The organism is Flavobacterium soyangense (genome assembly GCF_015277675.1).
Lineage (GTDB): Bacteria > Bacteroidota > Bacteroidia > Flavobacteriales > Flavobacteriaceae > Flavobacterium > Flavobacterium soyangense.
In genome coordinates, this window is sequence record NZ_JADHEC010000001.1 from 115,343 (window position 1) to 215,820 (window position 100,478).

General features: G+C 34.4%; 94 protein-coding genes and 1 tRNA gene. 60 read left to right on the plus strand and 35 right to left on the minus strand.

Annotated features, from left to right (window positions below; translation table 11 throughout):
• Positions 1 to 148: 148 nt before the first annotated feature.
• The 22 genes from IR213_RS00495 (at position 149) to IR213_RS00600 (ending at position 20,525) form a co-directional block, all read left to right on the plus strand.
• Positions 149 to 514 carry an NADH-quinone oxidoreductase subunit A gene (locus tag IR213_RS00495; protein ID WP_194310351.1) on the plus strand — a complete coding sequence of 122 codons (366 nt, stop codon included), beginning with the start codon at positions 149 to 151 and terminating at the stop codon, positions 512 to 514.
• Positions 515 to 595: 81 nt separating this feature from the next.
• On the plus strand, positions 596 to 1,144 hold the full coding sequence (locus IR213_RS00500) for an NADH-quinone oxidoreductase subunit B (protein ID WP_103805222.1): 549 nt from the start codon (positions 596 to 598) through the stop codon (positions 1,142 to 1,144).
• A gap of 4 nt (positions 1,145 to 1,148) precedes the next feature.
• Positions 1,149 to 1,673, plus strand: a complete 525-nt coding sequence (locus IR213_RS00505) for an NADH-quinone oxidoreductase subunit C (RefSeq protein ID WP_194310352.1) — start codon at positions 1,149 to 1,151, stop codon at positions 1,671 to 1,673.
• Positions 1,674 to 1,691: 18 nt separating this feature from the next.
• On the plus strand, positions 1,692 to 2,930 hold the full coding sequence (locus tag IR213_RS00510; protein WP_194310353.1) for an NADH-quinone oxidoreductase subunit D: 1,239 nt from the start codon (positions 1,692 to 1,694) through the stop codon (positions 2,928 to 2,930).
• A 50-nt stretch (positions 2,931 to 2,980) separates the two neighbouring features.
• Positions 2,981 to 3,511, plus strand: coding sequence for a complex I 24 kDa subunit family protein (locus IR213_RS00515; protein ID WP_194310354.1), 531 nt, complete (start codon positions 2,981 to 2,983; stop codon positions 3,509 to 3,511).
• Between the two features lies 1 nt (position 3,512).
• The gene (nuoF, locus tag IR213_RS00520) at positions 3,513 to 4,880 is read left to right on the plus strand and encodes an NADH-quinone oxidoreductase subunit NuoF (RefSeq protein WP_194310355.1); all 1,368 of its coding nucleotides are present in this window, start codon (positions 3,513 to 3,515) and stop codon (positions 4,878 to 4,880) included.
• An 18-nt stretch (positions 4,881 to 4,898) separates the two neighbouring features.
• Entirely contained in the window at positions 4,899 to 5,564 is a 666-nt protein-coding gene (locus IR213_RS00525) for a hypothetical protein (protein WP_194310356.1), read from the plus strand.
• A 23-nt stretch (positions 5,565 to 5,587) separates the two neighbouring features.
• A complete protein-coding gene (locus IR213_RS00530) occupies positions 5,588 to 6,613 on the plus strand; it encodes an AAA family ATPase (RefSeq protein WP_194310357.1) in 1,026 nt (341 codons plus the stop codon).
• A 9-nt stretch (positions 6,614 to 6,622) separates the two neighbouring features.
• Positions 6,623 to 7,153, plus strand: coding sequence for a hypothetical protein (locus tag IR213_RS00535; protein WP_194310358.1), 531 nt, complete (start codon positions 6,623 to 6,625; stop codon positions 7,151 to 7,153).
• 6 nt (positions 7,154 to 7,159) lie between these two features.
• Complete coding sequence (locus tag IR213_RS00540; protein WP_194310359.1) at positions 7,160 to 8,215, plus strand: 2Fe-2S iron-sulfur cluster-binding protein; 1,056 nt, start codon at positions 7,160 to 7,162, stop codon at positions 8,213 to 8,215.
• Positions 8,208 to 9,260, plus strand: a complete 1,053-nt coding sequence (nuoH, locus tag IR213_RS00545; protein WP_194310360.1) for an NADH-quinone oxidoreductase subunit NuoH — start codon at positions 8,208 to 8,210, stop codon at positions 9,258 to 9,260. Before IR213_RS00540 ends, nuoH begins: the two co-directional genes overlap by 8 nt.
• Before the next feature lie 101 nt (positions 9,261 to 9,361).
• Positions 9,362 to 9,907, plus strand: a complete 546-nt coding sequence (locus IR213_RS00550; RefSeq protein ID WP_194310361.1) for a NuoI/complex I 23 kDa subunit family protein — start codon at positions 9,362 to 9,364, stop codon at positions 9,905 to 9,907.
• On the plus strand, positions 9,907 to 10,449 hold the full coding sequence (locus IR213_RS00555; protein ID WP_194310362.1) for an NADH-quinone oxidoreductase subunit J family protein: 543 nt from the start codon (positions 9,907 to 9,909) through the stop codon (positions 10,447 to 10,449). Before IR213_RS00550 ends, IR213_RS00555 begins: the two co-directional genes overlap by 1 nt.
• A gap of 1 nt (position 10,450) precedes the next feature.
• The gene (gene nuoK, locus IR213_RS00560) at positions 10,451 to 10,771 is read left to right on the plus strand and encodes an NADH-quinone oxidoreductase subunit NuoK (protein ID WP_194310363.1); all 321 of its coding nucleotides are present in this window, start codon (positions 10,451 to 10,453) and stop codon (positions 10,769 to 10,771) included.
• Between the two features lie 6 nt (positions 10,772 to 10,777).
• Positions 10,778 to 12,649, plus strand: coding sequence for an NADH-quinone oxidoreductase subunit L (gene nuoL, locus IR213_RS00565; protein ID WP_194310364.1), 1,872 nt, complete (start codon positions 10,778 to 10,780; stop codon positions 12,647 to 12,649).
• 13 nt (positions 12,650 to 12,662) lie between these two features.
• The gene (locus tag IR213_RS00570) at positions 12,663 to 14,114 is read left to right on the plus strand and encodes a complex I subunit 4 family protein (RefSeq protein ID WP_194310365.1); all 1,452 of its coding nucleotides are present in this window, start codon (positions 12,663 to 12,665) and stop codon (positions 14,112 to 14,114) included.
• Between the two features lie 3 nt (positions 14,115 to 14,117).
• The gene (locus IR213_RS00575; protein ID WP_194310366.1) at positions 14,118 to 15,509 is read left to right on the plus strand and encodes an NADH-quinone oxidoreductase subunit N; all 1,392 of its coding nucleotides are present in this window, start codon (positions 14,118 to 14,120) and stop codon (positions 15,507 to 15,509) included.
• Positions 15,510 to 15,714: 205 nt separating this feature from the next.
• Positions 15,715 to 17,178: a hypothetical protein gene (locus IR213_RS00580; protein WP_194310367.1), complete on the plus strand. Its 1,464-nt coding sequence runs from the start codon at positions 15,715 to 15,717 to the stop codon at positions 17,176 to 17,178.
• Positions 17,179 to 17,333: 155 nt separating this feature from the next.
• Positions 17,334 to 18,767, plus strand: coding sequence for an MBOAT family O-acyltransferase (locus tag IR213_RS00585; protein WP_194310368.1), 1,434 nt, complete (start codon positions 17,334 to 17,336; stop codon positions 18,765 to 18,767).
• Positions 18,767 to 19,699, plus strand: coding sequence for a hypothetical protein (locus IR213_RS00590; RefSeq protein ID WP_194310369.1), 933 nt, complete (start codon positions 18,767 to 18,769; stop codon positions 19,697 to 19,699). The genes IR213_RS00585 and IR213_RS00590 overlap by 1 nt, the downstream gene beginning before the upstream one ends.
• Positions 19,700 to 20,049: 350 nt before the next feature.
• On the plus strand, positions 20,050 to 20,214 hold the full coding sequence (locus tag IR213_RS00595; protein ID WP_194310370.1) for a hypothetical protein: 165 nt from the start codon (positions 20,050 to 20,052) through the stop codon (positions 20,212 to 20,214).
• Positions 20,190 to 20,525: a type II toxin-antitoxin system RelE/ParE family toxin gene (locus tag IR213_RS00600; RefSeq protein ID WP_194310371.1), complete on the plus strand. Its 336-nt coding sequence runs from the start codon at positions 20,190 to 20,192 to the stop codon at positions 20,523 to 20,525. Before IR213_RS00595 ends, IR213_RS00600 begins: the two co-directional genes overlap by 25 nt.
• 200 nt (positions 20,526 to 20,725) lie before the next feature.
• Here the strand turns inward: IR213_RS00600 and IR213_RS00605 are convergent, their stop codons facing one another.
• Together IR213_RS00605 and IR213_RS00610 are read right to left on the minus strand one after the other, a co-directional pair.
• Complete coding sequence (locus IR213_RS00605; RefSeq protein ID WP_194310372.1) at positions 20,726 to 21,376, minus strand: hypothetical protein; 651 nt, start codon at positions 21,374 to 21,376, stop codon at positions 20,726 to 20,728.
• Between the two features lie 453 nt (positions 21,377 to 21,829).
• The gene (locus IR213_RS00610; protein WP_194310373.1) at positions 21,830 to 22,420 is read right to left on the minus strand and encodes a T9SS type A sorting domain-containing protein; all 591 of its coding nucleotides are present in this window, start codon (positions 22,418 to 22,420) and stop codon (positions 21,830 to 21,832) included.
• A gap of 186 nt (positions 22,421 to 22,606) precedes the next feature.
• On the opposite strand from IR213_RS00610, the gene IR213_RS00615 reads away from it, so the two are divergent.
• The 4 genes from IR213_RS00615 (at position 22,607) to IR213_RS00630 (ending at position 26,175) form a co-directional block, all read left to right on the plus strand.
• Positions 22,607 to 23,479, plus strand: coding sequence for an AraC family transcriptional regulator (locus IR213_RS00615; protein WP_194310374.1), 873 nt, complete (start codon positions 22,607 to 22,609; stop codon positions 23,477 to 23,479).
• Positions 23,480 to 23,616: 137 nt separating this feature from the next.
• Positions 23,617 to 24,333 (plus strand): DsbA family oxidoreductase, encoded by a 717-nt coding sequence (locus tag IR213_RS00620; RefSeq protein WP_194310375.1) that lies wholly within the window; start codon positions 23,617 to 23,619, stop codon positions 24,331 to 24,333.
• Positions 24,334 to 24,469: 136 nt separating this feature from the next.
• Positions 24,470 to 25,744, plus strand: coding sequence for a Y-family DNA polymerase (locus tag IR213_RS00625; RefSeq protein WP_194310376.1), 1,275 nt, complete (start codon positions 24,470 to 24,472; stop codon positions 25,742 to 25,744).
• Entirely contained in the window at positions 25,735 to 26,175 is a 441-nt protein-coding gene (locus IR213_RS00630; protein WP_194310377.1) for a LexA family protein, read from the plus strand. Before IR213_RS00625 ends, IR213_RS00630 begins: the two co-directional genes overlap by 10 nt.
• Before the next feature lie 18 nt (positions 26,176 to 26,193).
• Here the strand turns inward: IR213_RS00630 and IR213_RS00635 are convergent, their stop codons facing one another.
• From IR213_RS00635 to IR213_RS00645, 3 genes are read right to left on the minus strand one after another with little or no spacing between them, the layout of a single operon-like run.
• Positions 26,194 to 27,117: a HipA domain-containing protein gene (locus IR213_RS00635; RefSeq protein ID WP_194310378.1), complete on the minus strand. Its 924-nt coding sequence runs from the start codon at positions 27,115 to 27,117 to the stop codon at positions 26,194 to 26,196.
• The gene (locus tag IR213_RS00640; RefSeq protein ID WP_228479048.1) at positions 27,110 to 27,427 is read right to left on the minus strand and encodes a HipA N-terminal domain-containing protein; all 318 of its coding nucleotides are present in this window, start codon (positions 27,425 to 27,427) and stop codon (positions 27,110 to 27,112) included. Before IR213_RS00640 ends, IR213_RS00635 begins: the two co-directional genes overlap by 8 nt.
• On the minus strand, positions 27,427 to 27,636 hold the full coding sequence (locus IR213_RS00645) for a helix-turn-helix domain-containing protein (RefSeq protein ID WP_194310379.1): 210 nt from the start codon (positions 27,634 to 27,636) through the stop codon (positions 27,427 to 27,429). Before IR213_RS00645 ends, IR213_RS00640 begins: the two co-directional genes overlap by 1 nt.
• Before the next feature lie 313 nt (positions 27,637 to 27,949).
• Between IR213_RS00645 and IR213_RS00650 the strand changes: the two genes are divergently transcribed.
• Together IR213_RS00650 and IR213_RS00655 are read left to right on the plus strand one after the other, a co-directional pair.
• On the plus strand, positions 27,950 to 28,783 hold the full coding sequence (locus IR213_RS00650; protein ID WP_194310380.1) for a hypothetical protein: 834 nt from the start codon (positions 27,950 to 27,952) through the stop codon (positions 28,781 to 28,783).
• A 6-nt stretch (positions 28,784 to 28,789) separates the two neighbouring features.
• Complete coding sequence (locus tag IR213_RS00655) at positions 28,790 to 29,281, plus strand: hypothetical protein (RefSeq protein ID WP_194310381.1); 492 nt, start codon at positions 28,790 to 28,792, stop codon at positions 29,279 to 29,281.
• A gap of 226 nt (positions 29,282 to 29,507) precedes the next feature.
• On the opposite strand, the gene IR213_RS00660 is transcribed toward IR213_RS00655, so the two are convergent.
• Positions 29,508 to 29,587 (minus strand) — tRNA-Leu (locus tag IR213_RS00660).
• A gap of 217 nt (positions 29,588 to 29,804) precedes the next feature.
• Between IR213_RS00660 and IR213_RS00665 the strand changes: the two genes are divergently transcribed.
• The 7 genes from IR213_RS00665 (at position 29,805) to bioB (ending at position 37,483) form a co-directional block, all read left to right on the plus strand.
• Positions 29,805 to 30,746 (plus strand): ribose-phosphate pyrophosphokinase, encoded by a 942-nt coding sequence (locus IR213_RS00665; protein ID WP_194310382.1) that lies wholly within the window; start codon positions 29,805 to 29,807, stop codon positions 30,744 to 30,746.
• A 69-nt stretch (positions 30,747 to 30,815) separates the two neighbouring features.
• Positions 30,816 to 31,424, plus strand: a complete 609-nt coding sequence (locus tag IR213_RS00670; protein WP_194310383.1) for a 50S ribosomal protein L25/general stress protein Ctc — start codon at positions 30,816 to 30,818, stop codon at positions 31,422 to 31,424.
• Positions 31,425 to 31,689: 265 nt separating this feature from the next.
• On the plus strand, positions 31,690 to 32,364 hold the full coding sequence (gene pth / locus IR213_RS00675) for an aminoacyl-tRNA hydrolase (protein ID WP_194310384.1): 675 nt from the start codon (positions 31,690 to 31,692) through the stop codon (positions 32,362 to 32,364).
• 135 nt (positions 32,365 to 32,499) lie between these two features.
• A complete protein-coding gene (locus IR213_RS00680) occupies positions 32,500 to 34,563 on the plus strand; it encodes a T9SS type A sorting domain-containing protein (protein WP_194310385.1) in 2,064 nt (687 codons plus the stop codon).
• 225 nt (positions 34,564 to 34,788) lie between these two features.
• The gene (locus IR213_RS00685) at positions 34,789 to 35,718 is read left to right on the plus strand and encodes a bifunctional riboflavin kinase/FAD synthetase (protein WP_194310386.1); all 930 of its coding nucleotides are present in this window, start codon (positions 34,789 to 34,791) and stop codon (positions 35,716 to 35,718) included.
• A 144-nt stretch (positions 35,719 to 35,862) separates the two neighbouring features.
• Positions 35,863 to 36,300 carry a hypothetical protein gene (locus IR213_RS00690; RefSeq protein WP_194310387.1) on the plus strand — a complete coding sequence of 146 codons (438 nt, stop codon included), beginning with the start codon at positions 35,863 to 35,865 and terminating at the stop codon, positions 36,298 to 36,300.
• Between the two features lie 97 nt (positions 36,301 to 36,397).
• The gene (bioB, locus tag IR213_RS00695; protein ID WP_194310388.1) at positions 36,398 to 37,483 is read left to right on the plus strand and encodes a biotin synthase BioB; all 1,086 of its coding nucleotides are present in this window, start codon (positions 36,398 to 36,400) and stop codon (positions 37,481 to 37,483) included.
• A 97-nt stretch (positions 37,484 to 37,580) separates the two neighbouring features.
• On the opposite strand, the gene IR213_RS00700 is transcribed toward bioB, so the two are convergent.
• Positions 37,581 to 40,538 carry a T9SS type A sorting domain-containing protein gene (locus IR213_RS00700; protein ID WP_194310389.1) on the minus strand — a complete coding sequence of 986 codons (2,958 nt, stop codon included), beginning with the start codon at positions 40,536 to 40,538 and terminating at the stop codon, positions 37,581 to 37,583.
• A 688-nt stretch (positions 40,539 to 41,226) separates the two neighbouring features.
• Complete coding sequence (locus IR213_RS00705; protein ID WP_194310390.1) at positions 41,227 to 43,974, minus strand: T9SS sorting signal type C domain-containing protein; 2,748 nt, start codon at positions 43,972 to 43,974, stop codon at positions 41,227 to 41,229.
• Between the two features lie 363 nt (positions 43,975 to 44,337).
• On the opposite strand from IR213_RS00705, the gene IR213_RS00710 reads away from it, so the two are divergent.
• Positions 44,338 to 44,826 (plus strand): regulatory protein RecX, encoded by a 489-nt coding sequence (locus IR213_RS00710; protein WP_194310391.1) that lies wholly within the window; start codon positions 44,338 to 44,340, stop codon positions 44,824 to 44,826.
• Between the two features lie 658 nt (positions 44,827 to 45,484).
• Here the strand turns inward: IR213_RS00710 and IR213_RS00715 are convergent.
• The 11 genes from IR213_RS00715 to IR213_RS00765 form a co-directional block, all read right to left on the minus strand.
• Positions 45,485 to 46,639 carry a beta-ketoacyl synthase N-terminal-like domain-containing protein gene (locus tag IR213_RS00715; RefSeq protein ID WP_194310392.1) on the minus strand — a complete coding sequence of 385 codons (1,155 nt, stop codon included), beginning with the start codon at positions 46,637 to 46,639 and terminating at the stop codon, positions 45,485 to 45,487.
• A 285-nt stretch (positions 46,640 to 46,924) separates the two neighbouring features.
• Positions 46,925 to 48,196: an adenosylmethionine--8-amino-7-oxononanoate transaminase gene (bioA, locus tag IR213_RS00720; RefSeq protein WP_194310393.1), complete on the minus strand. Its 1,272-nt coding sequence runs from the start codon at positions 48,194 to 48,196 to the stop codon at positions 46,925 to 46,927.
• Positions 48,197 to 48,283: 87 nt separating this feature from the next.
• Complete coding sequence (bioD, locus tag IR213_RS00725) at positions 48,284 to 48,916, minus strand: dethiobiotin synthase (protein ID WP_194310394.1); 633 nt, start codon at positions 48,914 to 48,916, stop codon at positions 48,284 to 48,286.
• A 35-nt stretch (positions 48,917 to 48,951) separates the two neighbouring features.
• Positions 48,952 to 49,353 carry a GxxExxY protein gene (locus IR213_RS00730; RefSeq protein ID WP_194310395.1) on the minus strand — a complete coding sequence of 134 codons (402 nt, stop codon included), beginning with the start codon at positions 49,351 to 49,353 and terminating at the stop codon, positions 48,952 to 48,954.
• A gap of 62 nt (positions 49,354 to 49,415) precedes the next feature.
• Positions 49,416 to 50,567 carry an aminotransferase class I/II-fold pyridoxal phosphate-dependent enzyme gene (locus tag IR213_RS00735; protein WP_194310396.1) on the minus strand — a complete coding sequence of 384 codons (1,152 nt, stop codon included), beginning with the start codon at positions 50,565 to 50,567 and terminating at the stop codon, positions 49,416 to 49,418.
• A 126-nt stretch (positions 50,568 to 50,693) separates the two neighbouring features.
• Positions 50,694 to 50,975, minus strand: coding sequence for a F0F1 ATP synthase subunit epsilon (locus IR213_RS00740; RefSeq protein WP_194310397.1), 282 nt, complete (start codon positions 50,973 to 50,975; stop codon positions 50,694 to 50,696).
• A 75-nt stretch (positions 50,976 to 51,050) separates the two neighbouring features.
• Entirely contained in the window at positions 51,051 to 52,562 is a 1,512-nt protein-coding gene (gene atpD, locus IR213_RS00745) for a F0F1 ATP synthase subunit beta (RefSeq protein WP_194310398.1), read from the minus strand.
• A gap of 246 nt (positions 52,563 to 52,808) precedes the next feature.
• Positions 52,809 to 55,667, minus strand: coding sequence for a TonB-dependent receptor (locus IR213_RS00750; protein ID WP_194310399.1), 2,859 nt, complete (start codon positions 55,665 to 55,667; stop codon positions 52,809 to 52,811).
• 284 nt (positions 55,668 to 55,951) lie between these two features.
• Positions 55,952 to 57,799 (minus strand): glutamine--fructose-6-phosphate transaminase (isomerizing), encoded by a 1,848-nt coding sequence (gene glmS / locus IR213_RS00755; protein ID WP_194310400.1) that lies wholly within the window; start codon positions 57,797 to 57,799, stop codon positions 55,952 to 55,954.
• 14 nt (positions 57,800 to 57,813) lie between these two features.
• Complete coding sequence (locus IR213_RS00760; protein ID WP_194310401.1) at positions 57,814 to 59,445, minus strand: DUF4270 domain-containing protein; 1,632 nt, start codon at positions 59,443 to 59,445, stop codon at positions 57,814 to 57,816.
• A 21-nt stretch (positions 59,446 to 59,466) separates the two neighbouring features.
• Positions 59,467 to 60,273, minus strand: a complete 807-nt coding sequence (locus tag IR213_RS00765; RefSeq protein WP_194310402.1) for a glycogen/starch synthase — start codon at positions 60,271 to 60,273, stop codon at positions 59,467 to 59,469.
• A 78-nt stretch (positions 60,274 to 60,351) separates the two neighbouring features.
• On the opposite strand from IR213_RS00765, the gene panC reads away from it, so the two are divergent.
• From panC to IR213_RS00800, 7 genes are all read left to right on the plus strand, one after another.
• Positions 60,352 to 61,230 (plus strand): pantoate--beta-alanine ligase, encoded by an 879-nt coding sequence (panC, locus tag IR213_RS00770; RefSeq protein ID WP_194310403.1) that lies wholly within the window; start codon positions 60,352 to 60,354, stop codon positions 61,228 to 61,230.
• A gap of 14 nt (positions 61,231 to 61,244) precedes the next feature.
• The gene (panD, locus tag IR213_RS00775; RefSeq protein WP_194310404.1) at positions 61,245 to 61,595 is read left to right on the plus strand and encodes an aspartate 1-decarboxylase; all 351 of its coding nucleotides are present in this window, start codon (positions 61,245 to 61,247) and stop codon (positions 61,593 to 61,595) included.
• Positions 61,596 to 61,764: 169 nt separating this feature from the next.
• Complete coding sequence (locus tag IR213_RS00780) at positions 61,765 to 62,913, plus strand: alpha/beta hydrolase (RefSeq protein WP_194310405.1); 1,149 nt, start codon at positions 61,765 to 61,767, stop codon at positions 62,911 to 62,913.
• The gene (radA, locus tag IR213_RS00785; protein ID WP_194310406.1) at positions 62,913 to 64,274 is read left to right on the plus strand and encodes a DNA repair protein RadA; all 1,362 of its coding nucleotides are present in this window, start codon (positions 62,913 to 62,915) and stop codon (positions 64,272 to 64,274) included. Before IR213_RS00780 ends, radA begins: the two co-directional genes overlap by 1 nt.
• A 125-nt stretch (positions 64,275 to 64,399) precedes the next feature.
• The gene (locus tag IR213_RS00790; RefSeq protein WP_228479049.1) at positions 64,400 to 64,804 is read left to right on the plus strand and encodes a hypothetical protein; all 405 of its coding nucleotides are present in this window, start codon (positions 64,400 to 64,402) and stop codon (positions 64,802 to 64,804) included.
• A 73-nt stretch (positions 64,805 to 64,877) separates the two neighbouring features.
• Positions 64,878 to 65,324 (plus strand): hypothetical protein, encoded by a 447-nt coding sequence (locus IR213_RS00795; RefSeq protein WP_194310407.1) that lies wholly within the window; start codon positions 64,878 to 64,880, stop codon positions 65,322 to 65,324.
• A 210-nt stretch (positions 65,325 to 65,534) separates the two neighbouring features.
• The gene (locus IR213_RS00800; protein ID WP_194310408.1) at positions 65,535 to 67,496 is read left to right on the plus strand and encodes a transglycosylase domain-containing protein; all 1,962 of its coding nucleotides are present in this window, start codon (positions 65,535 to 65,537) and stop codon (positions 67,494 to 67,496) included.
• A 229-nt stretch (positions 67,497 to 67,725) separates the two neighbouring features.
• Here IR213_RS00800 and IR213_RS00805 read toward each other — a convergent pair whose 3' ends face one another.
• The 3 genes from IR213_RS00805 to IR213_RS00815 form a co-directional block, all read right to left on the minus strand.
• Positions 67,726 to 68,763 (minus strand): aldo/keto reductase, encoded by a 1,038-nt coding sequence (locus IR213_RS00805; RefSeq protein WP_194310409.1) that lies wholly within the window; start codon positions 68,761 to 68,763, stop codon positions 67,726 to 67,728.
• A gap of 133 nt (positions 68,764 to 68,896) precedes the next feature.
• Positions 68,897 to 69,838 (minus strand): OmpA family protein, encoded by a 942-nt coding sequence (locus IR213_RS00810; protein WP_194310410.1) that lies wholly within the window; start codon positions 69,836 to 69,838, stop codon positions 68,897 to 68,899.
• A 23-nt stretch (positions 69,839 to 69,861) separates the two neighbouring features.
• Positions 69,862 to 70,626, minus strand: a complete 765-nt coding sequence (locus tag IR213_RS00815) for an exodeoxyribonuclease III (RefSeq protein WP_194310411.1) — start codon at positions 70,624 to 70,626, stop codon at positions 69,862 to 69,864.
• Between the two features lie 115 nt (positions 70,627 to 70,741).
• Here IR213_RS00815 and IR213_RS00820 point away from each other — a divergent pair, with 115 nt between their 5' ends.
• Positions 70,742 to 72,544 (plus strand): GNAT family N-acyltransferase, encoded by a 1,803-nt coding sequence (locus tag IR213_RS00820; RefSeq protein ID WP_194310412.1) that lies wholly within the window; start codon positions 70,742 to 70,744, stop codon positions 72,542 to 72,544.
• Positions 72,545 to 72,555: 11 nt separating this feature from the next.
• Here the strand turns inward: IR213_RS00820 and IR213_RS00825 are convergent, their stop codons facing one another.
• The 3 genes from IR213_RS00825 to IR213_RS00835 all read right to left on the minus strand — a co-directional run bounded on the left by IR213_RS00825 (position 72,556) and on the right by IR213_RS00835 (position 74,409).
• Positions 72,556 to 73,020: a DUF2752 domain-containing protein gene (locus tag IR213_RS00825; RefSeq protein ID WP_194310413.1), complete on the minus strand. Its 465-nt coding sequence runs from the start codon at positions 73,018 to 73,020 to the stop codon at positions 72,556 to 72,558.
• The gene (locus IR213_RS00830) at positions 72,995 to 73,378 is read right to left on the minus strand and encodes a DUF4234 domain-containing protein (protein WP_194310414.1); all 384 of its coding nucleotides are present in this window, start codon (positions 73,376 to 73,378) and stop codon (positions 72,995 to 72,997) included. Before IR213_RS00830 ends, IR213_RS00825 begins: the two co-directional genes overlap by 26 nt.
• A gap of 80 nt (positions 73,379 to 73,458) precedes the next feature.
• Complete coding sequence (locus IR213_RS00835; protein ID WP_194310415.1) at positions 73,459 to 74,409, minus strand: 2-hydroxyacid dehydrogenase; 951 nt, start codon at positions 74,407 to 74,409, stop codon at positions 73,459 to 73,461.
• A gap of 281 nt (positions 74,410 to 74,690) precedes the next feature.
• On the opposite strand from IR213_RS00835, the gene nhaA reads away from it, so the two are divergent.
• Positions 74,691 to 75,839, plus strand: a complete 1,149-nt coding sequence (nhaA, locus tag IR213_RS00840; protein ID WP_194310416.1) for a Na+/H+ antiporter NhaA — start codon at positions 74,691 to 74,693, stop codon at positions 75,837 to 75,839.
• Positions 75,840 to 75,936: 97 nt separating this feature from the next.
• Here the strand turns inward: nhaA and proC are convergent, their stop codons facing one another.
• The 9 genes from proC to IR213_RS00885 all read right to left on the minus strand — a co-directional run bounded on the left by proC (position 75,937) and on the right by IR213_RS00885 (position 83,916).
• Positions 75,937 to 76,713, minus strand: coding sequence for a pyrroline-5-carboxylate reductase (proC, locus tag IR213_RS00845; RefSeq protein WP_194310417.1), 777 nt, complete (start codon positions 76,711 to 76,713; stop codon positions 75,937 to 75,939).
• A gap of 51 nt (positions 76,714 to 76,764) precedes the next feature.
• The gene (gene mgtE / locus IR213_RS00850) at positions 76,765 to 78,174 is read right to left on the minus strand and encodes a magnesium transporter (protein ID WP_194310418.1); all 1,410 of its coding nucleotides are present in this window, start codon (positions 78,172 to 78,174) and stop codon (positions 76,765 to 76,767) included.
• Positions 78,164 to 78,943, minus strand: coding sequence for a 16S rRNA (adenine(1518)-N(6)/adenine(1519)-N(6))-dimethyltransferase RsmA (gene rsmA / locus IR213_RS00855; protein WP_194310419.1), 780 nt, complete (start codon positions 78,941 to 78,943; stop codon positions 78,164 to 78,166). The genes mgtE and rsmA overlap by 11 nt, the downstream gene beginning before the upstream one ends.
• An 8-nt stretch (positions 78,944 to 78,951) precedes the next feature.
• Positions 78,952 to 79,263: a DUF4286 family protein gene (locus IR213_RS00860; RefSeq protein ID WP_194310420.1), complete on the minus strand. Its 312-nt coding sequence runs from the start codon at positions 79,261 to 79,263 to the stop codon at positions 78,952 to 78,954.
• A gap of 82 nt (positions 79,264 to 79,345) precedes the next feature.
• Positions 79,346 to 81,124, minus strand: a complete 1,779-nt coding sequence (locus IR213_RS00865; protein WP_194310421.1) for a tetratricopeptide repeat protein — start codon at positions 81,122 to 81,124, stop codon at positions 79,346 to 79,348.
• A gap of 72 nt (positions 81,125 to 81,196) precedes the next feature.
• On the minus strand, positions 81,197 to 82,468 hold the full coding sequence (serS, locus tag IR213_RS00870) for a serine--tRNA ligase (protein WP_194310422.1): 1,272 nt from the start codon (positions 82,466 to 82,468) through the stop codon (positions 81,197 to 81,199).
• Between the two features lie 225 nt (positions 82,469 to 82,693).
• Positions 82,694 to 83,233, minus strand: a complete 540-nt coding sequence (locus tag IR213_RS00875) for a DMP19 family protein (RefSeq protein WP_194310423.1) — start codon at positions 83,231 to 83,233, stop codon at positions 82,694 to 82,696.
• Between the two features lie 168 nt (positions 83,234 to 83,401).
• Positions 83,402 to 83,629, minus strand: coding sequence for a CDGSH iron-sulfur domain-containing protein (locus IR213_RS00880; RefSeq protein ID WP_194310424.1), 228 nt, complete (start codon positions 83,627 to 83,629; stop codon positions 83,402 to 83,404).
• Between the two features lie 116 nt (positions 83,630 to 83,745).
• Positions 83,746 to 83,916, minus strand: a complete 171-nt coding sequence (locus IR213_RS00885; RefSeq protein WP_194310425.1) for a hypothetical protein — start codon at positions 83,914 to 83,916, stop codon at positions 83,746 to 83,748.
• A 154-nt stretch (positions 83,917 to 84,070) separates the two neighbouring features.
• On the opposite strand from IR213_RS00885, the gene IR213_RS00890 reads away from it, so the two are divergent.
• From IR213_RS00890 to IR213_RS00925, 8 genes are all read left to right on the plus strand, one after another.
• Positions 84,071 to 85,156 (plus strand): DNA-binding protein, encoded by a 1,086-nt coding sequence (locus tag IR213_RS00890; protein ID WP_194310426.1) that lies wholly within the window; start codon positions 84,071 to 84,073, stop codon positions 85,154 to 85,156.
• A 2-nt stretch (positions 85,157 to 85,158) separates the two neighbouring features.
• On the plus strand, positions 85,159 to 85,647 hold the full coding sequence (locus IR213_RS00895) for a type II toxin-antitoxin system death-on-curing family toxin (RefSeq protein WP_194310427.1): 489 nt from the start codon (positions 85,159 to 85,161) through the stop codon (positions 85,645 to 85,647).
• A gap of 155 nt (positions 85,648 to 85,802) precedes the next feature.
• Positions 85,803 to 87,863 carry a methionine--tRNA ligase gene (metG, locus tag IR213_RS00900; protein ID WP_194310428.1) on the plus strand — a complete coding sequence of 687 codons (2,061 nt, stop codon included), beginning with the start codon at positions 85,803 to 85,805 and terminating at the stop codon, positions 87,861 to 87,863.
• A 254-nt stretch (positions 87,864 to 88,117) separates the two neighbouring features.
• Positions 88,118 to 89,452, plus strand: coding sequence for an AAA family ATPase (locus IR213_RS00905; protein WP_194310429.1), 1,335 nt, complete (start codon positions 88,118 to 88,120; stop codon positions 89,450 to 89,452).
• A 2-nt stretch (positions 89,453 to 89,454) separates the two neighbouring features.
• Positions 89,455 to 90,138, plus strand: coding sequence for an RloB family protein (locus IR213_RS00910; RefSeq protein ID WP_194310430.1), 684 nt, complete (start codon positions 89,455 to 89,457; stop codon positions 90,136 to 90,138).
• Between the two features lies 1 nt (position 90,139).
• Positions 90,140 to 90,826: an HAD family hydrolase gene (locus tag IR213_RS00915; RefSeq protein ID WP_194310431.1), complete on the plus strand. Its 687-nt coding sequence runs from the start codon at positions 90,140 to 90,142 to the stop codon at positions 90,824 to 90,826.
• A 317-nt stretch (positions 90,827 to 91,143) separates the two neighbouring features.
• Complete coding sequence (locus IR213_RS00920) at positions 91,144 to 92,403, plus strand: OmpA family protein (RefSeq protein WP_194310432.1); 1,260 nt, start codon at positions 91,144 to 91,146, stop codon at positions 92,401 to 92,403.
• Between the two features lie 156 nt (positions 92,404 to 92,559).
• Positions 92,560 to 93,189: a CatA-like O-acetyltransferase gene (locus IR213_RS00925; RefSeq protein WP_194310433.1), complete on the plus strand. Its 630-nt coding sequence runs from the start codon at positions 92,560 to 92,562 to the stop codon at positions 93,187 to 93,189.
• Between the two features lie 96 nt (positions 93,190 to 93,285).
• Here the strand turns inward: IR213_RS00925 and IR213_RS00930 are convergent, their stop codons facing one another.
• Complete coding sequence (locus IR213_RS00930; protein WP_194310434.1) at positions 93,286 to 93,618, minus strand: single-stranded DNA-binding protein; 333 nt, start codon at positions 93,616 to 93,618, stop codon at positions 93,286 to 93,288.
• Between the two features lie 228 nt (positions 93,619 to 93,846).
• Between IR213_RS00930 and IR213_RS00935 the strand changes: the two genes are divergently transcribed.
• The 7 genes from IR213_RS00935 (at position 93,847) to IR213_RS00960 (ending at position 100,242) form a co-directional block, all read left to right on the plus strand.
• Complete coding sequence (locus IR213_RS00935; RefSeq protein WP_194310435.1) at positions 93,847 to 95,151, plus strand: TIGR00341 family protein; 1,305 nt, start codon at positions 93,847 to 93,849, stop codon at positions 95,149 to 95,151.
• A 34-nt stretch (positions 95,152 to 95,185) separates the two neighbouring features.
• Positions 95,186 to 95,737 carry a YfiT family bacillithiol transferase gene (locus IR213_RS00940; protein WP_194310436.1) on the plus strand — a complete coding sequence of 184 codons (552 nt, stop codon included), beginning with the start codon at positions 95,186 to 95,188 and terminating at the stop codon, positions 95,735 to 95,737.
• Positions 95,738 to 95,743: 6 nt separating this feature from the next.
• Positions 95,744 to 96,094 carry a hypothetical protein gene (locus IR213_RS00945; RefSeq protein WP_194310437.1) on the plus strand — a complete coding sequence of 117 codons (351 nt, stop codon included), beginning with the start codon at positions 95,744 to 95,746 and terminating at the stop codon, positions 96,092 to 96,094.
• A gap of 16 nt (positions 96,095 to 96,110) precedes the next feature.
• Positions 96,111 to 98,162 (plus strand): M28 family peptidase, encoded by a 2,052-nt coding sequence (locus tag IR213_RS00950; RefSeq protein ID WP_317173103.1) that lies wholly within the window; start codon positions 96,111 to 96,113, stop codon positions 98,160 to 98,162.
• A 38-nt stretch (positions 98,163 to 98,200) separates the two neighbouring features.
• Positions 98,201 to 98,476, plus strand: coding sequence for a hypothetical protein (locus IR213_RS16520; RefSeq protein ID WP_317173104.1), 276 nt, complete (start codon positions 98,201 to 98,203; stop codon positions 98,474 to 98,476).
• A gap of 132 nt (positions 98,477 to 98,608) precedes the next feature.
• Entirely contained in the window at positions 98,609 to 99,124 is a 516-nt protein-coding gene (locus tag IR213_RS00955; protein WP_194310438.1) for an ORF6N domain-containing protein, read from the plus strand.
• Between the two features lie 170 nt (positions 99,125 to 99,294).
• Positions 99,295 to 100,242: an endonuclease/exonuclease/phosphatase family protein gene (locus IR213_RS00960; RefSeq protein WP_194310439.1), complete on the plus strand. Its 948-nt coding sequence runs from the start codon at positions 99,295 to 99,297 to the stop codon at positions 100,240 to 100,242.
• Positions 100,243 to 100,478 lie beyond the last annotated feature (236 nt).

Here is a 100,478-nt window from a genome sequence, read left to right on the forward strand (position 1 = left end):
GACAACTGAATTTCAGAAAAGTGAATTAAACAAAACACAATTATAAGTTAATTGTGTTTTCCGTCTAACTAAATTTTGTTTTATGCTTGTGTTTTAAATCCCTGAAACCTATCTTTGTTCCGTATTTTAGAATAAAACAATAATCATTATGCAATCAAGTCAATTAGATTTTTTTCCAATACTAATGCAAATGCTCTTAGCTATTGTATTTGTTGCAGCCATAATCATAATTTCCGGGAAATTAGGCCCCAAAAGATCATCATCTGTTAAAGATGCAAACTTCGAATGCGGTGTTGAATCTTTAGGAAATGCACGTATTCCTTTTTCGGTAAAATATTTTTTGGTCGCCATACTTTTTGTATTGTTTGATGTCGAGGTAATTTTCCTTTACCCTTGGGCAATCAATTTTAAGGAATTGGGAATGGAAGGAATGGTTAAAATGGTAATTTTTATGCTTTTGTTGTTGATAGGATTTTTCTATATCATCAAAAAGAAAGCATTAGAATGGGAATAAAAAAATATTTTAAATGTTGAATTTTAAATGGTTTCAAGCATTAATTTATAATTCAAAATTTATAATTCAAAATAATAAAAAATGAGTGATTCAAATATAAAAATGGTTGCCCCTCCTGAAGGTGTATCTGGTGAAGGTTTCTTCGCTACAACACTGAATGATGTTGTTGGATTGGCTCGCGCTAATTCACTTTGGCCATTACCTTTTGCAACTTCTTGTTGCGGAATTGAATTTATGGCAACCATGGCTTCGCATTACGATTTAGCCCGTTTTGGCTCTGAGCGTGTGAGTTTTTCACCTCGTCAAGCTGATATGTTGCTGGTTATGGGAACCATTTCAAAAAAAATGGGGCCAATTTTACGTCAAGTATACGAACAAATGGCAGAGCCCCGTTGGGTAATTGCCGTTGGAGCTTGTGCTTCATCAGGTGGCGTATTCGATACCTATTCTGTTTTACAAGGAATTGACAAAGTAATACCAGTTGACGTATATGTCCCAGGCTGTCCGCCAAGACCAGAACAAATTGTAGACGGCGTAATGAGATTGCAGGAATTAGTAAAGAGCGAATCAGTAAGAAGAAGAAGTTCTCCAGAATATCAAGAATTATTGGCATCTTATAATATCAAATAAGGAAATGAGTTTAGAAACGACACAAATTCAAGATAAATTAGTGGAAACATTTGGCGAAAGCACTTTCCATTTCAATCAGGAAAAAGATATATTTTCGTTTGAAGTGGCAGCCGACAAAATTACCGCTGTTATTCTTTTTTTGAAAAATGACCCAGATTTAAGTTTTCATTTCCTAACCGATTTATGCGGTATTCATTACCCGGACAACGTAGTCGAAAGACAATTTGCCATTGTATACCATATGCACAATTGGTATGAAAACAAACGCATAAAAATTAAGGCATTCCTCAATGGTTCAACACCAGAAATAAAATCAATTTCCAATGTTTTTCTTTGTTCCAATTGGATGGAAAGAGAAACATATGATTTTTACGGAATCAATTTCATTGGTCATCCCCAGTTGAAACGTATATTGAATATGGACGAAATGGTGTCTTTCCCAATGCGAAAAGAATTCCCGATGGAAGATGGAGGAAGAACGGATAAAGATGACCGTTTCTTTGGAAGAACAGCTCAAATAAATAAATAATAAAATTCAACATTATAAATGTCAGAACTATTATTACCACCAGAGCATCGATATGCTAAAATAATAAAAGAAAGCCTAAACGAAGACGGAAGCGAACTTTCAATTCTAAATTTAGGACCAACACATCCAGCAACCCACGGTATTTTTCAAAATGTCTTGTTGATGGATGGGGAACGAATTCTCGAAGCCGAACCAACAATTGGTTATATCCACAGAGCTTTTGAGAAAATTGCCGAAAACCGTCCTTTTTACCAAATCACGCCACTTACAGACCGAATGAATTATTGTTCATCGCCTATAAACAATATGGGTTGGTGGATGACTTTAGAAAAATTGTTGGATATTGAAGTTCCTAAAAGAGTTCAATATTTAAGAGTTATTATAATGGAATTGGCCAGAATTACTGACCACTTAATATGTAATTCAATTCTTGGTGTTGACACTGGAGCCTATACCGGTTTCTTGTACGTTTTTCAATTTAGGGAGAAAGTGTATGAAATCTACGAAGAAATTTGTGGAGCCCGTTTAACAACGAATATGGGAAGAATAGGTGGTTTCGAAAGAGATTGGTCGCCGGAAGCTTTCCGCAAATTAGATGTGTTTTTGAAAGATTTTCCAATTGCTTGGAAAGAATTTGAAAACCTTTTCGAAAGAAACAGAATTTTTATTGACAGAACGGTAAACGTGGGCCCAATTACTGCTGAAAAAGCTATGGCTTATGGATTTACAGGTCCAAATTTACGTGCTGCCGGAATTGATTATGACGTTCGCGTGGCGCATCCTTACTCCTCTTACGAAGATTTTGATTTTATAGTTCCTGTTGGAAAATCAGGCGACACTTATGACCGTTTTTGCGTTCGTAATGCAGAAGTTTGGGAAAGTTTGAGCATCATTCGTCAAGCATTGGAAAAAATGCCGGAAGGAAATGTCTTTCACGCTGATGTTCCTGAATATTATTTGCCTCCAAAAGAAGATGTGTATCAGGATATGGAATCTTTGATTTACCATTTCAAAATTGTAATGGGAGAAATTCCTGTTCCCGTTGCTGAAATATATCACGCTGTTGAAGGCGGAAACGGAGAATTAGGATTTTACTTGGTAACCGACGGAAGCAGAACTCCCTACAGATTACACTTTCGCAGACCTTGTTTTATTTATTACCAAGCGTATCCAGAAATGATAAAAGGCGCAATGCTTTCGGATGCGATAGTAATTTTGTCAAGTTTAAATGTTATTGCCGGAGAATTAGACGCTTAAAGATTTCAGATTGTAGATTAACGATTTTTGATTTCAGATTTAAAATAAAAATGGAAAGAACACAGTACAAACAAGAAATAAACATAACTGAAACATTGATGACTCGCATCAATGAATTAATCAGCCATTATCCTGAAGGAAAACAAAAATCAGCATTGTTGCCAATTTTGCACGAAGTTCAGGATGCTCACGAAAACTGGTTGAGTTTTGAATTAATGAATAAAGTCGCCGAAATACTTCAAATTAAACCAATCGAGGTTTATGAGGTGGTTTCTTTTTATTCGATGTTCAACCAAAAGCCTATTGGCAAATATATGTTCGAATTTTGCAGAACTTCCCCTTGTTGTTTGAATGGCGTTGAAGATTTAATGGATTATACCTGTGAAAAATTAGGCGTTAAAGTTGGCGAAACTACTGCAGATGGCCTTTTTGAAGTAAGAGGTGTAGAATGTTTAGGCGCTTGTGGTTATGCTCCAATGATGCAATTGGGCGATTTTTACAAAGAACACCTTACCAAAGAAAAAGTAGATCAGATCATTGCTGATTGTAGAGATAATAAAATTACGTTACACGATAAATAATATGTCACAAAAAATATTATTAGACAAAGTAAATATTCCAGGGATTAAAACCTATGAAGTGTATCGCCAAAACGGTGGGTATTCTTCTGTGGAAAAAGCCTTAAAAACACTAACGCCTGACGAAATTGTCGAAGAAGTAAAAACTTCAGGATTAAGAGGTCGTGGTGGAGCGGGATTTCCGGCGGGAATGAAATGGAGTTTTATTGACAAAAAATCAGGAAAACCAAGACATTTAGTTTGTAATGCCGATGAATCAGAACCAGGAACTTTCAAAGACAGGTATTTGATGGAATACATTCCTCATTTATTGATTGAAGGAATGATAACTTCCAGTTTTGCTTTGGGTGCCAACCTTTCTTATATTTATATCCGTGGAGAATATATGTGGGTTTACAAAATTTTAGAACGTGCCATTTCCGAAGCAAAAGCTGCTGGTTGGTTAGGAAAAAATATATTAGGAACCGGATACGATTTAGAACTTTATGTTCAAATTGGTGCCGGAGCTTACATCTGTGGTGAAGAAACTGCATTAATAGAATCTTTGGAAGGCAAAAGGGGAAATCCTCGTATCAAGCCACCATTTCCAGCAGTTTCGGGGCTTTGGGCAAATCCAACGGTGGTGAATAATGTCGAAACAATTGCTGCTGTGCCTTGGATTGTGAACAATTCAGGTGCCGATTATGCTAAAATTGGATTAGGAAGATCTACAGGAACCAAATTAATTTCGGCTTCGGGACATATCAAAAATCCTGGCGTTTATGAAATTGAAATGGGATTAAGCGTTTATGAATTTATGAATTCAGATGAATATCTTGGCGGAATGAGTTCAGACCGACCTTTGAAAGCCTTTATTCCCGGAGGATCATCAGTTCCCGTTTTACCGGCTCATTTAATATACAAAACAGCCAATGGAGACGACCGTTTAATGACTTACGAAAGTTTGAGCGACGGTGGTTTTGCAACTGGTTCGATGTTGGGTTCAGGAGGGTTTATTGTCTACAATGACACCGCCTGCATCGTTCGAAATACTTGGAATTTCTCCCGTTTTTACCACCACGAAAGTTGCGGACAATGTTCCCCTTGCCGTGAAGGAACAGGCTGGATGGAAAAAGTGTTAAACCGAATTGAAAACGGATTGGGTCGTGAAGAAGATATCGATTTGCTTTTAAGTATTCAAAGCAAAATCGAAGGGAACACGATTTGTCCATTAGGTGATGCTGCGGCCTGGCCAGTGGCATCGGCGATCCGTCACTTTAGAGAAGAATTTGAATATCACATCCGTTTCCCGGAAAAAATAAAAAATAGAGACCATTTTGTTGCCGAACCTTTTGAAAGTGTAAAACATTTAGTTTCTAAAGTAACAGTATAAAGATAAGAATTTACTACGATGAAAAGGATATATTTAATAGTTTTACTGACAATTTCATTTCAATCATTTTCACAATGTTCTTATTCAACTATTTTTCCCTTTGATTTAGGACTTAATAAATTTGAACTCACTAAATTGATAAATGCAGACAACTCTGTAAAAATAGAAGAAGGTGAATTTTTCAATTGCTGTTCCTGGGACAAAAACCCTAAATTAAAAAACGACAGTATTTATAGATCTCAGATTAGATTGAATCATATACAGGATAAATGCTTCAATGGTAATGATAACACAATTTATTTAGCACTCGTAGATGATAAGCTATACCAAATCAGTATTAATCAGGAATATTCTAAAGATCGATATAATGAAATGATTTTGTGTTACAATAACTATATTAAACTTTTTAAAAGTATATATCCTTATGAAAGTTCTTTTACTTCTTCAACAACAGATACACACGAACAAATTGGTGAAGGAATACGTTTTTATAAACTTCCAGCAGAAAAAAGGAATAAAGTAAAAATTGAAGAAGTTCGTATATCTTTTGAAATACATTATAAAATGGATTATAACAAGGATAAAAAGACGTTTGCAAATACAAATGAAGTTGACAATTACAATTTGAACATAAAAACAACAAATCTAAAGGGAACAAAATTAACGCCTGAATTAGGCTATTAAAAATGTAAAAACAAATTTTTCAATTGAAAAAAATAAATAACATAGAGATTTCTAATTTTAAATCCATCAAACATTTAAAAATTGATGGATGTAAGAAGATTAATGTCTTTGTTGGAATGCCAAATGCAGGAAAAAGTAATATTTTGGAGGCGATTGGTTTAGTTGGAAGTTTGGATTATAGAAATCCAGACATTAAAAAATTTGTCCGTTTCAACGAACCTAATGAATTATTTTTTGAGGGTAATTATTCTAAATCTTCTAATGTTTTAGTAGACAATAATTATGATTTAGAAATAATTCTTTTTCCAGATTGTATTTATTTAAAATATAAAAATATAAAAACAAATGATTCAAAAAGTGTTAAGTATATTCAATCTGAACAAAGTAAAAAAAACACTATAAATTTTGATGAAATTTTAAAAAACGAACATTCTATAAAGAAATATATTTTTAAGGATTTAGGAGAAAGAAAAAAAGTAATAACAGAAAACAATCATAGTTCAAGTTTAATTTATCCATTTGGTATGAATTTACCAGAAGTAGTATCTTCTTTTCCCGAATTGAGAAAACGAGTAAATGATTTATTCAAAGAAAATGGTCTAAAATTATTAATCGAAAAAGGGACAAGTCAGTTAAAAATATTTAGAGAATATCAAGACGGGACAGTTTTTACATTGCCTTACAATATGATAGCCGAAACTCTGCAAAGATTGATTTTTTTCAAAGCAGCAATTATGAGTAACAAAAGCTCCATTTTATTGTTTGAAGAGCCTGAAGCACATTGTTTTGAACCCTATATTTTGGAATTTACAAATGATGTGAAGAATGATGAAAACAATAATCAATTTTTTATAGTTACTCATAGTGATTATATAATTAAAGAATTTTTGAGAGACGACGAAAGCAAGGAAAGCACCAATATTTATTTAGTAAATAATGTTAATGGAGAAACGCAAGTAAAACTTTTGGGAAAAGACAAGAATGAAGATGTGTATGAATATGGAATGAATGTCTTCTTTAATTTTCAAAGCTTATGGGAAACCAATTAATTTAAACCTATGAAGTTAGTTGGTGTAGAATGTTGGGCGGATAAATATTTTTTCGGAAGATTATTAAATGACAAAAATATAATCCGAAAAGAAAGTGGAGATGATGCAGTAATTGATGGTGTTGCAATTAGAAGCAAAGGAAGCTTTAGTGTTGGTATTGTCGATGTAGATAAAGACAAGAAAATTCCGAAAGATTTTACAAAAATTTGCGAAAATGAAAACACACAAATATTCAAACATAATGAAAATTGTCAATTTATAATATTAATTGGACCAAGACAATTTGAACATTGGATTAATGAATATTTAAAGATTAAAAATAGTTCAGTTGAAGATTTTGGATTTGTGAATTTTGTTGAATTTATGAAACAATCAAAATCATTGAAGCCAGAAAATGACGAAAGATTTAAGGATGTAATTAGTTTTGTGATTGAAAATTTTCATAGATCAGAAAATCATATTTTTAAATTAAAAATACATTTAGAATATATATTAGAAAAGAAATATCAATTTAATATTGAAGAATTTCAAAACATTTAATAAGAAATGAAAGTAACCATAGACGGTCAAGCGATTGAGGTAGAACCAGGAACAACCATCCTGCAAGCAGCCAGAATGATTGGTGGAGAAGTAGTCCCGCCAGCCATGTGCTATTATTCTAAACTAAAAGGAAGCGGCGGAAAATGCCGCTGTTGTTTGGTTGAAGTGGCGAAAGGAAGTGAAGCCGATCCAAGACCCATGCCAAAATTAATGGCCTCTTGCGTAACCGGCTGTATGGACGGAATGGAAGTGAACAGCAAATCATCAGCAAGAGTACAAGAAGCAAGAAAATCAGTAACGGAATTCTTGTTGATTAATCACCCGTTGGATTGTCCAGTTTGTGACCAAGCAGGAGAATGCGATTTGCAGAATTTAAGTTTCGAACACGGAAAATCTGAAAGTCGTTATATAGAAGAAAAAAGAACTTTCGAACCGGAAGATATTGGTCCGAATATTCAATTGCACATGAATCGTTGCATTCTTTGTTACCGTTGTGTTATGGTTGCCGATCAAATTACAGATAATCGAGTACACGGAGTGATGGACAGAGGAGATCATTCGAATATTTCTACTTGTGTTTCACAAGCTATTGACAACGAGTTTTCAGGCAATATGATTGATGTTTGTCCAGTTGGTGCTTTGACCGACAAAACTTTTAGATTCAAATCTAGAGTTTGGTTCAACAAACCTTTTGACGCACACAGAGAATGTACAACTCCAGGATGTTGCGGAAAAACAACCGTTTGGATGTTTGGAGACGAAATTCAAAGAGTTACCGGAAGAAAAGACGAGTTCCATGAAGTAGATGAATTTATTTGCAACAGTTGTCGTTTTGACCATAAAGATGTAAACGATTGGGTTATCGAAGGACCAAGAGCATTTGAAAAAGATTCAGTTATCAACCAAAACAAACACTTTGGTAAATTAGAAAAAGTGGTTATTGAAACCGAGGAAACAATTCTTTTAGGAAGAAAAGTAGACCGTAAAAAAATTAGTATGGCCGAGATTGATTACAACGAAAAAATAGATGGCGAACCATTAAATTCTACTAAAAATGGATAGTACGTTTATTATAGAAAAAAGTGTTGTAATCCTTGTGGTGTTTGCCTTTACAATGATAATGGCAATGTATTCTACTTGGGCTGAAAGAAAAGTAGCCGCTTATCTTCAGGATAGAGTTGGTCCAAATCGTGCAGGCTGGGGAGGATTATTTCAACCTCTTGCCGATGGTTTAAAATTGTTTGCCAAAGAAGAGTTTTCTCCAAATACTCCCAATAAATTTTTATTCTTGGTTGGACCCGGAATTGCAATGGGAACCGCTTTGATGACCAGTGCCGTAATTCCGTGGGGCGATAGATTTCACCTATTTGGAAGAGACATTTTACTTCAAGCTACTGATATTGATGTAGCGGTTCTATATGTTTTTGGAGTTGTTTCAGTTGGAGTATACGGAATTATGATTGGAGGCTGGGCTTCTAATAATAAATTTTCATTGATTGGAGCGGTTCGAGCTGCTTCCCAAATGGTTTCTTATGAAGTTGCAATGGGATTATCTGTAGTGGCTTTGTTAATGATGACAGGAACATTGAGTTTAAAAGAAATCTCGATTCAACAATCGGGAATGCACTGGAATGTTTTTTACCAACCATTATCGTTTATCATATTCTTGATTTGTGCATTTGCAGAAACTAACAGAACTCCATTCGACTTACCGGAATGTGAAACCGAATTAATTGGAGGTTATCACACTGAATATTCGTCAATGAAAATGGGTTTTTATTTATTTGCCGAATACGCCAATATGTTTATTTCATCTACTATTTTGGCGGTTTTATTCTTCGGAGGATATAATTATCCCGGAATGAGTTGGGCTGTTGAAAATTGGGGAGTGAACATTGCCAATGTGATAGGGGTTTTAGCCTTATTCATAAAACTATGTGGCTTTATATTCTTTTATATGTGGGTTCGCTGGACTATTCCAAGATTTAGATACGATCAATTGATGCATTTGGGTTGGAGAATTTTGATCCCGCTTTCGATTTTTAATATCATAATCACTGGGATTGTTCTTTTGAGAGTAGAAATAATGGCTTATTTAGGATTTTAATTAGAACTCAAATGCCCTAGCCCTGATAGAAGAGGAAATCCCAAGCTTTTTTGCTTGGATTGAAACGGATAGCAGGATTAAGCTTCAAAAAAAATTAAAAAATGTCAATACAAGAAATATCACTTTCCGGAAGAAAAAAGATAGTCTCTAATAAGGAGATGACTTTTTTCGAACGAATGTATCTTATAGCCATATTTAAAGGCTTATGGATTACTATTAAACACTTTTTTAGAAAAAAAGCCACGATTCAATATCCTGAGCAAGTGCGTGAAATGAGCCCTGTATATCGCGGTCAACATATGCTAAAACGAGATGAACTAGGTCGTGAAAATTGCACCGCTTGTGGATTGTGTGCTTTATCCTGTCCTGCCGAAGCTATCACAATGAAAGCTGCGGAACGCACTGCAGATGAAAAACATTTATACCGCGAAGAAAAATATGCTTCCATATATGAAATCAATATGTTACGTTGCATCTTTTGTGGATTATGTGAAGAAGCTTGTCCGAAAGACGCCATTTATTTGACCATTTCCAAGGAATTAGTTCCCGCAAGTTATAATAGGGAGGATTTCATTTTTGGAAAAGACAAATTGGTAATGCCATTGGATATCGCAATGAAAAATGCTCAACTTAAAAACGCTAACTAATGATACATATCCCTGATTTAGCCAATGCGACGCCAATACAGATTTTATTTTGTATTTTATCAATTGTTACATTAGCTACTGCATTTTTAACGATTTATAGCAGAAATCCGATACACAGTGCCATCTATTTGGTTATTTGTTTCTTCTCGATAGCAGGTCATTATTTGTTATTAAATGCCCAATTTTTAGCAATTGTTCACGTAATTGTCTATGCTGGTGCTATAATGATTTTATTTTTATTCACCGTGATGTTGATGAATTTGAACAAAGAAAATGAAGTTTATAAACCTAGGGTTACACGATTAGGGGCAATTATTTTGTTCTGTTTGATGTGTCTGGTTTTAATAGCAATTTTTATCAATTCGAAACCAATTGCCGATGGCTCATATGAAGTGACTGGTCAAGATTATCAATCAATAAAAGTATTGGGCAAAGTGCTTTTAAACGAATATATGGTTCCTTTCGAATTTGCTTCGGTATTGCTTTTAGTAGCTATGATTGGTGCGGTTTTATTGTCTAAAAAAGAAAAATTAGAGAAATAATATGAATAATATTTTGAATCAAATTGGTATCGAAAATTACATCTTCCTTAGCGTAATACTTTTTTGTATTGGTGTTTTTGGAGTGTTGTACAGACGAAATGCAATCATCGTATTTATGTCAATCGAAATAATGCTAAATGCCGTTAACCTTCTGTTTGTGGCGTTTTCGACTTATCATCAAGATGCACAAGGACAAATTTTTGTATTTTTCTCTATGGCTGTTGCTGCTGCCGAAGTTGCCGTTGGATTGGCAATTTTAGTTTCAATATTCAGAAATTTAGGTACAATTGATGTTGGGAATTTAAAAAACTTAAAAGGATAATCTTCAATGGATACAAGTTTAGTTTTAGTTTTACTATTAGCTCCTTTTTTAGGATTTTTATTTAATGTTTTTCTGGGTAAAAAAGCAGGCAAAAGCATCGTGGGAATTGTAGGGACACTTTCTGTTTTTGTTTCTTTTGCAATGACATTATATTTATTTGGAAACGCAAATCAAGAGCCTGTTGTGATCAACTTATTTGATTGGATTTCGATTCAAAGATTCAACGTAAGTTTTGGATTTCTTATAGATCATTTATCATTGATTTGGTTGTTGTTTGTAACCGGAATTGGATCTTTGATTCATTTGTATTCCATCAGCTATATGCACGATGACGAGAAAATGCATTCGTTTTTCGCTTACTTAAACCTGTTCATTTTCTTTATGATTACCTTGGTAATAGGAAGTAACTTGTTAATGATGTTTATCGGTTGGGAAGGCGTGGGTCTTTGCTCCTACTTGCTAATCGGGTTTTGGTATAAAAACCAAGACTTTAATGATGCCGCCAAAAAGGCTTTCATTATGAACAGAATTGGAGATTTAGGTTTTTTAATCGGAATATTTATTGTGGGTTCATTATTCAACACTTTAGATTTTACTTCTCTTAAAAACATAATTACAACCGCAAAGGACATCAATGATTTTTGGATTGCACTGGCCGCATTAGCTTTATTTATTGGAGCAGCAGGAAAATCAGCACAAATTCCATTATATACGTGGTTGCCTGATGCGATGGCTGGACCAACGCCGGTTTCGGCATTGATTCATGCTGCAACAATGGTTACTGCAGGAATTTTTATGATTACGAGATTGAACTTTTTGTTTGACATGGCTCCAAGTGTTCAAAATATTATTGCGATTGTCGGAGCAGTTACTGCTTTAGTTGCCGCAACGATTGCCTTGGTTCAAAATGACATCAAAAAAGTATTGGCTTATTCTACGGTTTCACAATTGGGATTAATGTTCTTAGCATTAGGATTGGGCGCCTATGAAGTTGCCGTTTTCCACGTAATCACACACGCATTCTTCAAAGCTTGCTTGTTCTTAGGTTCTGGCTCGGTGATTCACGGTTTGCACGGAGAACAAGATATGCGAAAAATGGGTGGCTTGAAAAAAGCGATGCCTATCACTTTTATAACAATGCTGATTGCGGCATTGGCAATTTCAGGAATATTTCCGTTGGCAGGATTTTGGTCTAAAGACGAAATCTTAATGACTGCTTTTCATGCAAACATAGCTTTATGGGTAATTGGTTCTATTGCTTCGATAATGACTGCTTTCTATATGTTTAGATTGATTTATTTAACTTTTTTCAACTCGTTTAGAGGAACCGAAGAACAAAAAAATCATTTACACGAAAGCCCAAGTTTGATTACTTTGCCATTAATCATTTTGGCAATCTTGTCTTTCTTTGGTGGAATAATAAGTTTACCGGGAAACAGTTGGTTGAATAAATATTTAGCTCCATTATTTTCGAAAGTGGTTCACGAAGAACATCAATTTGGAAATACCGAATATATGTTGATGGCAATTGCCACGATTGGTGCCATTATTGGAATCGGAATTGCTTATAAAAAATATCTAAAAGACAATACTATTCCAAGTGAAGATGCTGAAATCACTGGTGTAACCAAAGTTTTATACAACAAATATTATGTTGACGAAGCCTATGATGCAATTTTCGTAAAACCGGTAAATGTGCTTTCAAGTTTCTTTAGAGATTCTGTAGAAACAACTTTATCGGCGCTAATTTTTGGATTAGGAAAAGTAACAAACGAAATCGCTCTACAAGGAAAAAAAATTCACAACGGAAGTGTTGGACTTTATCTTTTCGCTTTTGTTTTAGGCGTTATTGCCATAATAACTTATTTATTTTTATAATAATTTTTACATAATGAATGTAACTACACTATTAATTATTCTTCTTGTTGGCGCATTTGCAACTTATTTTTCGGGTGATAAATGGGCTCCAAAAGTGGCTTTGCTTTTTGGCTTGACCGCTTTTGCAGGTACGATTTGTTTGCTAAGTCAATACAATTTAGGACAAGAAATAAACTACACAAAACTTTGGATTTCAAAACCAAATATTTCTTTTGCTTTACAGGCAGATGGACTTTCGTTAGCAATGCTTTTGTTGACAACAGCTTTGACGCCAATTATCATTTATTCTTCTTTTGGAAATACCTATAAAAATTCGAAAGCTTTTTACGCATTAATCTTGTTTATGACCTTTGCTATGGCGGGAACTTTCCTAGCATCTGATGGTCTTTTATATTATATTTTTTGGGAGTTGTCTTTGATTCCTATTTACTTTATTGCTTTAATTTGGGGTAATGGCGATGCCGAAGAACGCAAAAAAGCAGTGGTGAAATTCTTTATTTACACATTAGCCGGTTCATTGTTTATGCTGGTTGCTTTTATTTATTTATACCAAAAAGCAGGAAGTTTTTTAATCAACGATTTGACTCAACTTAAATTATCTTCAACGGAGCAATTTTGGATATTTTTGGCTTTCTTCTTGGCGTATGCCATCAAAATCCCATTGATTCCATTCCATACTTGGCAGGCAGAAGTATACCAAAAAGCACCTACGGTTGGGACAATGCTGCTTTCTGGGATTATGTTAAAAATGGGATTGTACAGCGTTATTCGTTGGCAATTGCCTATTGCCCCATTAGCTGCAAAAGAATATATGGACGTGTTTATTATACTTGGAATTGCTGGTGTAATTTATGGTTCTATCGTGGCTTTACGCCAAAAAGATTTGAAAAAATTATTGGCTTATTCTTCTTTGGCACACGTTGGATTAATAGCTGCCGGTTCATACACTTTAACGCTTGACGGATTTCGTGGTGCTGTTTTACAAATGATAGCTCATGGATTTGTTGTGACTGGATTGTTCTTGGTTGCCGAAATCATTTTCAGAAGATACGAAACACGAAAGATTTCAGAAATGGGCGGTATCCGTGCACAATCACCAAAATTTACCTCGATGTTTATGATCTTGGTTTTAGCATCAGTTGCCTTGCCATCGACATTTAACTTTGTGGGAGAATTTACGGTTTTGTATAGCCTTTCGCAAGTGAACATTTGGTTTTCACTTCTTGGAGGAACGACCATAATATTGGGTGCTTATTATATGTTGAAAATGTTTCAACACGTAATGCTGGGCGAGACCAATGTGAGATTATTTGCAGACGTGACTTTCAACGAAGGCTTATGTTTGGTGATTATCATTGCCGTTTTGTTTTTCTTTGGAATGTATCCAAAACCAATTATTGACTTGATTACACCAAGTCTCGAAAATATTTTAACTCAAGTAAACAGATTTAACCAAGTCAAATAAAAAATGAATACATTAATAGCTATAACAGGATTAGGTGTTTTATGCCTTTTATTTGAAATTTTAAATTTTAGAAAAGCCATTGTTCCTATAACAATTATTGGATTATTGGCCGTTCTTGGAATTACCTTTTCGGAATTTAATGCTCCGGGGAGTCACTATAATAATATGATTGTGGTGAGCAAATTTTCATCTGCTTTTTCTGCTTTGTTTATTGTTCTAACCATTTTTTTGGTTGCTTTAGCTCATGATTTCTACGAAGATCATAAAACTAAAATCTCTGATTTTATTGCCATTAAAATCTTTATGTTGGCCGGAGCGGTAGCTATGGTTTCTTTCGGAAACTTGGCGATGTTCTTCCTAGGAATCGAAGTATTGTCTATTTCCTTATATATACTTGCCGCAAGCAATAGATTGAATGTAAAAAGTAACGAAGCCGGAATGAAGTATTTCTTGATGGGTTCTTTTGCTTCAGGGATTATATTGTTCGGAATTTGCTTGATTTATGGAGCAATGGGAAGTTTTGATGTTATAGAAATTAGCGAAAATTCTTTATCCGCTGAATTACCAATCTGGTTTCCCATTGGAATGATTTTGATGACTATCGGAATGTTGTTTAAAGTTGCTGCTGTTCCTTTTCATTTTTGGGCACCCGATGTTTATGAAGGTTCTCCAACTTTGACTACCACTACAATGAGTACTTTAGTAAAAGTGGTTGCCATTGCAACGCTTTATAAATTAATTGCTGAATTGAATTTGATTCCATCTTTAGAAAATCAAGACCTTTTAGGAACTTTTAAAACAATTGTAGTTATTATTACGATAGCTTCGATGACCGTTGGTAACATAATGGCTTTAAAACAAAACAATGTAAAACGTATGTTGGCTTTCTCCGGGATTTCACACGCTGGTTTTATGTTGATGACTTTGTTGAGTATCAGCAATTCTGCCGGAAATTTATTGTATTATGCTACTGCCTATTCATTGGCTGGAATTGCTGCTTTCACCGTGATTTTATACGTTTGCAAAAACAGGGATAATGAAGATATTGCAAATTTTAACGGACTTAGTAAAAATAATCCATTAATGGCGGCAGTTCTTACGGCAGCTTTACTTTCTATGGCTGGAATTCCAATCTTTGCAGGGTTTTTTGCCAAATTAGTTTTGTTCAATCAAACCATTCAAGCAGGTTACTTAGTGGTTGTAATTGCAGCTGTAATAAACTCCATTATTAGTGTGGGTTATTATTTTAAATTGATTTTGGCGATGTACAACAAGGAGCCAAATGAAGAAGCGGCGAAAACACAATTTGTATTTTATGCTGTTGCAATTGTAGCCGTTTTATTAAATATTATTTTAGGTTTGTTTCCTTCTGCGGTTTTGGATTTATTAGGATAAACTTATCATAAAAAATTATATTGAAAACCATCAAGAGTAATTTTGATGGTTTTTTTGTTAGATTTGCTTTGATGAATTGTATATACAAAAAACTTATAGCTATTTTAAATCTCATTAAAAAAATAGCTTTGAAAGAGGATTGAAAAAAAATTTTGAAGAATAAAACAATTTGAAAACAGAACAATTAAATAATAAAAATTAAGCTATGAAAAAAATGAGAAAATCGTATTTTAACTTTTCGGCAAAAAATGTCTTTTTATTCTGTTTAATCTGGTTCTGCATAGGATTTACGATAGGAACATTTGTTCTTATCTATCCTGTACATTGGATTACAGACTATTCTGCCACAAATAATTGGTCGAGTTCAAAAGAAAATATTTTCATAAAAATTGCCATAATACTTTATGTTATTTTATCCTTTTTCATCTCAGTAAGGTTGTTAACTGTATACTATAAAATAAGAACAAAGACTTCCGTTTTTTCCTTTTTTGCGATTTTAATTTCACTCACTGTCTCTGTACTTTGGTTATGGTTTAACCCTGAATTAATGGAGAGAATAAATCCACAAAATGTTTCTGCTGAAAGAACTAAAAATGCTCATTTCTTTTTTGGACCTTACCCTTCAGAGTCTACTCTATATGATTTAAAAGAAAATGATTATACTCTAGTTATTTCGTTATTAAATCCTGCCGTTGTTCCATTTGAACCCAAGCTTATAAACGATGAGGAAAGAGCAGTTTCAAAGGTTGGCATCAAATATATAAACATTCCTTTATTGCCGTGGGTTAGTGACAACGCAGAAGCAATAAATAAATTAAAAGAAATAATTAAAAATGAAAAAGGCAAAGTTTATGTACATTGTTATTTGGGCAAAGACCGTGTAAATGTTGTTAAAAATATAATAAAAAACAACAATGGAATCATTGATAAATCTGCTGAGTCAGAACAAAGTCGTCGCTTAGAAGATGTTACAAAATTTGAAAGAGGCGACATTATTAAATTAGAAACCGATGTGTTTTTAACTCCTTATCCAACAGATGAAGAGTATTTTAGTTTTATCTTAACAAGCCCTATTAAGAATATAGTATCATTGCTGAATCCTTTAGATAAGGAAGATTTAGTTATGATAGAGAAAGAAAAAAAACTGCTACCTCAATATGGTATAAATTTACATCAAATGCCTTTGATTATTGATCCTTACAATCCAGATACTGTATTAGATATTGTTCGAAAAATAAAAAAACTTCCGCAACCAATAGTCATTCATGCTTTTTTTACAAAAGGTATTATGAAAGAAGCAATTGAACTCACTTATAAAAATCAAAAACAATCTCTTCCTCCTTCATTATTTCTTGAATCAATGGCTAATGGGCTTCCCACCGTTATTTCATCAAATGTTGTTGCCGGAATGACTCCTCTAGAATCTGAATTCAAGTCATATCTGTATTCTCGTGGGATTCGTAATATTGCATTTACAGGAATCAAAAAAGCTAAAAAAAATAAAATTCTTGAAACACAAGCCATAAAATCTGGTCTTAAGTGGAGAAATTTTAATCTCAATAATCCTGCTTTATTACAAGCTATTAAGACAGAAGGAACTTGGTATATATATGGTTCTCCTGTAGAGGAAATTAAAAAAGAGCTCAACGATAAAATTGTTACTCCATAACAAAAACCTCTAATAAAAATAAATTATATAAACCATCCCGACCAAAAGCGAGATGGTTTTTTGTTAGATTGGTTTTGAAGAATTACATTTGTCAATCCTTATGAAAACAGTAAAATTTATTGGTTTCGCCTACATAATAAATTAGATTCCAAAATATGTTTTTTAACTCTTTAACATTTGCTGTTTTTCTTCCAATAGTATTTTTACTCTATTGGTTTGTTTTCAGTAAAACTAAAAATTCGCAAAACGCTTTTCTGGTTGTGGTGAGTTATTATTTTTACTCTTGCTGGGATTGGCGCTTTCTTTTTTTACTACTGTTTTCGACCCTATTGTGTTATTTTACTGGAATCCAAATTGAAAAAAGTACAGAGAGCAGCAATCGAAAATTTTGGTTTTGGTTGAGTATTGTCTTCAATCTTGGATTTCTAGCAATTTTCAAATATTATAACTTTTTTGCGTTTTCCTTTTCGGAAGCCTTAAACAATATAGGTATCCAATCAAGTCCGCTTTTGCTGAACGTGATTCTTCCGGTTGGGATTTCTTTCTATACTTTTCATGGCTTGTCGTATGTGATTGACATTTATTACAAAAGAATCCAATCCGAGAAAAACGTTTTAGATTACGCCTTGTTCGTGAGTTATTTTCCGCTTTTGGTGGCTGGACCAATCGAAAGAGCGACCCATTTATTGCCTCAGGTTAAACTAAAAAGAAGTTTCGATTTCGAAAAAGCAAAAGAAGGCGTTTACCAAATTATTTGGGGATTGGTCAAAAAAGTAGTCATTGCCGATACTTGCGCCACTTATGCCAATGCTATTTTTGACAATTACACCTCGATGAATTCCTTGTCCTTGATTTTGGGCGCAGTATATTTTGCGTTCCAAATTTACGGCGATTTTTCAGGTTATTCGGATATGGCTTTGGGAATGTCCAAATTGTTCGGATTGGACTTGCTCAGAAACTTCAATTATCCTTATTTCTCCAGAGATATAGCCGAGTTTTGGCGTCGTTGGCACATTTCATTGTCTTCTTGGTTTCGAGATTATTTATACATTCCTCTTGGCGGAAGCCGTGGAAGCAAATGGAAACAAGTACGCAACGTATTCATTATATTCGTCGTGAGTGGTTTTTGGCACGGAGCCAATTGGACTTTCATAGCTTGGGGATTCATCAACGCCTTGTATTTCTTGCCTTCATTACTACTGGGAACGAACCGAAATAATATCGAAACGGCTGAACTGCATTGGGATTTCCATTCCATAAAAGTATTTCTCAACATTCTCGCCACTTTTTCGATAACGTGTTTGGCTTGGATATTTTTTAAGGCAAAAACCATTAGTATTGCTTTTGACTATATTGAAAGAATCTTCACTAACCGAAGTTTCACCTCTCAATTCTTGCAAAACCAACGTTACAGTTACGAAATGTTGCTAATGATTATTGCTTTTGTTTTGGTCGAATGGAACAGCCGCTACAAAATAGAACCCATTTCAGGAAAATACAGCGGGTTAAAAATGACTTTGTGTCTCTTGGCAATTATCGCTTTGGGAACGTATGCCGATTATAAAGAATTCATCTATTTTCAATTCTAATGAAGAAGTTTATAACATTAGTTGCCAAAATTTTACTCATGATTCTAGTGCTTTTGATAGTATTGGATTGGACTTACACGACCGTCTATTTGCATTCTTCCAATCGTGGAAAAGTGGAAAATGTATTCAATTCTAAAGCTAGAAATTATGATGTGGTAATTTTAGGTTCATCGAGAGCCAATAACCATTTCGTGCCTGAATTATTTGAAAAGAAAGGATTGAAAACCTTCAATTATGGGATGAGTGGCGCACATTTATTCGAAGCTTCGCTAATGCTAAAATTGATGGCCGAACGCCATTATAAAATAAAAACTGTGATTCTGGAAGCCGATTTGGGTCTTTGCAACGAAAAAGAATCCGATGCTATCGCAGCAAAATTCCTTCCTTATATTCATCATTCAGAAACAATCAAGAAGCATTTTTCGAAGTTGGAAAACTTTAATGCCTTGTATTACATTCCTTTTTACCGTTATATCGATTTTGATGCACTCATTGGTTTCCGGGAAATGTATAATACCGCAACGGACAAGCCTACCAATATTTTAGACAATTTGGGTTATCATCCTTTGGGACACAAACCTGGAAATATGAAGAATGATTTAACCGCTTTGAAACCCATTCGCAATAAATATTACGAGGAAATCAAGCAAATTTGCAAGCAAAACCATTACAATCTAATTACCGTAATGACGCCAATGTGCACCAATGTGAAAGGACTGGATTATTTTGAAAAAGCCAATAAAATCTACCCAGAAATTCACAATCTGGAAAACGTTGTTGAAGGCGACCAATATTTTTCATCCTGCGGCCATATGAATGATGCGGGAGCGAGGATGTTTACGGCGGCAGTTATAGAAAGGTTTTTTGGAAAAAATAAAAAATTTAGATATGAAATTAAAGCTACCCACAACAATAAAAAGACTAAACATTAATTATTCTTTGTTGTTTTTTTGTACGAATTTCTTATTCATTCTTTTATATAAATATTTTCAACCTTTGTGCGAACCTTGTTTGAATAGGGAAGATTGTCCAGCTTGTATTTCTAAGGAACAATACTTTATTATTTACTTTAGTATAGTTTTAAATATTGCAATGATATTATATTACATATTCAAAAAGAAAAAATAAAGTCATTCCGCTAGCACAAAAATTATTTCCCTGTCAACACACACATTCAAAAACTCTCAACAACCCTAAATTCCCTCAATCACAATATATTCTCAAAAAAAAATAATTTATTGGAACTATTTTTATACATTTGAAAATAAGTAGAATACCAATTATGAAAACGAAAAACGAAAATTCTAACAATCTTGCCACTCCAGGCAAACCAATGTCTCAAAAGAAACTAGCTTCTTTGATAAAAGAGGCTGAGGAAGGAGAATTTTTATCATTAGATGAGTTCAAAATTAGATTCGATAAATGGAGATTACAAAGAAAAAAGTAGTCAAATCCGTTTATTATTATAAGGACATTCAAGATATTTTTGAATATGGAGAAGCAACTTTCGGCGAAAAAGCTGCGTTATCTTTTTTCGATGAACTATTAATCGTCACTCATAATCCCGAATCGCGCTATTTACTTCATCCTGAATGTCACCATCTGGAGACCAAAACTAAAAAATACCGCAATATAATTTTTGGTTCCTACCTCATTATTTACAGAATTACTCCTCATAGAATAGAAGTTTTGAGAGCTTTTCACGGCAGTCGTTCTCCAAAATCCATCAAAGAAACAAGAAGTATCAAAGTCGATTAATTTTTTATCAACAACCTTTCAAAAAATTAACTTTTCATCTACACGACAATTATCTGTTATTCCGATGTTTTTACAAAATGAATACTTTCGGAACTAGACGATTTATATCTATAGTCATCAACCGATTTTTAGAAACAAAGCAACAAAAATCCCGCTGATACGAATACCAACGGGACTATTAACCAACCATCTTAGCCAATCTAATTATTTATTCTGGTATCTAACCTTCCCTCTACTTTACCATCTTCATTTTGGGCTTTTGTGCCTCTGGTTTTATAATAGTTGTAATCCTGATCATTTGAGTTTTGGCTATTACCATAATCATGATTGTTGTCGTCATTATTATTTTGGACATATTGATAATCTCTTCCTCCTTTTACAGTTCCAAAAATGTCAACAATTTGACCACGACGGTTATAGATAATCTGCAAACCACCTACTTGTGTCAAAGCATAACGGTTGTAAGTCATATAAACTGAACCAACTCGTTTAATTCTGTCATTTGCATCATAGTTAATAAACACATTTCCAATACGTCTAACTTTACCGGTATAATCGTGTTCCACTTTTACGCCATAGTTCCTGTTTTGACCATTTGAAGGAGATCCATAAGTCATATTTGAACCATTTCTTCTTCCTGACTTACAATACATATCATCATTTGAAGGACGTGTATTGAAATCAAATTGTCCATCAGGAAATATGTAAAACTTAACGCCTCTTTCCGTGAATACAATTGGATCGGCATTTCTAAAATCAACAGGAGGTCTATTATTATTTCTTTCTGTTGCATTTGCTACACCACTTCCAATAAGGAAGATACTAGCTACTAAAAGGGTAATTTTTTTCATAATCAATATAATTTGGGTTGTGCCTACTCATGAGCTTTTCGGCTTTCGCTTTTTTACTTATTTGATTAGGGATATCCAAGTAGCGTGCCATAGATTTAAAACATAGTTTCGTGCTTATAAACAATTTGCAAATTATAAGCATTTAAAATACTACATATCAATTATTTAAAATTTTAAAAATAAAAAAAATAATTTACGTAAAAGCTAAAAATTGGGTGTTCTTTAACAAAAACCAAATTGTGTTTTGGATCTTTTTTTTAAATTTTGACCAAAAAAATTCAATAGAAAAATAAAATGTGGGATGAAATCAAGTTTGGAAAGTAAAAATTAATTGATCAAATTGATTGATTATATATTCAAGAAGTAATTTTGAAAAAAATTCTAGGAAAGGTATAGGAATAAAAAAACAGCCCAAAAAAGGCTGTTTTAATTCACAAAATTTAATAAAAATTTCTAGTTGGGAAATGTTTTTGTAAATGTCTTATCAGCATAAGTAATTTCAAAAATGTATTTCTCAGATTTAATGTTTTTGATATCAAAAAACTTAGATATGTTTTGGTTCATTAGTTTATCACTGGCATAAACTTCGTTTTGCTCATCGTCGTAAATTTTTATATCAACTGAAGATTTGTCCAAATTTAAAATGCTTAACGATATCAATCCCGCTTTTTCACCAAAAACTGGTTTATAAATCTCTGAAACTGCAGTGTCCGACAACGTAGCGGTATCTCCAACAACCGAAATTTTATATTTAGCAATTTTCATTTCAGATTCAGCTTCCAAATAGTAAGTTCCTTCCGGCAAAGCTTTTAAATCGTATGTTCTATTAATAATCTTTCGAGAAGTCACCTTTTCTGAGTGAACTATCTTACCATCCGCATCATAAATAGATAAATCAACTTTATTCATCTTATCCAAAGCAAAAGTCACCAACTTTCCTTGTTCTTTCTTTACAACTAATGTAAAATCAACAGTACCGGCGTGAACGTTCATAGTTATTAATGCTACTACCAACACTAAACTAAATTTTATAATCTTTTTCATAATTGTACTTTTTTAAGTTATTAATGATTTTATTTGAAGCAAAGATATTGGAGTAATTTGGAGCATAACAACTCCCTATTCTCATATTTATATAGTATATTACCTTTTACGAAAACGAAATAGGTTAAAAAAGACAATATTGTGTTGTTTTAGGTTAATTTTGTAGTGATTTTAAAACACAGTATTATGAAAAAGTTACTTCCTACCTTAGAAATAATAGAACCATCGTTCGGAAGTTCATTCACTTTGGCAAAATATGTCGAAAATGAGAATAGCAAATCCCACTTTTGGCATAATCATCCCGAAATTGAATTGGTATATGTAAACGGTGGTGCCGGAAAACGCCAAGTTGGAAGCCATATTTCCTATTACACCAGTGGCAGTTTAATTCTTATAGGAAGTAATTTGCCCCATTGTGGCTTTACCGATGAAAACACAGGAAATAAAAAAGAAACGGTAATACATATGAAGCCAGACTTCCTCGGCACTGATTTTTTTGGAATATCCGAAATGAAAAATATCAAGCATCTTTTTAATAGAGCCAAAGCGGGAATAGTCTTTATCGGTGAAACCAAAAAAAGGATAGGAAGCAAAATAGAAATCATGGAAAATCAGTTGCCGTTTGAAAGATTGCTCACTTTGCTTTCTATTTTAAATGAAATGGAACAAGCCACGGAATTTAAGATTTTAAATGCCGAAGGATTTTCAATGGAATTGCAAATGCAGGACAATGACAAAATCAATACGGTTTTTAATTATGTGAAAGATAATTTTCAGGAACAAATCACTTTAGATGAGGTGGCGGCATTGGTCAGTATGACGGTTCCTTCGTTCTGTCGCTATTTCAAAAAGATAACCCAGAAAACGTTTACCAAGTTTGTCAATGAATATCGCTTGGTGCACGCATCAAAACTATTGGCAGAAAAACCCATCAGCATTACAGAAGTTTGCTTCGAATGTGGTTTTAATAACTTTAGCTATTTCAATAAATCCTTTCAAGAGTTTACAGGCAAAAGTGCTTCTCGATATCGAAAAGAACTGCGTTCCGTTTTGGAATAACAGCTCTCTTTTATATTCTCGAAAAACAACAACCTTAACCTTTCACAATAAAAACCTAAATTAAAAACAGCCAAAAACTGAATTGATTATTTTTGCAACACAAAATCAATTGATAACACCAATAAAAGAATCGCAAAATGAAAAAGAAATTGAAAGTACAAATATGGTCGGATATTATGTGTCCGTTTTGTTATATAGGAAAAAGAAGAATGGAAGAGGCTTTAACCCTTTTTGAACACAAAGAATTTGTTGAAATCGAATGGAAAAGTTTTCAATTAGACGCTGGTTTTATTCCTTCCTCTGAAGATAACATAATCGAACACCTAGCCGAAAAGTACCGAAAAGACGAGGATTGGGCTCAAACCATGGTCGACAATATGACTCAAAATGCAAAAACGGCAGGGCTGGATTTTCATTTCGAGAAAGCGGTTTTGGCTAATTCCCATAACGCACACCGATTGTTGCATTTAGCCAAAAAAAATCATCTAGCTAACGAATTGAAAGAATTACTCTTTAAATCCTATTTAACTGATGGCAAAGATTTAAATAATTTGAATACACTAAACGAACTAGGAATTGCCGTAGGGCTTGATGTCGAGGCTGTTGCCAAAGTTTTACATTCTAACATATATAGCAATGAAGTGAAACAAGACATTCAGGAGGCAAATGCCATAGGCGTTCAAGGCGTTCCTTTTTTTGTTTTCGATAATAAATATGCAATTTCTGGCGCACAACCGGCAACGGCGTTTTTACAAACTTTAGAAAAAGTGTGGCAGGAAGGACAGTTTGATTCGAAAGTGACTTTGATAAACACCGCAACCGACAATAGTTGCGATATCAACGGATGTGATTAAAAGAATCGCCAACACAATTGAAACGGATTACCAAAGCGAATCAGCGGTTATCTGCGTCCAAATTTTTTATCAACAATCCTCTAAAATTAACTTTTTATCCACACCCCAATTATAGGTTATTCAGTAATTTTACAGGATGTATGCTTTAGTTGATTGTAACAATTTTTATGCTTCCTGCGAACGTGTTTTTCAACCGAAATTCAACGGAAAACCAGTTGCGATTTTATCCAACAACGATGGCTGCGTGATTTCCAGAAGCAATGAAGCCAAGGCTGTGGGGATTCCGATGGGTGCTCCGGCATTTCAAATTAAAGATTTAATACGCGAAAAAAAAGTCCAGATTTTCTCTTCAAATTATGCACTTTATGGTGATTTGAGTAATCGTGTGATGAAGATTTTAAACCAATTCACGCCAAATCTAGAAATTTACAGTATAGACGAAGCATTCCTGAATTTTGACGGTTTGACTATCTCTGATTATCATAATTATGGCGTCCAAATGAAAACCCGTATCCAAAAATGGGTTGGCATTCCGGTTTGTGTTGGCTTTGCCGAAACCAAGGCCTTGTCGAAAGTGGCCAATAAAATCGCCAAAAAATTCCAAGAACGAACCCAAGGAGTTTATGTTATCGACACCGAAGAAAAACGTCTCAAAGCACTGAAATGGACCAAGATTGAAGATGTTTGGGGCATTGGTTATCGCACGACCAAAAAAGCAAAATCACGAAACATCAACACCGCTTTAGACTTTATTCAGCCACAACACGAAGCTTGGATCAGGAAAGAAATGGGCGTGATTGGAATGCGATTGAAATACGAACTGGAAGGAAAATCGGTTTTAGATTTAGAGCCAATTGTGGACCAAAAGAAAAGTATTGCCGTTACCCGAAGTTTTCCAAAACAAATTGCCGATTTTGATTTGTTACGCGAACGAGTGGCGACTTTTGCCTCGGTTTGTGCGGAGAAATTGCGAAAGCAAAAATCTTGTTGTCACACGATTATTGTGATGTTAGTCATTGACAGACACAGCATTCAAACCTCGAAATATTATTTTAATATGGCGACTACGCTGCCTTTTGCCACGAATTCGACGCTAACTATTTCGAACACCGCAATTGACATGCTGAAAAAATTACACCAAGGAAACGAAAACATAAAGTTCAAAAAAGCAGGCGTAATCGTAACCGAATTGATTGACGAAAACAAAAAACAATTGCAATTATTCGATGAGGAAAACCCAAAACATTTGGCTTTGATGCAAGTGATGGATAAATTAAACAACAAAATTGGCGAAACGAAAGTGAAATTGGCCACGCAAAATTTAAATCTCACTTGGAATATGAACCAGAATCATTTATCATCAAAATATACCACAAACTTTAACGATATTCTCGAAATACGATGTCCATAAAAAAAGACCAAAAACTAACCTTCTTCACACCAGACTTTGAAAGTGGATTGCGAATTCCTTTCATAAAAGAAGGTGTTTCGGCGGGATTTCCCTCGCCTGCGGCAGATTTTATGGAAAACGGCATCGATTTAAACAAAGAGTTGAGCGAAAATCCTTTGGCTACTTTCTACATCAAAGTCAAAGGGAACTCGATGATTGACGCCGGTATCAACGACAAAGATGTTTTGGTCGTGGACCGAAGTCTCGAACCGCAAAATAACAAAATCGCCATTTGTTTCATCGACGGCGAATTTACCGTAAAACGCATCCAAGTCGAACAAGACTGCTTGTATCTTATGCCCGAAAATCCCAATTACCCTCCCATAAAAGTCACCGAAGAAAACCAATTAATCATTTGGGGAATTGTGACTTATGTGATAAAGAAGGTGTGATAGAAGTTATAAATTCTTTTAAAATCTCTTAATCCTATCTTCCATCAACTTCAGATATTTTTCTTTCATGCCATCTGATAAAAAGGATATTTCTACCAATTCCGTCCATTTAGACACACTTTTATTCATATCAGATAAAATGACATCAATGGTTTTGTCATTAAGACCCAGCCTTTCTTTTGCGTAATAATCTATCAATTCCGTTGCCTTGAAATTACTCTTTTTACCTTTGAGAGATAAGGCTAATTCCTCCTGTGGATTTTTAATAGAAATGGAAGAATTCAAAAAATCATAAACTGGAGCCAAGATTGTTTTTCCCGCTTTTGTAATTACTGAAAAGTTCTTTAGGTGCATATCTTCATTACCAGTTATAAAACAAAATAAAACGCGTTTAAAGAAATCGGCTTTGGCTATGGCTGGAAAAGTGCAGAATTCGTCAATTATTTTGACCAATTTTTCCATCGTGTAATCATACTTCGTATCCCTTGAATTTCCAGATAATTGTGCAAAATCCTCGGTGGCATATTTTTTGCCTTTACTATATCGATCAAAGCGTTTGATAAAATAAGAAAAACTGCCGTCCTTGGAATAAACCAATCCGTGAAAAGGAACTTCAAGTCCGTAAACTTTGGCCATTTTCATCGTTACATCTTCATTTTCGGGCAATTCTGGAAAAATATCATTTTGAGGTTTGATAATAAAGTTGCCAAACTGATCCACAATTTCAAACTGTTGATTCACAACAGAAATAACAGCACTTAATTTGGGTTGAACGCCTTGAATAGACAATTTATTGGCTCGATTGGCTGCTTCTTGCCTTTGTTCGGCTGCGGTAAATGGCAAATCATTTAATGCGGTAAGTTTAGGAGCAATCAGCCGAAGCCCTTTTTCACTATATTTTTCAGTACCACAGATTTCGTAAGTTATCGGGCATCTATTCATCTTTCCATTCTTTTACCGTTACTGCTCCTACCAAATCATTTCCTGTAGCCACAAGTTGAGAGAAATAATCGTTTTTATCAATTTTAGCTATTTTCAAAAGTCCTTCAAGCATTATCCCTTCTGGCAATAATCCTTCAAAAAAAGAAGGGAATTTGGCAAATGAAAAAGTCTTTGCAGTCACTGGCATTGTCAAGGATACAGGTTCTCCTTCATAATTATCATCATAGGCAAATTGATACCCGCCAGCGTTGTCTTCCGTCAATATTCCTGCTCTTTTATCGTGAACTACTATTATTGCTTTTCTCATCATTATTTATGGATTGGACTTTTAAATTGCACTTCTATATTCAAAACTTTCAGTATCGCCAAAAGGTTATTCCAACGGACTGTTTCTTTATTTTTCTCAATATCAAAAACCGTAGTTTTCCCTACTCCTGCCAAATTAGCCAATTCTAATTGTGTTAACCCTGCTACTTTACGATGGTCTTTTATGAAGAGACCTAAATCAAAATCATTCATATTTTACCGTTTTAGCAGTAAAAATAAAGAAATAAATGTTACGCTATGGCGTTTTTATAATAAAATGTGCATTATTTACTGTTATGACAGTAAATAATGCACATTTTGTTGAATGCTGATTGAATAAACAGGGGGTAATTCCATTTTTTACTGTTATAACGGTAATTTTAAAGAATTGATTTTCTTGCTGGGAAATAGTGAATTGTATGATAAAGAAAGTGTGAATTAAAAAAATTATCTCGCTTTACGGGAAACCGTAAAGTAAATGATTTTTAAAAGATTACATTTGAATATTAATTTAAATTAAATTTATATGAAACTAATAAACATAATACTTTTTGTGGTTACACTCTTATCATCAAATATTAATTTTGCACAAAACAATAATTTAAATTTTCTAAATGGAATGAAATATGCCTTTTACAGCGGACCCGCTGAATTAGAATATATAGCGAATAACGCAATAAATAAATTAGGATTAATTGCACTTCCTAAAGATAGTAATCAATGGCCAGAGGAAGCAAAAACAAATCCTTGTTTAAATAGTCAATGGAGAACTATTATTAATAGCGCTTTTGGTTCTGGAGCAAAATGCAATTTACAAATATTAGATTGTTTGAATGTTGTACTTTATGATGAAACAAATACTGCGTCAGGTTTTGGAGCATCTTTTGACAAAAATGTAAATGTTGCATCAAATAGAGCATTTGATAATTTTAAAAATTTTAAATATTCCTACAACAAGTCAATAACCAAAACAATTGCATATCCCGTAGTCGAAAATATAAGCATAGACGAAAACGAATTAAAATCATATTTTGATTCTAAAAAATCAGACCCGATAGAAGGCATCTATAAAACCTATAAATCGGATTCGAATTATAAATTGGGAATAATTAAAGTAGCGGATAAATTAAAGGCTATTGTCATTGAAAGCAATTTGCCACAATGGCGTAAAGGAGACGTTAAAATACTTTTTGAAAGTACTGCGGTAGAAGGAGTGTTTTCTGTTAAGTATTATATGGCAGATAAAACTTCAATCGAAACATTTGCAAATTTAGAAGGGGGTTTGATTACAGTTGAATTAAAAAATCAAACTGGAGAAAATGAAGACATAAAATTATTAAAATTATATCCTAAAAATTAAATTATTATGAAAAAATATTTTTTACTTCTGATTTTATTTCCGTTTGTGGGATTAACACAAACTTATACCGTTATTCAACAGCCAACTTATGGACAAGACCCTAAATACACGCCTACAACTTATACGGTAAAACAAACTACACCTGCCACAACACCAAACTACGTTGGAGACGCACTAAGCCAAGTTCAAAATAATATCATTCAAGCACAACAAGCAAATGCGCAAAGAGAGGCGCAAAGAGAAAATGCACAGGCAATTATAGATAATCAAAATAGAATTGAACAACAAAGAATTGAAGAACAAAAAAAGATACTTGTTGAACAACAAAGAATTGAAGAAGAAAAAGACCCTAACAGTATCTTAAACAAATTCAAAAATGCTAATTTAAAAAAAGAAAATGAGGATTTAAAAGCCAAATTATTGCAGATGGAGTTACTATTGTCTCAAAAAGAAGAAAAAGAGAGGTTAGAGAAGGAAAAAAATAAAAAAGAAGAGTAACAGAAAAAACCTCAAGGAAAAAAATAAAGTTTATTTAAATTGTTAAAACCTGATATTTTAGTATAAATAAAAACCTTTCAGAGATGAGAGGTTTTTTTTATGGAAAAAAGTATAAAAAAAGATAACTTTTAAGAGATTTTTTAAAAATGTCGGGCAATGGTCGGGTTATTGAATTAAAAAAAGCCTGTAAAGTATTGATATACAACACTATTACAGACTTTTTAAGTACCCGGAGCCGGAGTCGAACCGGCACGGTTTCCCACAGGTGTTTGAGACCAGCGCGTCTACCAATTCCGCCATCCGGGCTTCAGCAGACAGAAATAACGACAGTTATTTCACGCAATAAAGAGATATTTAGTGGTAGCTAAACGTCTTTTTCCTTTAACACGGTGCAAATGTAAAAAATAATATTAATGTTTCTAATAAAAATACTCGAAATTTTCCTTTCAGAGTTCGATTTTATTCCTAAATTTGCACCTCGGTAAAACGAAACACACTAACTAACTACAAAACAACACACTAAATGTCACACTTAGAACCAGAAGCTAAAATTTTTGCGTGCTCTGAAAGTGTTTATCTCGCAGAGGTAATTGCCAAAGAATACGGAATTCCTTTAGGTAAAGTTACGATGGCGAAATATAGTGATGGCGAATTTCAGCCATCTTATGAAGAATCAATCCGTGGTTTACGCGTATTTATTGTTTGTTCGACATTTCCGAGTGCTGACAATTTAATGGAATTATTGCTAATGATTGATGCTGCAAAACGCGCATCGGCAAGACATATAACAGCAGTAATCCCTTATTTTGGTTGGGCAAGACAAGACAGAAAAGACAAGCCAAGAGTTCCGATTGGAGCTAAATTAGTGGCTAAATTATTAGAAACTGCCGGTGCAACAAGAATTATGACTATGGATTTGCATGCAGACCAAATTCAGGGATTCTTTGAAAAACCAGTAGATCACCTTTTTGCATCGACAATATTTTTGCCTTATGTAAAAAGTTTAAATCTTGAAAATTTGACTATTGCATCCCCAGATATGGGAGGTTCTAAAAGAGCTTATGCGTATTCAAAATTTTTAGAATCGGATGTGGTAATTTGCTACAAACAACGAAAAGAAGCTAACATCATTGATACGATGGAGCTGATTGGTGAAGTGAGAGGAAGAAATGTAATTTTGGTAGATGATATGATTGATACCGGAGGCACATTGGCGAAAGCCGCAGATTTAATGATAGAAAAAGGAGCTTTGAGCGTGAGAGCGATTTGTACACACGCCATTTTATCAGGAAGTGCCTATGAAAAAATAGAAAATTCGAAATTGCTAGAATTGATAGTGACCGATTCTATTCCGTTGAAGAAGCAATCAAACAAAATAAGAGTGGTGAGTTGTGCGCCTCTTTTTGCCGAAGTAATGCATATGGTACACCACAACAATTCAATCAGTGGAAAATTTTTGATGTAACCCATCAAATCTTCCGAAAGGGAGACTTTAAAAATGAATTTTAATAATTATTAACTATATTTTTTTACAATGAAATCGATTACAATTAAAGGATCAGAAAGAGAAAGCGTGGGCAAAGTTGCGACTAAAGCCTTACGTAATGCTGGAGCGGTTCCTTGCGTTATATACGGAGGAAATCAACCAGTGCATTTTTCAGCAGACGAAAGAGCATTCAAAACCTTGGTTTACACCCCAAACGCACACACTGTTGTGATTGAACTTGGAGACAAATCATACAATGCTATTTTACAAGACATTCAGGTACATCCTGTGTCTGACAAAATTTTACACATTGACTTCTTTCAGTTATTTGACGACAAAGAAATCACTATGGAAGTTCCTGTAAAAGTAACTGGTGTATCTCCAGGTGTACTTTTAGGAGGTGTTTTACGTTTAAACACCCGCAGATTAAAAGTAAAAGCATTACCAAAAAATCTTCCTGATTTTATTGAAGCTGAAATTTCAGAACTTCAAATGGGAAACAAATTGTATGTAACGAAACTTGTTTCTGATAAATACAAATTATTACACACTGACAACACAGTTGTTGCTCAAGTAAGAATTTCTCGTGCAGCTATGAAAGCAGCTCAAGAAGCAGCAAAAGCAGCAAAAGCTCCTGCAGGAAAAAAGAAAAAATAATTTCTTTCGAACAATTCAAGAAAGCATCAGTTGTAAAACTGGTGCTTTTTTTGTTTTATGGAGCACGACGATTCGCAAACCTAATAACCATTGCTCCCGCTCTACGTTTTATCTCTTATGGCGAACCCCGCCACAAGAGGATATCACTTCCATCGGGGCTCTAATTAGAAACACTCATTTTCAAATCAACATTACTTAAAGCTTCCAGCCTTTGGAAGGCTGGAAGCTTTGGAAAAAATTGAAAAATTAAGTTTACTTTTGTACTATGATAAAATGGTTAAACGCACTGTTTTTAAAAACAAAAACAGAAGGCAATACTGATTATATGAAACCGGAGGTTCACGAACACCAAAAAAACAATATAAAAAACGTGAGTAATAAATTTTTAATAGTTGGACTTGGAAACATTGGCGCCGAATATGTAAATACCCGGCACAACATTGGTTTTAAAATTGTAGATTTCTTTGCAAAAAAAGAAGGAATCAACTTCGAAACCGTGAAACTGGGTGCGCTTGCCGAATACAAATTTAAAGGAAGAACCTTTTTACTGTTGAAACCCAATACCTATATGAATTTGAGCGGAAAAGCGGTAAAATATTGGATGGACAAAGAGAACATTCCACTCGAAAACATACTTATAATTACAGATGATTTGAATCTGTCTTTTGGGAAAATCCGCATCAGAAAAAAAGGAAGCGATGGTGGACACAACGGATTAAAAAGTATCCACGCCACTTTAAACACAACCGACTATACTCGATTCCGTTTTGGGATCAGTGACGAATTCAAAAAAGGAAAGCAAATAGATTATGTTCTTGGCGAATGGGACGAAGACGAAAAAGTAGCTCTTCCGGAACGTTTAGAATTAGCTTCAGAAATCATAAAATCTTTTGGAACAGCAGGATTAGAGAACACGATGACCGCTTTTAACGGGAAATAAGGATTGGGGTTTTTTAATATTTTTCTTAATTTTGGGAAAAAATGTAAGCAATCAGCAATCTGTTTGCTGAATTTTTCCAATTTTTTTTCTATAAGCTACTAAAAGCATTAACTTTGACAAACTTTTTTTCATAAAATGAAAACAACCATCCCCATTTCTATTAAGATAGTCCTTACTGTCTTTTGCTTGTTTATCCTTGGCAACACCTATAGTCAGGATCAAAAACAAACTAACAAAACACTATTTGGCAAACCTCTTAAGGCTGGAACTATAAATCCAAATAATGGTCACATTAGATGTGCATCAACAGAGTATGAGCAATATCTTCAGGGAAAAGACCCAAAAAGAATGACAAGTGCGCAGTTTGAAGCAAGGTTGGCTCCATTAATTGATAAATACAAAGCGATGAAAACCACTTCTCAAAGTGGCGGAATAATTACAATACCCGTTGTTATTCATGTAATATATGATGGCGAAGCTATTGGCGTAGCCCCAAACATTACTGATGCTCAAGTACAGTCGCAGATTACTGTGCTTAACCAAGACTATAGAAAAATTGCAGGAACACCTGGCGATAACTCAAATCCCGTTGGAGCAGATACACAAATCCAATTTGAACTTGCTAAACAAGACCCAAACGGAAATCCAACAAACGGAATTGATCGAGTGAGTCTTAATCAAACCTCTTGGTCTGATATTGATATTGAAGCAACTCTGAAACCTGCCACTATCTGGGATCCTTCATCTTATATGAATATGTGGAGTGTTAAATTTACCGATAACACCCTTTTAGGATATGCTCAATTTCCTGATGGCTCAGGGCTTGGAGGACTTAATGCCTCTGGCGGAGCCTCAAATACTGATGGTGTTGTTTCTAATTATGATGTGTTTGGCAGTAACGACTATAATGATGGATCTTTTTTATTGGATGCAACATACAACAAAGGAAGAACAATGTCTCATGAGGTAGGGCACTGGCTAGGATTAATTCATATTTGGGGTGATTCTCCTTGCGGTGATGATTATTGCGCAGATACCCCTGTTCATCATGACGCCAACTATGGCTGCCCTACGGTTGTAAATTGTGATGCTAATGGAAATGAAATGGTAGAGAATTATATGGATTATACAGATGATGCTTGTATGAACATTTTTACCAAAAAACAAAAAATTAGAATAACAACTATAATTAACAATGCAGCCAGAAGAAGCTCACTGAAAACATCAACTAAAAATGCAACAATCCCTTTGTTTGCAAATGACGCCGAAGTAAAACTCGAAGCATATTTTCCTACTGGTATTTGCGGAGCAGTAGCTTACCAGACTATACAAAATGTAACGATTTATAATAGAGGAACAAGCAATTTGACATCGGCAACAATAGATTACAATATTAATGGAGGAAGCAATATTGTATATAATTGGTCTGGTGATTTGGCTACTAATAAATCGGCAACTTTTCCAATTACAATAAATTCAGCTTCAAACGGCACTATTAATATTACTAGTATCTCCTCCGCTAATGGAGGAACAGATCAAAGGTTAACTAACAATACTGCATCTGGAACTTTCATTATTCCAATACCTCCTTCTAATTATGCCTATACTAGTTATGATTTTAGACTACAACAAGACAAATATGGAAGCGAAACTACTTGGAGTTTAAAAAATGGCTCTGGAGCCACTTTATATAGTGGCGGTCCTTATGCAGATAAACCCGCTTTACCATTGCCCGAATTAATAACCGAAACCTGGATATTAGCCAATAACCAATGTTATACTTTTACCATAAACGACTCTGTAGGTGATGGAATTTGTTGTGGAACAAGTGGTGATGGTTATTATGACATAAAAACAAATAGCGGAGCAATTATTGTCACATCTGGATCCTCTTATACTTCCAGTGCAAGCAAAACTTTCACAACTAATACCCTTGGAACTAACAAATTTGAAACTTCAAATGACATTTACTTGTATCCAAATCCAACAAAAGGAACTTTAAATGTTCGCGTTCCAAGTGATTTTGGACTCCCAAATAGTTTAACAATTAGCAACAGCCTAGGACAAATCGTTAGCCGAAAAGAAGTTTCAAAAGAAAATGATTTAACCATAAACACTTCTACTTTAAGTAATGGAGTTTATTTTATTACCGTTTTGAAAGAAAATCAGAAAAAAACACTGCAATTCATCAAAGAATAGTATCGCCAAATATAGATTTTGAGAGGATTGATTTATGTCAATCCTCTTTTTTTACCTGCCTGTCGGCAGACAGGTCTGTTATTATTATACCATTACTTATTATATTTTAGTCCAAAGGTTTTGGTATAATGACGCTGTATATTTCATTTAGTTCAACTTTTATTGGACTAATTTGAAATAACTAGCGGTATTAGTATAAATTTGCACCAACATAAAACAATTGCTTTGAAGATTTTTCATTCCATAAATGATTTCATTTCCACAAAAAAAACAATCCTTACTTTGGGCACCTTTGATGGCGTGCATGCTGGTCACAGAAAAATTCTGGAAAGACTAACACAAAATGTAGAAAAAGGCAAATATGAAAGTCTTGTGCTTACTTTTTTTCCGCATCCAAGGATGGTTTTACAGGAACAATCAGGAATAAAACTGCTAAATACCATTCCTGAAAAAATAGATTTATTAGAAAAAATTGGAATTGAAAATCTAGTCATTCATCCTTTTGACGAAAGTTTTTCAAAATTAACAGCTCAGGAATTTGTAAAAAACATTCTTGTAGACAAATTCCATATCCAAAAAATTATTATTGGTCACGACCATCGGTTTGGAAGAAACCGTACTGCAAATATTGATGACCTGATTGCTTTTGGCAAACTATATGACTTCGAAGTAGAACAAATTTCGGTTCAGGAAGTTAATGATGTTTCTATAAGTTCAACAAAAATCAGAAATGCTTTAATGGGAGGAAATATGGCTTTGGCCAATGAGTATTTGGGTTACAAATACTTTTTGACGGGAACCGTTTTCAAGGGAAAACAATTGGGAAGAACGATTGGATTTCGCACTGCAAACCTTCAACCGGAAGAGGACTATAAACTTATACCTGGAAATGGCGTTTATGTTGTGAAAAGTATAATCAACCAAAAAACTGTTTACGGCATGATGAATATTGGATTTAATCCAACTGTAGCCGGAGAAAATCTATCCGTCGAGATTCATTTTTTTGACTTTGACGCTGATCTATATAATCAGGAAATAAGAGTTTCTATACTTGAATACCTTCGCCCGGAACAAAAATTCGATTCTATAGATTTGTTAAAAAAACAATTGGAAATAGACAAAGAAACTGCTTTGGAGTATCTTAATAATCACTAAAATTAATCCCGAATTATTTTTCTTTCCTCTTTCAACCAAACGATACTCTATTTTTTGTAAATTTGGAATACCCTTATTGAATTGCATAGTTACGGTTTTGTTTACCTGAGATTTATTTTTTCTAACCTTTTAAAAACAAATCATATGAAATTATCAAAAGAATTCACAAACGGCTTCATTATCTTCCTAGGAATTTCAGTCTATTTTCTATTCATTAACATAATTGGTTACGGAGATAAAGCTTACTTACGCCTTTTTAACACCGTTTTTGTGTTATATGGCGTAAACCGGACTATCTCTATGAATATTGCCGAGGGTAAAAAGAATTTTGTTTCAAATTCCATTTCAGCTATGAAGACTTCACTTGTAGGTGTCTTTCTGAGCGTCATAGGATTGCTTGTTTACAGCTACATACAAGGAGGCGATGCTTATGTTGAATCTTTATCCAAAACCTTTTTATTCACAGGAAACCCGTCAATTGTTACCTACTGCATTTCCTTGTTGTTTGAAGGAATCGCCTCTTCGGTAGTAGTTACTATGTTATTAATGCTGTATTGGAACGATCGCCATATTTCAGATTAATTAATAATCTGCAAAAAGGCTTTTGCTTTTTTCAATACTACAACTTTGCTTGATTGGAACAATTTAACTACTTTTGATGCATTAAAAAATTAGATTAATGAGCATCACAAAACACAATTGGACGAAAGAAGAAATTATTGCAATTTATACTAAACCTATGATGGATTTGCTTTATGAAGCAGCCACTATTCATCGTGAACATCACGATCCTAATGTGGTGCAGGTATCCACTTTATTGTCAATTAAAACGGGTGGTTGTTCAGAAGATTGTGGCTATTGTCCGCAAGCAAAAAGATATCATACGTCTATCAAGACGAATGATTTAATGACCGTAAGCGAAGTCAAAGAGCAAGCTGAACAAGCAAAATTAAGCGGTTCATCACGTGTTTGTATGGGTGCTGCATGGAGAAATGTGAAAGATGGTGCCGAATTTGACCAAGTGCTCGAAATGGTTCGTACCATCAATAAAATGGATATGGAAGTGTGCTGTACCCTTGGTATGATTACCGAAAACCAAGCACAACGATTGGCCGAAGCCGGTTTGTATGCCTACAACCACAATATTGACACTTCCGAAGAATATTATAAAGAAGTTATTTCGACTCGTGGATTTGAAGACCGCTTGGAAACCATTAATAATGTTCGGAAAACAAACATTACCGTTTGCAGTGGCGGAATCATAGGAATGGGCGAAAGTATTGAAGACCGTGCCGGAATGCTAGTGGCGCTTTCTACATTAGACCCACAACCCGAATCTGTGCCAATTAATGCCCTAGTTCCAGTTGAAGGAACTCCACTTGAGGGTGAAAAACCAGTAGAAATCTGGGAAATGATTCGAATGGTGGCCACAACCAGAATTGTGATGCCTGAAACTCAAGTAAGATTATCGGCAGGAAGAGTAAATATGAGTCGAGAAGGTCAAGCGATGTGCTTTTTGGCAGGAGCCAACTCTATTTTTTCAGGCGATAAATTGCTTACAACTCCCAATAATGACGTAAACGAAGACATGAAAATGTTCGAAATTTTAGGCTTAAAAAACCAACAACCTTTTGCCAAGGTTTACCAACGTGAAACCGTTGAAGCTGTTGATTCTAAATTTGCTCCGCTTGGCGAAAAACCAAAATGGTCACGACCAGGACACACAATTGAAAGAAATGTAGAAGCAACAGTTAAAGGAAAATAAAATAATAATTCATTCATAAAAAACCTCATTCACAATCCTTGTGAATGAGGTTTTGTTTTTATCATCACTTCGACAAAGTCAGCTTGATATTCCCATATTAATTAACGATAATTTTTTTGCTGCTTTCGCCTATCGTTGTGTTTACTTTTACAATATAAATTCCTGAATTTATACTTTTTATTGGAATCTGGATATTCGTTTGCTCGCTGTCTTTAACATCCCAATTCGAAATCTTCTGACCTGTTATATTGTAAAGTGCAACCGAATTTACTGTTGAATCCATGACATTGTTGTGAATGATTAAGGTTTTATAATTGTTGGAATATAACACTAAAATACCATCCTCTTTATCTGTAGCATCTACACCTAAAGTTTTGCTTGTATTGGTATACTTCAGCACAAAACGATCATTGAATGTACCTGCAACAGTACTGAACTTGTAATCCCCATTTTTTAAATCAGTGACGGTATTTGTCAACTTGTCTTCAATAAACACCGCCTGATTGGTTAATACGCCATCAATTTGATCAATATTGACAGTATAATCGCCATCACTACTCGATCTAAATCCTAGAGGGATCGTATCATTTTCATCAAATGGCAAAGCACGTCCTTGTATTACGAGATTACTATCTCCATTAACACTATAGAAATCAGCCCCATCAAGAGAATCATAACTATCCGCATCATAGGTAGTTTCATAATCATTAGTAGCGCCAGTGATGTAGCCTATCAACGTTTGTTTGAAAACTCCTTGTTCATTCGATAAGTTCAACCAAACACGGCTTTTCTCTATGGCGTTGGCATTTTTAGCTTTAGGGTTTCCTTTAGTTTTAAAAAATTGGGGGTTTAACCCTAATACTCCATTTCCAACACGCATACTATTGTCAAATACAATTTTTGTATCAGTAATTGAATTTGTATTACTCCCCACAAAAAATCCTTGCCCTGCTGCAATATATCCATTAGGAATATTTGCATTAAAAAACAGATTACTATTTCCTGAAGTACTGGCAAGCCCTTTTGCCCCTTTTGTTGTTCCTGTTCCTCCAGTTAAGTTATAGGTAGCATAATCATCGTATGAATATTGGCCTTTAACTGGGTCTGTATTGTGCGTCCAGAAATAAAGTGATCCATCTAAAACTCCGGTATTTGCAGATATAAATAAATCAGCATCTATGGCAGAAGGATAAGGATTACCTATAAGGTAGCTTTTATTAATTTTCACACCAGTTATGGAGACAGAACCATTATTTGGTGTTCCAGTAAAAGAACCATAAAAAGTTGAATTACTTATGTTTTGAGGCCCATAAATGGAATAGCCTTTTCCTTTAACCATACTATTCGATGGAAGTTCTGTTGTCCAAGCGTCTAAATCAGCATCAAAGGAGTAAAATTTATTTTGACTTTGAGGCGAAAATGTTGAAAGTATCTCACTTGAAACTGGCGAAGACCAATATGTATAGTCTGTATTGTGAATTGCAGAAACCGTTCTATTATAAATTATATTACCAGAATTTGCTACCGGTGGAGTATTATTTTTTTGAACTAAACTGCCTGATTTGCTGATAGGATTAGATGCGCTAACCGTAGCAGAAGAATCGAAAGTCAAAGTTCCTGTGCCTAAAACAGCAACTTGATTATAAATCGTTAAAGTGTTTGATGGACTAATAATGACTTTTACTCCTGAATTCACCTGGCAAGTACAACCTGAAACATCTGTATTTGATGTGTAATTTCCATTAAAAATAATATTTTGATCAATTGTAGGAACTGCTAGAGTTGACCACTGAGAACCATTCCAGGTATTGGTAACCAATGGAGATATTATTACACTGCCAGAAGCTGCTGATGTACATCCTGCAGCATTGGTAACTTTAAAATTATAGGTCCCCGCTGCAAGACCTGAAATAGTCTTACTTGTTGTATTCCCTGTAACTCCTCCTGGATTTATTGTCCAACTTCCGGATGGTAAACCACTTAAAACAACACTTCCTGTAGGTGATGCACAAGTAGTGGGCTGTGTAATAGCCCCCACATCCGGAGCGTTTATTGCCGAAGTTACCGTTAATGAACCTGAATTTCCTGTTTTAGAACAGCCCTTAGTTATTATAGCCCTGTATTGATTACTGTTTACCGAACTACTACTTATAACAGTTAGTGTGGCTGTGGTTACTCCAGAATAAATAGCATCATTTGATAAAGTTTTCCAATCACTAGTGCCAACTTTAACCTGCCATTGATATCCAGGAGAAGTTGCCGAAGTAGTCGCTGTAAAAACTGCGCTTGATCCAGAACAAATAGAAACACTTGCAATATCACCAACCGTAAATGTACAAGTTGAGTATATTACTGAATTAATTAAATCTATTAAAGCCTGAGATTCTGTAGGGTAAGAAGGAAAAAGACCTACATTAACATTGTTATCAATTGAACTCGGCGAAATAGTAACTGTTGCAATAGGATTTACTGCATATATTTGCCCTGTTCCAGTCCCTCCTGTAAGATCGAATGTTCCTAAAATATCACCCCCAACAATTACATTACCGTTGTTTTGTAATTTAGAAGTAGACTTAGTAGTATCTAAGTTACCCGTTATTATCACATCACTTTTCCATAAATCACTAGCGCCGTTATTAATATAATTACCGTAAACTATTAGAGTGGAATGATCATTACTTGTTGAACCTGAACCACCCATTGTAAAGGTTCCGCCTACGGTAAAACTCCCAGCAGCAGTAGCACTTCCAATTGTAAAAACTATTTTGTCATTTTCAATTAAAGTTCCAATAACATTCACACTTTGAACTGTTGCATTTACATCAACATTTACAGTATTGTTGATTGTCACATTATCTAGAGATGATGGAACAACTCCTCCATTCCAAGTAGAAGCGGAAGACCAATTACCAGAAACTCTACTGCTGATATTTGCTGCATTACCAGCATTAACAAACAAACAAACAAACAAAACCATCAATAACAAGGGAATTGTCATTGATGGTTTTAATGATACTGCAAAATTTCTTTCAGAATTTAAGTAGGATTTTTTCATAAGATATGTTTTTTCTTTTGATTTGAATAAAAAAAGGGGTGATTCCTTATTCAAAAACTAATGCTTTTTGTTTTGTTAATTTTGAACATAAGACTGTGTAATCCGTATTCAAAATTTATTTTTAATTTAAGTCTTTCAGGACTGGTTAGATGTCTTTTTAATCTGGATGGACAACAACATCTTTTTTTAAAGCCAAAACCAAGTTTGAAGGGCGAAAGTAAATACAAAGTAAAAGACACAAAAATAATTTTGCTTAAATGCCTATAAACTCGTCATATAAAACCTTTTTACCTTTAAAACAACCTCTTAATGAAGCTATTGGGATTAAATAACAAAATTCTTTATTCAAATTAATCATTCGATTCTAGGTCAATAAACTTTGACACCAACTATTTCATAATTATGCACTCGGGTTATGAAATTATTTATTTACAAATAAAAATAGATTTCTTTTTTTTTGAAAATATTGGCTTTAATTCAACATACCATTCTTAATTCCCGAGTAACAAATATAAAAAATAAATCCGATAAAACGACATATTTATACGATTAAATGCACTATTTGCGGTTAAAGTAAGTTTTTTTGTACGTTTTCGTCGATTGTTATAAGTGTAAAACAAAAAAAACCACCACTTAATTAGTAAAATTTAAGTGGTGGCTTTTATCAAAAAATTATTTTTAGTTGGTATTAAAAAATAATTTTATCAGTTACTGTTGTACCGTTTTGCAAAACCGTTTTTACAATCAAAGTTTGACGACTTGACACTAGATTAGCTATTGACAATTCGCTGCTGTTTACCTTGTCTTTTTGATAGATTTGTTTTCCTGACAAGTCATAAATTGCAACCTTGTCAATAGTTTCAGCAAAGGAATTGATTTTTAGTTGTTTGTTTTTGTTCGAGACCAATACCTTATTTGCTTGTGTATCAAAATTCGTTGTGCCTAATGTTTTATTGTTATACTTCAGCACAAAACGATCATTAAATGTTCCTGCTACCGTGTTAAAAGTATAGTTCCCGTTTTTTAAATCAAAAATGGTATTAGTCAACTTATCTTCAATAAACACCGCTTTATTGGTAAGCGAACCATCTACTTGGTCAATGTTGATAGTAAAAGCACCATTAATTGTGGTACGATAACCTAGAGGCACTTCGTCATTTTCATCAAACGGTAAAGCACGCCCTTGAATCGTTAAATTCTTGTCTTGGTTCACGCTATAAAAGTCTACAAATTCATTGCCATCAAAACTCTCGCCATCAAAACGATCATCGTAGCCATTAGTGGCATCAGTTATATAACCTACTAAAGTTTGCTTGAAAGCCCCTTGAGTATTTGTTAAATTTAACCAAATGCGATTTTTTTCTATAGCATTCTTAGTTATTGTTTTAGGGTTTCTCGATTTGAAAAACTGTTGATTAATCCCTGACAAATCTGTCATTGCGACTCCACTGGCTACACGCATTGCATTTGTAAAGTTAATAGTTCCCGTGGCTTTGGCTGTTGCAAAAAATCCTTGACCAGCAGATATATAACCATTTGGTTTTGCTCCACCACTTGGAGCATAACCTCCACCTCCTGGATCTGGATAAGGTTTACCTGTTGCAAGGTCAATGTCACGTTGAGTTGCTGCAACACCTCCAGTGGCATTATAAGTGGCATAATCATCACGCGAATAGGCATAAACCCCAGTTCCTGGATTTGAAACACCTATCCCAATTTTCGTTTTGTGCGTCCAGAAATAAAGTGTTCCACTCAAAACACCAGCATTATCTTTCAAAAAGGTTTCTGCGTCTAAAGCAGATGGATATGGATTTCCTAATAAATATGAAACTCCAAAATTAGGATCAGTTGAAGGCAAACTAAAATTACTATTGTATGGAACTGGTAGTGTAACATCCCCATTATTTGGAACGCCTGTAAAAGTTGCAGTATATGGCGCTCCTGGAATTATTCCTATACCAGGTTCTGGTCCACGAACAATATAACCTTTTCCAGGCGACATAACCGTTGATACTGATTCTTGTTGCCAATTTTCCCCTATTTCTGTGGGATTATACGAATAATATTTATCCGAAATTGTTTTGTTCCGAGATACACCTCCTAAAGTAAAATCTTTCACAGGCGATGACCAATAGATGTAATCAGTGTTAATAATACCGGTATTTGTAGTTCTAACGTAATCAATATTCCCTGAATTTAAAACATTATTTGTTTGTACTAAACTTGCGTTGTTAAAAAAGGTCATATCGCCAAAACCTGGTGTGTCAACTTTCAATCCGTTAGTTAAAGTTAAAGTGTGCCCAGCATTTATATTAACACTTACCCCCGCATTTACTGTGCAAGAACAAGCAGACAGGTTTATGCCCACCAAATTTAATGAAGAATTATAATTTCCGGCAAAAACAATATCTTCTGAAATTACTGGCTGTGTGCCATTTGACCAAGAACCAACTCCTGATATAACATTCCAAGTATTTGTAGGTTTTTTTATTAAAACACTTGTAGCATTAGAAATACAACCTGATGAATTTTTTGCTGTTACGCTATATGCTCCAGGAGAAAGCGAAGTAAAAACTCCTGAGGTGTTTGTATAAGTTAATCCATTTATACTATATTTCATTCCAGAACCTGTTGGTGCAGAAACAGTTATTGTCCCTGTTGATAATGTACAAGTAGGCTGTGCTGTTGCGCTTGCTACTGTTGGAGTTGTAGTCATAGAAGGATTAACAACAACAGTTGTTTCTGCAATCATCACAAAAGGCACGTCAGGATTAGGGCGAGTATCAATAATTGAACTTTTCATTTTTATTTGATAAATACCCCCACCTGTAGCAATTAAGCTATAATTTGGACTGCTTATGAAAGGTGTAGCTGATAGCCCTGGTCCAGACCAGGAATAAGTATATGGCCCTCCATTTGGAGGAGGTGTTGCAGTAAGATTTATGGCATTCCCCACGCAAACAGGAGAATTTGATGTTGCTAAACCTGTTCCGCCTAAATTTGATAAAGTAGTAAAATCAACATCGGCGGAAGCACCACCATTACAACTTGCAACTAAGTTTTCCCCAATATATATACGTTCAGATGCATTACAACTACCTCCAATAAGTATACCTCCATTTTCAATAATTACTGAAGATCCTTCCGAAAGTCTCAAAGAATTATTCCCTGCAGAAAAATCTAGAGATGATCCACTCCTAACAATTATCTGAACGGGACCTAATCCACAAGTTGTTAAATCTAATTGAGCATTCATTACCAAAGTACAATACGGTAGTGAACCATTTCCAATACTAATTACATTGTTGCCAGAAAATGTCGTACAAGTCAAATTACTTGCGTTTTTATTTGTAGTAATTGTGTATGTTTGTGCATTAACTTTTCCATAAAAAGCAAACACTAACAACAAAACCGTAAGAAGTACTTTTTTAACCATAACCCTATATCTTTTATTCTTTTAAAATCTATTTAAAACCTACTTAATTTAAAAATAAAACGTAGGTTGAGTGCAAAGCAACCACAACTTATTAATAGCTCAAAATTTTTTCGTTTAAATGCTATTATATCAGTTATACTGCAGTCTGATAAAGACAAAAAAATGCTTTTTTTTGAAAATTCCTAAAAAAGGTTTTCAAATTATTAAATATCTGATTGCTACTATAATTACGAGGTCAAATAACACTTCTTTCTTATTGGATAATTCATAAACAAAATTGTCTATTTTTGTCCCTTTGAGAAAAGCAATAGGAAGATCAAAACACTTAATATTATTCCTAATTAATGAAATAACTCCCAACCCATGAAAGACGTTTTCTCCATAAAAGAAGCCATTCAAAAGATAGAATATTTTTGTTCCTATCAAGAACGTTGTCACGAGGAAGTGGTTACCAAATTACGCTCAATGAAAATGGATTCAGAAGAAATAGATACCATTATGGTACATCTTATTGCTTCTAATTTTCTTAGCGAAGAGCGTTTTGCCCGTAGTTTTGCCAGAGGGAAACACCGCATCAAACATTGGGGAAAAATCAGAATTATTAATGAATTGAAATATAAAAACATTTCTCAAACGCTAATCAATACTGCACTCAAGGAAATTACTCCCGAGGAATATTTGGAAACATTTCACTCATTGTCGGAACGGCATTGGGAATCCATCAGAGAGACAAACGCATTAAAAAAACGAAAGAAGTTTTGTGATTATATGCTTCGCCGCGGTTTTGAAAGCAATCTGGTTTATGATAAAGTGAAAGAATTGGAAGGGATGGCACACGGACAATACGGATGAAACGGATTGTCACGGATTTTTATATTTTAACCCTATAAGAGATATAAGGTCATTTAAGTGATGGCACACGGACAGAACAGATAAAACGGATTGTCACGGATTTTTATATTTTAACCCTATAAGAGATATAAGGTCATTTAAGTGATGGCACACGGACAAAACGGATAAAACGGATTGTCACGGATTTTTATATTTTAACCCTATAAGAGATATAAGGTCATTTAAGTGATGGCACACGGACAGAACGGACAGAACGGATTGTCACGGATTTTTATATTTTAACCCTATAAGAGATATAAGGTCATTTAAGTGATGGCACACGGACAGAACGGATAAAACGGATTGTCACGGATTTTTATATTTTAACCCTATAAGAGATATAAGGTCATTTAAGTGATGGCACACGGACAAAACGGATAAAACGGATTGTCACGGATTTTTATATTTTAACCCTATAAGAGATATAAGGTCATTTAAGGGATGGCAAACGGACAAAACGGATAAAACGGATTGTCACGGATTTTTATATTTTAACCCTATAAGAGATATAAGGTCATTTAAGTTAGAAAACATTTCAAATTATCTGTGCAAATCCGTTTCATCCGTTTAAACCTGCCTGTCGGCAGACAGGTCTGTGGCTAATTTTTTATTATCGAAACTAAAGAGATAGCAAAACACTCACTGCATTACCTCCAAAACCAACCGAATTTATAAGCACTTTTCGGATTTGTTTTCTGGGTATTTGAACTTCGGCAAAGGGAACACCTAAAAATTTCTGGTGTTGCATCATCAAAATCCCCATTTCAACACTCAACATTCCCGAAGCGCCAAAAGTGTGACCGATTTTCCATTTATTGGTGGTAAGCATCGGTAAATCGCTTTCAAAAACTTTTTGAATCGCTTTATACTCGGTTAAATCACCTGCTTTTGTTCCCGGAGCGTGCATTACAATGACATCAACTTCGGATAAATCAGTGTTTTCCAAAGCCATTTTCATCGATTTCTGAAAGCAAATCGCTTCTGCCGAAATGGATATATTATGTTCCAAGATTTCGGTGGCATAACCAATTCCTTCAATAAAAGCCAACGCATTTTCTTTTCTACCAATTTCCAAACAACAAACTGCAGCTCCTTCGCCAAGAATCATCCCACTTAGGGTTTTCTTCAGGTCGAAAGCCCTATTTGGAAACGCTTCTACACTATTGGAATAAATTTTCAAAGCTCGCATTTGGGCAATGGTAAAATCGGTCAATGGAGCTTCGCTTCCGCCAACAATAAATTTATCGGCCATTCCGGAACGAAGCCAAGCCACACCATTTAACAAAGCGTGCAAAGCAGTCGAACAGGTGATAGAATGTGAAATTTCAGGGCCTGAACTTTGCAAATCGTGAGCCACCCAAGAGGAAATATTTCCCAAAGTGGTCGTTGGTGATGCCAAAGTTTGTGCCTTTCCGGTTTCTAAATATTCCTGATAGTGTTTTTCGAATAAATCAGTCGCACCACGCGAAGAACCTATGTTAATTCCGAAAACATCATTTGGAGTCCAACCTGCATTTTGTAAGGCTTTGCGCGAAGCTGCCATCGCATACAAAACAGTTTTGTCTAAAGATTTATATTTAGAATCGGATTGTTTTAATGCCTCAATCATTTCACTAGAATCTTTATCTAATTTCCCAACGAGTGTATCTTTATGGTCTAAAAAATGTTCGGTGAAACAATGATTGGTGCTTTGATAGTTTTCCCAAATCGTTTCTGGATTATTTCCTAACGGAGAAATCGAGGCTATAGCAGTTATGGAGATAGTTTGTGACAAGACTGTTTATTTTACCGCAAAGGTCGTGAAGTTTTTGCAAAAATGGCAACTATTTAACCACGAAGAGCACAAAGAAGGCACAAGGTTCACAAAGTTTTTATTTGAAATACTATGAAAACGGCACACAGATGATACAGATTTAGACCGATAAAAACGGGTTTTTATAATTATGAGAGCGATAAATGGAACGTAAATAAAAAACAGATTTATAAATTTTAACCCTATAAGGTCATTGAATTTTAATAGTGCTCTTAGTGCCTTCTTAGTGCACTTTGTGGTTAAATTCTAAACTATTTCCAAAACTTTTTCGACCACTTTGTACACTTTTTGTAATTGTTCGTCGGTGATAATATAGGGTGGCAAAATATAGACTATGTTACCAACAGGTCTCAGAATTATTCCGTTTTCAATGAAAAAATCATAGAGTTTGTTGCGCAAAGTTCCATAGTAACTTGCTGAACTTTCGGTTTTTATTTCCAAAGCAAAAATCACTCCCAGCACTCTTGTTGTAGTCACTTTTAGATTGGATTCAATATGCTTTTGAAAAGCCAAATGACTTTTATTTACTCGAGCAATATTGTCTTGCATTTCCTGGGTTTGCAACAAGGTTAAACTTGCCAAAGCAGCAGCACAACCCGTAGGATTTGCTGTAAATGTATGACCATGAAACAATGCTTTATTGATGTCTTCATCATAAAAAGCATCAAAAATGGCTGAAGTAAAAGTCGTAATAGCCATTGGGATTGTGCCGCCGGTCAATGCTTTTGACAAACACATCATATCTGGCTTTTCGGTCAGATAATCCATAGCAAAAGTCTTCCCTGTTTTTCCAAAACCTGTCATCACTTCATCGGCAATTGTGAGCACATTATTTTCTTGGCAAATCTTTATTAATTCATCAAGCGATTCGGGTTCGTACATTACCATTCCGGCAGCTCCCTGAACTAGTGGTTCAAAAATAAATCCTGCACAATTATGGTTTTTTATAACTTCGTGCAAAGTATCAAAACTTTCTTTTTCATGTCCTTTTATTGGAACCGGAATCCGCACCACATCAATAAACATTCCTTGGAAAGCTTGGGTGTAAAAGGATATTCCGCTGGCTGCCATTGCTGCAAAAGTATCACCGTGAAAAGCATTTTCGAAAGCAATTATGGTAGTTTTCTTTTCTCCCTTATTAAAAAAATATTGCAAAGCCACTTTAATCGCAACTTCAACAGCAGTTGAACCATTGTCAGAGAAAAATATTTTTTGTTGGTTTTTTGGCAAAATTTCCATCAGCCTTTCAGCCAAAATTACGGCAGGTTCATGTGTAAATCCTCCAAAAAGGACGTGCTCCAAGGTCGTCAATTGTTTATAAATTGCATCGGCAATAACCTTGTTCGAATGTCCATAAGGATTCACCCACCACGAGGCGATTGCGTCAATATATTCCTTGTTGTTTTCGTCCCAAAGTAAAGCGCCTTCCCCTCTTTTTATGGCAATAGGAAGCGCTGCGGTTTTGTGTTGTGTATAAGGATGCCAAAGGTGGTTTTGGTCTCTTTCAGTTAAGTTCATTGGATAAAGAATATAGATATTAGAGTATAGAAAAAAGACTAAACACTGTGATTTTCGACAAAGATAGGGAAGTCTATCCTCTTTATTCTATATTCTATTGTCTTGTAAACTCAATAGATTCTCTCGAAACAAATCAGCGTATTCCTGAATTACAGTTTGATCAAAAAAAGGTTCTTGTTCTATTCTTCCAATGCATTTTATTCCGGTTTTATTCAGAATCATTGTTTCAGAAGATTCGTTTTTGTCACCGCTGAAAATGATTCCTGCAATTTTTATTTTTCTATTTTTTAGTGCTTCGATGGTAAGCAAAGTATGATTGATACTTCCCAAATAATGCCTTGAAACCACAATCACTTTATAATCGGCTTGGATTAAATCGATGACGCAATCATTGCTGTTTAAGGGAACAAAGACACCGCCAGCACCTTCTATGACAAGATGATTTTTTGTTTTTGGTGCTGCAATTTGTTTTAAGTCAATCGTAATTCCGTCACGTTCAGCAGCGAGATGCGGACTGGCGGGCGTCTGCAATTGATATCTGTTTTCGTGGATAAAAGTTTTATCATTTGAAATATAACTTTTGATTTTATGACTGTCGGAATTATCCAAATCGCCTGCTTGAATGGGTTTCCAATAATCGGCCTCGAGTGCTTCAACAATTATAGCTGAAGCAATGGTTTTACCGACATCGGTTGAAATTCCTGTTATAAATAGTTTCATAGTTAGCCCACGGATAATACTGATTTAACAGATTATCACGGATTTTTTTTGTTTTGTTTCCTGTCGTTTGTATATATAATACGTTTAAATTCTGCGTCTTCTCCAAAATTTAATAATAAGCCAACTTCAATTTCAGTAGCTTTAAGATAATTCATTAATTGAGCAGAGTGAACATTTATAAGTAACTCACAAGCTTTAAGTTCAACTATTACATTGCCTTCTACCAATAAATCAGCATAATATTCGCCAACTAATTGATTTTTGAAATAGACTTTTATTGGTTTCTGTGCTTCAACTTTATATCCTAACGATTTTAACTCAAAATACATTGAGTTTTGATATACTTTCTCTAGAAAACCATAACCCAACTGATTATAAACATCATAATAGGTCTTTAAAATCGAATCAGTAATTTCCTTATGAAGCAAGTTTGACATAAATAATCCGTGTTAATCAGTAATATCGGTTTCACCTGCCTGCAGGCAGGCAGGTCAGTGGGCTAGTATACAAAAGTACTCAACAATCCTAACACTTCCGATATTTCTTCTTTTGAATTGAAGCTGTGAATACAAAACCGCAATCTTTCCTGACCTTCGGGGACGGTTGGCGACAAAATAGCCTTTACATCAAAACCTTTTTCCTGAATTTGCTTAGCAATTGATTTTACGTTCTGGTTTCCTGGAATTATGGCACTTTGAATGGCTGATTTGCTTCGGATAAACATAGGTTTCAATCCCAACAGATTTTTTCCCTGATTGAAATGAATTATGTTTTCTCTGAGTTTATTAATAGTATGTTTTTCAGATTCCAAATGTTGGTATGCTATTAAAATCGTAGCTGTAGAATGTGGAGAAAGTCCGGTAGTATAAATGAAACTTCGGGCAAAATTGACGAGATAATCCTTCAATTCTTCCGAACCTAAAACCGCTGCACCGTGACAACCTAATCCTTTTCCGAAAGTCATTATTCGGGCAAAAACTTGGTTTTGCAAACCCAACATTTGAACTAATCCTTCTCCATTTGAACCAAAAACCCCAAGCGAATGTGCTTCATCAATAACCAAATAACAATTGTGTTTTTCTGAAAGTTGTGCCAACTCTTCAAGATTTGGAGTGTCTCCGTCCATAGAAAAAACACTTTCGGTGACGATGTAAATGGCTGTTGGATCTTGGGTTTTAGGTCTTGGGTTTTGGATTAATCTTTCTAAATCCCCAAAATCGTTGTGCTTAAATTTATAGGCTTTTGCATTCGAAAGCTGGATTCCGTCTCGAATAGAAGCGTGACATAATTCATCATACAAAATCAAATCCCCTTTTTGAGGCACAGAACTAAAAAAACCAACATTGGCATCATAACCTGAATTAAAAATCAACGCACTTTCCGATTGATGAAATTTGGAAATATAATCTTCGGTTTCTTTATAGACTTTGTGGTTTCCGGATATTAATCTGGAACCGGTTGCGCCGTTTTGGATGAAGTTATTTTCAATTAAATACTGATGTGTTTTTTCGAAAATGGATTTGTTTTTTGAAAAACCGATATAATCATTGGAAGAAAAATCCATTGAATCATTGGGTAGAGATAATTTCCGTAAAGCATTGTTCTGCTTGCGGGATTCGAGTTTAACTGATAGATTTTTTGGAAACTTCATAAAGGCAAAGTTAGAAAAAAAATACAACTAAAAATTTAAACCTTCCAGCCTTTGAAAGGCTGGAAGGTTTAAAAAAAAAGTCACACATTACTGCATGACTTTCGGTTTTTTATAGTGAATTTTATCTTAGTCGGCTAAAACAATCACTTTATTATCTTTCATTTCGATAGTTCCGGAATTGATTTTCAGTGTGTAGGTCTGATCATTTATTCTAACAAAATTATCTATTGTTTCTTTATTAAAATCAAAACTTGCGGCTATAATTTTAATGTTTCCTTCTTTTAAAATAGAAACAATTGCTGCGTGATGATTCAATATTTGAAAACTACCGTCAACTCCGGGAAGAGTAACTGAGGTTACTTCTCCTTTAAATAATTTTGCTTCTGGTGATACTATTTCTAAAATCATAATTTTAAGTTATGAGTTATGAGTTATAAGTTATGAGTAAAACTGAATACTGCAAACTGCAAACTGTAAACTGATTTAAGCTTCTGCCAACATTTTTTCTCCGGCTTCGATAGCGTCTTCAATAGTTCCTTTAAGGTTGAAAGCTGCTTCTGGCAAGTGGTCTAATTCTCCATCAATAATCATATTGAATCCTTTGATGGTGTCTTTAATATCAACCAAAACTCCTTTTAATCCTGTAAATTGTTCTGCTACGTGGAACGGTTGTGACAAGAAACGTTGTACACGTCTTGCTCTTGAAACTGATAATTTATCGTCTTCAGAAAGTTCTTCCATACCAAGAATTGCAATAATGTCTTGCAATTGTTTGTATTTTTGAAGGATTTCTTTTACTCTTTGCGCACAGTTATAATGCTCATCTCCAATAATTTGAGGAGTTAAAATCCTTGAAGTTGAATCCAATGGATCAACTGCAGGATAAATACCTAACTCAGCAATTTTACGAGACAATACTGTTGTAGCATCTAGGTGAGCAAAAGTTGTAGCTGGTGCCGGATCAGTTAAATCATCCGCAGGAACGTAAACCGCTTGTACAGATGTAATAGAACCTTTGTTTGTAGATGTGATACGTTCTTGCATTGCTCCCATTTCTGTAGCCAATGTTGGTTGGTATCCTACCGCAGACGGCATACGACCCAAAAGTGCCGAAACCTCAGAACCTGCTTGTGTAAAGCGGAAGATATTATCAACGAAGAAAAGAACGTCTTTTCCTTGATCAGAACCTGCACCATCACGGAAATATTCTGCAATAGACAAACCTGAAAGTGCTACGCGAGCACGAGCTCCAGGAGGCTCATTCATTTGACCGAAAACGAAAGTAGCTTTTGACTCTCTCATTCCTGGCATATCAACTTTAGATAAATCCCATCCTCCATTTTCCATAGAGTGCATGAATTCATCACCGTATTTTATAATTCCTGACTCTAACATCTCACGAAGTAAGTCATTACCTTCACGAGTTCTTTCTCCTACCCCTGCGAATACAGAAAGTCCACCGTGACCTTTTGCTATATTGTTGATCAACTCTTGAATCAATACTGTTTTACCAACACCTGCACCACCGAACAATCCAATTTTTCCTCCTTTTGAATAAGGCTCAATCAAATCGATTACTTTGATACCTGTGAATAAAACTTCAGAAGAAGTTGATAAATCTTCAAATTTTGGTGCTTGTCTGTGAATAGACATTCCGTTTTCACCATCTTTTGGCAAGTTTCCAAGACCATCAATAGCATCTCCAATCACATTAAACAAACGTCCGTAAACATCCGCTCCAATTGGCATTTTAATTGGGTTTCCTGTTCCAACTACTTCATAACCTCTGCTCAAACCGTCTGTTGAATCCATTGAGATTGTACGAACAGTGTTTTCACCGATGTGAGATTGTACTTCAAGAACTAATAATGTTCCGTCTTTTTTAGTAATTTCTAATGAATCATAAATTTTTGGAAGCTCAACATCTTTTCCGTTGAAAACTACATCGACAACTGGCCCGATGATTTGGGCAACTTTTCCTATTACTTTTGACATTGCTTATGTATTTATTAAATAGCTATTCAGGTTTATGAAGTACAACCAATCGAAACTAATCGACTGGATGCGATTTCAGTGCGCAAAGGTAATTTTTTAAAATATAAAAATCAATACTTTTTTTATAAAAAAACAGACTGTTTTTGATGGTCTCTTCACATAAGGGAAATTAATTCCCAAAAGTGATTAAAAACAAAAAAACCATCCCTACAGGCGGGATGGTTTATCGAATAGATGAAAATTTTATTAAGGATTAATTGTCCAAGAAACAAAATATTGATGTCCAATTGCACCAGCCCCTAACACTTGGGTATATTCTTTACCTCCCAAGTTAGCTGCTCCAAGTTTAATTACCGATTTCAGTTTTGGAAGACTGTAATTAATTTGTGCATCGATAACCGTTGCAGAAGCTATTAAACCGTCCGCAAAGGTGGATTGCCATAAATATTCGTTATTCCATCTTACGCTGGCATTAAATCCAAAATTGTCAAAAAGTTTTTCATTCCCAATAGAAGCTTTAACTCTGTGTTTTGGGGTATTGAAACCAGCTTCAAAACTTGGGTCTTTGGCTTGGTCAAAATTAAATTGAGAATAGTTATAGTTAATTCCAAATTCATAATTTCCGAATATTTTTTTAGATAATCCTATACCAGCTCCAAGTGATTTAATTTCAAGATCCGTATTGGTGTATAATTGATATACTCTATAGTTCCCATTTGCAAGTGCGTGAACGGACTGTCCACCTGCATCAGCAGGACCCGCCAATAGATTTGGTGAATCTTGGGCAGTTCCATAATAAGGAGTAATTACATTTAAGTTTCCAATAAAGTTGTTATAAACATTGTAGTATCCATTAATATCAATATTAACATTTCGTATTTGAGAACGGTAACCCAATTCAAATGCTTTAACCTCTTCTGGTTTCACTAAACTAACATTTGCTTTTCTCAACAATAGTGCTGCTGCTACTGGATTAGCCCCTGCTAATACAGAAAACCCTCCTACAGATGACGCTGTATATGAGTTATTGTAGGCGTTTAATCCTTTCAAAACTTTTGTTGCTCCACCTGCTAAAACCTGTCCAATAGCTGTTGCTACCGGTAGTGTTTCTGAAAACCTTATCAAATTGTCTGGTGCAGAACCGATTAACGCTGCTGGCCCAACATTGAAACCAATATATTGATCTTGTGTGCTTGGATTTCTGAAACCTGTTTGAAAGGATCCTCTATAATTATGTTGTTTATTTTCCCCGCCTGAATATACGAATGATATTCTTGGAGAATAGCTCCCAGCAAAATTTTTGGATTTATCATATCGTAGAGAGCCTGTAAATTTTAACCTATCATTTATGAATTTTTTTTGTAATTGAGTATATGCTCCGTATTCATTATAATTAATAGGACTAATAGCGTCGGTATATATTCTACCGTGAGAATTTAATTGATATTCTCTATAAGATCCACCAACTTGAATTTCAGCAAATTTGATAATGTCTTTAAAATTGTAATTGGCGTCAGAATGGTATATTTTAGAATTATCTACCAATTTTGACCCTGTTAATATACTTGGATCAGCAATTACTTGATTAAATGCATTTTGAAAAGCAGCAGTACCAGGGACTAATCTGCCTGTATCTGCAACAGAACGAGCGAACGCATTAGATGCTGTTGAATTTCCCGCTAAACCTGAAATAGGAACTAATCCAGCTACAGCTTTAGCATAAGCTACTGCATATTGCGTAAACCAATCTGAGTCAGATTTCCATTTTCTATTTACATTCCAACCCGTAAATTGCATATCATAAGATTTTCCGCCATCCTCTGTAGTGGTATATCCTCTTACAAAAAAGTTTTTCCCTTTTATTTCCAATTTATGCTGCTGCATAAAAAAATTGTTTAAATAATATCTATTTCCACCTTGATAAACGGCATTACCGTAGCCAAATTTACTTTGCCAAATAATTTCTAGATTTTCATTTCCCAATGGTCTAAAATGAAGAGAAAAATCAATTTTAGTGTTACTTGCTTTATTATTCGTTAAATCCGTTTCATTATATCCTGTTCTAGATACGTTACCTTGATTAGCCAAAGTTGGCAATAATGGAGCAAATGCAGGGTTAGCCGCTGCAATTTTTTGCCCTATATTATAAATATTTGCACTTACTTCATCTCCATATACATTTATACCGTCATAATTTTTATCGCTTCTGGTCACTCCCGGTCTAGTCTTGTCGTCGTAGTTCGTGGCAAACCAATCCGTCCCATTCAAATAGGTAAAGTTAGCTTTTGCAGCAAAATATTTATTGAAAGCATGTGCCATTCTTATTCCAAAATCATGAAATTCATTTGTTCCCGCAGCCTTTTGGCTAGTTTCACCATATTTAAGATACGTAGAAATTCCTTGATAGGTAAATGGGCTTTTGCTGTTCATAAACAGAATTCCATTAAAAGCATTCGCCCCATACAAAGCAGATGATGCTCCAGGCAACAACTCTACACTTTGAACATCAATTTCCGAAACACCTACTAAATTTCCCAAAACAAAATTCAACAATGGAGAAGAATTATCCGCTCCATCAACTAATTGCAAAAAACGGGTGTTGGCAACAGTGGCAAAGCCACGAGTATTTATTGATTTAAAAGTTAAACTACTTGTGTTCATTTGTACTTCTTTCAAGTTTTCCAGCCCATCGTAAAATGAAGGAGAGGCAGTTTTCTTGATCTCCTTAATCCCCATTCTTTCAATGGTAACAGGCGATACTAAAATTCTTTCTGGAGTTCTTGATGCTGAAACTACAACTTCACTTAATTGTGTTTCTTCATTTGTAAGTTTAACACTTACATTTTGAATGTTTGAAGTAACACTTACTCTTTTAGATTCATAACCTACGCTTGTTACTTCGATTGTTAGAGGGGCATTTTTTGAAGTATTTAAAGTGAATTTTCCATCACCATCGGTGACTGTTCCAGCTTTATCACCAATAACTTGGATGTTAGCACCAAGAATAGGCTGGTTGTTAATGTTTGTAACAGAACCTGTTATTGTATTTTGAGCAAAAATAATGCTGCAAAAAAACAAAGACAAGATAAGTAAATAGTTTCTCATTGGGTTAAATTTTGTTGGTTAATGCGACCAAAGTACAAATAATTTTGATATTAATAAAAAAACACACTATTAATTTAATATATCATAATTTAAGAATATTTACACAGACAGTCAATTATTAAATTAATGATGATTATTTAGTTAAAAACATGCGATATGTTATGCGTGCATATAAAATTTATTTACAAAAATGAACTTATCTTAAAAATTTTATCAAAAAAAATTTACAAAAAAAAGCGAAATCAAAAAATTTCGCTTTAAATGAAGGTATGTGAAGCATTAGTCTATTCAACAGTAACTGACTTAGCTAAATTTCTAGGTTGATCTACATTACAACCTCTCATAACCGCTATGTGATACGATAAAAGTTGTAAGGGAATCGTCGTTATTAATGGAGACAATGCATCAGATGTTTCTGGAATTTCAATAACATAATCTGCCAATTCACGTACTTGGGTATCTCCCTTTGTAACTACGGCTATAATTATTCCACTTCTGGATTTAATCTCCTGAATATTACTTACAATTTTGTCATAATGACCTTGTTTTGGAGCAATAATCACTACTGGCATATGCTCATCTATTAAAGCTATTGGCCCGTGTTTCATTTCGGCTGCAGGGTAACCTTCGGCATGAATATAGGAGATTTCTTTGAGTTTTAAAGCTCCTTCAAGTGCAACAGGAAAATTATAACCTCTGCCTAAATATAGACAATTGTGCGAATCTTTGAATACAGCAGCAATCTCTTTGGCTTTCGCATTCGTTTCTAATGCTTCTTTTACTTTTTCAGGAATAATTTCCAACTCCTGCAAATATCTATGAAAATCTGTGTTGGATAATGTTCCTTTGGCTTTGGCCAAACGCAACGCCATCATTGTTAAAACAGTAATTTGAGTGGTAAATGCTTTTGTAGAAGCTACACCAATTTCCGGGCCTGCATGAGTATGAGAACCTGCGTGAGTTTCACGAGAAATTGAAGAACCTACTACATTACAAACTCCGTAAACAAATGCTCCTTTTTCTTTGGCAAGCTTTATGGCTGCCATTGTATCTGCCGTCTCTCCAGATTGAGATATAGCAATTACGACGTCTTTGCTACCTATTATTGGATTTCTATATCTAAATTCAGAAGCATATTCCACTTCAACAGGAATTCTGGTAAATTCTTCAAATATATATTCTGCAACTAACCCTGCATGCCACGAAGTGCCACAAGCAACAATAATAATTCTTTCTGCATTCAGAAATTTTTCTAAATTATCTTCAACACCTGACATCTGTATTATGCCTTCATTTGCATGAAGCCTTCCGCGATAAGTATCTTTTATAACGCTAGGTTGTTCATAAATTTCTTTTAACATAAAGTGCTCGTAACCGCCTTTTTCAATTTGTTCCAAGTTCATTTGAAGTTCTTGAATATAGGGGTCAACTAAAGAATCATCTTTAATTTTTCGGACTTTCATCGGTTTGTGCAGCCTGATATTTGCCATCTCACCGTCTTCTAAATATACCGCGTTCGAAGTGTATTCTATAAATGGTGAAGCATCTGAGGCAATAAAATATTCACCTTCTCCAATTCCTATTGCCAATGGACTTCCCAAACGGGCAACAACAATTTCATCAGGATTTTTTTTATCAAAAACAGCTATTGCATATGCTCCGAATACTTGATTCAATGCAATCTGAACTGCTTTTCCTAATTTTAATTTTTCCTTTTTCTGAACTTCTTCTATAAGATTTATAAGGACTTCAGTATCTGTATCAGAATGAAAAACATAGCCTCTTTTTATTAATTCTACTTTGAGAGGAGCATAATTTTCAATAATTCCATTATGAATTATGACCAAATCTCCTGAATTTGAAAGGTGAGGATGTGAATTTACATCGTTTGGCACCCCGTGAGTTGCCCAGCGTGTATGACCAATTCCTATAGTTCCATTGGTGGAAATTTCTTTTGCGGCTTTGACTTCGAGGTCTATAACTTTACCTTTTGTCTTACAGAGTTTTATGTCATTTCCATCATATAACATTACGCCGGCACTATCATAACCTCTGTATTCAAGCCTTTTTAATCCTTTTATAACAATAGGATAAGCCTCTCTATAGCCGATATATCCAACAATTCCACACATGATTTTTTGGTTTATTAATTAGGTTTTGTATAGTAAATTTCAAGTTTTAATCTTTTATCGACCGGAACTGTAGTTTTGCCTCCAAAAAGAATAGTCCCTAAAGGATTCATGACACTGGCTTTTGGAGCTTGTGAAATTTTAGCGGTTGGCGTCCTTAAACTATTGGAATTAGCAATTCTTATATCTTCAGTAACGACAACCCCCAACTTAACATTAGTTGAATCCGAATATTTAACAAGGTTTCGGATATGATTTGTGATTCTGATTTTATAGGTTGTGCCTCTCTTAGTTACAGCATCTCTATTGATGTTTCCGTCAAATACTACTTTTGCTGCTTTGGGTCTCACGGCAGGAGATCCATCAACAAAATAATCTATTACTGGACGATTATTGGTAAAATCAAATAAATAAATTCTGTCTGGTTCGTAACTTTTTTTAAATTCTGTGTTTTCAGAATCAACATTAAAAACTAGATTAGCTTCGTTTATTAACCAGCCACTTTTTCGAATTATATCTAATTCGTCAGCCACTCCATTTGGACTACCTGTTGTTCCGTCAGCACCAAAAAGGTCAGGACCAAAAAGTTTTAAAACAGCCAAAGAACCTTCACCACCTTTTAAATATAATTTTTCATCTCCAAGAATAGGGTTTGAGTTAGTTGTGGCATTAGAATAATCAACATTTGTGTTGCTCTGAACCGGCATACTAACCGTATTTCCTGTCATATTAAGAATAATCGACTTTTCAACTCTTGTTACGGTAGTTACGCCACTTACTGTAGTAGACAAATCTTCTTTGTATTTAATGGTGATTGTTCCTTTTGCGAAATTTATCATTGCTAAACTTCCAGCGTCAGTAGATTGTTCTACTTTGAAATACAATCCTCTAAAATAATTTTTAAAAACATCATTTGTGGTTAAACTTCCTGATGGTGCATGAATTATTTTAGAATCGAAAAATGCCTTGTTCAATTTCAAACGCATACTTGGTAAAGTTCTTGTTGTGGTAACTTTACCCGTTGTTGCATCCGTAACATTTACTTTATGCTCAGCTGGGTCAAAGAAAAACTCATTATTTTGAGCAACATTTGCATTATCATTTAAACGATTTCCAATTTTAAGATTGTCAAAATCAGTATTTTGATCAGTGAAGTATTTTTGTGCATTTAGAAATCCTCCAATAGGATCTAAATCCCTCATATAATACCCAGATTCATAAACGCTTAGCTTTATTTTTGCTTTAGGCTCACCATAAATAGAGTCTAATTTATAAACATGATTGCCGTCTACATCTGTCGATTTTAATGTGCTGAAATAAGGCACCTCAACATAAACACTATCAATCACGGGATTTATTCCAATAACAGGATCCGGGCTTGATAATATTAATTGTGTTGCGAAATTTGCTGTAGTTTTTCCAAAAGCGGGATTATCATATATTCCCAACGCATTTACAGCTAGATTATCTGATTGTATTGGAGTGATTTTTTCGTTATAAGCAACTACATTTGAAGTATATTTAGCTAAATCAAAATGATTATCACCAATTAAAGTATCTCCAACCGAGCTAAATTCTTTATCGCATGAAACGAAAAGAAGGATACTTACAAAAAACAAAATTGATTTAATAATAGAATTATTGTGCATGTTTACTAGAAAATATTTAATTTAAAGAACAAAATTTTTATAAAAATTCGAATACGCTTCTGCGAATTTATCTTTCGGTGCGAAAGGTAAAAAAGGTTTTCCTGAAGATTCTATAAATTTTGTTAAACTTGGAGAGAGGTTATCCGAAGCAATAATAACGGCATCAGAATGGCTGATTGTTGCTTTCATAATATTTTCATAGTCAGGGTTTTCCAAATCTAAAATAGCTTCACCCGGCACATTGTCAAACTTAATTTTATTAATCATTTCTATATCCAATGTCCCTTCAAAAGACTGGCTGTAAACCGAAGTTACAATTTTAGTGTCTGAAAATAAGGCTTCATTTTTGTAAAAATGCTTCATATAAATGGGCAACATTGCTGCCATCCAGCCGTGAACATGAATAATATCAGGAACCCAATTAAGTTTTTTTACGGTTTCAACAACTCCTTTTGCAAAGAAAATAGCTCGTTCATCATTATCAGGAAACATAACACCCTCTTCATCAGTAAATGTTGCTTTCCGTTTAAAATATTCATCATTGTCAATAAAATAGACCTGTATTCTTTCTTTAGGGATTGAAGCTACTTTTATTATCAAGGGCATATCCAAGTCATTCACTACCAGATTCATCCCCGAAAGTCTAATTACTTCGTGCAATTGATGCCTTCTTTCGTTTATATTTCCATATCTAGGCATGAAAATTCTAATTTGTCCGCCTTGATTATTAATCATTTTTGGAACTTCGTAAGACATTGAAGAGACCTCATTTTCAGCTAGATAGGGCACAACTTCTGATGATACATATAATATCCTCTTATCTTCCATATTGTATTTTACTTAATTTATTGGGAATAAAATCCATGCAAAATTACAAAAATTTATGCAGTTATAGACTAAAATATTATGTTTGCATCTTATTTCAATAAAACATCTATGCATATTTTCTACGGAAAAGCAGTTTTAATAGATTATTTAAAATCAATTAAAACCAATCATTCCACCATTGGTTTTGTTCCAACTATGGGTGCTTTACACCAAGGCCATTTGTCATTGATGCAACAATCAATGTCCGAAAATGAAACCACTGTTGTGAGCATTTTTGTAAATCCAACGCAGTTCAATAATCCCGAAGATTTAGCAAAATATCCCAGAACACTAGAGGAAGACCTGAAAAAAATTACCGGTTTAAGTTCAGAAATCATAGTATATGCGCCGCCAATTGACGATATTTATGACGGAAAACCATCTTCCAATTTTTTTGATTTTGACGGTTTAGAAAATCAAATGGAAGGCAAATTCAGACCCGGGCATTTTAACGGAGTAGGCACAATTGTAAAACGCCTTTTCGAAATTGTGGAACCTTCAAACGCCTATTTTGGAGAGAAAGATTTTCAACAATTACAAATTGTGAAGAAAATGGTCGCTAAAAACAAGATGAAAGTCAATGTGATAGGTTGTCCTATACACAGAGAACCTAATTATCTGGCGATGAGTTCCAGAAATGTACTTTTATCTCCAGAAGAAAAACATGAAGCTTCAATAATTTATAAAACATTAATTGGTGCAAAAGAAAAATTCAAAACAAATAGTGCCAAAACTGTAACGGAATGGGTTCAAAAAGTATTCGATAAAAATCCAACTTTCACCTTAGAATATTTCGAAATTGCAGATGAAATGACACTTTTGCCTTGCCTAAGAAAAAGTAAAACCAAAAATTACCGTGCTTTTATTGCAGTTATTGTCAACAAAATTCGATTAATTGACACCATTTCATTAAATTAATTTACTTTTGCCAAATGCAAATTCAAGTCGTAAAATCAAAAATTCACCGTGTAAAAGTAACTGGCGCCGATTTAAATTATATCGGTAGCATTACTATTGACGAAGCATTGCTTGAAGCTTCAAATATTATTGAAGGCGAAAAAGTCTCCATAGTAAACATCAATAATGGGGAGCGATTTGAAACTTATGCAATCGTGGGTGAAAAAAATTCCGGTACAATAACTCTAAACGGACCCGCTGCCAGAAAAGTGCAAAAAGACGATATTATCATTATTATTTCTTATGCCACGCTAGATTTTGAAGAAGCCAAAACCTTCAAACCTTGGATTATATTCCCGAATGAAAAAGACAATTCACTGACTTAATTATTATAAAATTTATTCTCAAAATTTCTAAGATATTTTTCGTCTTTGGTTTTGATTTATTTTCTTTTTACCATTTCTGATTCAAAAAAAGCAAATAAAAAGTATTATATTGCTACTCTTTTTGCACCGAAGATTCGGGATAAAATTAATTTCAAAAACTCCAGAAATTATGAAGAAATTATTGCTAATGTTGCTTTTTTCAGTCTCCGTTTTTTCGCAAAAAACCACCGAAACTTTCGTTTCAACCAAGTTGAAGGAAAGTCGGGAAATCACGATTGGATTGCCTCCATCTTATGAAAAAAATCCAAATAAAAAATATCCAATACTCCTTTTACTTGATGGGGATTACTTATTTGACCCTTTTTATGGCGCTTTGAACTACGGTGCCTATTGGGATGATTTACCCGAAACAATTATCATTGGCATCAGCCAAAATAAAAATGAGGAACGAATAGACGACAGCAATTATGACGAATCAACTGATTTACCTTCCGGGAAAGGAGCTCAATTCTTTGAATTTATTGGCGGTGAATTACTCCCTTATATCGAAAAAAAATATCGGATTGCTCCTTTCCGACTTATTGCCGGACACGACACAACAGCAGGTTATTTAAACTTTTTCTTGTACAAGGATAACCCAATATTTAACGCCTACATTTCCCTAAGCCCAGAACTTGTTCCTGAAATGGAAACCCGCATTCCTGATAATTTTTTGAAATTAAAACAACCCATCTTTTATTACCAATCTACTGGAGACGGCGACATAAAAGACATATTGGAATCAGTAAAAAAACTGGACGAAAACATTAAAACAGCAGTAAATCCAATAGTTAACTACAAGTACGATGCGTTTAAAGACGCCTCACATTATTCTGCTGTGCTTTTTTCAATTCCAAATGCTTTGTACCAAATTTTTGATTGTTACAAACCCATTACTATGGCTGAATTTACAGAGAAAATTGCTGTTCTTCCAAATGGACAAGTAAAATATCTAACCGATAAATACGATGGCATTACAAAAACATTAGGACTGAAAGTCCAAATAAGAGTATCCGATTTTAAAGCTATCGAGGCAGCAATTTTAAAAAACAAAGCTTATCAGGAATTAGACAAATTAGCCGAATTAGCCAGAAAAAATTACCCGAAATCGATGCTTGCCGATTATGAATTAGGCTTAATGTATGAAAAAATGGGAGATTCAAAAAAAGCAGCAAAATCATATCAAAAAGCAACTCAATTAGAGCAAATTGGAGATTTGAACAAAGATTTGATGTTTGAAAAATTAGATGAAATGCAAAGTTTAACACTCAAAAAATAATGTCAAAAGTAAAAACTTCCTTTTTTTGCCAGAATTGCGGTGCACAATATTCAAAATGGCAAGGACAATGCAATTCCTGCAAAGAATGGAATACCATTGCAGAGGAAATTATTCAAAAAGAAGAAAAATCAAGTTGGAAACCTTCAACTCCTGACTCCAAAAGAGTTTCAAAACCCTTACGGATTAACGAAATTGATTCCAGCCAAGAAGTAAGAATGGACACGCGTGACAGCGAACTCAATCGGGTGTTAGGTGGCGGGATTGTTCCTGGTTCTTTAATCCTTTTGGGCGGTGAACCCGGCATTGGAAAAAGCACGCTTTTGCTCCAAATTTCTTTAAAATTACCCTACAAAACCTTATATGTTTCGGGCGAGGAAAGCCAAAAACAAATAAAAATGCGTGCCGAAAGAATCACGCCAAACAGCGATAATTGCTATATTCTTACAGAAACCAAAACACAAAATATTTTCAAGCAAATTGAAGCTATTGAACCTGAAATCGTGATTATTGATTCCATTCAAACGCTTCATACGGACTATATCGAATCAACTCCCGGAAGTATTTCCCAAATTCGGGAAACTACTGCAGAATTGATAAAATTTGCCAAGGAAACGAATATTCCCGTCATTCTGATTGGTCATATTACCAAGGACGGAAATATTGCGGGACCCAAAATTTTGGAACATATGGTCGATACCGTTTTACAATTCGAAGGCGATAGAAATCACGTGTACCGCATTTTACGCTCACTAAAAAACCGTTTTGGCTCCACTGCCGAAATCGGGATTTATGAAATGTTGGGGAACGGTTTACGCGAAGTTTCAAACCCTTCTGAGATTTTGATTTCACACAAAGACGAGGAATTATCAGGAACTGCAATCGCTTCAACACTAGAAGGAATGAGACCGCTGATGATTGAAATTCAATCCTTGGTCAGCACCGCAGTTTATGGAACTCCTCAACGTAGCACAACGGGTTACAACGCCAAAAGGTTGAATATGATTTTGGCAGTTTTAGAAAAACGTGCCGGTTTCCGTTTGGCTTCAAAAGATGTTTTTCTTAATATAACTGGAGGAATTTCTGTAGATGATCCCGCCATTGATTTGGCAGTTGTGGCGGCCATTTTATCCTCTAATGAAGATATTCCGGTAAATAAAGATTTCTGTTTTGCGGGCGAAGTAGGACTTTCTGGTGAAATTCGTCCCGTAAACCGCGTGGACCAACGCATTCAGGAAGCAGAAAAATTAGGCTTTTCGACTATTTTTGTATCCAAATATAATAAAATTGCCTTGAAAAACACGATAATAAAAATCCGATTGGTCGCAAAAATTGAAGACGTGGCTGGCGAGTTGTTTGGGTAAAACTTTATTTACATAAAACGTTAAATTTGACAAAAAGGGACTATTTCTCTAATTAATCAAGATTGAATTTCATTTTTTCTTCGTAAATTTATGTGTTCTTTTCTACTATGGGAAGAATATAGAAAATGAAACCATCATCTAATACAATGATTCATTTCTACCAACAACTTGGCAAGCTATTCTATGGCGTCGCCTCAGTGGACAAAACCATCCGTAAAGAAGAAATCGCACAACTCAAAGAAATCGTTAAAAAAGAATGGGTTCCAATTGAAAACACCTTTAACGAATTTGGTGATGATTCTGCATACCAAATCGAAATTGTTTTTGACTGGCTCGTAGAGAATGATTGGAACATTGGCAAAGTGATTCCAAATTTTAAAATTTTTAAAAAAGAACATCCTAGTTTATTCACACCCCAAGTAAATGACTTAATCCTAAAAACCGCAAAGGCAATCGCAAATTCCTTTTCGGGAAAAAACAAATCAGAATCGGTTCTAATTACTGAATTGCGCAATATTTTGTTTCAATAGCAAACATTAAATTGAGGAAACCGTTACTGAAGTTACTTGAAAAATAATTCATTTTAACATAAAAAATAAAGTCATGGAAAAGCAAGTAGGCATCTGGATAGACACCAAAAAGGCAATAATTGTTACTCTTGATGGTCACAAAGAAGAAAAAATCACCGAGATAGATTCTGAAGTTGAAAACAGGGTTTATCACGACAAAGAAGGCGACAAAGGGACTTTCTCAGGAAGTCATCATAGCGACAGCGAAACTAAATTTGACAACCGAAAAAAGGAGCAAATGGACTATTATCTTGATGCAGTGATGGACTATATCAAGAAATCTGATTACTTATATGTTTTTGGCCCAGGGGAAACCAAAACAAAATTGGAACAACGAATACGTGACAAAAAATCACTTGGGAAAATTAACTTAAAAGCAGTTGAAACAGCTGGTAATATGACTTTAAATGAAATTGTGGCACAGGTTAAGGATTTCTACAATCCTTTGCAACGCAAAGTTAATTTGGCAAAACAACGATAAATTTTTAAGCCAAACCATTTCTAATCCACAACACATAAAAAGTGTTGTGGTTTTTTTTGCTCTTAAATAAAAGAAGTTGTTATAAAAGAAATTTGCAAAGAGAATCATAAAATTATTCCTGTTTCAGTTTTTTTACTTTCCTTTATAGCCGTCGATTCCAACTCTAAATAAGTTGGGCTTTAGAACGCCTTTTTATTTGTAAAATTTTTTATGAGAACCCGAAAACAAAAAATAATCTTAGCTGCAAAAATAATTGCAACAATTTTTTTGGTGATAATCATAGCTCTTTTTGCATTTAGAAATGCGTTGTTGAAACAAGCCATTGCAAAGATTTCCTTTAAAATGGAACGGGATTACAACAGCGTTTTTTCAATAAAAGAAGCTTCTTTTGTCGGGTTTTCAGGCGTGAGTTTGTCCCAAATAATTTTAGTTCCAAAAGATGCCGACACACTTTTTAACATTCAAAAAATGAAAACCAGTGTCAATTTCTGGCGTTTGTTAATTGGCGATATTCAATTGGGAACATTAGAAATTGAAAATGGTTATGTCCAATTGGTAAAAAACAAAAAAGGACGAAATTTTGAAGCTTTTCTAAAAAAAGATGAAGCCACAACTAATTCCAATGAAAAAAGGAATTACGCCAAATTTGCTTATAGAATCATTTCGAAAGTGCTCAATTTAGTGCCAACGGATATGAAAATAGAAAACCTTTCATTCAGGCTGAATGATGACGGAAATAAAACCACCGTTAATTTCCAAAAACTGCGATTGGTAAATCAACAACTTGAAACTTATATTAAAGTCGAAACCAACACTTTTACACAGCGAATCCGGATCCGGGGTTTTGCAGATCCAAGAAATAAAAAAGCCGATATTCGGTTTTTCAATATGGATTCCGGTGCCATAAAAATGCCTTATATTGACGAACGATTTAACCTGAAATCCAGCTTTGATTCCATCCGAGTAAACATCGAAAATATTGATAAATCAGGTGGTAAACTGCATATTGACGGCTTTGCTTCGATTGCTAATTTAATGGTAAACCACCCGAAAATTGCGAGCAAAGATGTGGTAATAAAAAATGCAAAATTTGACTTTCGATTCTTATTGGGTTCTGATTTTATTTCAATTGACAGCAGCTCAACAGTTGAATTTAATAAGATAAAATTCCATCCTTACCTGTCTTACGAAACTAGGGAAGACACGATTTACAAACTCAAAGTGGCAATTCCTAAAATGAAAGCGCAGGATTTTATCTCTTCACTGCCAGATGGTTTATTTTCCCATTTTCAAGGAATGGAAGCCGAAGGCAATTTCGAATACAATCTGGATTTTATGTTCAATAAAAATAAGCCCAATACGCTGATTTTTGACAGTAATCTGAAGAAAGAAAATCTAAAAATTACCAAATATGGCGAAGCCAATCTCAATAAACTTAACGGAGAATTTGTTTATCGGGCAATTATAAATAATGTGCCACAACGTCCTGTTTTAATTGGTTCCTCCAATCCAAATTACACACCTTTGGATCAAATTTCGCCTTATTTGCAAAAATGTGTTTTAACCTCGGAAGATCCATCGTTTTTCTCACATCGCGGTTTTATCAACGAAGCATTTAAACAATCGATTCTCAAAAATATCCGCACCAAGAAATTCTCACGAGGCGCCAGCACGATTAGCATGCAATTAATCAAAAATGTGTTTCTTACCCGCGAGAAAACGGCTTCGAGAAAACTGGAAGAAATTTTATTGGTTTACATCCTTGAAAACAATAGAATCGCCAGCAAAGAACGAATGCTTGAAGTCTATTTCAACATTATCGAATGGGGACCAAATGTATATGGAATTGGCGAAGCAAGTCAGTTTTACTTCCAGAAAAGACCAGCAGATTTAACCTTGAAAGAATGTTTGTTTTTGGCAACCATCGTTCCAAAACCAAAGAAATTTATGTGGCAATTTGACAACGAAGGAAAGCTAAAATCTTTTGCAAACCAGCAACAAAAATTCCTGAGCAATTTGATGTTGCGAAGAGGAATTTTAATTCCCGAAGATACGATTGGTCAATCTATTCCGCTAAATCTTTCGGGAAATGCTCATTCGCTTTTGAAATTGAAAGTGCAAGATTCAATTCCTGTGGATTCTCTAGCGGTCGAAGAACCTTATGAGTTTTGATAACTTAAACACTAAGTTCACGAAGAAGGTGCAAAGTTCGCAAGGGTTTTAGAATCCGTTTTATCTGTGTTCCATTTTAGCCACAGATGAAATGGATTGAACTGATTTACACAGATACAGCATAAAATACAATAACAAACAAATAATATTGTTTCAACAAAAAAAGTCCACAAAGAATTATTTTTCTTTGTGGACTTTGTGTTTTCTTCGTGTCTTTGTAGTTAAAAAATCAAGGCGCTGGATCCGGAATTATAGCTTGAACTGCATTTATTTCCATCAATATTTCATCAGATAAAACGATGTCAATCGTAGCAATATTTTCCTTTAATTGTTCCATAGTTGTGGCTCCAATTATAGTGCTTGTCACGAATGCTTGTTGGGTTACAAATGCCAAAGCCAATTCTGTCAGGGTTAATCCGTGTTTATGGGCAATTTCTTGATACAATCGAGTAGCTTCAGCAGATTGTGCGCTGTTATATCTTGAAAATTGAGGAAATAATTCAATTCTCGATTCAGGATGACTTTTTCCGGACAAGAATTTTCCAGACAAAACGCCAAAAGCCATTGGCGAATAAGCCAATAAACCTACATTTTCTCTAATACAAATCTCAGCAGAACCGTTTTCGAAAAGTCTATTTAATAAGGAATACGGATTTTGAACCGTTTTTATTCTTGGTAGATTTTTATATTTACTTTCTTCCAGAAAACGCATAATCCCCCAAGGCGTTTCGTTTGAAAGTCCAATATGATTTATTTTTCCTTGTTTAATCAACCCTTCCAAGGTTTCAAGTACATTCTGAATATTGTCTTCCCAAGCATCGTCTTGCACTTTGAAACCACGTTGCCCGAAGAAATTGGCTTTGCGTTCTGGCCAATGCAATTGGTACAAATCGATATAATCCGTTTGCAGGCGAGTTAAACTTTTGTCAATGGACAAGGCAATACTTTCGGGCGAAAAATCCATGTTTTCTCTTATATAAGACAATCCTGGGTTAGGTCCGGCAATTTTCGAAGCCAAAACTATTTCTTCTCTTTTTCCTGATTTCTTGAACCAAGTTCCAATGATTTTCTCAGTGCTTCCGTAAGTCTCCTTTCGTCCCGGAACGGAATACATCTCGGCGGTGTCAAAAAAATTGACTCCTTTTTCGAGTGCATAATCCATTTGGGCGTGACCATCGGCTTCTGTATTTTGTTGACCAAAAGTCATTGTGCCAAGGCAGATTTTACTGATTTTTATGTCGGTATTGGGTAAAGTGGTGTATTTCATTTATTTGAAGTGCTAAAATTATAAGTTGCAAAAGTAAAGTTTAGTCTGACAATTGGATGTAACATTAACAATTTTTTAAATAAAAAAGGTTCAGCATTTTCATGTGAACCTTTTTTTATTTAGTTATTCAGCCTTAATTTATATCCTTTAACATTTCAGCAATTTCGTCTAATCTCGGAGTTAAGATAATTTCGATTCTACGATTTTTAGCTTTTCCTTCGGCAGTTGTATTGCTAGCTAATGGCGAGAATTCGCCTCGACCGGCAGCTGTAAGATTTTGTTTGCTTACTTTTTTGTTTTCACTCAAAATGGCAACAATTGCAGTGGCTCTTTTAGTTGATAAATCCCAGTTATCAGCAATTGGTCCTGAGCCTCCAAAAGGATCATCATCCGTATGACCTTCAATTAAAACGGAAATGTCAGGATTTTCACCCAATACTTTTCCCACTTCGACAACGGCTTTTTTACCTTCGGTTCCAACAGCCCAACTTCCTGAGTTGAAAAGCAATTTGTTCTCCATAGAAACATATACTTTTCCGTTTTTTTGCTCTACCGTCAAGCCTTTTCCTTCAAAACCATTCAAGGCATTCGAAAGCGTTTCTTTTAGTTTTCGCATACCGGCTTCTTTGGCGGCAATCAAATCTTCCAACTCTTTTAATCGCTGATTATTTTTGTTTAATTGTTCTTGTTCAAAAGCCAATGCTTTTTCTTTGGCTTCCAATTGCTCCAATAATTCACGGTTTTTAGCCACATTTAATTTCAAGGATTCATTACTGTTTTTTTCCAAAGCTGAATATGAATCTTGTAAAACATCCATTTTTTTGTCTAAAGCAGCGTAATCAGCCTGAACTTTTTCACGTTCTGATTTTACTTTCGCCAACTCTTTATTCAAAGCTTCTTGGTCTAATTCCAATTGGCTTTTGGATTTAAGCAGGTCTGCATTTTCATCAGAAATGCTTCTGTTTTCTTTTTTTAAATCGGCATATTTATTTTCTAAATCATTGTAAATCTTCTTGGAAACGCAAGAAGTAGAAAGTACTATAATCAGCAATCCGAGGGAAATTTTTTTTATCATTTTATTTCTGTTTAGGGTATTTTTTATTCTACTTCAACCATAATCGGACAATGGTCAGAATGTCTAGCTTCGGGTAATATAACGGCTCTTTTTAGTTTTTGTTTCAAAGGTTCGCTAACTAGACAATAATCAATGCGCCAGCCTTTATTTTCTAATCTTGCTGATGGAAATCGAACCGTCCACCAAGTGTAATTATTGGGTTCTTTGTTCAAAAACCGGAAACTGTCTATGAAACCATTTTTCAAAAAGGTATCTAACCAAGCTCTTTCTTCGGGTAAAAATCCGGAGACTTTCTTGTTCCGAATTGGATCGTGAATATCAATCGCTTCATGGCAAATGTTGTAATCACCACAAATGATAAGATTTGGAATTTCCTTCTTAAGTTCATTAATGTAACTTTGGAAATCATCCATATACTTAAACTTATGATCCAGTCTTTCAATATTGGTTCCCGAAGGCAAATACAAACTCATCACTGATAATTCTTCAAAATCAACCCGAATGTTTCTTCCTTCAAAATCCATATGGGAAATTCCTGTTCCAAAAACCACATTTTTTGGTTCTGTTTTGGACAAAATTGCCACACCGCTATATCCTTTTTTTGTGGCTGGAAACCAATAATGATATGGATAACCGGCAAGTTCGAAATCTAAAAGCGGGATTTGTTCTGGAGTTGCCTTAATTTCTTGTAGACAAATTACGTCGGGATTAGCTTGTTGAATCCAGTTAATGAACCCTTTAGAAATTGCTGATCTTATTCCGTTAACGTTATAGGAAATAATTTTCATTAAAAATATTTTTGAATTTCAAATGTAATGAAAAACAATAAAGATTGATGGCTAAAAAAAGAAGAAAATGGAGTTTTTTGCTATCTTTGTTACTTGCTCAAAAAATAAAAGCTACATGGGTTTAGTAACCGCCAAAGAAGTTTCAAAATCAATAAACGCCGATAAGTACGGAATATTAGGTACTTTTTCAGGTTGGCTATTGATGAAAGTTTTAAAAATTTCTACCTTAAATAAGGTGTATGACCGAAACAAACACTTAAAAGAAGTGGAGTTTTTGAATGCTATATTGGATGATTTACAAATAAAATTCGAAATTCCGGAGGAAGATTTAAAACGTTTACCTAAAGAAGGTGCTTATATAACCATCTCTAACCATCCTCTTGGGGGGGTAGATGGGATTTTACTTTTGAAATTAATGCTGGATCAGGAACCTGATTTTAAAATTATCGCTAATTTCCTTTTGCACAGAATTGAGCCATTGAAACCTTATATAATGCCCGTAAATCCTTTCGAAAACCACAAAAACGCAAAATCCAGTGTTGTTGGGATAAAAGAAACCTTACGGCATTTGAGCGACGGCAAACCACTTGGAATGTTTCCGGCTGGTGAAGTTTCTACCTACAAAGACGGGAAGTTAATGGTTGACAAACCTTGGGAAGAAGGCGCTATAAAAGTGATTAGAAAAGCTCAGGTTCCTGTTGTTCCTATTTATTTTCACGCCAAAAACAGCTGGTTGTTTTATTTGCTTTCTAAAATTAGTGACACGATGCGCACGGCAAAATTACCTTCGGAAGTATTTAGTCAAAAACATCGGGCCATAAAAGTGCGTATCGGAAAACCCATTTCTGTTGCAGAACAAAACGAACATACTACACTTGAAGATTATTCAGAATTTTTAAGACGAAAAACATATATGTTGGCCAATCCTTTCGAAAAGGAAACACCCTTTTTACCAACGCCAAATCTAAAACTTCCAAAGAATCCAAAGGAAATTGTTACTGCTGCCAATCAGGAAAAAATGATCAAGGAAATAAATTTCCTGAGAGAGAACGATTGTCGATTATTGGAAAGTAAAAATTACGAGGTGTTTTTTGCCAAAGCTAAAGACATGCCCAATGTACTTCACGAAATTGGCCGATTAAGAGAAATTACGTTCCGGGAAGTAGGTGAAGGAACAAACGAATCGACAGATATTGACTCTTACGACAAATATTATCGGCATATGTTTTTATGGGACGGTGATGCCCAGAAAATTGCAGGAGCCTATAGAATGGGATTGGGTTCAGAAATTTATCCTAAATATGGAATTGACGGGTTTTATTTAACTGATTTATTTAGGTTTGAGCCTGAATTATACGATATGATGCATAATTCAATCGAAATGGGTCGTGCCTTTATTGTTAAAGAATACCAACAAAAACCAATGCCTCTTTTCTTGCTTTGGAAAGGAATCATTCATATTACATTGCGTTATCCCGAGCATAAATTCTTGCTTGGTGGCGTGAGTATCAGCAATCAATTTTCGGATTTTTCAAAATCGTTGATGATTGAATTTATGAAATCTAATTTTTACGACCCTTATATTGCCCAATATATTCATCCTAAAAAAGCCTTTAAAGTCAAACTTAAAGATGCCGATAAGGATTTTATCTTTGATGAAGCCGAAGCTGATTTGAATAAATTTGACAAATTGATTGATGAATTAGAACCTGGAGCTTTAAGATTGCCGGTTTTGATAAAAAAATACATTAAGCAAAATGCTCGCGTGGTTGCTTTTAACGTTGACCCTTTGTTTAACAATGCGATTGATGGATTAATGTATATCCGTATTTCTGATATTCCGGACAGCACAGTAAAACCCGTAATGGAAGAATTTCAGGCAGAGTTGGAAAGAAAATTAGCGGATAAAGAAGAATAGTATTTCCGTTTTTATCTCCAAATTGACTGATGCAAAATGTCGTCAATAGAATTGTTTCTGATGAAATAAATGATTCTGATGAAGTGATAAGTTGCTAAAAAAATTCCCAAGCCATACGCTAGTTTTTTATTGAAAAGCAAATTGTTGAAATACTCTTTTTTAGTTATTAATTCCGTCGTGAGAACTACAATTGTTACAACACAAAACACAATCACCAAAGGTCCAAGAATATGATAGTACAAGCTTTTTTGTAAATCTCCCTCATAGAAATAAACCAATGATTTTGTGATTCCGCAACCCGGACAAGGAAAACCGGTAAGCATCTTTAACGGACACAAAGACTGATCCGTTTCAAGATGATTGTTGTGGTTAAAAAACATCAAAAAAAACGGAATCATCAGCGTAATAAATGCGCCTATAATTCCGTAAATTTTACGTTTTGATTTTATATTAATTGTATAATTTATTGATGTCATTTTGAACAATCATTGCAGCAGCCATTGGAAAGAAAAACCCTAAAACCATCAACAATGTTGAATCGTCTTTTTGTGGATAACCAATGCGTTTATACACTTCCGGCAAACCTTCTCTTCCTGCTAAATAAAAGAAATAAATATTTATAGGGAAACAACATCCTGCAAAAATAGCAATCGGCGACGAAATAACTTCACGCTCTGTGACTGCATTGAGCACTTCGGCAATTTTATAATTCCAATAAATATGATACAATCCACAGGTTATAAATCCAAGGATTAATACTAATACAGGATCAACTTTAAATACTGGAATTTGATTGTTTGGTCGATTCCAGTGCTCTGTTATTGTGTTTTCCATTCTTTTTGATTTTAAATTGGTTAGGGTAAAAATATAAAAAATATTGAAATTCAGCGTTTTTTGTTTCCAAAGTTGCCCTTTTATCTCAAAGAATATATTTTCTTAATTTTATCGACAATCACTTGCGCCAATCGTTCGTGACTTTCAAAAGTCCAGCCGGCAATGTGTGGTGTGAGAATTACATTTTTGGCATTCAATAAATATTGGAAAGCCTCTGGTGTGTCTTTGTCTTGAAAAAGGGTTTCAAAAGACAACTTTTCATATTCCAAAACGTCTAAACCAGCTCCGAGAATTTTCCCAATCTTCATCGCTTGGACTAAATCGGCTGTGACAATATTTTTTCCTCTTGAAGTGTTTATGATCCAAAACGGTTTGGCGAAAGCATTAATAAAATCAGTATTAACCATCTTGTCCGTTTCTGGCGTCCAGGGAATATGCAGACTTAAAACATTCGTTTTTTGTTGTAATTCTTCGAGTGAAACTTGTCGCGCATTTTCATCGCCTACATTTTCAAGAATGTCGTAACACAAAACCTCAACCTCAAAACCCCGAAGTTTTTTGGCAAAAGATTTTCCCATATTTCCGTAGCCAATGATGCCCACAGTTTTTCCGTCGAGTTCGTGTCCACGGTTACTTTCACGGTTCCAATGACCAGATTTTATTTCATTGTCGGCTTTATTCAAATTATTAAAAAGTGACAAAATCATTCCCAAAGTATGCTCAGCAACTGCGTTTCTATTGCCTTCCGGAGCGGCGATAAGTTGGATATTTTTTGAAATAGCATAATCACAATCAATGCTTTCTAAACCTGCTCCAACTCGGGCAATGAATTGCAAATTTGTGGCTTTGTCCAAAAATGTTTTATCAATTTTGAATCGGCTACGGATTACAATTCCTTGATAATCTTGAATTTTGGCTTCGATTTCTGCTTTGGAAGAAGTGAAATCTTCGTGATTTATAAATCCCGCTTGCTGCAATTGTTCCCAAAGCAGTGGATGATTGCTATCGATATGAAGGATTTTGATGTCCATAAAAAGTGTTTCAATATTTGATTTACCAAAATAACAAAAAAATTGCGGTTTATCGTTTTACAAAAAGGATTTAGTGTTGCATTTGTGTAAGTTTGTATGAAATTTTTGGACACAGATAAACGCCGATTCGCTTTGCGAAAAACACGGATCAAAACGGATTTTAAAAATTAATTTAAAAATCAGTTTTTTTCAGCGTCTTTGCTCCCGAAGCTTCGGGAAGCAAATCTATTTTATCAGTGTCCCTTTTTACAGATATGGATTAAATGAAAAGAATTTAAAATATGAAATTAACAAAAACCTTTAAATCCTTCTTTAAAAGTGAAAAATCTGGCGGAATTTTGCTCCTTTTTGTAACCATTTTGTCGCTTTACCTTGCAAATTCCCCACTTCAAACCGAATATATTCAGTTTTGGTCTACCGAAGTTGGGCATCATTCCATCACGCATTGGATTAACGATGGCTTGATGACAATATTCTTTCTTTTGATCGGATTGGAATTAGAACGCGAAATTTATCACGGAGAATTGTCGAGTATTAAAAATGCAGCTTTGCCTATTTTTGGAGCATTGGGCGGAATGCTTATTCCTGCGGGACTATTTTTGTTATTGAATTTTGGAACCATAACCCAAAACGGTGCTGGAATCCCAATGGCAACTGACATTGCATTTGCAATAGGAATTTTGTCCCTTTTAGGAAGTCGCGTTCCAGCATCCTTGAAAATATTCCTAACCGCACTCGCCGTAATCGATGATTTGGGAGCCATCATCGTGATTGCCATATTCTACACAGCGTCTATTTCTTTTGTGAATTTATTTATTGCTTTAGGCATTATGGGGTTTTTGTTTATTCTAAATCGGATGAAGATTTACAACCTGATTCCCTACCTGCTTGGCGGAATTGCAATGTGGTATTTTATGCTTAATTCAGGTGTTCACGCTACGATTACCGGAGTATTGCTGGCTTTTGTCATTCCTTTTGGAGACGGAAGCAAGAAATCACCTTCCTATATTTTACAACATTTTTTACACAATCCTGTGGCCTTTTTAATCCTGCCATTGTTTGCCATCGCCAATACTTGCATCGCCATAAATTCGGGCTGGCAAGATGGATTAAGTCATTCAAATTCGCTTGGAATTATTCTAGGATTGACTGTAGGAAAGCCGTTGGGAATTTTCCTTTTTTCATTCATTGGAGTGAGTTTAGGACTTTGTACGTTGCCCAAAGATTTAAAATGGAAAACCATTATTGGCGCTGGAATGTTGGGTGGAATTGGCTTTACAATGTCAATTTTTATTACGTTGCTTGCCTTTAAAAATGACGGAGAAGATGTGATCACCTATTCTAAAATTGCTATTTTGATTGCTTCTTTTATTGCAGGAACTTTGGGCTTCTTTTGGTTAAAATTTACTTTGAAAAAACCTGTTCATTAGAAAATAACTGTCCCAAAAGAATAATTAGATTCGGAATAAATGGAAAAAGGGAATTTAGCGTAACACTAAATTCCCTTTTTTGGCCTTTATAAAAATTTTATCCCTTAATTTGTTTCAAAGAAGTCTTGATCCCTCTAATCAATGACGAACTGAAACCGTGCATTTCCATTTCGTTCAATCCCGCAATAGTACAGCCTTGTGGGGTTGTCACTCTATCAATTAATTGTTCCGGATGTATGTTTTCTTCCATAATCATTTCGGCAGCACCTTTTACAGTTTGGGCAGAAATAGCCAAAGCAGTTTGCCAGTCAAATCCTATTTCGATTCCGGCTTGCATTGAAGCGCGAATGTAACGCAACGCAAAAGCCGTTCCGCTTGCCGCCAAAACCGTGGCAGCATCCATTAATTTTTCGTCAATTATAGGTGCAGTTCCTAACTCTTGGAAAAGAGCCACCACATTTTGGGCATTCTCTTTGTCTTTTTCATTAAAAGCAATACAGGTTGCCGATGCGCCAAATTGAGCCGCAATGTTCGGCATAATTCGAATGGCATGATGCTTGTCGCCAATCTTGTTTTGCAGTGCTTCAATAGACAAACCACTTACCGCAGAAGCAATAACTTTGTTAGAAATTACAGGAAGAATTTCGGCCAAAACAGTATTTACCTGATACGGTTTTATGGCCAAAATGATGACATCTGATTCTTGAATGTTATGTTTGTTATCAGTTGAAACCGTAATGCCCAATTGTTCCAAATACAGAATACTTGAAATGTTTCTTCTGGTTACTGTAACTTGGTTGTCTTTCGAAAATTTTGTTATTCCTAATGCTATAGAAACGCCAAGGTTTCCACCGCCAATTATATGTACTTTCATTCTAATTTGAGTTGATGTGTTAGTTAATAGTTATTAAATTCATTCAGGTTTTTATAATAATTTGCCTTTTAATAATAAAGAGGCAATTGTAAAATAAATAACCAAACCAGTTACATCAACTAAAGTTGCCACAAATGGTGCTGATGATGTTGCGGGATCCAATCTTAGTTTTTTTAATAAAAATGGAATCATTGAGCCTGAAAGTGTACCCCATAAAACGATAAAGACTAAGGATATTGAAACTGTCATTGCAACAGCAAACCAATGAATTCCATATTGATATAAACCTGTTTGTTGCCAAATCATAATCCTAATAAAGCCCACAATTCCTAATATGGAACCTAATAAAAATCCAGATGCAATTTCTTTTTTCATTACAAACCACCAGTCTTTTAAGTCCAATTCTTTCAATGCCATGGCACGAATAATCAAAGTTGCGGCTTGTGAACCTGAATTTCCTCCACTTGAAATAATAAGAGGAACGAATAAGGCTAAAACGACTGCTTTTTCGATTTCTCCTTCAAAAAATCCCATTGCCGAAGCCGTAAACATTTCGCCAACAAATAAAACCACCAACCAAGTGGCGCGCTTTTTGACCATTTCGAAAAGTCTTGTTTGCACATATGGCAATTCAAGAGCCTCCAAGCCACCAAACTTTTGAATATCTTCAGTGTCTCTTTTTTCGATCTCGTCTTTAATAACATCGATAACGTCATCAATCGTAATTCGACCCACTAATCGACCCAATTCATCTACAACAGGAATCGCTTCAAGGTCGTATTTATCCATAATTCGAGCTACATCAACATCCGCCATTTCAACATCTACATAGTTCAGTTTTCGGATGTAAAATTCGCTAATAGGCGTTTTAGTAGTTGGCGCTGTCAGCAAATCTTTTAGCGATAAACGCCCCTTAAGTTTGTTATCATCATCAACCACATAAATAGAATGTACTCTGGAGATGTTTTCGGCCTGAATTCGCATTTCCTTTACGCAAGTCATCACGTTCCAATTCTCATTGACTTTCACCAATTCTTTGTGCATGATTCCACCCGCAGTATCCTCGTCATAACGCAACAAATCGACAATTCCTTTTGCGTGTTCAATATCTTGAAGTTCTGATATTACCTCAGCTTTTCTATCTTTAGAAAGTTCTCCAATAATATCGGCGGCATCATTTGTCTCTAATTCATCAAGTTCTTCCGCTATTTCTTTCGAGGAAAGTCGGCTTAAAATTTCCTCTCTTAAATCATCCTCCAGTTCAAGAAGAATTTCAGCTGTTTTTTCGCTGTCTAAAACTTGGAAAATATAGGTTGCCTCTTCAATACTAACCTCATCAAGAATTTCCGCAAAATCAGCATGATGCATATCATTCAATAAAATTTCCAGTTGATGGTTATTTTTTTCTTGAATAAGTTGCGCTATTTGTTGGATTAAATCCTTGCTGATTTTAAATTCCATCGGCTTCTATTTTTTTGGTAAGTGCTATAAATTGCTCCACGTTAAGTTGTTCTGGTCGAAGGTTGAAAACTTCATCTTCTCTTAAACTATCGGACAAATTTAGTGTTTTTAAACTATTTCTCAAGGTTTTTCTACGCTGTTGGAAAGCTGTTTTTACAACCGTGAAAAATAATTTTTCTCCACAGGGCAAACTGTAATTCTCTTTTCGTCGCAAACGTAAAACTCCCGATTTTACTTTTGGCGGTGGAATAAAAACGTGTTCATCGACCGTGAATAAATATTCGGCATCGTAAAAAGCCTGAACTAAAACCGATAGAATTCCATAAGCTTTTGTTCCCTTTTTTTCGCAAATGCGTTCGGCCACTTCTTTTTGGAACATTCCTGCAAATTCTGGTATTTGATTGCGATATTCCAATGCTTTGAATACTATTTGAGTCGAAATATTATAAGGAAAATTTCCGATTATAGCGAATTGTTTCCCTTCAAAAACTTCGTTAATATTATACCTCAGGAAATCTTTAGAGATGATTTTATCCTTTAATTTTGGATAATTCTCGTCCAGATAGACCACCGATTCCGTGTCGATTTCGATAACATAAGTATTGATTGGTTTTTCCAATAAATACTTGGTCAAAACGCCCATTCCCGGACCTATTTCTAATACATCATCGTAACCTTCGAGATTCAAGGTGTCAGCAATTGCTTTGGCAATACTTTCATCTTTTAAGAAATGCTGTCCGAGGTGTTTTTTGGCTTTTACTTTTTCCATTTCTTTGTTTAATGTTCTGAAATCAACTCCAATTCCGTTCTAAAAGAGAGCATTTTATCTCCAAATAATTTCAATCCTTCTTCCCTTAATGCTGGAGCATCTTCAAGATAATATTTTTCCAAAGTTTCCTTGCTGTCGGTTGTATATTGAACAGAATAGGTTGTTCCTCCCATTTCTTCCTCAATTAAAACGCGCACCATTATTGCCGAAGAGAATTTTCCCGTGGCCAGCATTTCAGGAATGTGTTTGTGTTGCATCCAAATCATCCATTTTTCGTGGACGCTTTCGTGTATGTTTGTGGTAACGTTGTAAATTATCATTTTTACTGTTGATTTGGTTATTTGTTTAATCGGTTAATCGTTAATTCGGTTAAACAAATAAACAGTTAACCGATTAACCTTTTTACAGTTCTTTGTCTCCTCGCAATTGTCGGAATTTTTTTCGAGCTTCCACAAAGTAAATACTATCTTGATGATTAAAAATTATTTTCTCGTAAAGCGGTTTTGCTTTATCCGGTTGTTGTAACTTATTGTTCTCAATTTCTGCCGAAAAAAACAGGCCTTCGTCTATGTAAATTCCATCGGCGTGATGGTCAATAATATTTTGATATTGGCTTAAAGCCAAATTATATTCGCCTTGTTTTTCATAAATTTTACCCAAACGCAACAAAGTTACCGCTTCGATTTCTTGTCCTTTGAAGCTTTTCAAAATCGACTGAAACTGCGCAATCGCTTCCTGATTCCTGTTTTGATATAACAAATAATCACCTTTGGCAAACTGTTTCAAGGCGGTTTGTGTCGAATCGGCGACTGTATTATCGTTTATCAAAAGGAAATATTCCAATGCATCATTGGCAATCAATTGCGTACTTGCCGATTTCAATTCCTTGAACTGTTTCAAAGCCCACACAAAATCCCCTTGAAAATAACTGGTCTTGGCAGCCTTCAGACTCGCTTCGTGTGCCACTCCATCGTTCTTTAAATTCTCTTCAACTTGGGAATAATAAAGTAACGCCTGATTGAATTTTTCTTCATAAAGCAAAATATCTGCCAACTCCATTTTGGCCTGAGCCGCTTCATAATCGTTCAATTGTAACTCAAGTGCTTTCTTGACAATTGCTTTTCCTTCCTCAGGTTTTCGCAAATTAAAAGCCACAAAATGCGCCTGAATCAGTTGCAAAGATAGCGTAAATGGACTTATTTCATATTCCGTCAACAAACTGGCTAATTCAGTATTGATTGTCGCAAAATCTTTTTGCTGCGCTTTTTCAATTTTCATTTCAATCAAATACGAATTTGCTTGGATAAGCAACTCTAAATCTTTGGTGTTTTCCAAAACAAATCCCAGAATTTCTTTGGCCGCTTCCGTATCATCTTCTTCGATGGCAAGTTGTCCCAAATTCACGATACTGGAAAGTGATTCCGGATTGCGTTTGAAGATTGCTTTTTCTTGGATAAAAGCCTTGCCAAACTCTTTTTGTTGGACATAATACCAACTCAAATAATGATTCCAAAAAACATCTTGGTTCTTTTGAGCTCTTACAATTAATGCTTTTCGTAAAATTTCATTGAAGTTTTCATCACCTTCTTCGAACATAAAACGAGCCAATTGATTTTGGATTTGAATCGAGTTTTGGGGATTAGCGTAAGCTTCGTCCAGAAAAGTGGAAATCATCATTTCAGTGTTGCCCAATTGTCCGTAAAGCAACGCCATTTGATAATTGAAATTATAATTGGGTTGCAATGTCGTTGCCGTTTGATAGGATTTCAAGGCATATTCCAATAAGACTTTTCTCTCGAAAGAATTTGAAATTCCATACACTTCATTTGGATTTTTCTTGATTCGGTCGATGGCCTCTTCGTAATACTTTTTGGCGGAAGCCTCGTTCTTTTGCAGCTGAAAATTATAACCCAATTCGACCAGAAGATTGCCTTGTTTGTAAGTATTCAATCGAGTTTGAATGGCTTTTTCGGCAACATCAAATTGTTGTAATTGCTGATAGCAATCTATAGTTCGCTGAAAATATTGGGAGTTCGACGGCTGATTATTTAATAATTCTTCAAAACTGATTTTTGCTTTCTCAAAATCGCCTTTATCGAAATAATACTGTGCCAATTGCTCGTTTTGTGAGAAACAAACCAATGAAAAAAACAGGGCGATATATGGAAATAGTTTTTTCATTGTCAGTTTTTAGTTGAAGATTTAGTTTTCAGTCGCAGCTCTGAAAACTGCAACTGATAACCGAAAACTAATTTAATCAATAATATCAAACCCGCAATAGCTTCGCAAAACTTCAGGAATTACAATGCCTTCCGCAGTTTGATAATTTTCCAAAATTCCAGCCAAAACTCTTGGCAAAGCCAATGAACTTCCGTTTAGGGTGTGTGCCAATTGGTTTTTTCCGTCTTTGTCTTTGAAACGTAATTTCAAACGATTCGCCTGAAAAGTCTCAAAATTAGATACCGAACTGATTTCTAACCAACGCTCTTGCGCCGTAGAATACACTTCGAAATCATACGTCAAAGCAGATGTAAAACCCATATCGCCACCACAAAGACGCAATATTCTATAAGGTAATTTCAATTCTTGCAAAATACTTTTTACGTGAGCTACCATTCCGTCCAATGCTTCATAAGATTTATCAGGATGCTCCACGCGCACGATTTCGACTTTGTCAAATTGGTGCAAACGGTTCAATCCACGAACGTGAGCGCCATAAGAACCGGCTTCACGACGGAAACAAGGCGTGTAAGCAGTTGTCAAAATTGGTAATTCGTTTTCATTCAAAATCACGTCACGAAACAAATTCGTCACGGGAACTTCTGCCGTTGGAATCAAATATAAATTGTCCGTAGCATCGTGGTACATTTGCCCTTCTTTGTCTGGCAATTGCCCCGTTCCGTAAGCCGAAGCTTCGTTGACCATGTGCGGAACCTGAACTTCATTATAACCTGCAGCCGTATTTTTATCTAAGAAATAATTGATTAAAGCACGTTGTAATTTGGCTCCTTTTCCTTTGTAAACCGGAAATCCTGCGCCAGTAATTTTGTTTCCTAATTCGAAATCGATGATGTCGTATTTTTTTACCAATTCCCAATGAGGTTGAGCACCTTCGTGCAAAACGGGAATGTCGCCTTCTTGAAAAACGTTAAGGTTTTCTTCGGGAGTTTTTCCTTCGGGAACAATATCAGCAGGAAGATTGGGTAAAGTGTATAGTTTTTCAGAAAGTTCTGCAGCAAGTAGGTCAGCAGTTTCGGCTAATGCTTTGCTTTTTTCTTTTAATAGAACAGTTTTTTCTTTGAGAATGGCAGCTTTTGATTTTTCGCCGCCTTTCATCAATTCGCCAATATCTTTGGATAATTTATTAGATTCGGATAAAATTCCGTCCAACTCTACTTGCGTAGCGCGACGGCGTTCATCCAGTTGTACCACTTCTTCAACAACAGCGGTGGCATCCATATTTCTTTTGGCCAAAGCCTTGATTACTTTTTCCTGATTCTCTCTAATAAATGCGATTTGTAACATAACTTAATTTTTTAACTCTTATTTATTTTTAATAAGGTCACAAATTTAAGGAAATGTTTGATACTATTGAGACAAAAAAATAGTCAAAAGTCGAAAGTCATAAAGTCATAAAGTCAAGCGCTAGGAAACAACCTTATTTAGGCACACTTTATTTAATGTTAAAAAGACAATTGAGTGCAATACAAAACACCTTTAAGACTTTTGACTTGCGGCTTTTGACTCAGTTTACTCTCTTTTAATCTCGTGACCCACAAATTCTTCTAAGGTGGCGAACATTTCATCCACAGAAAGCACTTCGAAATCGGGATGCGTTTTTAGAAAATTGGCGTTCAAAGTAATGAGATTTTCTTCCAATTCGAAAAAAGTATCGTTGTTGAGAAAATCTCTAGTAGGATTTACACCTTCTAATTTTCCTTTTAGGAATTTATTGAGCTTGACGCTGCTCATTAGTTTTACTTTTTTGGATTGCTGTTGGAATAATTCCAAGTGGTTGTAGGCGCCAATTAAGGCCAAACCTTCTTCTATCAATTCGTTCAACTCCTTGTCCCAACTCGAATTATAAACAAACTGGGCAAAATTTCCCTCGGTATATTGTGATGTATAATAATCTAAATAATAACTCATCAAGGCGTCTTCGTGAATCAAATCGTCGTCCACACCTTCCTCGCGCATTAAGTTAATGACCGAAATATTGGAGTGAATGATATCTTGAAGATTTTCACTGTTGAAGGCTGTTTCTGAAACTATTATTCTACCGAATTCCATTTGTTTTGTATTTGAATATGTGCCGCAAATTTCAGTTAAATAAAAACAGAAAAGAAATTTTATTTACTCTTTGCCTAAGTTTTAAATTTCAACAAAAGTATTTGGGAAACAAAAAAAGCTACATCTATTAAAATGCAGCTTTTATATTGGATGTTGAAAACCTATTCTTTATTTCGTTTTCATTGGTGGTAAATCAAATGCTTTTGAATCACTTTCAAAATTATTACGGTGTGATCCATCGCAAAAAGGTTTATTTGATGATAATCCACAACGACAAAGACCTAATGCTGCCCTTCCCTGTAGTCCATAAACGTTTCCTTCTTGATCTACTATTTCAAAATCCCCTTCTATTTTTATAGAACCGTTTTTATTAATCGTTAGTTTTGTCTTGCTCATATTATTTTTTGTTTTTTGAGGTCAAAGATTGTGAAAATTTCTGTACCAACGGTACTTTTTCAATAAATCATTTAATTTTGGGTGGATTAAAATCCATCCCTATAAATATGTCGCGCCTATGGCTCTATAGATTGGTCACTATTCTTTTGCTGATTTATTTTGGCAACCAAAGTTCTCAGACGTAATGCTTTTTCTTTTTTATCTTCTTGCAATTTAGCCTTTTTCCGATTGAGCAATTTGGTGTGCAAAGCCTTGTTTTTGGTATTTTTTTCGGGTCCTTTTGGCATGGTTGATATGATTCTAGAATTATGGTTGTAAAGATAAACAAAGCCATATTAAAAACTCGGCGTTACTAGAATGAACTAATTAATGTATTTCACTTTAACTTATGGTGGAAGAATATAATAAAACAAAGTATCTTTGTGAGTAAACACAAAAACAATGAGTAAAGATTTAACAAATTCTAGTCTCGATAGAAAAAATATATTAAATAATAATATTGCTATCCAAGGTATATATGAGGAACTGGGTTTTTACGGAATTAAGTTTGACGGTAAATATCGCTTTACCAAACAACAAATTGCTCAATATTTTGATGTAGATATACGGACTATTGATCGAATCTTGGAGAATAATAAAACAGAATTAGAAATTAGCGGGTACGAATTATATACAGGCTCTAAGCTAAAAGCTTACAAAGAACAAGTGTTTAATTTTGTGAGAAATGCCAAAGACAAAAAGGATGTTCACGACATGGATGTCGTGAACATCCTTCAATTAAATGAAAGTGAACTAGATAGCCTGTCAAAATCACCCCAATTATCGATATTCACATACAAAACTTTTTTAAATATTGGAATGCTTCTAACTGGTTCAGATAAAGCTCAAAAATTAAGAAGTTCAATATTAGACATTGTAATTGACGTTTTAAATAAAAAATTAGGAGGGAAAACAAAATACATTAACCAAAGAGAAGAAGAGTTTTTACCCAGTGCTATTAGAGAACATAATTACCGTAAAGAATTTACGAATTCATTGGATTTTTATATTGTTGAAAATAAATTTAAATATAGCCAACTTACAGACAAAATTTATAAAAGTATTTTTAAGGAAAATGCCAAAGAGTATAGAAAGATACTAAACCTAAATTCAAAAGAAAGTGTCAGAGGCACAATGTATTCAGAAGTTCTAGATTTAGTTTCAGCTTATGAAAATGGATTTGCTAACTATTTAAAAAACAAATCTGAAACTTTAAACAAAAAGCTCTCTTTATCTGAAACTCATCTGATTTTTTCTGAATTTGAACAAATAATGGAGGCTTTTGTAAACCCTTTACAAGAAAAAGCAAGAAGCTTAATGGCTAGCCGTGATTTGGTTTTTAGAGATGCTTTACATGAAAAATTAAAAGACTATATAAACGAAGTCAGCACAGAAGATTTTGATAAATTTTTAGGCAATAAAAGCATGGAGCTTGAAAAAAGATTAGAAGAAAACAAAGAAGTATTTAAGAGATTAAAAGAACGTTAATTATGAAATTAATTTATTTTTCTTCAGAATACGCAATAAAGATTCATGACAAAATAATCGAAATTTCTGGTGGGCATCCTGGAATTAAAAATTTTGGAAATATCGATAGCCCTCTTCATCATATTCAAAACGATGACTACTATCCAACGTATGAAGAAAAACTTAGTCATTTGATTTTCTCCTTTAATAAATTTCACGCTTTTAATGATGGTAACAAACGTACTTCAATTGCAATAGGAGCTTTTTTTTTAGAAGTAAATGGTTTAGATGTATTTACCAACAAATTTATCATTGAAATGGAAAATATTGCTGTAACAGTTGCTGATAATTTAATAGAAAAAGGCCTACTGCAAGAAATAATAACAGCAATAATTAACGAGGTTGATTATAGTGAAGAGTTGAAATTAAAAATTATAAATGCTCTTCGTCTGGTAAGAGATGATGCCGAGAAAATAAATTTAGGCATCGATTTTTACAAGGATGTTTTCTAAAAAAGGTTATCAAAAAACCCCTGCTTACCTAGCCCCGATAGAAGTGGAAATCCTTTTGCTTTTTCCTTTAAAAAGCAAAAGATTGCAACGGATAGCGGGAAATAGCTCCAAATAAAAATTCTATTGCTTATTTTTGCAGCAAATTAAACTGAATTATGTTACAGAATCCAAAAAGATATACCATTACGGCGGCATTGCCTTATACAAACGGACCCATTCACATTGGGCATTTGGCGGGTGTTTACGTGCCTTCGGATATTTATTCCAGATATTTAAGATTGCAGGGAAGAGATGTCGTGTTTGTTTGCGGAAGCGACGAACACGGTGTGGCGATTTCGATGAAAGCCAAAAAAGAAGGCATAACGCCACAGGAAGTAATCGATAAATATGATGGAATTATTCGTAAATCGTTCTCGGATTTTGGAATTTCGTTTGACAATTATTCGAGGACTTCAGCTAAAATTCATCATGATACGGCTTCGGAATTTTTTAGAAAACTGTACGAACAAGGCGATTTTATCGAGGAAGTGACCGAGCAATTGTATGATGCCAAGGCCGACCAATTCCTCGCAGACCGTTTTGTGGTTGGAACTTGTCCACGCTGTGGCAACGAAGAAGCCTATGGCGACCAATGCGAAAAATGTGGTTCGACTTTAAACGCTACGGATTTGATTAATCCAAAATCGACCATTACAGGAGAAACGCCTATTTTGAAATCGACAAAACACTGGTTCTTGCCTTTGGATCGTTATGAAGATTTCTTGAAAGAGTGGATTCTCGTGGGACATAAAAATGACTGGAAACCAAATGTTTACGGACAAGTAAAATCTTGGATTGACGGCGGATTAGAGCCTCGCGCAGTAACTCGTGACCTTGATTGGGGAATTGATGTTCCCGTTGAAGGTGCCGAAGGAAAAAAATTATATGTTTGGTTTGATGCGCCGATTGGCTATATTTCTTCCACGAAAGAATGGGCTTTACGCGAAGGGAAAGATTGGGAACCTTATTGGAAAGATCAAGATACGAAATTGGTACACTTTATCGGGAAAGACAATATTGTTTTTCACTGCATCATTTTTCCAGCGATGTTGAAAGCCGAAGGAAGTTATATTTTGCCGGACAATGTTCCTGCAAATGAGTTCTTGAACTTGGAAGGAAACAAATTATCTACGTCCAAAAACTGGGCAGTTTGGTTGCACGAATATTTGGAAGAATTCCCGAATCAGCAAGATGTTTTGCGTTATGCATTGACGTCGAATGCGCCAGAAAATAAGGACAACGATTTTACCTGGAAAGATTTTCAGGCGAGAAATAACAATGAATTGGTGGCTGTCTTTGGAAACTTCATCAATCGTGTCGTGGTTCTGACCAATAAGTATTATGAAGGAATCGTTCCAACGCCAAACGAACTTTCAACAGCGGACGAGACTATTTTGACCGAATTAAAAGCCTACCCAGCCGTGATTTCGAGTTCAATAGAACGTTACAGATTCCGTGAGGCTTTGGGCGAATTGATGAATGTGGCCCGATTGGGGAATAAATATCTTGCCGACGAAGAACCTTGGAAAATGATAAAAACAGATCCTGCTCGTGTACAAACCCAAATGTATGTGGCTTTGCAAATTGCAGCTGCTTTGAGTTCACTTTGCGAACCTTTCTTGCCATTTACCGCAACAAAATTGTCAAGAATTTTAAAAATTGAAGATAAAATCGACTGGGAAACAGTTGCTGATAATTCGGATTTAATTCCTACTGGACATAAAATTGGGGAAGCCGAATTGCTTTTTGCCAAAATTGAAGACGAAGAAATACAAAAACAAATCGACAAATTAGAAGCCACGAAAACTGCTAATTTAGTCGAAAATAAAGTTGCCGAACCACAAAAAGAATTGATTCAGTTTGATGATTTTGCCAAAATGGATATCCGTGTGGGAACGATTCTCGAAGCAGAAAAAATGCCGAAAGCCAATAAATTGTTGATTTTGAAAGTAGATACCGGAATTGACGTTCGCACGATTGTTTCGGGAATTGCCGAAAGTTTCAAACCTGAAGATATTATTGGAAAACGAGTGACAGTATTAGTGAACTTAGCACCAAGAAACCTTCGTGGCGTGGAAAGCCAGGGAATGATTCTGATGACGAATAACGCCGAAGGCAAACTGGTTTTTGTAAATCCGGATGCGGATGGTGTTGGGAATGGGGAGACGATAAATTAAAGAAATTAGTTTTTTGTAATAATTAAATTATAAAAACTAACTCTTTCAGAGTTTTAACATTCTTAAAGGCTTTTGTCTTTACTGACTAAATTAAGTCGTTTTATTAAAAACGATAGTTAAAATCGTTAATTTTTTCGAAAAAATCGAAGTTATATTTTTTTAAATGATAATATATTCTTTATTTTACTTGAATATAATATTTTTAACGAAAAAATCGTAAAATCATGCTAATCCGTTTTGTTGTTAGTAATTTTATGTCTTTCAAAGAAGAGACAGAATTTAATATGCTTCCTGCAAAAGGTAACGGATCAAAACTATTGCAAAATCATATAACAAAAACAAAATCTGGTATTGATGTTTTGAAAACTGCTGCTATATATGGAGCTAATGCCGCAGGGAAAAGTAATCTAATCAATGCTATTGATTATTTTAAAAGTATTGTCTTTAATGAAGAGTCATTATTAGTTCCGCAAAGTAAAAAATTCAGAGTTGATTCATCTTATAAAAGCAAACCGACAACATTCAGAATGGAATATGAATATATGGGTATTCATTTTGATTATGCAATCGAAATTTTTAAAGGCAAAATAAAGGAAGAATGGTTGTATCAAATTGAATCGGTAAAAAAAGGAAAAGAAAAATTATTATATAAAAGAATTGATAATGAAGTAGAGTTCGGGGATACCTTTAAGAATTCTAAAGATCTGAGCTATATTCAAAAATATTTGAAAAAAGAATTAAAAGACACCGAATCTGTACTTGATGCTTGTTTTGGCGTAATTGATGACATTGATATATTAGATACCGTCTACATTGGTTTAAGTAAACTGACAATTGTTACCCCATTTTCTAGGAGCTATCATTATTCCGAATCTATTTTAACAGGAAACAAATCTACAAAATTTGCAAAAGATTTATTAATTAACAGCAAAACCGGTATTGAGGATTTAATAATAAAAGAAATTGATGCAGATGTGTTTTTTAGTTACTCTGATGAAGATTTTAAAAAAGAAATGATTGACGATTTAGAAACATCTCTTGATAACAGAAAAGACAAAACAACGAACGTTGTTTTAACATTTCCGTTTAATTCTCAAGTAAACGTTTTGAAAAAAATAGGAGAAAAATATTTTGTTTCAATACTAAAAACTAAGCACTTTAATTCGCCTGATCTATTTGATTTTGATGAAGAATCTGATGGAACTAATCGACTATTTGAACTATCGCCAGCATTTGAACAATTAATACACGAAGGCAATGTTGTATATATTATCGACGAATTAGAACGAAGTATGCATCCATTATTAGCGAAAGAGCTATTAAAAATGTATTCATTAAACTCAACTTCTAAAAGTCAATTAATCTTTACAACTCATGAAAGTCATTTGTTAGACAATAATTTATTACGTAGAGATGAGATTTGGTTTACTGAAAAAAAATCTGATGGAAGCACTGAATTTTATCCATTAAGCAATTTTAATCCTCGCGGAGATAAAGTTTTAGAAAGAGGATATTTAGAAGGTCGATATGGAGGAATTCCATTTCTAGGAGATTTTTCAAAATTAATTGTTGAGGAAAATCAGATATAAAAATGAATCGTAAGAGATATACAATAGACGATTATAACAAGAAAGAATCCTTTGAGGATGCAACAAAATTCTTTATTGTGTATGAAGGAGAGAAAGAACTAAAATATTTCGGAACGTTTAACAATTTGTTTTTTGAACCTAAAAAAGCAAGTATTCTCCATGTTCTTGAGAAAGACACAAACGTCATTGGCTCTCAACCAAAAAAATTAATAGAAAGAGCTAAATCATTTATTGAAAATCCTCCAAAAAACATATTAGTAACGCCCTCATCAGAAGATAAATTTAGATTTGTACTTGATGTTGATGAACATCCGATTCTAGAATTTTCAGAATTAAAACAATATTGTGAAAGTCTCTTTGATGCGAATTTGTTTATAAGTAATTTTTGCTTTGAAATTTGGCTGTTGTTTCATTTAGAAGATCAAAAAAATATCAAATGCACAAACAGTAAAGAGTCAAAAACTGAACTTGGGGAAAAGCATACAAAATCAAAATTAAAAAACTATCCAAAAGGTTATTTAACCGTAGAATATATTTCAAAAGCTATAGAAAGAGGTATTGATGCAGATTTAAACAGAAATGATTTCTTTCCAGTTGAAAAGTCGACAAAAGTATATTTATTAATGCAAGAATTATTACAATATTCAATACTTAATAATCCCGTAGAAGACCCGAAAATCTTATAATATGAACCTAAAAGTAATCGCTTTCGATGCAGACGACACCTTATTTATCAACGAACCTTATTTTCAGGAAACGGAACAAAAATTCTGTGGTTTAATGGAAGATTATTTATCACATCAAGGGATTTCGCAGGAACTTTTTAAGGTCGAAATTGACAATTTAAAAATATATGGTTACGGAATCAAGGCCTATATTCTTTCGATGATCGAAGCCGCTATGAAAATTTCGAACAATACAATTCCTGTTGAAGTCATTGAAAAAATCATAGAATACGGAAAAGAATTACTTGAAAAACCCATTGAATTATTAGACGGTGTCGAAGAAACTTTAAACGCTTTGCACGGAAAATACAAACTCGTTGTTGCAACCAAAGGCGATTTATTAGACCAACGCAGGAAATTACACGATTCGGGTTTGGGACATTATTTTCACCATATTGAAGTGATGTCTGACAAACAGGAAAAAGACTATTCGGATTTGATAAAACGTCTAGATATTCAACCTTCAGAGTTTTTTATGATTGGAAACTCACTAAAATCGGATGTTTTACCGGTTTTGGCTATTGGCGGACACGCCGTTCATATTCCGTTTCACACTACTTGGGCACATGAAAGAATTGACTATAAAGTGGAACACAAAAATTTCAATACTTTTGAAAAAATGATCGATGTTTTGAAAAGACTGCAATAGCGAAACCCTTTAAAAAAACAAATTACTATCCAAAATTTAGAAATAAAAGCTTAGCCAATTTGATGGCTAAGTCTTTAAATTGTGCTTCTCTAATCAAAATCATCCCTAAGATTTATAAAAATAATTTGAAAAACTCTTATTTTTTTTAATTTTCATTAAAAAAATTAACTTTTAACGTGTTGTAATAAAGAGTTTTAACTTCATAAGCCACCTTTTTATCTGTAAAATAAAAAATAAATACTTACATAATTTACAGTTTAAATATTTTTTTTTAAATATTGTGATGTATTTTTGTCGAAAATTTTAATTAAGAAATTATGAAAAAAACCCTACTTACTTTAGTTTTTGCATTCGCTTTAAACACTTTAAGCGCACAAAGTGAACTTGTAAAAAACAATACAAATGAGTTTAATCATTGGTCTATCGAATTGACTGGTGGTTTTAATAAACCACAAAACCCCTTAACACGTGGTTATTTTACTTCAACAATTAGCCCTTTTACAGTCGAATTAGGGACTCGTTACATGTTTAATAATAAATTTGGTTTGAAAGCCGACTTTGGCTATGTAAGCATAACCGGAGAGAACAAATCAAAAGATTTTGGATCCAAGTATTACAGATTTGACTTGCAGGCTGTTTCCAACTTGGGAAGAATAATGAATTTTGAGACTTGGACTAAAACCATTGGTTTATTAGGGCATGCCGGTTTTGGTGTAGCACAACTAAACGACGATAATTCTTCTTTGACAGACAAAGTGGGCAATATTATTTTTGGGTTTACCGGTCAAATTAAATTGAGTAATAAAGTCGTGTTAACTGGAGATATGACAACCATCCTAAATGCTAAACAAGAGAACGCTTTTGATTTTGCAAGTAAAACAAATGAAAAAGGATTCAACGGAAATACTTTGTTTACAGGAACAGTAGGTTTGACATTTTACTTGGGTAAAAACGCAAAACATGCTGACTGGGTTATCGAAAATGATGATAGATTTGCCGCAATTAATGCAAGATTTGTTGCTGTTGAAAATAGAATGCTAGACACCGATAAAGATGGTGTGGCAAATTATTTAGATGAAGAAACTGATACACCTGCTGGAGCAATGGTTGATACTAAAGGACGTTCAATTGATAAAAACTATAACGGTGTTCCTGATGCAACAGAAGCTTACGTAATGAAAAATTACAGTAGCAAAACTGATAATCCCCAAGTTTTAACCAATAATGATCAGATTAAAAGCACAATCAACAGTGGTTATGTTTGTACTTATTTTGACTTCAATGTATCTAAACCTAACAATACTTCTACAGAAGGTATTGATTTTATCTTGACTTATTTAAGAAACAATCCTACTGCTTCTGTTGATATTATTGGACACGCTGACGAAGTAGGAAAATCTGCTTTCAACGACAAATTGTCTAATGCTAGAGCTACCAATGTTAAAAATATTTTGTTAAAAGCAAACATTAATCCTTCAAGATTAAATGTTATCGCCAGTGGCGAAGACAATTCAGTTGATAAAGATTCTGATGGCGCCAGAAAATTAGTTAGAAAGGTTACTTTTATGGTAAAATAAACGGCTCTATTTATTCCGTAAAAGCCCTAAAGGAAATTTCCTTTAGGGCTTTTTTATTTTGGCTCTTTCAAAAAAATTAATTACAAACTTAAAATTCGTGACTACAAAAAATTAAAAAAATAGCTGTATTTTTGAAGACAAAAATTTTAAAAAACAGTGAAAACCCTTTTAGACCTGGAAAACTGGAACCGAAAAGAACACTTCTTGTTCTTTAAACAAATGGAAGAATCTTTTTTTGGGATTAACACAACCATTGATTGCTCGAAAGCATATGAAGCCGCAAAACAACTGGGAACCTCCTTTTTTGTGTATTATTTGCACAAAACAATTGCTGCCGTGAATATGATTGAATCTTTTCGATATCGAATAATTGATAATGAAATTTACATCTACGATACAATTGATGTCTCGGCAACATTAATGCGGGAAGACAAAACTTTTGGGTTTTCATTGATTGAATATTCTTCTGATTTTGATGTTTTTGCAAAAACCACATTCCAGGAAATTGAAAGAATAAAAAACACTTCGGGACTCTTCACCAGAGAATTTCCAAGCGATAATTTGATCCATTTTTCGGCAATACCGTGGATAAATTTCACATCACTTTCTCATGCTAGAAGCTATACTTTTCCGGATAGTTGCCCTAAAATTTCTTTTGGAAAAATGATGGTTGACGAAAAAGGAAAAAGAACAATGTCGATGTCGGTTCACGTTCATCACGGTTTGATGGATGGGTATCATGTAGGACAATTTATAGATTGTTTTCAGGAATTGATGAACGATTAATTAGCAGATAGCAATTTTACAGTGATCAGTAAAATAAAAATCGCAGTCTGCGAACAAATTATTGCTGCAAACTGCGATTGTAAACTGAAGATTATTTTATTTTCCTAAAAGAAGAACGTCATTTGCGACAACTTCGGTAATGTATCTTTTTTCTCCGTTTTTATCGTCGTAACTTCTGTGGGTAAGTTTTCCTTCAATGGCAATTTCTTTGCCTTTGGTCACATATTTTTCGATAATTTCGGCAGTTTTACCCCAGGCTACAACTTTGTGCCATTCGGTTTGTTCCACTTTTTCTCCTTTGTCATTTTTGTAACTATCGTTTGTGGCGATGGTCAAATTAGCTACTTTTTTTCCTCCATCAAGATTTTTGATTTCTGGATCATTTCCTACGTTTCCGATTAATTGTACTTTGTTTCTCATTGCATTCATGGCGTGTAAATTTAAATTGTTAGTATACTTTTTGTTGAATTGTTCGTTCAAATCAACAGGGCAAAGATGCGATGACTCTAAAAATTTATTCGGTTGATAACTACTTACTTTCGGTTGTAACTGTTTGTAACCGTTTGTAATTGGAAATTAATGTATATATTTGATTGATTTTAACAGAATTAATTTCTGGAATGTGCGAATACTTTTCAAAAAAGCAACTAAAAAAGAATGATTAATAAAATACTGAAATTTACAGACCTTCATTTTGGAGAAGAAAATAAACAAAAAGTATTGGAAACCGTAAAATCCAATATATCTTTTAGAGGTTCAAACCTGTGGATTTTAGCTTGTGCGATTGTTGTGGCTTCAATAGGATTAAATGTAAATTCGACAGCGGTTATCATTGGCGCAATGCTTATTTCTCCGTTAATGGGACCAATCATAGGAGCTGGATTTGGTCTCGGCATATATGATTTCGCATTGCTAAAAAAATCATTAAAAAACCTTTTAATTGCTACTATAGTTGGTTTAATTGTTTCTACAATGTACTTTTATTTAAGTCCATTCAAAGAAACACAATCTGAATTATTATCAAGAACTTCGCCCAATATTTATGATTTATTAATTGCTTTTTTCGGCGGACTTGTAGGGGTAATTGCCATCACAAGAATTGAAAAAGGAAACCCAATTCCTGGAGTCGCCATTGCAACTGCATTAATGCCTCCCTTATGTACGGCAGGATATGGATTGGCTATTGGAAACTTGAAATTCTTTTTTGGAGCGCTATTTTTATACGCCATAAATTGTGTTTTTATTGGCATTTCAACTTTTTTAATAGTGAAATATTTAAAATATCCAGCTGTAAAGCAAGTGAATGACAAACGTCAAAAACAAGTAAAATATGGTATTTCAATCTTAATTGTAGCATTAATGTTGCCAAGCATTTACTTTGCTTATATGCTGTATAATCAAAAACAATACAACCAAAAAATAGATCTTTTCATTAAGAATGAATTCGAAAATAAAGGATATACCGTTCTTTATAAAAAAGTAGATCTTAATAAAAGTCCGAAAAAAATCGAATTAGCTTTCTTAAGCAAGAAACTTAACAAGGAAGATATTAAAATGCTTAATCAAACCCTAAATGACAATTATATCAAGAATGCCGTACTTAAAATTCGGCAGGACACAACTGATATAAAAAGACTTATTTTAAATCAAATCCATTCTGAAAAATCTGATTTGAATGCAAAAGACATTAAAATATCGCAATTAGAAAATGAAATTGCAGCTAACAAATACAACAATAAGGCTTTATTAGAGGAGATAAAAATCATTTTTCCTGAAGTCGAGAACATATCCATTTCAAATCATACCTATAATAAAAATACCGATAGTTCTTATGTTCATCCTGTTTTGATTTACAAAAGCAAGAACAATTTGACTGAACCATCAAAACAAAAACTACAAATGTGGTTACAAAAAAGGCTCTCAAAAGAAAAAATAGAAATTTACAGACAAGAAACAATTTGATTTAAAAATTTGATTTAAAAATTATAGTAATACAATGAATACAGTGAACCTCGAAAAACTAAAATTTCCAATAGGAAAATTTCAAAAACCAGATTCAATAACAGATAAAGATTTAAAAATCTGGATAGAAGTCATTCAACTTTTTCCAATTAAAATTAAAAACCTAACCGCAAAACTTTCTGTCGAAGAATTGAATTGGGTTTATCGTCCTGAAGGCTGGTCGATAAAACAAGTGGTACATCATTGTGCTGATAGTCATATGAATAGTTTTATCCGATTTAAACTGGCTTTGACCGAAGATACTCCAACCATAAAACCATATGAAGAAGCTGAATGGGCTGAACTTGCCGATGGCAATTCAGACGATATTTCCCCTTCCATTCAAATCATCGAAGGAGTACATACCCGTTGGGTTTTGCTTCTGAAAAGTTTTGGAGAAAATGAATTAAAGAAAAAATTTATTCATCCGGCTAACAACAAAACATCTTGTTTAGACGAAATAATTGGGCTTTATGCCTGGCATTGCAACCACCATTTGGCGCATATAGAACAAGCCTTATTGCACAAAGGTCAATTTAAAAAATAAAAAACTATGACTAAAACCTGTCTGGAATGTGGAGACAAAATTGTGGGTCGCGAAGATAAAAAGTTTTGCAGCGACGGTTGCCGCAACGCCTACAACAACAAAATAAACAAAGACAGCACTAATTTTATGCGCAACGTGAACAATAAGTTGCGCAAAAATTACCGAATTCTTTCAGCCCTGAATGTCGATGGAAAAGGGAAAACCACCAAATCAAAACTCTTGAGCAAGGGTTTCGATTTTGAGTTTTTTACCAATATTTTAGAGACCAAAACAGGAAATACCTACTTTTTTGTTTACGACCAAGGCTATCGCGCATTGGAGAATGATTATTATATGCTTGTCAAAAAAGAAATTTAGACCCCAAAACCTACTAATGATGAAAAAAGATTATTCACCACTTTTATCCGTTTTGTTTATCCTCGGAATCCTTGGATCTATTTTCTTCACATTGATGCCACAATGGACATCTGACGATGAAGTTCCACTTTCGGAGTTTTCTACCAAAAGAGCATTGGAACAAGTAAAAAATATTTCTAAAGAACCTCATTTTGTGGGTTCAGAAAATCATGATGTTGTTGCTAATTATTTGACAAAAGAACTGCAAAAAATGGGTTTGGAAACTTCCGTTCAGGAAGGTTTTGCTTTTTCTGATTGGGGAACATTGACAAAATGCAAGAATATTTTGGCACGAATAAAAGGAACAAACAGCGACAAAGCCTTGCTCCTACTTTCGCATTATGACAGCGCACCACATTCTGCTTCACACGGCGCGAGCGATGCAGGTTCAGGCGTTGCGACAATCTTGGAAAGTGTCCGTGCCTTTATTTACAATAAAACACCGAACAAAAACGATATTATCATTCTATTTTCGGATGCCGAAGAGTTGGGATTGAATGGTGCTGCGCTTTTTGTCACCGAACATAAATGGGCAAAAGAAGTAGGTTTAGTATTGAATTTTGAAGCCCGCGGATCTTCAGGTCCAAGTTATATGTTAATGGAAACCAATGGAGGAAATGCCGGATTGGTTAAAGAATTCGCTGCAGCAAATCCAAAATTTCCAGTTTCAAATTCGCTAATGTACAGCATTTACAAAATGTTGCCCAACGATACTGATTTAACTGTTTTTAGAAAAAACGGCAATATTCAAGGCTACAATTTTGCTTTTATAGACGGTCATTATAATTATCACACGGCTCAAGATGACATCAATCATTTGAGCAAAAACACTTTGGCACACCAAGGAGAATATTTGATGCCGTTGTTAAATTATTTTTCGAATGCCAATTTAAGCGCGACACAAACCACCGAGGACGATGTTTATTTTACGATTCCTTTTACTTTTATAAGCTATCCTTTTAGTTGGGTTTTGTCAATGGTAATTATCGCTTTTGTACTCTTATTAATTTTAATATTCATAGGAATTGGCAAGCGAATTATAATCGGCAAAGAAATTTGGAGAGGATTTATTCCGTTTTTAGGTTCGATAATCGTTTCGGGATTAATTGCCTTTTTTGGATGGAAATTGTTACTGAAAGTCTATCCTCAATACAATGATTTACTCAACGGATTTACCTATAACGGACACGATTATATTGCGGCATTCGTATTTTTGAGTTTGGCCATTTGTTTTGCTTTTTACCAACGATTCTCTTTCAAAAAAGTAACGATGAACCATTTCGTTGCGCCATTATTTATTTGGATTCTCCTCAATGGATTGATTGCCTTCTTCCTGAAAGGCGCAGGGTTTTTGATAATCCCCGTTTTTGCAGGATTGATTATGTTGGCTTCATTTATCCTTACCCAAAAGTCCAAATGGATGCTGAATCTTGTATTGAGTATCCCCACATTGCTGATTATTGCGCCATTTATTCAAATGTTTCCAATAGGTTTGGGTCTGAAAGTGCTGTTTGGAAGTGCCATTCTAACCGTGTTTCTATTTGGTTTATTGTTGCCGGTTTTTGGCTCATTTAGACGAAAAGGAATGTGGTCGTTACTGTTGTTTCTAGCTGCAATTGGCTTTTTTGCAAAAGCACATTACTATTCTGGTTATGAATTGGGCAAAGCCAAATCAAATAGTTTAGTCTACATTCTGGATGCGGATAAAAACAAGGCAACTTGGGCAACTTATGACACCAATCTTGATCAATGGACTAAAACCTATTTAGGCACGAATCCAAAAGATGCCCAAGATTTAAACTCAATTTCTTTACCAAGCAAGTACAATTCCGGGTTTACTTTTATGGCTGATGCGCCAATGAAAGAACTAGCGAAACCAACAATTGAATTCTTAAAAGACAGCGTTGTTGGTGCAAATCGCTATTTGAAAATCCAAATTACGCCCAACCGAAAAGTAAATCGCTACGATGTTTTTGCCAATGAAGATTTAGACATTCAAAATTTCAAAGCAAACGGGATACTTTATTAGGGCAAAAAGGTTCCAAATACGAACGAAAAGGCAAGAAATTGTTGAGCTATTATGTGGTGGATCAACTTCCGCTAGAAATCGAATTTAGTATTCCGGCTTCAAGCGTTTTAGATTTGGATTTGATGGAAAGCTCTTTCGATTTGATGAAAAATCCCTTGTTCTCGATGGCAAAAAGAGCCGATTGGATGATGCCAACACCATTTGTGCTGAATGATGCCGTGATTATTAAAGAGAAAATAAAACCAAGTGCGAAAATAGTTGAAGTTAAACCTTTGAACTCCAAAATTCAATATGCTGAAAAAAAGATAGCGTAACGGTTGTTGTTAAAGACAGTTTGAAAACTCCATAATATGTGATCACAAATTGTGATGACATATAAACAGTAGAAATAGAATTTCAGTAGGAAAATATTGATTATATTCGCTGAAAAATCATTTCCATTTTATATGCAAGTAGCAACTTTACAATCCAAAATATATGATATTCGAGGTCAAAAAGTCATACTTGACTTTGATTTAGCAATTCTTTACGAAGTGGAAACTAGAGTTTTGAATCAAACCGTTAAAAGGAATATTAAAAGGTTTCCTGTCGATTTTATGTTTCAGTTATCAGATGATGAATATATTTCTCTAAGGTCACAAATTGTGACCTTAGAGAATGTTGGTCGTGGTAAGTACAGCAAATACTTGCCCTTTGCTTTTACTGAACAAGGAGTAGCAATGCTAAGCGGAATTTTAAATTCGGATGTAGCAATAAATGTGAATATTGCCATAATGCGAACTTTTGTCATGATAAGAAGATATGCTTTGGAACACAAAGAATTCAGTGCTAAATTATTGGAAATAGAAACCAAATACGACAAAAAATTTAGTGATATTTATGAAGCCTTAAATTACCTCATCAAAAAAGAGGAGAAAGAAGTAGTGCAAAAGGAACGCAAACAAATTGGCTACAAAAAATAATACAAACTCAATTTCCAATGATTCAATTTCAAAGGCAAATTAATAATTATATTAGCTGAAAATATCAAAGCCTTTTATGGCACAAAGCCAAACCAAATTGGGTGGATTGGAGCCATTTTATGGCTAGTATAAAAACGAGTTATGCGTCAGTTTAGAGCGACACGAAAAAAATGAAAATAATTGAATGGAATTGCCAAGGCGCATTTAGAAAAAAGAACAACAAAATTTTGGCATTAAAGCCTGATATTTTAGTTGTTACTGAATGTGAAAGTGAAGTGAAACTTGAATTTGGAAAATCAACAGAAAAACCAAACGATTTTTTTTGGTACGGTAATGGACATAAAGGTATTGGAATATTTTCATATTGCGACTACAAATTTGAACTTTTAAAAGAGTTCAACCCAAAATTTAGTTACATAATTCCTTTAAAAGTTTCTGATAAAAAAAGTTCTTTTCTTTTATTTGCAATTTGGGCAAAAGACAACGTAGAAAATCCAGAAATTGGATATATTACACAAGTTTGGTTAGCATTAGAATACTATTCTAGACTATTAAATCTAAATTCAATTTTTATTGGCGATTTTAACAGTAACCAAATTTGGGACGATAAGCATAAAGTAAATTACAATCATACCGCTGTAGTAGAATTTTTTAAAAGAAATGACATTTTTAGTTTATACCACGAACAGAATAAAGTAGCTCACGGTCAAGAAAAAGAGCATACTTTCCATATGTATCGCAAAATTGAAAAGCCATATCATATTGATTATTGCTTTGCTTCATCTGAATTTTTAAAAACAGGCTTTGATATTCAGCTTTGTAAACCAAATGAATGGTTAGAACATAGCGACCACGTTCCGATGATTATTCAACTGAACAAACCCCAAAAAAAAATGGAACTAAATAATTCACTTTTAGACAACATAATTCACAAAACCAACAAATTAAATTCATTGACTATTACAAAATTTGACAAAATAATTAATCAAATTAAAACAAAGGCGACTAAATATGACTTCAAACAAAAGCAAGAAGAAAAAATGGAAATTTTTGAAGCAATGGAAAGAATTATAGAAATAGATAAACACATAACTGAATTAATAAAAAACGGCTACTAAGAGGCGTTTCACAAGATTTGGGTTTCAGGCTTAATTTAAAGTTGGTCTTGTATTTGAAAATTTTGTGTTTAACCGAAAAATAAATGTTAATTTAGTCCCAAACCCCATTTAGTACCGGGACGTCAAACTGTCTAAAAACCTTCCTTTCCAATGTTTATTCTTTTGTATTAAAAATCGTTCAAAATATTTGGATAACTCCTTAGTTTTCTTTATCTTTAAGCAAGTATTTATCGCTT

Excerpts from the sequence above, each read along its gene's own strand:
- IR213_RS00495 (WP_194310351.1), top strand. The coding sequence starts at position 149 with ATGCAATCAAGTCAATTAGATTTTTTTCCAATACTAATGCAAATGCTC.
- IR213_RS00500 (WP_103805222.1), top strand. The coding sequence starts at position 596 with ATGAGTGATTCAAATATAAAAATGGTTGCCCCTCCTGAAGGTGTATCT.
- IR213_RS00505 (WP_194310352.1), top strand. The coding sequence starts at position 1,149 with ATGAGTTTAGAAACGACACAAATTCAAGATAAATTAGTGGAAACATTT.
- IR213_RS00510 (WP_194310353.1), top strand. The coding sequence starts at position 1,692 with ATGTCAGAACTATTATTACCACCAGAGCATCGATATGCTAAAATAATA.
- IR213_RS00515 (WP_194310354.1), top strand. The coding sequence starts at position 2,981 with ATGGAAAGAACACAGTACAAACAAGAAATAAACATAACTGAAACATTG.
- nuoF (WP_194310355.1), top strand. The coding sequence starts at position 3,513 with ATGTCACAAAAAATATTATTAGACAAAGTAAATATTCCAGGGATTAAA.
- IR213_RS00525 (WP_194310356.1), top strand. The coding sequence starts at position 4,899 with ATGAAAAGGATATATTTAATAGTTTTACTGACAATTTCATTTCAATCA.
- IR213_RS00535 (WP_194310358.1), top strand. The coding sequence starts at position 6,623 with ATGAAGTTAGTTGGTGTAGAATGTTGGGCGGATAAATATTTTTTCGGA.
- IR213_RS00540 (WP_194310359.1), top strand. The coding sequence starts at position 7,160 with ATGAAAGTAACCATAGACGGTCAAGCGATTGAGGTAGAACCAGGAACA.
- nuoH (WP_194310360.1), top strand. The coding sequence starts at position 8,208 with ATGGATAGTACGTTTATTATAGAAAAAAGTGTTGTAATCCTTGTGGTG.
- IR213_RS00550 (WP_194310361.1), top strand. The coding sequence starts at position 9,362 with ATGTCAATACAAGAAATATCACTTTCCGGAAGAAAAAAGATAGTCTCT.
- IR213_RS00555 (WP_194310362.1), top strand. The coding sequence starts at position 9,907 with ATGATACATATCCCTGATTTAGCCAATGCGACGCCAATACAGATTTTA.
- nuoK (WP_194310363.1), top strand. The coding sequence starts at position 10,451 with ATGAATAATATTTTGAATCAAATTGGTATCGAAAATTACATCTTCCTT.
- nuoL (WP_194310364.1), top strand. The coding sequence starts at position 10,778 with ATGGATACAAGTTTAGTTTTAGTTTTACTATTAGCTCCTTTTTTAGGA.
- IR213_RS00570 (WP_194310365.1), top strand. The coding sequence starts at position 12,663 with ATGAATGTAACTACACTATTAATTATTCTTCTTGTTGGCGCATTTGCA.
- IR213_RS00575 (WP_194310366.1), top strand. The coding sequence starts at position 14,118 with ATGAATACATTAATAGCTATAACAGGATTAGGTGTTTTATGCCTTTTA.
- IR213_RS00580 (WP_194310367.1), top strand. The coding sequence starts at position 15,715 with ATGAAAAAAATGAGAAAATCGTATTTTAACTTTTCGGCAAAAAATGTC.
- IR213_RS00585 (WP_194310368.1), top strand. The coding sequence starts at position 17,334 with ATGTTTTTTAACTCTTTAACATTTGCTGTTTTTCTTCCAATAGTATTT.
- IR213_RS00590 (WP_194310369.1), top strand. The coding sequence starts at position 18,767 with ATGAAGAAGTTTATAACATTAGTTGCCAAAATTTTACTCATGATTCTA.
- IR213_RS00595 (WP_194310370.1), top strand. The coding sequence starts at position 20,050 with ATGAAAACGAAAAACGAAAATTCTAACAATCTTGCCACTCCAGGCAAA.
- IR213_RS00600 (WP_194310371.1), top strand. The coding sequence starts at position 20,190 with ATGGAGATTACAAAGAAAAAAGTAGTCAAATCCGTTTATTATTATAAG.
- IR213_RS00605 (WP_194310372.1), bottom strand. The coding sequence starts at position 21,376 with ATGAAAAAAATTACCCTTTTAGTAGCTAGTATCTTCCTTATTGGAAGT.
- IR213_RS00610 (WP_194310373.1), bottom strand. The coding sequence starts at position 22,420 with ATGAAAAAGATTATAAAATTTAGTTTAGTGTTGGTAGTAGCATTAATA.
- IR213_RS00615 (WP_194310374.1), top strand. The coding sequence starts at position 22,607 with ATGAAAAAGTTACTTCCTACCTTAGAAATAATAGAACCATCGTTCGGA.
- IR213_RS00620 (WP_194310375.1), top strand. The coding sequence starts at position 23,617 with ATGAAAAAGAAATTGAAAGTACAAATATGGTCGGATATTATGTGTCCG.
- IR213_RS00625 (WP_194310376.1), top strand. The coding sequence starts at position 24,470 with ATGTATGCTTTAGTTGATTGTAACAATTTTTATGCTTCCTGCGAACGT.
- IR213_RS00630 (WP_194310377.1), top strand. The coding sequence starts at position 25,735 with ATGTCCATAAAAAAAGACCAAAAACTAACCTTCTTCACACCAGACTTT.
- IR213_RS00635 (WP_194310378.1), bottom strand. The coding sequence starts at position 27,117 with ATGAATAGATGCCCGATAACTTACGAAATCTGTGGTACTGAAAAATAT.
- IR213_RS00640 (WP_228479048.1), bottom strand. The coding sequence starts at position 27,427 with ATGATGAGAAAAGCAATAATAGTAGTTCACGATAAAAGAGCAGGAATA.
- IR213_RS00645 (WP_194310379.1), bottom strand. The coding sequence starts at position 27,636 with ATGAATGATTTTGATTTAGGTCTCTTCATAAAAGACCATCGTAAAGTA.
- IR213_RS00650 (WP_194310380.1), top strand. The coding sequence starts at position 27,950 with ATGAAACTAATAAACATAATACTTTTTGTGGTTACACTCTTATCATCA.
- IR213_RS00655 (WP_194310381.1), top strand. The coding sequence starts at position 28,790 with ATGAAAAAATATTTTTTACTTCTGATTTTATTTCCGTTTGTGGGATTA.
- IR213_RS00665 (WP_194310382.1), top strand. The coding sequence starts at position 29,805 with ATGTCACACTTAGAACCAGAAGCTAAAATTTTTGCGTGCTCTGAAAGT.
- IR213_RS00670 (WP_194310383.1), top strand. The coding sequence starts at position 30,816 with ATGAAATCGATTACAATTAAAGGATCAGAAAGAGAAAGCGTGGGCAAA.
- pth (WP_194310384.1), top strand. The coding sequence starts at position 31,690 with ATGATAAAATGGTTAAACGCACTGTTTTTAAAAACAAAAACAGAAGGC.
- IR213_RS00680 (WP_194310385.1), top strand. The coding sequence starts at position 32,500 with ATGAAAACAACCATCCCCATTTCTATTAAGATAGTCCTTACTGTCTTT.
- IR213_RS00690 (WP_194310387.1), top strand. The coding sequence starts at position 35,863 with ATGAAATTATCAAAAGAATTCACAAACGGCTTCATTATCTTCCTAGGA.
- bioB (WP_194310388.1), top strand. The coding sequence starts at position 36,398 with ATGAGCATCACAAAACACAATTGGACGAAAGAAGAAATTATTGCAATT.
- IR213_RS00700 (WP_194310389.1), bottom strand. The coding sequence starts at position 40,538 with ATGAAAAAATCCTACTTAAATTCTGAAAGAAATTTTGCAGTATCATTA.
- IR213_RS00705 (WP_194310390.1), bottom strand. The coding sequence starts at position 43,974 with ATGGTTAAAAAAGTACTTCTTACGGTTTTGTTGTTAGTGTTTGCTTTT.
- IR213_RS00710 (WP_194310391.1), top strand. The coding sequence starts at position 44,338 with ATGAAAGACGTTTTCTCCATAAAAGAAGCCATTCAAAAGATAGAATAT.
- bioA (WP_194310393.1), bottom strand. The coding sequence starts at position 48,196 with ATGAACTTAACTGAAAGAGACCAAAACCACCTTTGGCATCCTTATACA.
- bioD (WP_194310394.1), bottom strand. The coding sequence starts at position 48,916 with ATGAAACTATTTATAACAGGAATTTCAACCGATGTCGGTAAAACCATT.
- IR213_RS00730 (WP_194310395.1), bottom strand. The coding sequence starts at position 49,353 with ATGTCAAACTTGCTTCATAAGGAAATTACTGATTCGATTTTAAAGACC.
- IR213_RS00735 (WP_194310396.1), bottom strand. The coding sequence starts at position 50,567 with ATGAAGTTTCCAAAAAATCTATCAGTTAAACTCGAATCCCGCAAGCAG.
- IR213_RS00740 (WP_194310397.1), bottom strand. The coding sequence starts at position 50,975 with ATGATTTTAGAAATAGTATCACCAGAAGCAAAATTATTTAAAGGAGAA.
- atpD (WP_194310398.1), bottom strand. The coding sequence starts at position 52,562 with ATGTCAAAAGTAATAGGAAAAGTTGCCCAAATCATCGGGCCAGTTGTC.
- IR213_RS00750 (WP_194310399.1), bottom strand. The coding sequence starts at position 55,667 with ATGAGAAACTATTTACTTATCTTGTCTTTGTTTTTTTGCAGCATTATT.
- glmS (WP_194310400.1), bottom strand. The coding sequence starts at position 57,799 with ATGTGTGGAATTGTTGGATATATCGGCTATAGAGAGGCTTATCCTATT.
- IR213_RS00760 (WP_194310401.1), bottom strand. The coding sequence starts at position 59,445 with ATGCACAATAATTCTATTATTAAATCAATTTTGTTTTTTGTAAGTATC.
- IR213_RS00765 (WP_194310402.1), bottom strand. The coding sequence starts at position 60,273 with ATGGAAGATAAGAGGATATTATATGTATCATCAGAAGTTGTGCCCTAT.
- panC (WP_194310403.1), top strand. The coding sequence starts at position 60,352 with ATGTTTGCATCTTATTTCAATAAAACATCTATGCATATTTTCTACGGA.
- panD (WP_194310404.1), top strand. The coding sequence starts at position 61,245 with ATGCAAATTCAAGTCGTAAAATCAAAAATTCACCGTGTAAAAGTAACT.
- IR213_RS00780 (WP_194310405.1), top strand. The coding sequence starts at position 61,765 with ATGAAGAAATTATTGCTAATGTTGCTTTTTTCAGTCTCCGTTTTTTCG.
- radA (WP_194310406.1), top strand. The coding sequence starts at position 62,913 with ATGTCAAAAGTAAAAACTTCCTTTTTTTGCCAGAATTGCGGTGCACAA.
- IR213_RS00790 (WP_228479049.1), top strand. The coding sequence starts at position 64,400 with ATGAAACCATCATCTAATACAATGATTCATTTCTACCAACAACTTGGC.
- IR213_RS00795 (WP_194310407.1), top strand. The coding sequence starts at position 64,878 with ATGGAAAAGCAAGTAGGCATCTGGATAGACACCAAAAAGGCAATAATT.
- IR213_RS00800 (WP_194310408.1), top strand. The coding sequence starts at position 65,535 with ATGAGAACCCGAAAACAAAAAATAATCTTAGCTGCAAAAATAATTGCA.
- IR213_RS00805 (WP_194310409.1), bottom strand. The coding sequence starts at position 68,763 with ATGAAATACACCACTTTACCCAATACCGACATAAAAATCAGTAAAATC.
- IR213_RS00810 (WP_194310410.1), bottom strand. The coding sequence starts at position 69,838 with ATGATAAAAAAAATTTCCCTCGGATTGCTGATTATAGTACTTTCTACT.
- IR213_RS00815 (WP_194310411.1), bottom strand. The coding sequence starts at position 70,626 with ATGAAAATTATTTCCTATAACGTTAACGGAATAAGATCAGCAATTTCT.
- IR213_RS00820 (WP_194310412.1), top strand. The coding sequence starts at position 70,742 with ATGGGTTTAGTAACCGCCAAAGAAGTTTCAAAATCAATAAACGCCGAT.
- IR213_RS00825 (WP_194310413.1), bottom strand. The coding sequence starts at position 73,020 with ATGACATCAATAAATTATACAATTAATATAAAATCAAAACGTAAAATT.
- IR213_RS00830 (WP_194310414.1), bottom strand. The coding sequence starts at position 73,378 with ATGGAAAACACAATAACAGAGCACTGGAATCGACCAAACAATCAAATT.
- IR213_RS00835 (WP_194310415.1), bottom strand. The coding sequence starts at position 74,409 with ATGGACATCAAAATCCTTCATATCGATAGCAATCATCCACTGCTTTGG.
- nhaA (WP_194310416.1), top strand. The coding sequence starts at position 74,691 with ATGAAATTAACAAAAACCTTTAAATCCTTCTTTAAAAGTGAAAAATCT.
- proC (WP_194310417.1), bottom strand. The coding sequence starts at position 76,713 with ATGAAAGTACATATAATTGGCGGTGGAAACCTTGGCGTTTCTATAGCA.
- mgtE (WP_194310418.1), bottom strand. The coding sequence starts at position 78,174 with ATGGAATTTAAAATCAGCAAGGATTTAATCCAACAAATAGCGCAACTT.
- rsmA (WP_194310419.1), bottom strand. The coding sequence starts at position 78,943 with ATGGAAAAAGTAAAAGCCAAAAAACACCTCGGACAGCATTTCTTAAAA.
- IR213_RS00860 (WP_194310420.1), bottom strand. The coding sequence starts at position 79,263 with ATGATAATTTACAACGTTACCACAAACATACACGAAAGCGTCCACGAA.
- IR213_RS00865 (WP_194310421.1), bottom strand. The coding sequence starts at position 81,124 with ATGAAAAAACTATTTCCATATATCGCCCTGTTTTTTTCATTGGTTTGT.
- serS (WP_194310422.1), bottom strand. The coding sequence starts at position 82,468 with ATGTTACAAATCGCATTTATTAGAGAGAATCAGGAAAAAGTAATCAAG.
- IR213_RS00875 (WP_194310423.1), bottom strand. The coding sequence starts at position 83,233 with ATGGAATTCGGTAGAATAATAGTTTCAGAAACAGCCTTCAACAGTGAA.
- IR213_RS00880 (WP_194310424.1), bottom strand. The coding sequence starts at position 83,629 with ATGAGCAAGACAAAACTAACGATTAATAAAAACGGTTCTATAAAAATA.
- IR213_RS00885 (WP_194310425.1), bottom strand. The coding sequence starts at position 83,916 with ATGCCAAAAGGACCCGAAAAAAATACCAAAAACAAGGCTTTGCACACC.
- IR213_RS00890 (WP_194310426.1), top strand. The coding sequence starts at position 84,071 with ATGAGTAAAGATTTAACAAATTCTAGTCTCGATAGAAAAAATATATTA.
- IR213_RS00895 (WP_194310427.1), top strand. The coding sequence starts at position 85,159 with ATGAAATTAATTTATTTTTCTTCAGAATACGCAATAAAGATTCATGAC.
- metG (WP_194310428.1), top strand. The coding sequence starts at position 85,803 with ATGTTACAGAATCCAAAAAGATATACCATTACGGCGGCATTGCCTTAT.
- IR213_RS00905 (WP_194310429.1), top strand. The coding sequence starts at position 88,118 with ATGTCTTTCAAAGAAGAGACAGAATTTAATATGCTTCCTGCAAAAGGT.
- IR213_RS00910 (WP_194310430.1), top strand. The coding sequence starts at position 89,455 with ATGAATCGTAAGAGATATACAATAGACGATTATAACAAGAAAGAATCC.
- IR213_RS00915 (WP_194310431.1), top strand. The coding sequence starts at position 90,140 with ATGAACCTAAAAGTAATCGCTTTCGATGCAGACGACACCTTATTTATC.
- IR213_RS00920 (WP_194310432.1), top strand. The coding sequence starts at position 91,144 with ATGAAAAAAACCCTACTTACTTTAGTTTTTGCATTCGCTTTAAACACT.
- IR213_RS00930 (WP_194310434.1), bottom strand. The coding sequence starts at position 93,618 with ATGAATGCAATGAGAAACAAAGTACAATTAATCGGAAACGTAGGAAAT.
- IR213_RS00935 (WP_194310435.1), top strand. The coding sequence starts at position 93,847 with ATGATTAATAAAATACTGAAATTTACAGACCTTCATTTTGGAGAAGAA.
- IR213_RS00940 (WP_194310436.1), top strand. The coding sequence starts at position 95,186 with ATGAATACAGTGAACCTCGAAAAACTAAAATTTCCAATAGGAAAATTT.
- IR213_RS00945 (WP_194310437.1), top strand. The coding sequence starts at position 95,744 with ATGACTAAAACCTGTCTGGAATGTGGAGACAAAATTGTGGGTCGCGAA.
- IR213_RS00950 (WP_317173103.1), top strand. The coding sequence starts at position 96,111 with ATGATGAAAAAAGATTATTCACCACTTTTATCCGTTTTGTTTATCCTC.
- IR213_RS00955 (WP_194310438.1), top strand. The coding sequence starts at position 98,609 with ATGCAAGTAGCAACTTTACAATCCAAAATATATGATATTCGAGGTCAA.
- IR213_RS00960 (WP_194310439.1), top strand. The coding sequence starts at position 99,295 with ATGAAAATAATTGAATGGAATTGCCAAGGCGCATTTAGAAAAAAGAAC.